Annotated in this window: 89 protein-coding genes, 1 pseudogene and 1 riboswitch (1 of these 91 only partly in view); of the genes and pseudogenes, 38 read left to right on the top strand and 52 right to left on the bottom strand. The window is 38.3% G+C overall.

The window, feature by feature from the left end; all coding sequences use genetic code 11:
- Positions 1–1,730: the 3' portion of an MBG domain-containing protein gene (locus H9N25_RS19690; protein ID WP_190326975.1), read on the top strand. The gene continues 1,474 nt to the left of window position 1, outside the view; only the last 1,730 of its 3,204 coding nucleotides appear in the window; the start codon falls outside the window, past its left edge; its stop codon occupies positions 1,728–1,730.
- 43 nt (positions 1,731–1,773) lie between these two features.
- Positions 1,774–2,634: a PorP/SprF family type IX secretion system membrane protein gene (locus H9N25_RS19695; RefSeq protein ID WP_190326976.1), complete on the top strand. Its 861-nt coding sequence runs from the start codon at positions 1,774–1,776 to the stop codon at positions 2,632–2,634.
- Positions 2,635–2,895: 261 nt separating this feature from the next.
- Here H9N25_RS19695 and metG read toward each other — a convergent pair whose 3' ends face one another.
- Positions 2,896–5,004 carry a methionine--tRNA ligase gene (gene metG / locus H9N25_RS19700; protein WP_167295825.1) on the bottom strand — a complete coding sequence of 703 codons (2,109 nt, stop codon included), beginning with the start codon at positions 5,002–5,004 and terminating at the stop codon, positions 2,896–2,898.
- A gap of 40 nt (positions 5,005–5,044) precedes the next feature.
- On the opposite strand from metG, the gene H9N25_RS19705 reads away from it, so the two are divergent.
- Positions 5,045–5,944 (top strand): S66 peptidase family protein, encoded by a 900-nt coding sequence (locus H9N25_RS19705; RefSeq protein WP_190329193.1) that lies wholly within the window; start codon positions 5,045–5,047, stop codon positions 5,942–5,944.
- Between the two features lies 1 nt (position 5,945).
- Positions 5,946–6,353 (top strand): DoxX family protein, encoded by a 408-nt coding sequence (locus H9N25_RS19710; protein WP_167295827.1) that lies wholly within the window; start codon positions 5,946–5,948, stop codon positions 6,351–6,353.
- 54 nt (positions 6,354–6,407) lie between these two features.
- On the opposite strand, the gene H9N25_RS19715 is transcribed toward H9N25_RS19710, so the two are convergent.
- The 20 genes from H9N25_RS19715 to H9N25_RS19800 form a co-directional block, all read right to left on the bottom strand.
- On the bottom strand, positions 6,408–7,871 hold the full coding sequence (locus H9N25_RS19715) for a RagB/SusD family nutrient uptake outer membrane protein (RefSeq protein ID WP_190326977.1): 1,464 nt from the start codon (positions 7,869–7,871) through the stop codon (positions 6,408–6,410).
- A gap of 19 nt (positions 7,872–7,890) precedes the next feature.
- Positions 7,891–11,073, bottom strand: coding sequence for a SusC/RagA family TonB-linked outer membrane protein (locus H9N25_RS19720; RefSeq protein WP_190326978.1), 3,183 nt, complete (start codon positions 11,071–11,073; stop codon positions 7,891–7,893).
- 737 nt (positions 11,074–11,810) lie between these two features.
- Positions 11,811–13,175, bottom strand: a complete 1,365-nt coding sequence (locus tag H9N25_RS19725; protein WP_190326979.1) for a RagB/SusD family nutrient uptake outer membrane protein — start codon at positions 13,173–13,175, stop codon at positions 11,811–11,813.
- Positions 13,176–13,186: 11 nt separating this feature from the next.
- Positions 13,187–13,792 (bottom strand): hypothetical protein, encoded by a 606-nt coding sequence (locus tag H9N25_RS19730; RefSeq protein WP_190326980.1) that lies wholly within the window; start codon positions 13,790–13,792, stop codon positions 13,187–13,189.
- A gap of 17 nt (positions 13,793–13,809) precedes the next feature.
- Complete coding sequence (locus tag H9N25_RS19735) at positions 13,810–16,191, bottom strand: SusC/RagA family TonB-linked outer membrane protein (RefSeq protein ID WP_190326981.1); 2,382 nt, start codon at positions 16,189–16,191, stop codon at positions 13,810–13,812.
- 370 nt (positions 16,192–16,561) lie between these two features.
- Positions 16,562–17,266: a hypothetical protein gene (locus H9N25_RS19740; protein WP_190326982.1), complete on the bottom strand. Its 705-nt coding sequence runs from the start codon at positions 17,264–17,266 to the stop codon at positions 16,562–16,564.
- Positions 17,267–17,477: 211 nt separating this feature from the next.
- Positions 17,478–18,437, bottom strand: a complete 960-nt coding sequence (locus H9N25_RS19745; protein WP_190326983.1) for a DUF1735 domain-containing protein — start codon at positions 18,435–18,437, stop codon at positions 17,478–17,480.
- 7 nt (positions 18,438–18,444) lie between these two features.
- Entirely contained in the window at positions 18,445–20,043 is a 1,599-nt protein-coding gene (locus H9N25_RS19750; RefSeq protein ID WP_190326984.1) for a SusD/RagB family nutrient-binding outer membrane lipoprotein, read from the bottom strand.
- Between the two features lie 11 nt (positions 20,044–20,054).
- Positions 20,055–21,596: a SusC/RagA family TonB-linked outer membrane protein gene (locus H9N25_RS24710; RefSeq protein ID WP_223833449.1), complete on the bottom strand. Its 1,542-nt coding sequence runs from the start codon at positions 21,594–21,596 to the stop codon at positions 20,055–20,057.
- An 86-nt stretch (positions 21,597–21,682) separates the two neighbouring features.
- Positions 21,683–23,200 carry a carboxypeptidase-like regulatory domain-containing protein gene (locus tag H9N25_RS24715; protein ID WP_223833450.1) on the bottom strand — a complete coding sequence of 506 codons (1,518 nt, stop codon included), beginning with the start codon at positions 23,198–23,200 and terminating at the stop codon, positions 21,683–21,685.
- Between the two features lie 353 nt (positions 23,201–23,553).
- The gene (locus H9N25_RS19760; RefSeq protein WP_190326985.1) at positions 23,554–24,042 is read right to left on the bottom strand and encodes a lipid-binding protein; all 489 of its coding nucleotides are present in this window, start codon (positions 24,040–24,042) and stop codon (positions 23,554–23,556) included.
- Between the two features lie 10 nt (positions 24,043–24,052).
- On the bottom strand, positions 24,053–24,706 hold the full coding sequence (locus H9N25_RS19765; RefSeq protein ID WP_190326986.1) for an immunoglobulin-like domain-containing protein: 654 nt from the start codon (positions 24,704–24,706) through the stop codon (positions 24,053–24,055).
- Positions 24,707–24,726: 20 nt separating this feature from the next.
- On the bottom strand, positions 24,727–26,199 hold the full coding sequence (locus H9N25_RS19770; RefSeq protein WP_190326987.1) for a SusD/RagB family nutrient-binding outer membrane lipoprotein: 1,473 nt from the start codon (positions 26,197–26,199) through the stop codon (positions 24,727–24,729).
- 11 nt (positions 26,200–26,210) lie between these two features.
- A complete protein-coding gene (locus tag H9N25_RS19775; protein ID WP_190326988.1) occupies positions 26,211–29,381 on the bottom strand; it encodes a SusC/RagA family TonB-linked outer membrane protein in 3,171 nt (1,056 codons plus the stop codon).
- A 366-nt stretch (positions 29,382–29,747) separates the two neighbouring features.
- Complete coding sequence (locus H9N25_RS19780) at positions 29,748–31,175, bottom strand: SusD/RagB family nutrient-binding outer membrane lipoprotein (RefSeq protein ID WP_190326989.1); 1,428 nt, start codon at positions 31,173–31,175, stop codon at positions 29,748–29,750.
- A gap of 16 nt (positions 31,176–31,191) precedes the next feature.
- Complete coding sequence (locus tag H9N25_RS19785) at positions 31,192–34,230, bottom strand: SusC/RagA family TonB-linked outer membrane protein (protein ID WP_223833781.1); 3,039 nt, start codon at positions 34,228–34,230, stop codon at positions 31,192–31,194.
- Positions 34,143–34,412 carry a carboxypeptidase-like regulatory domain-containing protein gene (locus H9N25_RS24720; RefSeq protein ID WP_223833451.1) on the bottom strand — a complete coding sequence of 90 codons (270 nt, stop codon included), beginning with the start codon at positions 34,410–34,412 and terminating at the stop codon, positions 34,143–34,145. Before H9N25_RS24720 ends, H9N25_RS19785 begins: the two co-directional genes overlap by 88 nt.
- Before the next feature lie 418 nt (positions 34,413–34,830).
- Positions 34,831–37,323 carry a M14 family metallopeptidase gene (locus H9N25_RS19790; protein WP_190326990.1) on the bottom strand — a complete coding sequence of 831 codons (2,493 nt, stop codon included), beginning with the start codon at positions 37,321–37,323 and terminating at the stop codon, positions 34,831–34,833.
- A 155-nt stretch (positions 37,324–37,478) separates the two neighbouring features.
- Positions 37,479–38,897: a SusD/RagB family nutrient-binding outer membrane lipoprotein gene (locus tag H9N25_RS19795; protein WP_190326991.1), complete on the bottom strand. Its 1,419-nt coding sequence runs from the start codon at positions 38,895–38,897 to the stop codon at positions 37,479–37,481.
- Positions 38,898–38,909: 12 nt separating this feature from the next.
- Entirely contained in the window at positions 38,910–41,957 is a 3,048-nt protein-coding gene (locus H9N25_RS19800) for a SusC/RagA family TonB-linked outer membrane protein (protein WP_190326992.1), read from the bottom strand.
- Between the two features lie 180 nt (positions 41,958–42,137).
- Here H9N25_RS19800 and H9N25_RS19805 point away from each other — a divergent pair, with 180 nt between their 5' ends.
- Positions 42,138–43,439, top strand: a complete 1,302-nt coding sequence (locus tag H9N25_RS19805) for a UDP-N-acetylmuramoyl-tripeptide--D-alanyl-D-alanine ligase (protein ID WP_190326993.1) — start codon at positions 42,138–42,140, stop codon at positions 43,437–43,439.
- A 228-nt stretch (positions 43,440–43,667) separates the two neighbouring features.
- On the opposite strand, the gene H9N25_RS19810 is transcribed toward H9N25_RS19805, so the two are convergent.
- From H9N25_RS19810 to H9N25_RS19825, 4 genes are all read right to left on the bottom strand, one after another.
- Positions 43,668–46,526: a TonB-dependent receptor gene (locus tag H9N25_RS19810; RefSeq protein WP_190326994.1), complete on the bottom strand. Its 2,859-nt coding sequence runs from the start codon at positions 46,524–46,526 to the stop codon at positions 43,668–43,670.
- Between the two features lie 165 nt (positions 46,527–46,691).
- Positions 46,692–47,120 carry a gliding motility lipoprotein GldH gene (locus H9N25_RS19815; protein WP_243854039.1) on the bottom strand — a complete coding sequence of 143 codons (429 nt, stop codon included), beginning with the start codon at positions 47,118–47,120 and terminating at the stop codon, positions 46,692–46,694.
- Positions 47,121–47,151: 31 nt separating this feature from the next.
- Positions 47,152–48,693: a PSP1 domain-containing protein gene (locus H9N25_RS19820; RefSeq protein ID WP_167295841.1), complete on the bottom strand. Its 1,542-nt coding sequence runs from the start codon at positions 48,691–48,693 to the stop codon at positions 47,152–47,154.
- A gap of 1 nt (position 48,694) precedes the next feature.
- Entirely contained in the window at positions 48,695–49,843 is a 1,149-nt protein-coding gene (locus tag H9N25_RS19825) for a DNA polymerase III subunit (RefSeq protein ID WP_167295842.1), read from the bottom strand.
- A gap of 555 nt (positions 49,844–50,398) precedes the next feature.
- Here H9N25_RS19825 and ruvX point away from each other — a divergent pair.
- The 7 genes and pseudogenes from ruvX (at position 50,399) to H9N25_RS19860 (ending at position 55,384) form a co-directional block, all read left to right on the top strand.
- Positions 50,399–50,816: pseudogene (ruvX, locus tag H9N25_RS19830) on the top strand (Holliday junction resolvase RuvX).
- 7 nt (positions 50,817–50,823) lie between these two features.
- Entirely contained in the window at positions 50,824–51,459 is a 636-nt protein-coding gene (locus H9N25_RS19835) for an O-methyltransferase (RefSeq protein ID WP_190326995.1), read from the top strand.
- Positions 51,460–51,540: 81 nt separating this feature from the next.
- Entirely contained in the window at positions 51,541–52,215 is a 675-nt protein-coding gene (locus H9N25_RS19840) for a glucosaminidase domain and LysM peptidoglycan-binding domain-containing protein (RefSeq protein WP_190326996.1), read from the top strand.
- An 85-nt stretch (positions 52,216–52,300) separates the two neighbouring features.
- Positions 52,301–53,143: a glucosaminidase domain-containing protein gene (locus tag H9N25_RS19845; RefSeq protein ID WP_167295846.1), complete on the top strand. Its 843-nt coding sequence runs from the start codon at positions 52,301–52,303 to the stop codon at positions 53,141–53,143.
- A gap of 48 nt (positions 53,144–53,191) precedes the next feature.
- Complete coding sequence (locus tag H9N25_RS19850; protein WP_190326997.1) at positions 53,192–53,944, top strand: hypothetical protein; 753 nt, start codon at positions 53,192–53,194, stop codon at positions 53,942–53,944.
- Positions 53,941–54,264: a hypothetical protein gene (locus tag H9N25_RS19855; RefSeq protein ID WP_223833452.1), complete on the top strand. Its 324-nt coding sequence runs from the start codon at positions 53,941–53,943 to the stop codon at positions 54,262–54,264. The genes H9N25_RS19850 and H9N25_RS19855 overlap by 4 nt, the downstream gene beginning before the upstream one ends.
- Positions 54,265–54,358: 94 nt before the next feature.
- Entirely contained in the window at positions 54,359–55,384 is a 1,026-nt protein-coding gene (locus H9N25_RS19860; RefSeq protein WP_167295848.1) for a DUF3078 domain-containing protein, read from the top strand.
- Positions 55,385–55,391: 7 nt separating this feature from the next.
- On the opposite strand, the gene H9N25_RS19865 is transcribed toward H9N25_RS19860, so the two are convergent.
- Complete coding sequence (locus tag H9N25_RS19865) at positions 55,392–56,123, bottom strand: ferredoxin reductase domain-containing protein (protein WP_167295849.1); 732 nt, start codon at positions 56,121–56,123, stop codon at positions 55,392–55,394.
- Positions 56,124–56,219: 96 nt separating this feature from the next.
- On the opposite strand from H9N25_RS19865, the gene H9N25_RS19870 reads away from it, so the two are divergent.
- Complete coding sequence (locus tag H9N25_RS19870) at positions 56,220–57,209, top strand: helix-turn-helix transcriptional regulator (RefSeq protein WP_190326998.1); 990 nt, start codon at positions 56,220–56,222, stop codon at positions 57,207–57,209.
- Between the two features lie 108 nt (positions 57,210–57,317).
- Here the strand turns inward: H9N25_RS19870 and H9N25_RS19875 are convergent, their stop codons facing one another.
- Entirely contained in the window at positions 57,318–59,738 is a 2,421-nt protein-coding gene (locus H9N25_RS19875; RefSeq protein WP_190326999.1) for a DUF5916 domain-containing protein, read from the bottom strand.
- Between the two features lie 192 nt (positions 59,739–59,930).
- Between H9N25_RS19875 and ffh the strand changes: the two genes are divergently transcribed.
- The 6 genes from ffh (at position 59,931) to H9N25_RS19905 (ending at position 65,851) form a co-directional block, all read left to right on the top strand.
- Positions 59,931–61,268, top strand: coding sequence for a signal recognition particle protein (gene ffh / locus H9N25_RS19880; protein ID WP_167295852.1), 1,338 nt, complete (start codon positions 59,931–59,933; stop codon positions 61,266–61,268).
- Between the two features lie 311 nt (positions 61,269–61,579).
- On the top strand, positions 61,580–63,118 hold the full coding sequence (locus H9N25_RS19885) for a YifB family Mg chelatase-like AAA ATPase (RefSeq protein WP_190327000.1): 1,539 nt from the start codon (positions 61,580–61,582) through the stop codon (positions 63,116–63,118).
- Positions 63,119–63,272: 154 nt separating this feature from the next.
- On the top strand, positions 63,273–63,683 hold the full coding sequence (locus H9N25_RS19890) for a GxxExxY protein (RefSeq protein WP_190327001.1): 411 nt from the start codon (positions 63,273–63,275) through the stop codon (positions 63,681–63,683).
- A 346-nt stretch (positions 63,684–64,029) separates the two neighbouring features.
- Complete coding sequence (locus H9N25_RS19895) at positions 64,030–64,404, top strand: hypothetical protein (RefSeq protein ID WP_167295854.1); 375 nt, start codon at positions 64,030–64,032, stop codon at positions 64,402–64,404.
- A gap of 112 nt (positions 64,405–64,516) precedes the next feature.
- Positions 64,517–65,086, top strand: a complete 570-nt coding sequence (locus H9N25_RS19900; protein ID WP_167295855.1) for a Crp/Fnr family transcriptional regulator — start codon at positions 64,517–64,519, stop codon at positions 65,084–65,086.
- An 84-nt stretch (positions 65,087–65,170) separates the two neighbouring features.
- Complete coding sequence (locus H9N25_RS19905) at positions 65,171–65,851, top strand: type 1 glutamine amidotransferase domain-containing protein (RefSeq protein WP_190327002.1); 681 nt, start codon at positions 65,171–65,173, stop codon at positions 65,849–65,851.
- A 54-nt stretch (positions 65,852–65,905) separates the two neighbouring features.
- Here the strand turns inward: H9N25_RS19905 and H9N25_RS19910 are convergent, their stop codons facing one another.
- Positions 65,906–66,160, bottom strand: a complete 255-nt coding sequence (locus H9N25_RS19910; protein ID WP_167295857.1) for a hypothetical protein — start codon at positions 66,158–66,160, stop codon at positions 65,906–65,908.
- 149 nt (positions 66,161–66,309) lie between these two features.
- On the opposite strand from H9N25_RS19910, the gene H9N25_RS19915 reads away from it, so the two are divergent.
- Entirely contained in the window at positions 66,310–67,692 is a 1,383-nt protein-coding gene (locus tag H9N25_RS19915) for an MBL fold metallo-hydrolase RNA specificity domain-containing protein (protein ID WP_169502701.1), read from the top strand.
- Between the two features lie 146 nt (positions 67,693–67,838).
- Here the strand turns inward: H9N25_RS19915 and H9N25_RS19920 are convergent, their stop codons facing one another.
- Together H9N25_RS19920 and proB are read right to left on the bottom strand one after the other, a co-directional pair.
- On the bottom strand, positions 67,839–69,086 hold the full coding sequence (locus tag H9N25_RS19920) for a glutamate-5-semialdehyde dehydrogenase (RefSeq protein WP_169502700.1): 1,248 nt from the start codon (positions 69,084–69,086) through the stop codon (positions 67,839–67,841).
- Positions 69,087–69,218: 132 nt separating this feature from the next.
- Positions 69,219–70,298 carry a glutamate 5-kinase gene (gene proB, locus H9N25_RS19925; RefSeq protein WP_169502699.1) on the bottom strand — a complete coding sequence of 360 codons (1,080 nt, stop codon included), beginning with the start codon at positions 70,296–70,298 and terminating at the stop codon, positions 69,219–69,221.
- Between the two features lie 354 nt (positions 70,299–70,652).
- On the opposite strand from proB, the gene H9N25_RS19930 reads away from it, so the two are divergent.
- The 5 genes from H9N25_RS19930 (at position 70,653) to H9N25_RS19950 (ending at position 75,810) form a co-directional block, all read left to right on the top strand.
- On the top strand, positions 70,653–72,803 hold the full coding sequence (locus H9N25_RS19930) for a S9 family peptidase (RefSeq protein WP_190327003.1): 2,151 nt from the start codon (positions 70,653–70,655) through the stop codon (positions 72,801–72,803).
- Between the two features lie 126 nt (positions 72,804–72,929).
- Positions 72,930–73,382 (top strand): hypothetical protein, encoded by a 453-nt coding sequence (locus H9N25_RS19935; RefSeq protein ID WP_167295862.1) that lies wholly within the window; start codon positions 72,930–72,932, stop codon positions 73,380–73,382.
- A 26-nt stretch (positions 73,383–73,408) separates the two neighbouring features.
- A complete protein-coding gene (locus H9N25_RS19940) occupies positions 73,409–74,641 on the top strand; it encodes a M16 family metallopeptidase (protein ID WP_167295863.1) in 1,233 nt (410 codons plus the stop codon).
- A 91-nt stretch (positions 74,642–74,732) separates the two neighbouring features.
- Complete coding sequence (gene def, locus H9N25_RS19945) at positions 74,733–75,293, top strand: peptide deformylase (RefSeq protein ID WP_169502697.1); 561 nt, start codon at positions 74,733–74,735, stop codon at positions 75,291–75,293.
- Between the two features lie 4 nt (positions 75,294–75,297).
- Positions 75,298–75,810 (top strand): hypothetical protein, encoded by a 513-nt coding sequence (locus H9N25_RS19950; RefSeq protein WP_190327004.1) that lies wholly within the window; start codon positions 75,298–75,300, stop codon positions 75,808–75,810.
- A gap of 166 nt (positions 75,811–75,976) precedes the next feature.
- Here H9N25_RS19950 and H9N25_RS19955 read toward each other — a convergent pair whose 3' ends face one another.
- The 3 genes from H9N25_RS19955 to H9N25_RS19965 are packed head-to-tail and all read right to left on the bottom strand — an operon-like array spanning position 75,977 to position 78,022.
- Positions 75,977–76,612 carry a carboxypeptidase-like regulatory domain-containing protein gene (locus H9N25_RS19955; RefSeq protein ID WP_167295865.1) on the bottom strand — a complete coding sequence of 212 codons (636 nt, stop codon included), beginning with the start codon at positions 76,610–76,612 and terminating at the stop codon, positions 75,977–75,979.
- A gap of 53 nt (positions 76,613–76,665) precedes the next feature.
- The gene (locus H9N25_RS19960) at positions 76,666–76,911 is read right to left on the bottom strand and encodes a NifU family protein (protein ID WP_025141622.1); all 246 of its coding nucleotides are present in this window, start codon (positions 76,909–76,911) and stop codon (positions 76,666–76,668) included.
- 34 nt (positions 76,912–76,945) lie between these two features.
- Positions 76,946–78,022: an Mrp/NBP35 family ATP-binding protein gene (locus H9N25_RS19965; protein ID WP_167295866.1), complete on the bottom strand. Its 1,077-nt coding sequence runs from the start codon at positions 78,020–78,022 to the stop codon at positions 76,946–76,948.
- A gap of 131 nt (positions 78,023–78,153) precedes the next feature.
- Between H9N25_RS19965 and H9N25_RS19970 the strand changes: the two genes are divergently transcribed.
- From H9N25_RS19970 to H9N25_RS19980, 3 genes are all read left to right on the top strand, one after another.
- Positions 78,154–80,316, top strand: a complete 2,163-nt coding sequence (locus H9N25_RS19970; protein WP_190327005.1) for a transglycosylase domain-containing protein — start codon at positions 78,154–78,156, stop codon at positions 80,314–80,316.
- A gap of 140 nt (positions 80,317–80,456) precedes the next feature.
- Positions 80,457–80,999: a hypoxanthine phosphoribosyltransferase gene (hpt, locus tag H9N25_RS19975; protein WP_167295868.1), complete on the top strand. Its 543-nt coding sequence runs from the start codon at positions 80,457–80,459 to the stop codon at positions 80,997–80,999.
- Positions 81,000–81,054: 55 nt separating this feature from the next.
- On the top strand, positions 81,055–81,714 hold the full coding sequence (locus tag H9N25_RS19980; protein ID WP_190327006.1) for a phosphatidylserine decarboxylase family protein: 660 nt from the start codon (positions 81,055–81,057) through the stop codon (positions 81,712–81,714).
- Positions 81,715–82,024: 310 nt separating this feature from the next.
- Here H9N25_RS19980 and H9N25_RS19985 read toward each other — a convergent pair whose 3' ends face one another.
- The 6 genes from H9N25_RS19985 to H9N25_RS20010 form a co-directional block, all read right to left on the bottom strand.
- Positions 82,025–83,200: a mechanosensitive ion channel family protein gene (locus tag H9N25_RS19985; protein WP_190327007.1), complete on the bottom strand. Its 1,176-nt coding sequence runs from the start codon at positions 83,198–83,200 to the stop codon at positions 82,025–82,027.
- A 70-nt stretch (positions 83,201–83,270) separates the two neighbouring features.
- Positions 83,271–83,618, bottom strand: a complete 348-nt coding sequence (gene rplS, locus H9N25_RS19990) for a 50S ribosomal protein L19 (protein WP_057930964.1) — start codon at positions 83,616–83,618, stop codon at positions 83,271–83,273.
- 138 nt (positions 83,619–83,756) lie between these two features.
- Positions 83,757–84,431: a tRNA (guanosine(37)-N1)-methyltransferase TrmD gene (gene trmD / locus H9N25_RS19995; protein WP_056850557.1), complete on the bottom strand. Its 675-nt coding sequence runs from the start codon at positions 84,429–84,431 to the stop codon at positions 83,757–83,759.
- Positions 84,432–84,482: 51 nt separating this feature from the next.
- The gene (locus H9N25_RS20000) at positions 84,483–85,094 is read right to left on the bottom strand and encodes a hypothetical protein (protein ID WP_190327008.1); all 612 of its coding nucleotides are present in this window, start codon (positions 85,092–85,094) and stop codon (positions 84,483–84,485) included.
- A gap of 46 nt (positions 85,095–85,140) precedes the next feature.
- Positions 85,141–85,668: a ribosome maturation factor RimM gene (gene rimM, locus H9N25_RS20005; RefSeq protein WP_167295873.1), complete on the bottom strand. Its 528-nt coding sequence runs from the start codon at positions 85,666–85,668 to the stop codon at positions 85,141–85,143.
- A 182-nt stretch (positions 85,669–85,850) separates the two neighbouring features.
- Complete coding sequence (locus H9N25_RS20010) at positions 85,851–86,423, bottom strand: 30S ribosomal protein S16 (RefSeq protein WP_190327009.1); 573 nt, start codon at positions 86,421–86,423, stop codon at positions 85,851–85,853.
- Positions 86,424–86,567: 144 nt separating this feature from the next.
- Between H9N25_RS20010 and H9N25_RS20015 the strand changes: the two genes are divergently transcribed.
- Positions 86,568–87,089, top strand: coding sequence for a 5' nucleotidase, NT5C type (locus tag H9N25_RS20015; RefSeq protein ID WP_223833453.1), 522 nt, complete (start codon positions 86,568–86,570; stop codon positions 87,087–87,089).
- 153 nt (positions 87,090–87,242) lie between these two features.
- On the opposite strand, the gene H9N25_RS20020 is transcribed toward H9N25_RS20015, so the two are convergent.
- Complete coding sequence (locus tag H9N25_RS20020) at positions 87,243–90,305, bottom strand: VIT domain-containing protein (RefSeq protein ID WP_190327010.1); 3,063 nt, start codon at positions 90,303–90,305, stop codon at positions 87,243–87,245.
- Between the two features lie 20 nt (positions 90,306–90,325).
- Here H9N25_RS20020 and H9N25_RS20025 point away from each other — a divergent pair, with 20 nt between their 5' ends.
- Positions 90,326–90,802, top strand: a complete 477-nt coding sequence (locus H9N25_RS20025; protein ID WP_456238506.1) for a heavy metal-binding domain-containing protein — start codon at positions 90,326–90,328, stop codon at positions 90,800–90,802.
- Between the two features lie 84 nt (positions 90,803–90,886).
- Here H9N25_RS20025 and pfkA read toward each other — a convergent pair whose 3' ends face one another.
- The 4 genes from pfkA to H9N25_RS20045 form a co-directional block, all read right to left on the bottom strand.
- A complete protein-coding gene (pfkA, locus tag H9N25_RS20030; protein WP_190327011.1) occupies positions 90,887–91,870 on the bottom strand; it encodes a 6-phosphofructokinase in 984 nt (327 codons plus the stop codon).
- Positions 91,863–93,557, bottom strand: coding sequence for a protein-disulfide reductase DsbD family protein (locus H9N25_RS20035; RefSeq protein WP_190327012.1), 1,695 nt, complete (start codon positions 93,555–93,557; stop codon positions 91,863–91,865). Before H9N25_RS20035 ends, pfkA begins: the two co-directional genes overlap by 8 nt.
- A gap of 148 nt (positions 93,558–93,705) precedes the next feature.
- Entirely contained in the window at positions 93,706–94,155 is a 450-nt protein-coding gene (locus tag H9N25_RS20040) for a protein-disulfide reductase DsbD domain-containing protein (RefSeq protein WP_190327013.1), read from the bottom strand.
- 7 nt (positions 94,156–94,162) lie between these two features.
- Positions 94,163–94,939, bottom strand: coding sequence for a biotin--[acetyl-CoA-carboxylase] ligase (locus tag H9N25_RS20045; protein WP_190327014.1), 777 nt, complete (start codon positions 94,937–94,939; stop codon positions 94,163–94,165).
- A gap of 44 nt (positions 94,940–94,983) precedes the next feature.
- On the opposite strand from H9N25_RS20045, the gene rsfS reads away from it, so the two are divergent.
- The 3 genes from rsfS (at position 94,984) to H9N25_RS20060 (ending at position 98,117) form a co-directional block, all read left to right on the top strand.
- Positions 94,984–95,358 carry a ribosome silencing factor gene (rsfS, locus tag H9N25_RS20050; RefSeq protein ID WP_057930976.1) on the top strand — a complete coding sequence of 125 codons (375 nt, stop codon included), beginning with the start codon at positions 94,984–94,986 and terminating at the stop codon, positions 95,356–95,358.
- A gap of 28 nt (positions 95,359–95,386) precedes the next feature.
- Positions 95,387–97,408 (top strand): ATP-dependent zinc metalloprotease FtsH, encoded by a 2,022-nt coding sequence (gene ftsH / locus H9N25_RS20055; protein WP_167295881.1) that lies wholly within the window; start codon positions 95,387–95,389, stop codon positions 97,406–97,408.
- A 64-nt stretch (positions 97,409–97,472) separates the two neighbouring features.
- A complete protein-coding gene (locus tag H9N25_RS20060; RefSeq protein WP_167295882.1) occupies positions 97,473–98,117 on the top strand; it encodes a LutC/YkgG family protein in 645 nt (214 codons plus the stop codon).
- A gap of 12 nt (positions 98,118–98,129) precedes the next feature.
- Here the strand turns inward: H9N25_RS20060 and H9N25_RS20065 are convergent, their stop codons facing one another.
- Positions 98,130–98,855: a hypothetical protein gene (locus tag H9N25_RS20065; protein WP_167295883.1), complete on the bottom strand. Its 726-nt coding sequence runs from the start codon at positions 98,853–98,855 to the stop codon at positions 98,130–98,132.
- Between the two features lie 395 nt (positions 98,856–99,250).
- Here H9N25_RS20065 and H9N25_RS20070 point away from each other — a divergent pair, with 395 nt between their 5' ends.
- The 3 genes from H9N25_RS20070 to H9N25_RS20080 all read left to right on the top strand — a co-directional run bounded on the left by H9N25_RS20070 (position 99,251) and on the right by H9N25_RS20080 (position 102,933).
- A complete protein-coding gene (locus H9N25_RS20070) occupies positions 99,251–101,128 on the top strand; it encodes a sensor histidine kinase (protein ID WP_190327015.1) in 1,878 nt (625 codons plus the stop codon).
- Positions 101,129–101,136: 8 nt separating this feature from the next.
- Complete coding sequence (locus tag H9N25_RS20075) at positions 101,137–101,778, top strand: response regulator transcription factor (RefSeq protein ID WP_167295885.1); 642 nt, start codon at positions 101,137–101,139, stop codon at positions 101,776–101,778.
- A 78-nt stretch (positions 101,779–101,856) separates the two neighbouring features.
- Positions 101,857–102,933, top strand: a complete 1,077-nt coding sequence (locus tag H9N25_RS20080) for a 3-oxoacyl-ACP synthase III family protein (RefSeq protein WP_190327016.1) — start codon at positions 101,857–101,859, stop codon at positions 102,931–102,933.
- On the opposite strand, the gene H9N25_RS20085 is transcribed toward H9N25_RS20080, so the two are convergent.
- The 5 genes from H9N25_RS20085 to H9N25_RS20105 form a co-directional block, all read right to left on the bottom strand.
- The gene (locus H9N25_RS20085; RefSeq protein ID WP_190327017.1) at positions 102,930–104,417 is read right to left on the bottom strand and encodes a YfgM family protein; all 1,488 of its coding nucleotides are present in this window, start codon (positions 104,415–104,417) and stop codon (positions 102,930–102,932) included. The genes H9N25_RS20080 and H9N25_RS20085 overlap by 4 nt on opposite strands.
- A gap of 174 nt (positions 104,418–104,591) precedes the next feature.
- Positions 104,592–105,335 (bottom strand): zinc ribbon domain-containing protein, encoded by a 744-nt coding sequence (locus tag H9N25_RS20090; RefSeq protein ID WP_167295888.1) that lies wholly within the window; start codon positions 105,333–105,335, stop codon positions 104,592–104,594.
- Positions 105,335–106,432, bottom strand: coding sequence for a Nif3-like dinuclear metal center hexameric protein (locus tag H9N25_RS20095; protein WP_190327018.1), 1,098 nt, complete (start codon positions 106,430–106,432; stop codon positions 105,335–105,337). Before H9N25_RS20095 ends, H9N25_RS20090 begins: the two co-directional genes overlap by 1 nt.
- Positions 106,433–106,557: 125 nt before the next feature.
- A complete protein-coding gene (locus H9N25_RS20100) occupies positions 106,558–106,944 on the bottom strand; it encodes a TM2 domain-containing protein (protein WP_090497432.1) in 387 nt (128 codons plus the stop codon).
- 5 nt (positions 106,945–106,949) lie between these two features.
- Positions 106,950–107,252 (bottom strand): DUF2752 domain-containing protein, encoded by a 303-nt coding sequence (locus H9N25_RS20105; protein WP_167295890.1) that lies wholly within the window; start codon positions 107,250–107,252, stop codon positions 106,950–106,952.
- 230 nt (positions 107,253–107,482) lie between these two features.
- On the opposite strand from H9N25_RS20105, the gene mfd reads away from it, so the two are divergent.
- Positions 107,483–110,821 (top strand): transcription-repair coupling factor, encoded by a 3,339-nt coding sequence (gene mfd / locus H9N25_RS20110; RefSeq protein WP_190327019.1) that lies wholly within the window; start codon positions 107,483–107,485, stop codon positions 110,819–110,821.
- A 103-nt stretch (positions 110,822–110,924) separates the two neighbouring features.
- Entirely contained in the window at positions 110,925–111,146 is a 222-nt protein-coding gene (locus tag H9N25_RS20115) for a DUF3820 family protein (RefSeq protein ID WP_029274918.1), read from the top strand.
- Positions 111,147–111,441: 295 nt separating this feature from the next.
- Here H9N25_RS20115 and H9N25_RS20120 read toward each other — a convergent pair whose 3' ends face one another.
- A complete protein-coding gene (locus H9N25_RS20120; protein ID WP_190327020.1) occupies positions 111,442–112,158 on the bottom strand; it encodes a DsbA family oxidoreductase in 717 nt (238 codons plus the stop codon).
- An 84-nt stretch (positions 112,159–112,242) separates the two neighbouring features.
- Positions 112,243–114,939 carry a M14 family metallopeptidase gene (locus tag H9N25_RS20125; protein WP_190327021.1) on the bottom strand — a complete coding sequence of 899 codons (2,697 nt, stop codon included), beginning with the start codon at positions 114,937–114,939 and terminating at the stop codon, positions 112,243–112,245.
- 123 nt (positions 114,940–115,062) lie between these two features.
- Positions 115,063–115,270: riboswitch (cobalamin riboswitch) on the top strand.
- Positions 115,271–115,343: the final 73 nt, after the last annotated feature.

Below are 115,343 nucleotides of genomic sequence, written 5' to 3' on the forward strand. Positions count from 1 at the left end.
CCCAAGGAACTTTAGATGCAGGTGCTAATTACAGCATTACTTACCTACCAGCCGACTTAACGATTACCAATAAAGTGCTAACCATTATTGCCCAAGCCAAAAACAAGGTTTATGGCGATGGCGATCCCTCGCTTACCTACACCAGTTCGGGTTTGGTTGGTACTGATGTGGTTACAGGTGCCTTAATCAGGGCAACCGGCGAAAATGTGGGGACTTATGCAATCGCCCAAGGAACTTTAGATGCAGGTGCTAATTACAGCATTACTTACCTACCAGCCAACTTAACGATTACCAATAAAGTGCTAACCATTACTGCCCAAGCCAAAAACAAGGTTTATGGCGATGGCGATCCCTCGCTTACCTACACCAGGTCGGGTTTGGTTGGTACTGATGTGGTTACAGGTGCCTTAATCAGGGCAACTGGCGAAAATGTGGGGACTTATGCAATTATCCAAGGAAGCCTTTCGGCGGGCACCAATTACACCATCGCTTATGCACCAGCTAATTTTACCATTACTTCAAAAACCTTGACGGTAACAGCTCAGGCAAAAAACAAAGTATATGGCGATACTGATCCTGTACTAACCTATACCAGTACTGGTTTGGTAGGCGCAGATGTGCTTAAGGGCGCATTGCTAAGGGCTATTGGCGAGAATGTTGGTACCTTTAACATTAATCAAGGGAGTTTAACGGCGGGAAGCAATTATAGCATCAACTATGTTTCTGCCGACTTAACAATTATCGCAAAAACATTAATCATTACTGCGGCTGCAAAAAGTAAGGTTTATGGCGATGTTGATCCGGTATTAACCTATACCGCCAGCGGTTTGGTAGGCGCTGATGTACTTGCAGGCTCATTAGCAAGAACAGTTGGCGAAAACGCAGGCAGTTATAGCATTAGACAAGGAAACCTGGACGCTGGTATAAATTATGCCATTACTTATCATCCAGCTAGCCTAACCATCACCAAAGCTGTGCTTACCATAACAGCCAATAATAAGACGATGTGTCAAAGTACTAACCCTCCGGCTCTTGATGCAAGTTATTCAGGCTTTAAATATGGCGACAATGAAAATAACCTTAGTACCAAACCCACGGTAACTGCTAATGCCAATAGTAATTCTTTGGCTGGTACCTACACATTAACGCCCGCTGGTGCAGTTGCCAATAACTATAGTTTTAACTATGTAAGTGGAAGCTTAACCATCAATGCATTGCCCGCTATTGAGATTTTGAGCAGTAAAGGAAATAGTGTAAGTAAAGGCGAAATGTTAAGTTTAACGGCAACAGGAGGCAATACCTATAGTTGGGCTAATGCTAATGGAATTATTTCAGGGCAAAATACAGCCGTGCTTAATATTAGGCCGAGCCAAACCACAACCTACATTGTTACGGCAAGAAATGCCAGTGGCTGTAGCCTGAGCAGTAGCTTTACCATAAACGTTCGTGATGATTTCCAAGCTGTAAAAGCCAATAACATTCTTACACCTAACGGTGATGGCGTAAACGATCTTTGGACTGTGGAAAACATAGATGCGTATCCAGACAATCTGGTACGGGTGTTTGATCGGGCCGGAAGAATCTTATTCACCCAAAAAGGGTATAATAATACATGGGACGGAACAGTAAACGGACAGGCACTGGCAGAAGGTACTTATTATTACATCATCGATTTTGGGCCTGAAAAATTAAAACAAAAAGGGTTCATTACAATCATCAGGCAACAATAACACCATGTAGAACTTGGAGTCAAGTTCCTCTAATTTAACTCATATGAAAATCAGGCTTTCAATTATTATTGCTATCGCTTGTTGCGCTCCAACAGTACTCAGGGCACAGCTCAACCCCTTGCAGGCACAATATTACACGAACCGCTATTTAGGCAACCCGGCCATGGCAGGGATTGAGAAAGGATGGGCATTAAGCCTATCTCATCGTTCACAGTTCAGCGATATTCCTGGCGCACCAGTAATACAGAACCTAACGGCAGAATATGGTTACAAAAAGGTTGGTATTGGCATTAATGTAACGTTAGATAAGGCTGGTCTGCAACGATATGTACGTGCATTGGCCAGCTATGCTTATCACTTGCAAATTAACGAAGCATCCACGTTGCATTTTGGCCTTTCAGCAGGAATAAGAAACCAACGTTTAGCTGTAGACGAAATTAACGGTAATCCGAATGATAATTTAGTCAGCCTTTATAATCAACGTCAAACCTATTTCGATGGTGATTTCGGATTGGCGTTAACAACTGGTAAAATCAGCTTGGAAGTAGCATTGCCCAACCTAAAGAATTTATTCTGGAATAATAGTATGGTAGCTGATTTACCCATTTTTTATTCGGCTTTTAGTTATAAAATTGCCGTAAATGAGGCCGAATTAGAACCAAAAATTGTTTTTAGAGGTATTAAAGGTTTTGATCATATATGGGATACAGGTGCGCAACTAAGTTTTGCAAAGAAACAGATACTATTAAACGGCTTTTACCACACTAGCGGAAGTGCGAGTTTTGGTATTGGAATGGATTATCAGCAAAAATATCTCCTTGGTTTTTCACATACTTTGCAAACTACATCATTATCCAATTACACCAATGGCGATTTTGAGGTTAACCTTCGATTGAAGTTTTAAACAACAATAGTTTATTGAAAGAGTCAGTTTTGATAGGATAAAATATTTATTGTCCCTAACTGCTCGTCCGCTCACATTAAGTTGAATGACTTCCATATTCATCAAATCCAGTTATTAAGGAGTAGATGAGTCTGATAGGAGTCCGGTTTTTATGAAAATACTCGGACTCCCATCGGATTTATTTTATGTTTATAAGCGCACCATTGGCGACATGATCCAACAGAATATGTAGAATAATACACCTCCGAATGCTGAACTGCCCTATCTCACCACACTCCCATCCTCAAACTTACTTGTAGGTGCCACAAAAGTGAGTTTGCCTTCTGCATTTTCGGCCATTAAAATCATACCTTGTGATAAAATACCTTTGATCTCCCTTGGCGCCAGGTTAACAACCATACTTACCTGTTTGCCAACAATGTCTTCAGGTTTATAATATTCGGCAATACCAGAAACCACTGTTCTTTCATCAATGCCTGTATTTACCGTTAATTTTAACAGTTTTTTGGTTTTCTCTACTTTTTCTGCGGCTATAATTGTGGCAACACGGATATCTATTGCCGAGAAATCGTCAAACTGGATATTTTCTTTTGCTGGAACAGCAACAACATTATTAGCCGCATTGCTGGCTTTGCTTTGATTCAGTTTCTCGATCTGGAAGTCGATCTCTGCATCTTCAATTTTATCAAATAAGAGCACTGCTTCTCCAATATCGTGACCACGTTTTAACAGGCTAACCGTACCAGCATCAGCCCAATCATGACCGCCATTTTGGAGCATCTTCATTAACTTTTCGGCTGTAAACGGCAAGAAAGGTTCGATCAGGATCTGAATATTGGCCGCTATTTGAAGCGCAATATGTAAGATTGTTCTTACGCGGTCCTCGTCGGTTTTAATGAGTTTCCAAGGCTCAGTTTCGGCCAGATACTTATTACCCAACCGGGCTACGTTCATTACTTCCGATAAAGCCTCTCTAAAACGGTAGTTTTCTATAGATGCAGAGATTTTAGCAGGGTAACCAGCCAGCTCATCAATAACCGCCTGATCTACATCAGTAATTTCCATGCAGGTAGGCACTGAACCACCAAAATATTTATGCGTAAGTACCACCACGCGGTTTACAAAATTGCCAAGTATAGCAACCAGCTCATTATTATTTCTGGCCTGAAAATCTTTCCAGGTAAAATCGTTATCCTTAGTTTCAGGAGCTGTAGCAGTTAACACATAACGCAATACATCTTGTTTTCCTTCAAACTCTCTTAAATATTCGTTCAGCCAAACTGCCCAGTTCTTAGAAGTTGATATTTTCTGTCCTTCTAAGTTTAAGAATTCGTTTGCAGGCACATTATCAGCCAATGTATATTCGCCATGGGCCATTAGCATTGCAGGGAAAATAATGCAATGGAAAACGATATTATCTTTACCAATAAAGTGAACTAATTTGGTTTCGTCGCTTTTCCAGTATTCTTCCCAGCCACATTTATCGCTTTCGTAACTATTGATGTAATATTCTTCTGCTTTAGGATTCCACACATCAAGCTTCGCATAGTTACACAGCTCTTTGGTTGCAGAAATATATCCAATAGGTGCATCGAACCATACATAAAGTACTTTACCCTCGGCATCGCGAAGTGGAACACGTACACCCCAATCTAAATCTCTGGTCATTGCCCTTGGTTGTAAACCTGCATTTAACCAGCTTTGGCATTGACCATACACATTTGGGCGCCATTCTTTATGACTTTCGATATAAGCCCTTAAACGGTCTTCATACTTATCAAGTGGTAGAAACCAGTTTTTAGTTTCTTTTAAAATTGGTTTATCGCCTGATAAGGTCGATTTTGGATTGATTAGATCGGTCGCATTGAGCGTAGACCCACAGTTTTCGCACTGATCGCCATAAGCATTTTCGTTACCGCATTTAGGGCAGGTACCTGTGATGTAACGATCGGCCAAAAATTGCTTAGCGGTTGCATCATAATATTGCTCGGTAATTTCTTCAGTAAAAACCCCTTTTTCGTAAAGTGTTTCGAAGAAATCAGCAGCAGTTTGATGGTGGGTAAGCGAAGAAGTCCGGTGATAGATATCGAAAGATACCCCGAACTCTTTAAAGGAATCGCCAATAATTTTATGGTACTTATCTACCACTTCCTGTGGAGTTATCCCTTCCTTTTTGGCCTTTAAAGTAATCGGAACGCCGTTTTCGTCAGATCCACAGATGAATTTTACATCGCGCTTATTCGATCTTAAATAACGGGCATAAATATCTGCAGGAATGTAAACACCAGCCAGGTGCCCAATATGAACTGGTCCATTGGTATATGGAAGCGCTGCAGTTACGGTATATCTTTTTATTTTACTATTATCCAAAACAATTTTTATTAATTTGGCAAAGATAAGTGTTTTGAAGATGATTAAGCAGCCCCCGTATTTAAAAAAAGGAGATAAGATTGCCTTGGTATGTCCGGCAAAGAAATTACCCAAACCTATAAACCATGCCATAGCGCTATTAGAAAGCTGGGGCTTGGAGGTTATTATTGGCGATAGTGTATATGCAAGCCATCACCAATTTGCCGGAACTGATGCTTTAAGAACTAAAGACATTCAGCGTTTTTTGGACGATCCATCTATAAAAGCCATTATTTCGGGCCGTGGTGGTTATGGTACCATCAGGATTATTGATGACCTGGATTTTACAGCATTTAACAAGAATCCCAAATGGTTTGTAGGTTTCAGCGATATTACCGTTCTGCTATCGCACCTGTTTGCACAATGTAATACCCAATGCGTACACGCACAAATGCCTTATACATTTGATACATCTACACCCGAGGCTTTACTTTCTTTGCAAAAGGCTTTATTTGGAGAAAAACAGACCTATTCTTACCAAAGCAGCTTTAAAAATAGGGCAGGAGAAGCAAGCGGGATTTTGATTGGTGGTAATTTAAGTTTGCTTACCATGGTACAGGGCTCGGTTTCGGAAATGGATTTTACCGATAAAATTCTCTTTTTGGAAGATGTTGGCGAGCAAGAATACGGTATTGACCGCATGTTGCGTATGCTAAAAAGAGCGGGCAAACTAAAAGCCTTAAAAGGTTTGGCTATTGGCGCCTTTAATGAAATTGAAGAAGAAAAGATTTCTTTCGGGCAAACTGCCGATGAGGTAATTTGGGATATTGTTAAGGACTATGATTTCCCGGTTTGCTTTAATTTCCCAACGGGGCATATCGACAATAATCTCAGCATGGTTTTAGGTGCTGAGGTGTACTTAAAAGTAGAAACAAACAACGTTCAATTTAAATATTTATAAGATGGCAATTTTAGACAATTTAGGAAAATACCGCAATACGGGCCTGTTGCTGTTACGCATTGGTTTAGGCGTAATGTTTATTATTCATGGTTTCCCGAAACTTGCAGGCGGGCCAAACGGCTGGACTGATTTAGGGGGAAGTATGAAAGTAATTGGCATAAACTTTTTACCGATATTTTGGGGCTTTATGGCCGCCGCTACCGAAACCTTTGGTGGTTTCTTGCTAATTGTAGGCTTGTTTTTCCGTCCGGCACTAATTTTATTAATCTTTACGATGATTATAGCGGCTTTAGTACATTTCGCTAAAGGCGATGGATTAGGTGGTGCCAGCCATGCAATTGAATTGGGCATTGTATTTTTCGGATTGATTTTTATTGGGCCCGGTAAGTATAGTGTGGATAAGAAATAAGAAAATGCTTAAAGAAATAAAAAGGGGATTGTAAGTCTACAATCCCCTTTTTATTTAATTATCTGTCATTAATCTATTTAATGACAACTCTTCTGAAGATATTGGCCAAATGTAACCAGTTTCTGTTGGCGATTTCGCTGGTGCACTTCCTTTTAATGGAATAGTTAGCAATAAACGTGTTAGATCTGGGGCTCTTAAACCTTCTCCTAAAAACTCTATTCTTCTTTCTAATAATAAAGCATCTGTAAAATCACTAACCGTGGCAGGAGCAAGTACTGTAGTTGCATCTGAACGTTGACGTACGGCATTCAATAACAATAATGCCTGAGCATCAACGGTATTGGTGCTACGCACTCTAGCCTCTGCCAAATTCAGGAGCACCTCGGCCCATCTAATTACGGGAACATAATCGGTATAAGGACTTGCAGTGGTAAATTTAGCGACAAACTGTTTTGAAGCTGCGGAGGTAAAAATCAAAGCTCTTCTTTTATCAGTAGATTTCCAACCTGTATTAGCAATAACACCAGCAGGGTTCAACGAAAATTCTGTTGTGCCTGGCGTAGCATTTGTAAAGTAAAAATACGATGCTAAAGAGTTTTGTGTTCCAGGATAATCCAAAGGACTGGCTGAAGAAGTCATTGGTAATGAAAATACAGATTCAGCAGTCGTATATGGTGTTTTGAAAACAGAAGCAATATCCGAAACTAAATCATTCGGAACATTTACCTTTGCTTTAAAAGGCGGTACCGCTGGCACCAATTTATTTGCTTCTGTAATAACATCGGTCCATTTACCCATGCTTAAATAAACCCTTGTTTTTAAGGCGATGGCGGTATTTTTATGTGCTCTTGTAGTGTTAAGCAAAGCTGTAGCATTTGTAGCTGGCAGGTTTGCTTCTGCATAATTTAAATCAGAAATGATCTGGGTATATACTTGATCTACGGTACTTCTCGCTAAATCTGAAAAACCAGGACCTGTAATTCCTGTCAATCGCAATGGTAGGCCAGGCCTACTTCCGTTTCCATCTGCGTATGGCCTCGCAAAAACCTGTAATAAGCTATAATAAGATAAAGCTCTAATTAATCTCGCTTCGGCAGTGTATCTTGCTCCTTGAACATCGCCAACAACCGCATTTCCTTTGGAAGCCATACCATCAATAAAAACATTACATCTGTTAATAGTTACATAGGCCTGAGACCATAAACTTTTAACCGAAGTTGCACTGTTGGCAAGATTCATACTCCAAACATCGGATGCCGTTACCAGGTTTCCAGTTTCGTTTATAAAATCTTCTCCTCTTATGCTTCCATAAACCAAGTATCTACCTCCGTAAAAGGAGCCGTTTTTTAATGATCCATATAATGAATTTGCCTGACTTTCAATCCGGAATTGTGTATCAAAAGCATTTTCTGCAGCCACAGAAGTTTTTAGTGCAGGGTCTAGAAATTCTCTTTTGCAAGAACTTGTAAATACGACCGCCGAACACAGTATTGCTATATATAAATTTCTTTTGTTCATGATTTTTTTCCTTTATATTTTAAAAACCTAAGCTAAGTCCCATAGTATAAGTCCTCGCATTTGGACCAGAGTTCCTATCCGACCCTTGACCAGAAGACGATGCTCCATTTGAAGAAACTTCTGGGTCTGGACCAGGGTATTTAGTTATAATGGCAAGGTTTTGGCCCGCTACATAAATACGAAGACGGTTAATGCCTGATTTTCCGAAAGCAGTTTGGGGAATAGTATAACCAAGACTTAGATTTCTTAATTTAACAAAATCTCCTTTGAAAATATTAATATCCAATGGAATAGTATTACCATAAGAAACGTTATCAGTATATACTGCTCTTGGGAAATCGGTGATATCACCAGGTTTTTGCCAACGGTTCAACACATCAACAGCATTGTTCCAATACCTCTGATCGTGCAAACCTGCATTGGTCCCATAAGATACCCAGAAACCCAATTGATAGGTTAACATTACATTCAGATCAAAATTTTTGTAACGGAAAGTATTATCAAAACCACCATAGAACTTAGGTGCAGTATTGTGATACATTTCAGCGTCAGCACTTTGGGTGATCGCTGGAGCAGCAGTACCATTATCAAGATAAGTCCAGTTTGCTTGACCTGTTGGTACGATATGTTGATAAGTAACTGCTCTACCTGCTTTGTTATAAAATATTCTTCTTCCAGTTGCTGGATCTACTCCACCTGTACGCACCACATAAAGATAACCAATAGAGTAACCAGGAATAGACCGGTTAACATTTTCTCCTGTTGTAGTAGAGCCTGTTGGTGTTATAATTTCAGTTAAACCAGGTGCTAAAGCAGTAACCTCATTTTTATTATAGGCAATATTAAAGTTACTGGTCCAAGAAAAATCTGTAGATTTAAGTGGCGAAGCGTTTACATTAAATTCCCAGCCTTTGTTGTACATAGAACCAATATTGGTTGCAACAGTTGATGGAACACCAGTTGATGGAGATTGAGATACGTTAAGGATCAAACCATCGATGTTATTTTTATAATAATCAATTTCAAAATCGATCCTGCCTTTTAAGATACCGAAGTTAATACCAATATCCGTTTTTTTACTAGTTTCCCAGGTAAGGTCCTTGTTTCCGGCAGCACTGTAGATAGATGATGGAATACCACCATATAGAGCAGAGCCATAAGTAGAGAAAGTAGCATAATCTCCAATACCAGAAATATTACCTACTTTACCGTAACTACCTTTAATTTTAAAACTACTAAATACCTTATCTAAACCAGCACTTGCCCAGAAATTTTCTTTAGTGATTTCCCAGCCAGCAGATGCTCCCCAGAAAGTTCCTTTTTTAATACCTAAAGCCGAATACTCATCTTGCCTTAAGTTACCGCTCAAGAAATATTTACCATCGTAATTGTAGTTCAAACGACCGAAATAAGATAATAAGTAATTTTCGCCGTAAGCTGCCCCTGTAGAGTTATTTAATGTAAAACCAGCCTGAACAACATCATAAGCCGGATCTGTTAAACCTTGACGGTCTATACCGTAACCCGTAACCGTATTTCTTTGTTGTTCCTGCCCAAGCAGCAAATTGAAGCTGTGTTTAGATATTTCGTAGTCTGCTTGCGCCGTGTTGGTCCATGTCCAGTTTTTCCTTTTTCTGAAGGCACCGATGGCTTCGCCACTTACACCCTGACCAGGTCCATGAACTGGATTATAGAAAATATCATTATCACTATTAATATAATCAATACCATACATTGATTTAAGGTTTAGCCATTTGAATGGACTAACTTGTAAATAAGCATTAGATTGTAAATGGTCTAGCTCATTATTTTCTCTGTTTAAAGAAAGTACCTGAGCAAAGTTGTAAAAACCAACTTGATTACCTGTTACAATATTGTTCATCGGGCCAACAAATGTAGCACCTAAGTTAAAACTACCATCATTATTATATGGTGATACGTTTGGCGAATTTACTAATGCGGTTCTGGCTAAGCCTGCCGTGCCATATGCTTCTCCATTTAATGAGCCTGAAGAAATTGCAGCTAAATTTTTCTCATTGGAATAAGATAATTTACCACCGATGGTGATGAATTTATTCAACTTACTATCTATATTGAATAATCCATTTAATCTCTTGAAATCATTTTTCCGAAAAATACCTTGTTGGTTTGTATAGCCAAACCCCATATAATACTTGGTATTTTCAGTTCCTCCAGAAACATTTACGTTGTGGTTTTGAGAAACACCTGTACGGTAAGCGTAATCGTACCAATTGGTATTGATAGGCTGGCCATCAGGACCATTGGTTAAAACGAATTTCTGAATCTGCGAAACACCGTTGAAAGTTACATTCACACTTCCCGGACGAATAGCATTTGCATTAGCAATAGCTTCGTTTTTATAATCTGTATATTGAAAAGCATCAAGTAATTTTGGTAAGCGGTAAGCTTCTGACCAGCCCACCCAAAAATCATAATTCACCTTAGGCAAGCCTGTTTTACCCCTTTTAGTAGTAACGAACACAACACCATTGGCTGCACGGCTACCATAAATAGCGGTTGAAGCTGCATCTTTAGCAATATCGATACTCTCAATATCATTTGGGTTAATACTCGATAACGGGTTTGCAGCAGAGGCAGTTAAACCTTGGTCGCCAGTAGTTGCTACCACACCATCAATTACGAACAGAGGCTGAGAACTTAATGAAATAGAGTTAGTACCCCTTATCCTGAATACAGGCGGAGTATTTAACACACCCGCAGGGACAGTTATCTGCACACCCGACGCTCTACCCGCCAAACCCGCCTCCAAGCTTTGAATAGGTTTTTGCGCAATAGCTGCTCCGCTTACCGATGCGGTACTTCCGGTAGTTTCTCCCCGCTTTTGGGTACCATAACCCACCACGACAACATCCGTTAATGTTTTTGAATCGTTCTCTAATGCTATATTTAATGTATTTGAAGAACCAATAATTTTCGTTACTGATATAAATCCAATGGAAGAAAATTCAAGCGATGTTACGCTCCGTGTTATTTTAAGTGAGAATTTACCATCTGAACCAGTAGTGGTTCCACCTGATGCACCTTTGATTTTAACAGTTACCCCTGGAAGTGGCAATCCATCTTCCTGAGCCGTAACTGTACCAGTGATTGTTCGATCTTGCGCTATTGCTGTGGTGGCAATAAATAGCAATATGAACAAACTTTGTAGAAGTTTTTTCATAAAAAATTTAGTTTAGTTAATAATAGTACAATATAGAGTTTAGTATTTTGTAATACAAATCTTACAATAAAAATAATTATTTTTTATTCCCCTCCACTTAAAACCTAGCTAAATAACTGATTATTAGAAACACAGAATCCCATAAGATTATTAAATTTAAACCTGCAGCTATTTTGGCCTTTTTTATCCGCAGTCTCATTAAAAGCATCTAGTCATTGGGTCATTTATGGCATTTTGCACGCCATTAATCGTGTTGGTTGTTCGATCTTAGTTACGGCTCCGGTTGCGATAACAAACACTACGAACAAATTCTACACGAGTTTTTCATAAAAATTAGTTTAGTTTCGGTTAATAACACAATATACAAGTTAACATCTAGCAATACAAACACTATATCAAAAAAACACTACAATAATTTTTGCTTTAATAAAAAATATGCTTTAAAACTCATAGTAAAATATAGCATAACAATATAAAAAATACGGATATGCTAATTTTATCAATCTTAATTCTTAATTATTTCAATAAAAAGTTACAATTAGATTAAAATAGAATTAGATTTTCCTAATTCACTTCGAATAATAATAAGTGCTTCATTAATCTTGCTTCTTTAAAAAAGAAAAAGCAATTTTATTTATTATACAGCTCTTTACAAGTGCTCGTATAATCTTAATACAAATGATAAAAAAAACAGGCCCAAATATTGAGCCTGTTTAAATAATTTAAAAATATTGTGATTAGTTATAACCTGGGTTATTTGGCAATAATAAATCATTTGTTGTTATAGCATCTTGTGGGATTGGATAAAGCTCATCATTTATTGTTCTACCTTTAGCTTCTAAAAACACTGTTGCCATTGACTTTGCAGGATTTGTAGTCGATGGGGCTCTTTTCATATCCGTCCATCTTGTCCCCTCAAAAGCCAGCTCAACTCTTCTTTCTCGAATGAAAGATTGCAAACTAACTGTTGCCAATGCTCCCAAACCTCTCTTAGTCCTAACATCGTTAATCCTTGACAATGCCACTGCATCAGTACCACTATTTGATATCATAAACTGGGCTTCACCAGAAATCAGATACATTTCAGAAATTCTAAGAATTGAGAATGGTAATGCACCGTTACCTGAAGGATCTTGATATTTTTTACAATACCAGCCTGGGTTTGCAGTAGGCGCTAATACTTCTTGAATAGATGCAGCTTTTCTTGTATCTCCGGCCTCATAAGCATTAACTAAGCTCTGATCTACTGGTAATTCAGCACGGCCACCACCGGGCATGCTAGGATGTTGTAAGAAAAAATCTAATGATTGTTGCGCTTCTGTAGCTGTGAAATTTAGTTTAAAAATATGTTCAGTAGAAACGTAAGGTGTAGTAAAAATAGAGGCATAATTAGAAGTAACCTGGAATTTTCCAGAATTAATTACTTCATCAGCATATTGTTTTGCCAAAGGATAATTTTTACGAATCAGATAAACACGTGCCAACAAAGCTTTAGAGGCTTGTATAGAAGCAAATTTGGCATCTGTAAAATCTGTGCCAGCATCGATACTCGCTTTTAAATCAGCTATGATTTGATTATAAACCTCATCTTGTGATTTTCTTGGTACTTTAACAACATCTCTATTGAAAACGATTGGCACCGGGCCAAATAGAGTAACCAACCTATAATAAGCATAAGCTCTAAGAAAATAGGTTTGTGTTAAGAGTGGCTTTTTTGTTGCATCCGGTACTGCTCCGCTATTTAGGATTTCCAATAAATCATTTGCTCTCTGAATAATCGCATATGGCCCGATAAAATACCTCGCTACCAAAACATTATTGGTTAGAATTGCATTATTATCAATCTCTCCGTGTTGAAAAAACGTAGCCCTGTAAACCAAGTTATCAGCCGATAAATCCTCGGTAGCGTAACTTAGATAATAAAAGGATGTATTTCCAGATTGAAGTGCATCATAAATACCATTTAATAGTTTTGGTGCATCAGCGGGCCCTACGGCTTCTGGTGCAACAGCAGAAACTGGATTAACATCTAACTGTTTTTCACAAGAAGAAAAAATAGTTAACCCAATTGCCAGTGCGGCAAAAATTATTTTATTTTTCATTTTATTATTTTCTATAAACCAATATTAATACCAAAAGTATATGTTTTAAACTGTGGAATACTTCCCTGATCAACACCAGTATTTGCAACAGTAAAATCTGAAGAAACCTCTGGATCAAAGCCTGAGTATTTAGTGAATGTTAAAACATTATATCCAGTTGCATAAACACGAACATTAGACAAATGAAGTTTAGACAAAACAGACTTAGGTAAGGTATAGCCTAGTGTGATATTTTTTAATCTTAAATAGCTTCCATCTTCCAGGAATCTTGAAGAACGTTGAGTATTGTAAGTTCCTCTTGGCCCACCTACTGCTCTAGGAAATTTAGAATCCATATTAGATGGTGTCCATCTATTTTCATAAACATCGCGCAGAATATTTGTTGCAGGAGACGAAGCCGAAACCACACCACCTAAACTAGCATAACCGCCGGTTCCTTCAGCACCTAGATTATAAATGTCATTTCCATAAGAATACTGGAAGAAGATATTTAAATCAAATCCTTTATATGAAAGATTGTTGGTAATGCCACCATAAAATTTAGGAAGTGCATTACCCAGGAACTGTCTGTCATCACCAGTTATAGTATTTGTTCCATTGATGTCTTCATAAACCATATCACCGGTATTTCTATCTACCCCAATGATTTGATTAGGAAGAAAGCTCCCAGAGGTTGCCCAACGGCAGTTCTGGTTGCAAAAGAACCATCAATCGGCTGATCATTATATAACGACGTTACTTTGTTTTTGTATGTTGAGATATTGAATGAGGTATTCCATTTAAACTCTCCCACAAAGTTTTTACTGGTTAACTGGAAGTCAAAACCATGTCCTTCCAAACTTCCAATATTTTCTAAGATTGTTGTGAATCCTGTTGTACTTGGGATTGGACGATTCAACAATAAATCTTTTGTCTTCTTCTTGAAATAATCGGCAGAAATTTCAATTCTATTGTTTAATACACCTATTTCCAAGCCTAAGTCAAATTGGTTTGTAGTTTCCCACTTCAGATCAGGGCTACCAATCGCATTCAGTGCTAATCCTGGTGTATCATTGTAGTTGAACCCAGAACCGATTAATCTTCTCGACGTAAAATTACCAATTCCCTCTTGATTACCTGTTGAACCATAGCTAGCTCTTAATTTTAAGAAACTTACAACAGGGTTATTTTTCAGAAAATCTTCTTCACTAATAATCCAACCTCCAGAAACAGATGGGAAATAACCATATCTACCTTTTTTAGGGATTTTCGATGATCCATCTCTTCTGATTGATCCACCTAAAAGGTATTTGCCATCCCAGGCCAAATTCAACCTCGCAAGCATCGATTCTATTTTGAAATAGGTTAAGCCTGCTGTTCCATTCGCTTTTTGAGCTGCAGAACCAACGTAGGGTGTTAAATCTGATGGAAAGTTTGTGCCATCAATTCTATTGTCGGCCTGATTATTCCATTGAAATTCATATACTGCGGTTCCGTCAACATTTAAACGGTTATCAAAAAAGCTTTTGTTATATGACAAAGTTTGCGTTGCCAAATAGTTTTCAGTCTGCACATAGCCAGAAGATCCTGATCCATTTGATCCCTGACCTGACAATGAAGTGATGGGATTGTATGTTCTTTGATCAAGATATGTATAGTCGATACCAACTGCCGATCTGAATTTTAACTCTGGCAAAATCTTAACCTCTGCATATGTAGAGTTAAAAATATTAGAAAGATTAACGTAGTTAACCGACTGAAACATATGCAATGGATTGTTATAATCATTGGCGGCAAAAGTTCCATCGGCGTTATAAATAGGCTGATCGGGCCTCGCGACTAGAGCACGTGGAAACGGCGAATAGATACTGTTATCTACAGGCGATTCCTGTCTATAAGAACGTGAAATAGCCAAATTACTTCCTACTCTTAAAAAGTCAGTAATGTCATGAGTAACGTTTGTTCTTAAGGCATATCTTTTAAAGCCACCGAATTTTAATGCTCCATCCTGATCGAAATAGTTCAACGAAGAGTAAAACTGTGTTTTCTCACTTGCGCCAGAAGCAATAGATAATTGAATATTATTAGTTCTTGAATTATGATTTAAAATCTCATCTAACCAATTAACATTTGCTGTAGGATTATCGATCTGTTGTTGTGTAAACAAAGCCGACAGTCCGGTATTAACCCTAGCCTCATTATACATCATCCTGTACTCAGATGCACTTAATAAATCACGTGTTTTTGTTAAAGATTGTGCACCGGTGTAAGCCGAAACGTTAATTGTTGATTTTCCAGATTTATTTCCTCCTTTTGTTGTAATAATCACAACGCCATTAGAACCACGCGAACCATAAATAGCAGCTGAAGCCGCATCTTTTAGCACATCAACAGTTAAAATATCTTCTGGATTGATATTCGCTAAAGCAGAAACGCCAGCACCAGCAGAAGAAGGTGTAGTTCCACTATTACTTGGCAAGATTACACCATCCACAACATAAAGAGGATTATTTCCTGCGGTAATTGAAGAACGGCCGCGTATATTGATGGCTATTGGAGCTCCTGGTCTACCTGATCCAGAAGAGATTTGTACACCGGCCATCCTGCCTTGTAAAGCTTGTGCCACGCTAGGAACTGGTTGTTCTTTAATCTCATCAGCAGTAACACCTACACGCGCAGAAGTTACGTTCCTTTTAGATTGCGTACCATACCCTACCACTACAACATCTGTAAGGGTCTTACTGTCTTCGGACAAAATTACGTTTACAGTATTGGAGTTTCCAAGTATAATGGTTTTGGTAACATATCCCAAATAAGAAAATTCTAATGAAACATTAGAGCCGCCTACTTGCAACGTATATTTACCTGTAGGGGAAGTGACAGTGCCTTTATCACTGTTCTTGATTTTAACATTTACCCCTGGTAAAGGCAATCCATCTTCTTTAGATGTAACCGTACCAGAAATTGTTCTATCCTGAGCTATCGCATTTATTGTGACAAACATCAATAAGAACAAACTTTGTAGAAGTTTTTTCATGAAATTTAAGTTAGTAAATAATTAGTTTGTTTTAAAAAGCCTTAAATATAACCGCGTTTTATAGATTTTTAACAAACTTTAACAAAACAAACTTGTATTTGACTTCTAAATGACACAGACGAAATACTTAGCAATCATGTCTTTTAAAATCTACTTTTATTAGAATAATGTGTTCTAATATGCTTAAGCAACTATTTGGTCTTGATACATATAGCAACCTTCCTAGTTAGCGCCTGTTTAATAAAACCCAATGATGACTTGTTATCACAATTACAAATGTTTTAAATAACAAAAGGGGCGATTGTAGTCGCCCCTTTTGTTATTTAACTAATGAATATCACTAGGAAATTTTTCCTAGTTGGCTACTATGCTAGTATACCCAAATAAATCTCTGTTTTATTCCTGGCTTCTGTGCAAAATCTATTTTGGCCTTAACCGAAAACACCGATGCATAATTTACACCTTTATAGCTTGAGGGAATCCAATCAATATCAAATGTTTTTTCAGAAATAATTAGACGCTTTGTTACAGGAATTCCATCAACAGTATAACTTGCCTCATAACTGGCATTACCATTTTTATCAATATTGGTAATTAAATCCGCATCAAGCGTACCATCTGCATTTTTATTATCCTTTAAGATCACTCTTTTTAATTCTGTTGCCAATAACGAAATATACTGATCGATTGATGAAATAGGGACAGGAATACTTGCTTTTTCTTTTACTTCTGGATCTTCGGTTTTCACTTCAACCTTTAATCGATTAATACTTACCGTATCTAAATAAAGTAGTTTTTTAAGGTCATAATTGTAGCGAAGAAAAACATTTCCATTATCATTAAACGCATACCAATTACCTGATCTTACGTTATCTTTATAAACTCCTCTTAAAAAAACTTTATCGTCATTTTTCAAAACAGAATAAACACCCTCTAGTTTTTTAGCGTCGTTCATTGCATAAACAACCTTCGTTTGATCAGAAAGAACGGATATTCTTTGTTCTTGGGCCTGGCTTAATTGTGCAGATGCGAAAAGTGCAACCGCCGCAAGATAAATGTTTTTGTAAATATTCATAATGGAGCTAGTTAGTTTGAACATAAATATAGTTAATTTTTAAATTATCTATTTGCTTTTTTTAACTTAAAAAACAAAAACCACCTGTAAATTAGGCTATTGCATAAAATTATTATTTAACAAACAGCCCCCAACTATAAAGATGGAGGCCGTTTGAAGTTAGTAGATTTAATGAATAGTTAATCACTAATCGTCCATTATTTGGATTCTTTTATCTAGATCCTTTATAAACTAATCTTGCTGTAATTTTGAAAGGGCTGAAACCCGGCTGAGTCATAAAATATGTTACATATACATTATGTGTAGCAGGATCAAAATAATTGTTAGCCGTCAGATCTAAATTCATTTTTCTTCCGTTAGTTGCAGCAGTAATTGCATTTGAAGCAGAAATAACTTTATTCGTAGCTGGATCAAATTCTAATAGTAAATTAGTTTGTCCAAAACCGCTTGTACCACCTGTACTTGTAAATAATGGGATTAAGAAATCACCGTAGTAAGTATTATATAAGTTATTTTTAGCAGCGCCTGAGGTTCTTAATTCGACATCATTCGGATACTTAAATTCTGTTCCAGTTAGAAAAGTTGGTCTATCTGGTGCTTCATGTAATGCGTAATATGTATAAACGCCATCAAATTTATTTTTCGCTCCAAGATTCAATAAAATTGTACTGAAGTTTCCACTAATGATACCAGAAGAAGCTGAAGTAATAGTTAGAGGCAATACCTCTGAAACTGCAAAATCAAAGGTTGAAGGCTTTAACGCAATATTGAAAGTTGCTTTGCTGGTACCGGCTTTAATCACTACTTCATTTGTTGATAAAGTATAACTAGCAGGTTTCAGCATTACATAATGATTAGAAGTTGCAGTATTGTATTCATCAATTTTTGCTTGGCTGCCTACAGTAAATTTAACTGTGATATCTTGAGGTGCTACTGCTTCTGGCCCAGAGTAACTGATTGTTATTGGGAGTGTAGGCGTAGACGCCGCATCATAAGAGAAAACGTACAAAGGAGACGGTGTTCCATTAACAGCTATTTGCGCTGGATTGGCAAATTCGATAACGTTATGGCCTTTTGCAGGATCTAACACCAAGCTATCGTCTTTTAAACAAGAGGTAAGTGAGGTCACCGCAAGTAAAAGTATTATAGATTTAAAAATATTTTTTTTCATGTCTTTATTAATTTAAGTCCCAAAAAATACGTGATCCAAATAACGTTACTGAAGGAACGTTAGTAGGGTTTAAGTTATACTCAGACTGAGGATAAAGAACCCTTCCAATCAATTTATCTGGGCGTGTTGAAACAGATTGTTTAGATGCAAACGTTAAAAGAGGATCTTGTGATCCATTAACAATTGCTGGATAAGTTGTACGCTTAAACTCGTTAAAGGCTTCGTCGCTGTGAATTACATTCAAAGCAATATACTTTTGAGTAATAATGGCCTCGATTTTTTGATCTGTAGTTAGCGCTAAATCAAAATTTACTAATCGGCTAGCAGTATTGGCTGTTAAATAAGTTGCAACATCAGCATTTACATTTTTACTTGCATCAACCACATTGCTCTGGTTTTGGTATAAGTAATTAAATGATGCGGTGATACCTGCCATGAAAGCATTTTTAGCATTACCAGTTAAATATCCTCTTGTATAAGCCTCAGCTTGCAAAAAGTTACTTTCGGCAGCTAATATTAAAGGTTGACCCTGAGAAGGCCCTTTTGCTACACCCAAACCAGGTGTATTTGCATCAACACCCGTGAACCATGAAGTAGACCCTGAAGGAGGAACCTGACTTGAAGTTGTATTTTCTTCACCTAATTGGTTAACAGCTGTAGATGGGTAACCTCTGTAGATAACCGCACCACGTCCCGGATCAGATAACTTTAGACCATTATAGAAACTCATTATCCACCTTGTTGGGATTGCCTGACCCTGAGACCTAGTATTATCTGTACCAAATGCAAGACTTCCATAATTAGGATTTTGCTGACTAACACCTTGTGAATTTATTGCCTTAACATAGCCAGGATTAACCAATGCATCTGTAGTCAAGAATCCAATCGTTGTATTTAAAGCGGCAAATTCAGTAGTTGCATATGATGCTTGTGCAGGCACGCCAGCCATTTTAACCAACATTCTTAATTTCAGCGTATTGGCAAACTTTTTCCATAAATTCATATCTCCTTTAAATAAAGGATCGGCACTTGCAACAACAGTATTTGCCACAGTACCAGCTTGAGCAGCTGTAATAGCATTAATAGTAGATGTAAGTTGAGAAATTAAGTCTTTATAGATATCTTCAGCTTTATCATACTTTGGCGTTAAAAGGGCATTTCCTTTTAATGCTTCTGAATATGGCACATCATTGTATTGATCTACAATTTTCGAAAAAACGAAAGCTTTCATTATCCGGGCAATAGCCGTTGAATAGGCTAACGAAGGAGTACCAGAAGTATTGTCGATTACATACTGATAATCAAGGGCATTATCATATGAAGATGAAAATCCTGTAACAAAACTTCCAGCAGTGTATGCATAAGTTACGCCCGCTCCATACCCACCAACACCATAAATATTGGCAGCAAATCCCCCTGGGAAATAGTATGCAGCATTTAATGATTGGACAATAGAAGCAGACCCTACAATTGCCTGAGGCAAAACAAGCGCAGGTGTTGCTGTAGTTGCATTATTCGTATTAGTATTTATATCAAGGTATTTTTTGCATGCTGAAAAACCAACCGCAACGGCACCTATCAATAAAAGGTTTAAAATCTTTTTCATATTAATGTGTGTTAAAATGTTAATGATAAAGTTGCTCCGTAGAATCTTGCAGGAGGTGTTTGGCCTAAGTTAACAATACCAATACCATTATTATCAGAACCAGCAGAACTATACTCCGGATCCGTGTAGATATTCGTTTTAGGTGTCCAGATAAATAAATTTCTACCTTGTACACTGATACGGGCTGCTTTTACATATTTAATATTTCCTAAAACAGATCTTGGAATATCATATCCTAAAGATAATTCTCTTAGTTTCCAGAAAGCTGCTGAATAAACATAATTGGTACCGACCGCAGTATTTGTTGGTCCGTTAGTCCAGAAATCTACACCACCGGTTCTTGTTGTAATGTTAGTGTTTTCAACATAGGTATTGGTAACCGGATCTAAATAAGATGAGTTTGGAACTACGAAACGCTCACGGTTAAAATAGGTTGTTCTGATACCAGCACCAGAAAAATCGTAGCTACCTGAGCTTTGTGCCATTACGAAACCGCCTCTATATTCAAATAAAGCAGCCAAACGGAAGCCTTTAAATGATGCAGCAGCATCTAAGCCTAAACGATGTCTAGGTTCAGTGTTTCCAAGAACAAAAGTTCCTGTTGTGTTGCTTGGAAAACCGGTAATGCGATCAACAATGATTCTACCCTGAGAATCTCTAACATAGTCAGATCCTTTTAATGAAGGGAATGATTGACCCTCAATTGCCCATACTCCTAAACCAGTTGTTGCTGAACCAGATAATGAAATTTGGCTTAGTCCATTACCAATTGATAGAACTTTATTTTGATTATAAGTATAGTTTGCACCAACTGAAACTTCTAATCCACTAGTAGGGTTTCTAACTGGAACAACACGAATTGAAGTTTCTACACCTTTGTTTGATACCTCACCAGTATTGGTTAAAAATTTAGTAAAACCGGTAGAGCTTGCAATATCGATAGGCACAGTTTGATCTGTTGTACTGGTATTGTAATAAGTAAAGCTACCTGTTATTCTTGATTTAAACAAAGCAAAATCAACACCACCTTCATACGCCAAAGTCATCTCTGGTTTAATGTTCGCAGAAACAACTTGACCACCTAAGGTATATCCCGGAATTCCATTAAAAGGATATCCATAAGCAGAACCAAATGTTGGCAATAATGAATAAGCACCAAAGTTAGAGCTGTTACCTAAGTTAACATTACCCACTTTAGACACACCACCTCTAATCTTTAACGACTCAATAACTTTTGAGTTTTTTAATAAAGGGATTGCATCAGATGCAATGAATGAAATATCTGCAGATGGGTAGAAGAATGATCTGTTTTCAGCAGACAAAATAGACCTCCAGTCATTTCTACCTGTAACGTGTAGATATAAATAATCTTTAAAACCTAAACGGACATCACCATATAAACCGATTTGCCTAGCTTTATAATCAGCTTCACTGGCACCAGAATTACCTAAGCCGTTGTTTATGTTAAAGAAACCACCTTGGGCTAATCCCCCATTGGTATTAACATTAACCGTTTTGTAAGTATTTTGTCTAATCGTACCACCACCTATCACATTTAATGTGAAATCTTTAGACAGTTTTTTAATATACTGAGCGATAAACTCTGGGTTAATTTGGGTATTAAAACCAGACGATTCACTTACTCCCCCACAACGTTTGAAAAGTTTGGCGTTTCTTTTAATCTGTAGTCTGAATAAGTAAATTTATCTGTTGTAGATTTATTTGCAAAACTACGGTTTGATAAACTTGCCCTAACCAATAAAGACAATTCTTTAATTGGATACCATTTTAACTGCACATTACCAGTTAAATAATCGTTACGCGTAATACTACGGTTATTACCTAATGCAAAATAAGGATTTTGATAGTATTCATTATAATATCCATCTGGAGTAGAAAAAGGATCGTTTTTATAATCACTATATCTTGTTAGTGGAATCTGACCCGGTGACTGAAGAACGTTATCAAAAACAGTAGCAATAGCACTTGATTGATTATAACGGTTTTGAACATAATTAGCGTTAAAACTGAATGTGACATTGTTACCTAAATTACGCTCTCCGTTAACACGCATGGTAAACCTATTATATTTATCACCAGGAACTGTACTTTTTTGATCAAAATACTGCCCAGAAAAATAATAGGTACCTTTATCGTCTCCAGAAGAAACGTTAAAATCTGTTTGATTTGAAACACCTGTTTCCCAAAAAGCATTTTTATTCTCATCAGCATTGAATGAGTAAGGTACTGATTGGATAGATCCATCTGCTAAAGGTTTACCAATTGGGCGCACAACACCGTCAAATGCCGGACCATATTGTTGGTTTTCAAACGGGGTATAGGTCGGCACATCATCATTTCCTGTACCAGAGCCAAAACGTTCTTGCAACTGAGGCAAGAAACTTACTTGCTCTACGTTAGTGGTATGGCTTACATTAATTGTAGAAGACCCTCTTTTACCTTTTTTAGTTTGGATAATTAATGCACCATTAGAAGCGTCTGATCCGTAAAGTGCAGCAGCACCCGCGCCATTTAATACTTCGATGTTCTCAATATCTTCAGGATTTAAGTTCCCTAAGATATCACTAGGCACGATTACGTTATCAACAACAACCAAAGCCTGGTTATTACCCAATAACGAACGGTTACCCCTTAAAACTAAACGTACGCTAGGATTAACACCGCTACTTACAGCATTTACCTGTAAACCAGCAACTTTACCAGTTAAGGCACTTGCTACGTTAAATGCTTTACCCTGAGTTAGCTCTTCAGCTTTTACGGTAGTAGATTGGTTACCCTGTTGACGACGCTGAATGGTGATACCGCCCGCAGTAACCACAACCTCATTTAATGAGGTGACATCTGAATTTAAAACAGCGTTAACAACGTTGTTTGCAGGGATAATAAACTCTTTTGTTGCATAACCTAAAAAGGTTACCACTAAAGTTTTACCATTTCTTGGAACATTTAGTGAAAATTTTCCGTTGGCGCCCGTTTGAGCACCTAAAGTAGGGATTTCTTTTACCCTTACCGATGCACCAGGTACAGGAAGACCATCTTCTTGAGATGTTACTGTACCAGATACTGTTCTTTCTTGGGCAAACGCTGAGGAGGCGCATAGCACAAGAATGAACAAACTTTGTAGAAGTTTTTTCATAATTTGAAAATAGGTTAGTTAATGATTTATAAAGGCTAATGTATAGTTAGTTACGTATACAACCAAATTTTTTTTAACAATTTTTAACATTTAACCCGTTTTTTTATCAAAAAATAACTATTTGACAAAAAAAGTATCAAAAAACAATAAAACTAATAATTTAGTTAAAAATAACTGTCTTTATAGTTATACAAAAAATGAGATTTTAGAGCAACTTCTTCTCTTAAATTACAGCTTATTTAAAGTGCTGCCTTTTAAAAATTTAAGGCCTTTATTATATTATAAATTTCTCTTAAAACAACAAGGCCCTCCAGGATTATTTCTGGAGGGCCTTGTTACTTATTACGAATAGTTTAATGGTCGTCACCAACAAATTTGGTTCTGTGGTATCCTTTAAGATGGTAAACTGTACCAGGATGCTCGTCATCAGAAAACACAACATCGAGTGCAATAGCATCCGTTGGTGCTTTCGACGACGGCCCAACAGTGCCATTTGGAGTAACCTTCCCATTGGTTACCGCAAAGGTTAACCCCCCGGGGTATGTCCCTGCATTGGCAATACTTTGTCCTGAAAAGCTTTTGCTGTCTAGATTTACATTAACTTTTCCAAATACAGTATTATCGGCATTCCCCCAAAGATCGGTCAAATTCAACCACATTTGGGTTGACGAATTATCGGCCGTATTATAAGTAGATATTTTATAATAAGCTCCGGTACCATCAATCTGTATCCACCATTCGCCAGATAAATCTTGCACAGCTGTACCTCCAACGGGCTCATCTTTTTTACAAGCCGATATGCTTAGTACAAAAAGTGTTAGTATATAAAAATATTTTTTCATCGCTTTATGATTATTGTTTAACAAAAGTTCTCACCTGACCACCATAGCCAGGGTTTTCAACAGCCCACGAATAATTACCCGTAGTTAAATCTTTACTTTCGGTATTTGATCCCCACGGCCCACTATCTGTATTTTGTTGCGGAATATCAATTACACTACCAGTGGGATTGATTGCAATTACGTTAACAGTTGTTCCCGTTGCCGCACCGCCTGGGTTATTAACTAGATAAGCGCCTGGGGCCAGTTTTGTCCATTTTGTAATGGCTCCGGTAGCTGCCCTGAGGTAATTGCCCGAGAAGTCGTTAGCTAATGCATCGGCCTTGGTATCGTATACCACTACTGATCTTGTTGCAGTTGCCGAAAAACCATCGCTATTTTCAGCAGAATAGGTAATTAAATAAACACCAGCTACAGCTGTATTTGGTAATCCTGTTACTTTTACCGTTATGTTGCTTGAACCAGCTGCAGCAGTAGCACCTGCATCAGTATAGGTACCTCCCTTTGCTACAGCAACATACTTATCACCTTTCATCGTTATTATTGGATATATAGTTACTTTAGAAATGCCGACATAACCTTCCGGGTAATCAAATGACTCTTTTTTGCAAGAGCTATAAGTCATGCTTATAACTCCCAATATGATTATTGCTAAATATTTTTTCATCTCTTTATCAATTATAAATATTATTTACCCCACCAAACCTTAGTCGTAATTGGAACTTCCGCTGGTGTATTACTATTCCTATCCCTTGATGATGCGGGAAATACCAAACGCTTAGGAAACAAACCTGAAGTTACCCCGTTTTTCGAATACACCCATTGGCCAGGAATATAGTTATCATCAGTAGAATACACCGCACTTATTTTTGGATAACCAGTACGTTCCTGTTCAAAGAAACCTTCCAAACTATGTGAACCTGCAAAAGAAGCCCATTTTTGAACGATGATCTGCTCTAATTTTTGTTCGAAAGTACCTGCTGAGTAATTTAAATAAGGAACCGGGATCTTATCTACATTTAATCCTACCTGAGCAAAAGCTGCAATAACACCTTCCTTATACATTGCTGCTGCACCAGCGCCACCATAATAACGCTCAAGCGCTTCGGCCTGCATTAAATAAGATTCGGCAGCCGAAATAAACCATACGGGATCTTTAGCCGATTGCGCAAAAACAGTTGCTCCTGCATAGGTAGGTTGTTCAACCGCAGTTGCCGTATAATCACCCTGATTCATAGGTACAGGAGTAAGTGTTCCAAAATAATACTTAGCCCTTGGATCACCATTAACTGCTAACCAACTCGTAAATGTTTTACTTGCCCTTAGGTTAGTAGTGGTATTTAAACGGCGAACGTTATATTCATAAAAAGGATTACTATTATTAGGTGCATCTTCGAACGTGGCTATACCCGCATTCGTGGTCAAGAAATTTGCGCCATCTGTATACAATTTTGTAATGCCTGCCTGTGCTTCTGCAGGTTTTGCATTTATCATCCTTAAATACATTTTTAGCTTTAAAGTATTCGCAAATTTTGTCCAAAGATCCATGTCTCCACCGAAAAGGAAATCTGTTTTTTTCTGATCCTTGTTCAATTCAACACTGGTGTAATCCTTAGCTAACGCGGCATCTATTTCGGCCAGCAAACCTACATAAACGGTGTAACCATCGTCAAATTTAGGCTGTAAATTATCCAGGCCTTTTAATGCTTCGGTATAGGGTACTTTATCATATAAATCTACAAGTACCTGATAGGTGTAAGCTTTCATTACCGTTGCCATTAAATTATAACGCCAATCGCTTCTGGCCACAGCCAATTTTATAGCTAATTGATAATCAGCTAAAGCGCCTGAAAACAGTTCATTATAATTACCATTAAAATCGTTACGGGTTAAAGCATAAGCATCAATGGTTTTATATTGATTTGAAGCATTTGCCTGCGTATAATATTGAGCCCAAATGCCGCCAATGATTGTTAATTCGCCACCAACGCGTCCCGCAGTTGAACCTACCGCTGAAGGGAACAATACTTCAGGTGTGGTCGTTTCAATCAATGGGTTATTTGGGCTTACATTGATATCTAGTGTTTTCTTACATCCAAAATTAAGAAGCACCAATGCTGATAATATCAGCGTTTTATATTTGATATGATTATTTTTCATTACAAGATAGATTAAAATGAAACTTTTAATGATGCACCAAAAAACCTCACCGGAGGTGCCGTTCTAAACTCCCCAAACTCACTTCCCAAATCATTTCCATAATTAGAAACCTCTGGATCGATCGTCTTGTTCGTTTTAGCCAACCAGGTTAATAAATTTCTTCCAAAAACAGAAATACTTGCTTTTTGGGCACCTATCTTGCCAACAACAGATTTTGGAAGGCTGTAGCTTAACGTTGCCTCTCTTAATTTTAGGAAAGATCGGTCTAAAATACGGTTGGCATAAGCATCAGCCTTATTTGATGTATGGTAGTAAAAATCATCAGTATTGGCTTCGGTAATAGGAGTAGTGTTTTCTACATATGTACCGTTAGCTAATTTTTGAACAGAATTAGGTACAATAAATGGACGGCGATCGTTATAAGTCGTCTTTTCATCTGCACCCACAAAGTTTAATAAATCGGCTGTTCCTGAATAAAACACACCACCTTTATGCCAATCTAACGTAAATGAAAGTGAAAAATCTTTATAACGGAACTGATTATTTAATCCCATTACAAAATCTGGCACAGTAGATCCAAAACTTACGTTTTCAGAAGAATATACCGGATATCCATTTGAATCAACAATAACCTGACCTGTTGGGCTGTAAGTACGGGTAGGCGCTTCTATAATACCTAATGGTTGGCCAACACGAGCTACAAATTGTGCATCATAAGCCGAATTTAAAACAACCTTATCTAATCCGATCGGTAATTCGGTTACTTTACTGTTCTCTTTTGTAAACGTATAGTTTAAGTTCCAGTCGATATCTGTTGTTTTAATTGGCTTAATATTTACTGCAATTTCTACACCTTTGTTGCGAACCGAACCAAAGTTGACGATATAAGAAGAATAACCTGTCGCCGGATCAATAGGCAATGGAATAATCTGATCTTTTCTTAATTTGTTGTAATAAGTTGCATCGATTCCAATACGATCTTTTAAGAATCTAACCTCAGCACCTAGTTCTACCTCTTTAACACGCTCTGGCTTAAAGTTATTACTATTCAACTGGTTGGAGATTGAATAACCCGCCACACCAAAAATAGGAAATGTTAATGTTCCAAAACCTAATGGAGATGATGTACTGGTTGCTGTGTTAAATACACGATACGGATCGGTATCACTACCTGTTTCACCATAACTTGCTCTAAATTTTAAAAAGCTGATTGGTGTTTTAGATAAATCTATGGCCTGAGAAGCAATGAAAGCTAAACTGGAAGCAGGGTAGAAATAGTTATTATTATCCTGCGGAAGAGTTGATGACCAATCGTTTCTTCCTGTTAAAGTTAAATATAAATATTTGTTGTAACCAAGCGTTGCAGAAGCATAAGCACCAAATAAACGGCGGTGAGATTCTGCACTTGTTGATGTTGGTTTATTTGCAGAGTTATTGATCTGATAAAAGCCTGGTATTGCTAGATCTTCAATGCCGGTACTTAGTATTCTTGAACCACGGTCGTTATAGTTTACACCTATTAAACCGTCTAAATCGAAATGACTGTTTAACTCTTTATTAAATAATGCATTTAACTTTGTGTCATACTCAAAAGTTTTTACAGACCCCTCGATTACATCACCAACATCAGCTGCCCTTGAAGACCCTTCGATGTTTCCGCCTGCATTATAACTGCCTACACTTGGTGCATTTTTATTGTGCCAGATTTTACTAATGGCATTATCAACATCCGCACCTTGCTGGAACTGAAAACTTAACCAGTTCGTTGCTTTATAATTTAAATTAATGTTTCCGTAAACACGGTCGCTCTTATATCTACTTCCGTTTTCGTAAATAGAGTAGTAAGGGTTTTCGGCATAAGGTGTAAAATAATTATCTACATTAAAGAACTTATTTTTGTAATCCTGAAGGTCTTTAATCGGAATATCTCCGGGGATCTGAAGAATATCTTCGTAAAACGAAGAACCAATACCTGAATTGGCACCACCCTGATTGATAAACTTAGTCGTTTTACCTACGTAGTTTAAAGAGGCGTCAGCAGAAAAGTTACCATATTTGGTCGATCCTTTTAAAGTAAAGTTATTTCTTTTGTAAGAATCGTTATCAGAAGGCAAGTAACCATTACTGTAAATGTTACCGTAAGAAAAATAAGCTGTGCTATTTTCGTTACCACCGCTTAAAGCAATGTTGTTGTTTAACTCAATACCAGTTGTTAAGGCATCCCTTACATTGTTCTTAATAAACGAATAAGGTTTTAACAACTGAGAATTATCAACCACTGCACCCCAAGTTCTTAATTGACCATCGTATTTTGGTCCCCAGTTACCATTTTCAGAAGGAATATAAGTGCCATCCCAACCTTGACCAAACTGATCTTGAGGTTTGTAAATAGAAGCAACATTGGTTAAAGTAGTTGACGTAGAAAGATCAACTTTTAATTTACCGGCGGCTCCTTTTTTGGTGGTCACGATTAAAACACCGTTTGATCCTCTCGAACCATATAAGGCTGTTGCAGCCGATCCTTTTAAGATACTGATGCTCTCGATGTTATTCGGGTCAATATCGTTGGCATTATTACCAAAGTCGTAGTTATTATCAGAACCTGCGGTTGAGTTATCCAAGGGCACACCATCTATAACATATAAAGGCTGATTACTGCCCGTTATTGAAGAAAATCCCCTTAAAATAACTTTTGTCGATCCACCTGGTGCGCCAGAAGTATTGGAGATGTTTACCCCGGCCACTTTACCCTGCAAACCACCAAATAAACTGGCCGGTGCTGAAGCGTTCACCTCGGCCGATTTTAACGTGCTTTGGGAGTAGCCCAAAGTTTTAGTAGCCTTGTTAACACCCAATGCGGTAACAACTACCTCACCCAAGGCTTTAGAATCGGTAGTTAAAATCACGTTGATTACATTTGAGCTCCCGATGGGCTTGGTCTGACTTGCAAAACCAATTGATGAAAATTCAAGTGCTTTGGCATCAGCGGAAACTTTAATGGAGAATTTTCCATTTGAATCGGTGGAGGTACCCCCTGCGGCTCCCTGAATTTTTACGCTTACTCCAGGAATCGGCAGTTTGTCATCTGCAGACGTAACTGTTCCTGTGATTGTTCGCTCCTGTGCCATTGCGTTTACCGCAAAAAACAGCATGATGAACAAACTCTGTAGAAGTTTTTTCATAGTAGAAATAGGTTAGTTAAATGTGTATAAATAATATGCTAAATTAGAGCTAGTTAATTCCTGAAGCAAATTTATTTTAACTATTTTTAACTAATGGCGCCCTAAATGCCCCTTAAGGCCTATTTCACAATCGTAACTTTTTTGCTAATTAAAAATTTTAACTAAAAAGTTAGGCGTTATACTGTTTTAAACCCTGATCTAAGCACCTGTCTTTAAAAATTAAATTTTATGAAGGTAAATTTTCCAGTCAAGGGTGTATTAAAGACAAAAAGCACCTTTCAAATCAATTTTGACAGGTGCTTTTTGAGAGATGTGAACTAAAAACTTCCTAAAAAGACATTTTTTGTTTTCGGGTTGTTTTCATATCTAAAACTTATCCCAGAACAATTTTGTGGTTACAACATCTCCACCAATTGCACCAGAAGCTTGGGTGTAATTGCTACCATTTAATTGCTGTTCATTGCTTGGGTAGCTAAGTCTGTTAGGAAAACCGGATTTAGCGCCGACCGGTGCAGTAATTTTTGGAAAATCTAACCTTCTTAATTCTGTCCAACAATTAAAAGGCCTATTATAAAGAGCGATCCATTTTTGGACACCTATTTTTTCTCTCCAGGTACCAGGTGCCGTTGTATAGGAAACCAGTGGATTTGCAAGATAAGTGGATGCTTCTGTAACAGTACCTCCCCAATATAAAATCGATGCCTTAATCGCATTATTGTAATGCGTTTCTGCATTACCGCTAACAGTATATCCTCTTTCCGCGGCTTCTGCTCTATTAAATTCAGTTTCTACATAATCCATCAGTAAGGTTGGCGCATCAGCAGCATAAACTTTAGCACCAGGTTTAGAAACAGCAGATATCGTATTCACCTGCCCAACTATACCACCAACATAGGCACCGTTTGCATTGGTACCAAAATACTGTGGCAAACGAGGATCTGACAGCGCTAACAATTTGTCTACCAAATCTTTTGCGGCCACGTAATCACCACGCCCACCGGTTACAATATTAACAAAAAGTGGGTTTTGATTTGGTGCACCTGCCAGATATTTAAAAATTGCATTATCCACATCGGCAGAAATTGCACCTGCATCTGATGCTTCGACAGCAGTTTTAGCAATTGCATTGTCTGCATCTGCTAAAATTAAAGCTTGTTGCATCCGCAAAGAGTTACCAAATTTTATCCATTTTGAAACATTCCCCTGAAAAACAAGATCTTCAGTTGCAGAAAACCCTGCACTTCCCGTATTGAGTTGGGCAATGTCGGTATTTAGCCTTTTCAATAGATCTAACGAAATCGTCTTCGCATCATCATATTTCGGAAAAAGATTTTGTTGATCTAGCGCCTGGCTATAAGGAACGTTGCCAAAAGTATTAACCAGTGTACTAAAGGCCAGCACTTGCATGATATCAATAATTGCCAGTTGATTCGATTTTATACCAGCGTTTAACGTAGTATTGGCCTTTATAATGGTTGATGATTGGGTTAAATTTTGGAGTACTTCTCTATACATCGTAGTCCACCATGCTTGAGGAATATTTCTAGTACCGAAGTCGTACTGGGCTTCATCCTGATACGTTACCATTGCCCATTGACTTGTAGTGAATCTGAAAACATTGGTGTTAACACTAGCACTCGTAACAACATCGCTGTAAGATTTGGTTGCGAATGAAAACAAAGTCGCAGCAGGAACCTCTGATGGCTTTTTGGTATCAATATTAAGTGACGTAATATTCTTTTTACAAGCTGTAAAAGAAACAAGCATTGCAAAAAATATGATTGATTTTTTCATTTTATTGTTGATTTAATTAGAATGATAGCTTTGCATTAATCCCTATTGTCCTGGTTGTCGGATATGCACCACTTTGTATCCCTTGCGCATTTCCAGAAGACAAATTCTCTTCCGGATCTGAATAAGGGAGATTTTTATGTATAATCCATAAATTTCTTCCAAAAACAGAAAGATCAATCCCTTTAACAGGGCCCCATTTTGAAATCATGGCTTTCGGAAAAGAGTACGTTAATGTAGCTTCTCTTAATTTTACATAACTGGCATCGTATGAAAATGCAGACTGCGGAAGGGTAGGAGAATTGGCGTCTATCACTACACGTTTAGTATTAACCTGACCGTTTTCTGTTACACCATCTAAAATAACGCCTCCGCTATTTCCACTATCGGTTACCGGATTCCTTACCGGATTACCCAGATCGTTTAAACCAACGGTATTTGGTAAAATACCGGTATAGGTAGCATAAAATTGGTCTAATGACCAAACATTGCCCCCAGAACGGATGTCAATTAAGAATCCTAAGGATACGTTTTTATACTTAAAGCTATTATAAATACCGCCAATCCATTTTGGGTTAATATTGCCGATAACATTAGTTGTACTTGATGTTATTTTATAATATCCATCTGCACCAATAACTTTTTGTCCGTTTGCGTTATAGACATAATCTTTGCCCTGAATGGTACCATACGGCTGGCCTAAAGTAGCATTAACACTTATACCAGCCTGAAAGCTAGCTAATTGCAAATTTCTACTATCATTATACAATTCCAAAACCTTACTGTCATTTTTTGTCCAATTGACATTAATGTTCCAAGAAAAATTTTGTGTTTTAATCGGCGAACCATACAATGAAACCTCGACACCATTATTTCTTATCACGCCAGCATTAACATAGGTATTGGTAAATCCTGTTGCAGCAGAAACCGCAACTGGTATAACTTGATTTTTTGTTTTTGTTAGGTAATATGAAGCATCAAAACCAATGCGGTTATCCAAAAATGCCATCTCTAAACCAATCTCACTGCTTTCAGTCTTTTCGGGTTTCAATGAAGGATTATTTGTAGTAAAAGGATATGCAAATAAAATGCTTGATCCAAATAGATTTTGAGAGGTATAAACATTTTTGGTACTTCCCCAAGGTGCATCGTTTCCAACTGTAGCATAGTTGACACGTAGTTTTCCAGATGATATCCAGTCAACTTTATCCTTTAGCTGCTTAGAGAACAACCAACTGCCAGCAACCGAATAATAGTTATATGCATTTCCGCCTTCCGGAAGTGTAGAAGATTTATCTCTTCTAAAAGTACCCTCTAAGGTTAAAAATTCATTATAGGTCAGGGTAGCTCCACCAAAAAATCCGTCAACTTCTCTAGGCTCATATCTTTCTATAGGGGCTGCTACGGCACCAACAGAATTAGAAATACTATAAAGCCCAGGCACAATGAGGCCACCATTTGTTGTGGAAAAAACGCTATTCAACAAACTCTTTCTGATATTACCCCCAAGCAATGCTTTCAAATTAAGGTTCTTCGTTACATTTTTATCAAAGTTTGCGATAAGGTCAAAATTTGTTTCGTTGAACGACCTGTCCGTGCGGGCATAAGAAGCTGCTCCCTTACTTCCTACAGCAACCCTTTCTTCCTGAAATTCATTGTAAGTATCTAAAGAAACACGTCCGAGAATATTTAGCCAATCAGTTGCCTTATAATTTAAAGACGCATTCCCAAAAATCCTGCTCCTTGTATCATTTTCATAATTCTGGTACCTTGTCCAATAATAATTATCAGTATATTTAGCCACAAGGCCTTCAGGTGAAGAAGGGTCAGACCAATTCCATGTAACATTTTGCTTATTTCTAAAGTAAGCATCCTTTTGAGCCATCATATCAACATTGGTTTGATACCATTGCCTAAAATTTTGGTTCACATTTAAGCCACTATATCCTGACCCATATCTGCCCAAACCCTCAACTTTTGAGTAATTCGCAAGTGCCGATGCGGTTAACCGATCGGTAATTTGGTACGTAGAGCCAAAATTCAATATATTTTTAATGATTTTACTATTGGGTAACGTTCCGCGGTCATCACTTCTGGTATAGCCAAGTTTGATTGCCCCTTTATCGGATGCGCCATCAAATATTATATTATTGTTATTAGAAATTGCTGTTTCATAAAATGTTGATGGATTATTTGCGGCAGCCACCCATGGTGTTTTTTTCTTATAATTAGGAGAGTATGGATCAAAGGCATCCCATTGATACACCAGTAGGTTTGGATCAAATTTAGCCCCGTAAGATGCATCTTCAGAAGTTGGAACAACCCTCTCCTTAACACCATTACCCTGAACATCAATCAATAAGAAGCCATCTCCGCTTTCGTATCCACTTGAATACCCGGCACCATACTCAGTTTGATACTTCGGGAAAGTTGATTTGTCAATTGTTCCGACGGTTAAGCCACTATTAATTGTAATCCCCATACCTTTACTCTTCCTGCTTTTTGTAGTAATCATAATTACACCATTCGCTCCTCTGGAGCCATAAAGCGCACTCGCTGCAGCTCCTTTAAGCACGTTAACCGATTCTATATCGTCAGGATTGATATCTGCTGCCGCATTTCCATAATCATAACCACCCCTCCCTCCTTGCTGGTTAGTAGAGTTATTGTTTGAATTGTCGACCGGAACACCATCAACTACAAATAACGCCTGATTATTCCCTATTAAAGACTTATTTCCTCTGATTACGACATTAGTTGACCCACCAATTGCATTGCCTTGAATAATCTGCAAACCAGATACTTTACCTGATAGAGCAGACGCGGCGTTTGATGACCGTGTTTGTGTAAGTTCTTCGCCTTTTACCTGCTGCGCCGCATAAGATAATGTATTTTTCTTCCTAACCTGGCCCAAAGCGGTTACCACAACTTCATCCAAAGCCTTAGCATCTGAAGATAAGACAGCATTGATTACATCTGAACTTCCAATCGGTTTGGATTGAGTGGCAAACCCGATTGAAGAAAATACAATAATTTTAGCGTCCGGTGAGACTTTAATGGAGAACTTTCCGTCAGCATTAGTTGAGGTGCCCCTGTGGCTCCCTGAATTTTTACGCTTACTCCAGGGATTGGCAGTTTGTCTTCTGAAGACGTAACTGTTCCATTGATTGTTCGATCCTGTGCCAATGCCGCTAGTGCAAAAAACATACAGATGAACAAACTCGGTAGAAGTTTTTTCATTGTTTTAAATAGGTTAGTTAATGATTCGCCTAATTTAAGCGTTGAGATTCAGGTTAAAAAGCTTTTTTTAACAAGTTTTAACAAAAAAGCACCAAAAAAAATCAAACACTTGATATTCAGACCACTAAAAAGCGTTAATTTTCTTTCTTATCGAGAAATAAACAGCTAAAAAACACTTATCTAATGGTTTTTTTCACAAAAAAGATTATTTTTTTGTGAAAAAAATGAAATTTAACTAAAAAACCACACCAACCACACCCAATTATAACTAGAATACTTTATTTCTATTAAAAATAAACAACGCAAAGAGATAAACAACCAGATATTTGCTTAAAATATATAGAATATTGCGATAATATCAGAAAAATAGCGAGAAAACCACAACCTTATGGAGAAAACAAGCTATATATTGCATGCACTAATAACGACAAAATAAGATATTCCCGAAAAGAGTCTTACCACCTTCCCAAAAATTCCTGAAAAGCGGGTCGTTAGCCAAATAAACTACTTGGCCTCGCCCGAAATCTTGTACACCAATAAGGAGTCCGGTTTTAAGGTCTTCTCTTGCTTTTTTGCCAACTACACCAGCCATTAAGCTTTTTTCGTTAATTAAACCCACGTTCCAGCCTTTAACAAAAGGCTCATAAACCTTGCGGTCTGTTTTTAAACTGTAGTAGGTTTTACCCAAGCCGTAAGAAAACGGGTGACTAGCATCGAGGTTGATCCGATAAATTGCACCTGGTATGGTCGTTTCGAAATCGTCTCTGTCCTTATCCTTGAAAAGAAGTTTGTTCGCTTCAGGCTTTTCGTCCTTTTTTACAACCGCTTCCTTCTTTTTAATATCAAATCCTTTTTTCTCGAATACACTTTCGATTGCATCTTCCATCAAAATCAATCTTCCTCCTTTATTTAACCAGGCCGTTAAACCATCACCTATAAAAGGGCTATAACTTCCATCTGGCAAAACCAAGGTGTTTACTTTATTAATATCCAGGCTATTCAGATCTTTAGCATTAATAATGATTGGCGAAAGATTTAAATCGTGCTCAAGAAAAAACCAAGCTTCGCCAAAAGCGAGAGAAGAAACCTCCATGCCAGATACAATGGCAATTTTGGGCTGTTTTAACAATGGATAAACATTAGAACCAAAATCTTTCCCTTTTTCTACAAAACCACTGCTAACGGCCTGGACTGGCCTGTTCAAGGTTTTGGTAATCGATGCAAGCTTATCTTTTATCCCTCTTACCAGTCTTTCGTTTTCCGCCCTCAACACAATTAGGGTTCCGGCAGGATAATCTTTACCGTTTACAGCAAATGGCTGATCGGCCTGTCTAACTTTTATATTTTCTTTTTGCAACGCAGTTAAAACCTGAACATCTTCGCTTGTTCCCCAGCTAAACAACCAGGCTAAGGGTTTCTCCACCTCGTTATTGATTATTTTTGGTTCTTCAATCGCTGAATACTTCCCTTTTATACTTTCTTTACTGGCATAAGCCTTTAATCCGTACACATAGGGAAGGGCCCAGGCGGTAATATCATAAGTGTTAGAATCGGTTACAAGGGTTTGGGGCTCTAATAAAACATTGGCCAAAACTGCTCTTGGCTGCTGAATATTAACAATTAAATCGTTACGGGCGATGCTAAAATTTTCTTCCTTTTGGGTATCATAATCGTACCCCCTTCCGGTTTTATCACTACCAAAGGCAAATTCGATTTTATTTTTAGTTAGCAGTTCTGCCAATCTTTTTAAGCGGGATAAATTAGTCGCTTTTATGATATAACTTTTATAAACGCCCGGACTATTGGCTAATTCCTGCTGGAAATATTTTTTATATTCCTCTAATAATTTATTATGGTTTAAAGAGGTTACTTCAAGGGTCGACATCCCCGTTGTAAAGTGGTGTGCTATACGGTCTTTTAGGGTTAGCGTATCACCGTCATTGGTTACCACAGATAATCCAGCCCTGATTCCGCCCTGTTCATAGGTCATGCCGATTGATCCATTATATAAAGGATAAGTATCGCCATAGGAGGGGTATAGCAAATCGAAACGCTCTTTGGTGAAGTACTGCCAGCCTTCTGCATCAAAATATTTGGCATTATTCTTACCTACCACCACCTGGAAGCTTTTTTGCCAAGGTGTAATATCTTGGTGAACCGGCTCTGCCGCCGGTGCGAAATAGTAAGGCTCATTATAACTTTGCTCATGAAAATCGACATGCACCTGAGGCATCCATTGGTTGTATAGCGCTAACCTTTGCTGACTTTCAATTTGGGTTTGCCAGGCCCAATCTCGGTTTAAGTCGAAATAATAATGATTTGGTCTACCGCCCGGCCATGGCTCGATGTGTTCTCTTGACAAGGGATCAGAATTGGGTGTTTTTCCCACCACACTATTAAAGTAATTCACATAACGGTCTCTTCCATCGGGGTTTAAACAAGGGTCAATCACCACCACTGTATTTTTTAACCAATCTGTTGCAGGTTTATTATTGCCCGAAACTAAGGTATAAAGCATCTTCATGGAAGTTTCAGTAGAATTTGCCTCATTACCATGTACATTATAACTTAACCAAAGTATAGCGGGCTGATTTGTTAAATCGACACTATTATTATTCGTGCCCGTTGCCAAAACTAAATTGTTATTCCTAATCTGTTCCAGTCTAGTTATATTTTCTGCAGAAGAAACAACTGCCGCCATCAGCGGCCTGCCCTCATTGGTTTTACCATATTCTATCAATTTGACATTCTTTGGAGCTGCTGCAGCTGTTTGCCTAAAATAATCGACTACTTTATGGTGAGGAGTGAAGTGTGCGCCTAACTCATATCCCAAAAAATCATCGGGACTTTTTATTTGGCCATAAACACTTAGATTAATGAATAATGCAATGCAAAACAGAACGTATCTCATGAAAAATTAATTGTTGAATCAATTATACATAAAATAATCTTGATTTTGAGCAGCTGCGTTTATATCATTTTTGTGGTTAAATCACTATAAAAACGGATACCAAGGCCCAAAAAACAAAAAAGGCAACCCGAAAATCGGATCGCCTTTTAAAAAAATTAGTTGGCCCACCAAACCTTAGTAGAGGTAGCTATACTTTGCTGAGGTTGCGGGTTTGAAGTGATTTCTTGAGATGGATAAGGAAAACGTTGTGGAATATAAGGCTTAAAGGCATTTTGAACTACAGATAAGGCAGGATATCCTGTTCTTCGCCAGTCGTTATACACTTCAAGTGATAAAAAATCGGCAATGTATTTTTCGCCAATTATCGTTTTTAAAGGGGTAGTTGCATCAAGTGTTGCATGAGCAGCAAGATAAGTAGCCTTATCTGCAGCAGCTACCTTTAACATATCCATGTGTGCTCCAATCGCACTGTTATATATCGGCGTTGCTGCAGCGGCCCCTGATTTATAAAGTGTGGCCTCTGCTTTAATAAATAATGCTTCAGCATAAGTAGCCAGGAATACGGGAGCAGCTGAGCCACTATCATTCCCATCAATATACCCGCCATAAAATGTTCCTACAGTAGCGTATATGGTTGGGTCTGTGGCTGCCGCTGTACCACTCGTTCTACCAATATAATTGCTACCCGAACCTTGATTTGCTAAAACTGGCAATCTTGGGTCGTTATTCGCTTTTAAAATATTAACAAGATAAGATGACAAAACAACACCACCGGCACCTGGCAATGTATTTTGATACCAGGGATTTTCTGCTTTTGCCGTTCCTACATAAGTGATGGAAGCATTATCCGCATTTGAAGCGAAACCATTCTGTAGTGCTGCAAGGGCCAAATCGGCCTGGGTGGCAGCACTATAACCCGCCGCTTTACTCAAACGCAGATAATATCGAGCCTTAAGCGTATAGGCAAATTTCTTCCACGCACCTAAATTTCCGCCGTAAATAAAATCGTCAGAACCAATAGCTTTTCCAGATGATGTACTGCTTAGTTTAGCAATAGCATCATCAAGTGTACTTTGAATAACCTTATAGATACTTTCTTGGGAATCATATATTGGTTTTGTGCCATTTAGTGCCTGAAATGCCTGTGAATATGGAATGTCGCCCCATAAATCGGTACAAACAGCTAAATTATAGGCTAATAACACTTTGCCAACACCTGAATAAGCAGTACTACCTTTCTGATCGGCATTACTGATCAGGGTGCGTAAATTATAAAAGATAGCAGGATAAAGGTCAAAACTCCAGGTATTGTTTACATCTGTCGGGGTAATGCGATAAGTATCGATATTGGGTGATTCTTGATTTAGTGCCAGTTGTTGTGTCCAATAAGCTGTTGTAACCGATGGATAACCAGCGGCAATTTGCGTAGTGGTATAAAGCTCAACAGGAGATAAAATCAATGATTCCTGCACCTTTGTAGGATTATTGGGATCTTGATTGATATCCAAAAATTTTTTACAGCCCGTAAAAGAAAGCAGCAATACAGTGACTATTGAATAATATATAATTTTCATGGTTTTTCTAGATTAAAAGGTTGCTTTTATTGCAAAATTATAACTCCTGTTTGTTGGGGTAACAAAATTGGTAAAACTTGCGCCGTTACCCGTTCCATACAAACTCACTTCTGGATCAGATCCTGTATAATGAGGGGCGTAAACCCATAAGTTTCTGCCTGTGGCCGATATACTTAATCCTTTAAATGGTGTTCTCTTTAAAAAAGCCGGATTAAAGTTATAAGCCAATGTCACTTGTCTTAATTTATAATAAGTACCATCCTCTACGCCGGTTTCATCTACAACACTTTCATTATTTTGATAATACCCCTGATCGAGTTTAGCTACAGTTGTATTTACCGCCCCATCGCTTTCTCTAATACCATCAAATACTTTGGTCGCTGTCCTGTCTTCAGTTTTTTTGGTCGTTCCATAAAAATCTAAATAATGACCGTCTAAATTATAAACGTCACCACCATACCTCATATCGAATACGGCAGACAAGCTCAATCCTTTATAAGTGAAACTTGTAGTTAAACCTGCATTCCATTTTGGTGTTGTATTTCCAATTACACCAAGTTGATCGTCAATAATCGGATATCCATTATCATCGATCAATAATTTACCATCGCCGTTTCTTTTATACCTCGAACCATATATTACACCGTAAGGTTGGTTTTTATAGGCAAAAATACCTGGGTTTGTAAAGCCTGCAAATTGTATATTCTCCAAGCCCTGGCCAATTTCTGTAACTTCATTCTTTATTTTCGAGAAATTAAGACCGATATTCCACGTAATATCTTTCGTTTTAATAGGAGTACCATTCAAGACTAATTCTATACCCTTATTATACATGCTTGCCGCATTGATGGTAGCAGCATTAAAACCTGATGATGGCGTAATTGGAGTAGTGGTAATTAAATCAACACTTTTTTTGTCGAAATAGGTAGCTTCTATACTTAATCTACTTTTAAACATTTTTAGTTCAATCCCTGTTTCGAACTCTTTTAATCCTTCATTTTTAAGATTTGGATCACCATAAGTATTGGTTAGCAAAAATCCATTTTGACCTTGATAAGGAAATTCTATATTCGAAATTACTGGATGTACATAAGTGGTATTTAAAGCATATGGCCCTACGTTATCGTTTCCTACATAAGAATAAGAAACCCTGATCTTACCAAAATTTAAAACGTCATTATCATCTAAATGAAGCGGTTCGGTAAATATAAATGCAGCAGATGCAGAGCCATATGGATAATAATTTTTATCCTGGCTTAAAACCGAAGTACCGTCATAACGCCCTGTTAACGACAAAGATATCATCCTTTTATACTCGGTTGTTAATTGTGCATAATAACCAATTTTTCTTTTAGTATAATTATTTATAGAAGATATTTGAGTGGAAGCATTATTGATGTTATAAAAATCATTAACAGATAAGCCTACACCCTTATCAAACACAACCCGTTGAGAGTTACTTAGAATGTTGTTCCCCAAAAGTATGCTAGCAAACCAATCTTCATTAAAGTTCTTTTTGGCCTCTACAATAATGTCATTATTAAACTGTTTGTAATTTATTTCACGGTTATACATTTTGCCATCTGCAGACTCTCCACCTACTATCCCTGGTGCCTCATGGTAGTTACTGTTATCATTGTAAATGTCAGCACCACCGCGTTCAGTTATGGTTAACCATGGCAAAGGATTATAATTTACTGTAAGTACAGGTAAAAAACGGTTAACTGCAGATACAAACTTAGTATTATCTACCAACCAATATGGATTGTTCCTGGCCGCTCTGTATACACGCTGTGATCCATCTGGATTTGTAGTTGGGAACGGATTCCATGAGATAGGGGCCGCATAAACAGTCCAATAAGGACTAGCCAATCCATTACCTTCCGCCAAGCGGTCATTTACAGAATTAACATAGTTAAACTGCCCGGTAACAGTGATATCTTTTGTTATTTTATTCGAAAATTTCGTAAATAATGAATGTCTTCCAAAATCCGTAGACGGTACCGTTCCATTCGTTTTTAGATAGGAATAAGAAACTAGATAAGTAGAATTGTCTGTTGAACCATTTACCGCTAAGGTATTATCTGTGGTAAAACCTGTTTTAAAGAACTCCTTTCTTGGATCATGTTTCTCAACAGGTTGTCCATTTACCATTAAACCATCAATAAGTGGTCCCCATGAAGATGAACTTAGCTGACCATTATTTCCATCAACATAAACGCCCTTACTGCCTTGAGCATATTTGTCTTGAAATTCTGGCAAAATAGGATTATCAAAAGTGACGCCAGAACTTAGGGTTACCGATGGCTTTCCTTTACCGGTTTTAGTCGTTATAATTACAACACCTCTTGCTGCAGCAGCACCATACAATGCACTTGCCGCTGCACCTTTTAATATCGTTACGCTTTCTATAATATTCGGATCAATATCAATGGCACGGTTTGATGTTCCTCCGGCACTTAATGCACCATCTGGATTACCAGCCTCAGAATTATCAATCGGCACACCATCCAGAATAAAAAGGGCTCCGTTTTCTCCTGTTAATGAAGTATTACCCCGGATTACAATTTTTGATGACCCCCCTGCCGCGCCGCTGGAGTTTGTAATCTGAACACCGGCAACTTTACCAGCTAAGGCATTAACCAGGTTATTTTCTTTTGCATCTACCAAAGCACCTCCGCTAACTTCCTGGGTAGAATAGGTTAGTGTGCGTTTCTCTCTTTTTATGCCTAAAGCTGTAACAACCACCTCACCTAAAACTTTAGAATCAGTAACCAGCACAACATTAATTACGTTAGAAGCGCCGATATTAACGGTTTGCGTTGAAAATCCGATAGATGAAAATTGTAAACTCTTTGCCCCTGATGAAGTTTTCAGTGAAAACTTCCCATCTGCTCCAGTTGACACGCCTATATTAGTGCCGATTACCTTAATACTTACCCCAGGAATCGGTGTACCATCTTCTTTAGCGGTAACCGTACCCGTAATGGTTCTCTCTTGTGCCATTGCAACAGATACAAATAGCAACAGGATGAACAAACTTTGTAGTAGTTTCTTCATGATATAAATTAGTTTAGTTAATAATGATCGAAAAGTGATGCTAAAAAACAGACGCAATTCGTTTATAAACAATGAAAGTAGCGCCTTTTGAAAGGAAATTGATGAAGAAATAATGAAGATTAGAAAAAGAGTGCTTTATTTGGGCTTGATTCGTAATTTTACTTTCGCAATTTATTTAAAATGACAAGTACAGAAACCCTTTATCAGCATTACTTAAGGCACAACGTTATTTCTACCGATACCAGAAACATTACCCCTGATTGTATTTTTTTTGCGCTTAAAGGAGATCTTTTTAATGCCAACGAATTTGCCGCTCAAGCAATTGAAAAAGGCGCAGCTTATGCTGTTATAGATGAAGAAAAGTATGCTACAAACAATCAGTGCCTGCTGGTTGAAGACGTGTTAAGCACTTTGCAGGATCTGGCACGCCATCACCGTAAACAACTTAGTATTCCGGTTATTGGCTTAACAGGGAGCAATGGTAAAACAACGAGTAAAGAGTTGGTAAATGCGGTTTTAGCAGAGCGATATAAAACCTTTGCCACCTTCGGTAACTTAAACAATCATATCGGCGTTCCATTGTCTATATTATCCATTACGGATGATGTGCAGATTGCAGTAATCGAGATGGGTGCCAACCACCAAAAAGAAATAGAACTGCTCTGTACCATTGCGCAGCCTACCCATGGCATCATTACCAATGTGGGCATGGCCCATTTAGATGGCTTCGGCGGATTTGAAGGCGTAAAAAAGGGAAAGGCTGAGCTTTACGCCTATTTAAAAGAAACCCATGGTTATACTTTTATCAATAGAGACAATCCATACTTGCTTGAAATGAGCAATGCCGCAGGCTTGAATAAACTGATTTATTATGGAACAGAAAACGGCAATACCATTAAAGGGGAGTTAAAAAGCAGCGATCCATTTATCGAAGTGGATTGGACCAACCATGACGTTTCTTCTTCAGTCAAAACCAATTTAACAGGAAGTTATAACTTCGAAAATATTTTGGCAGCCATCTGTATTGGTGATTTTTTCGACATGAGCCCTGAAGAGATCAACACCGGTTTATCGAATTATCAGCCGAAAAACAACCGTTCTCAATTAACCAAAACAGAAAAGAATACTGTAATCTGCGATTTTTATAATGCAAACCCAAGCAGCATGACCGCTGCACTGAAAAATATCGCAGTATTATCGGCTGATAAAAAGACTGCCATTTTGGGTGATATGTTCGAATTAGGCCCTGAGTCACCTGACCAGCACGAACTTATTGCAAAGCAAGCTAATGAAAGTGGTTTAGACCAACTCATTTTTATAGGGAAGGATTTCTTTATATTTAAAGACAATTTTAAAGGTACATTTTTCGAAACCCCGGCCGAGGCCGCCACTTACTTACAGGAAAATCCGGTTCGGGATCATTTAGTACTGCTAAAAGGATCAAGAGGAATGAAACTGGAAAGTTTGCTGCAGTATTTATAGCCCTTTCTTCTAAAAGAAAAGCTGTCTCAAATTGAATTGTATTCTTATCAAAACTTTATTCACCTTACGTCATTCTCGCGAATGCGGGAATCTTAATGTGTGCTTCCATTAGCATTAAGATTCCCAATCAACCTGATAGCTACCGGGTTGGAAATGACGATACGTCTAAATATAATTTTCACTGGAACAATTATATTTATTTGAGACAGCTAATTAATTTAAATATTGTTAAAACGTACAGGCAATTTTTCCGTAAACATACCTGCCATTAAAGCCAAACTGACTAACGGCTCTTGAGTACAAAAATCTACCATTCGAGGTGTTGTCTAATCCCCCAGAATAATTACTGGCAGCGTCTCCGCTCAAATTATTTTCATTATTACGTGGATTGATATATAATCTATCAGGATAAACATCAAAAATATTATTGGCTCCTACCGTAACAGACCAGGTTTTGCTTGCGGCGTAACTTACAGAGAAATCAGTTATCCATTTCGGGGCAAAAGTTTGATCCAATTGAACTGGTAAACCATTGGCAGGGATATTTGGATCGATGGCATTTAAATAAGTAACCTCTCCAAAACGGACTGTTCTTGCCACGAATGATAATTTACTTACATTATAGGTTGCGGTAATATTTAACTTGTTTTTAGGTACGGAACTTTCGAAACGAGAGCGTTCCAAACGATCGAATAATTTAGCCTTTAAAGTTGGATCACTTTCAATTTTGTCAGAGCCCTGAATACTCCTCACCACGGTTTTGTTTACATTTCCGGCAACACTTAAAATTAAGCTGCTTTTTGCACCTAAATTGAACCTATTGGTTAAAACCACATCTATCCCGGCAGTATTGGTGGTAATGGCATTGGTAAAAAACTGTACGCTGTTAATTTGTGCCGTTGGATCTACCGTGTTTAAAATCTGGTTCACCACACCTGTTGGCACTAAAACCCCGCCAGAACGCTCGCGGGCATATTGGCTGGAGAAAACAATACGATCGCTGATATCAATGTTATAAGCATCAACGGTAAAAGTAAAGGTTTTGGCTATTTTGCCTGCTAAGCCTAAACTTCCCGATTTAGAAATTTCAGGTTTTAATGCACCAACACCAAATTGGGCAACAATAGGGTTTGCATTATTTACTGTTAAAACCTGGGTTGCGTTTGTGCCAACAAACTGTGTACTCTCGTTATTAAAGTATTGTTGGTGTAATGAAGGAGCCCTAAAGCCGGTTGCATAAGCTCCCCGCAATGAAACATCTCCAAAAAGCTTAATCTTACCTGTAAATTTATAAGAGAAGTTTGAACCAAAATCACTGTAGTTTTCATAGCGGCCAGCGGCTTCTAAGGTTACCCTTGATCCAAATTCAGCTTCTAAATCGGCATAGGCTCCAACATTATGCCGCGATTTATCCAGCGCATTGCTAGGCTTAAAACCAGGAAATACCTGTGCGCCAGATGCAGTAGGGGATGTTCCGATCAACCTTCCACCATTTGAATAGGATAACAGCTCGCCTTCTTTGATCTGATAGTTATCTATTCTAAATTCTCCCCCAAAAGCAGTATTTAACGAAGTTAAAAATCCACCGTCAAAAGTGTGCTTTTTGCTTAAATCAAGATTACTGGTGTTCTGTCTGAATAGTAACTCTCCAGCATAAAATGAAGTAGGGCTTGTACCTGTTGGTAAAGAGGCATTTACCGTGTTGTCAATATTAAACTCAATGGTATTCTCTCCACTTGTATTACTTAGGTCGTAATCCCAGGTGCCTATTTTACCTCTTAAACCTGCAGAAAATGAATAATCATTGATTTTGGTATCGATAAATGGTAAAAACCCGTTAGGGTAGATCGACAAATCTATCTGAGTAGTTTGTGTTGGCAAACGATAAAAACCCGCTGCACTACCCGTTTTATGGGTAAAACCTGCTGCATAATACAATTGGGTAGTTTTACCAAAATTGAACTGCCCGTTTAAAAACCCTCCACCGTTTTTGGAGTCAGAATTACCTACACGCATGTTGTTTCTATCTAAACCATTTGCTGCAGCCCTGGCGTCATCGGCAGCTTTTAAACTGGCAAAACGGGCCTGAAAATCGGCTTCTGTTTCTGTCGAACCCTTAGTTGGATTTGCAGAATACAATAATGGACGGGTATCTAAACCACCCCGGTTCGTATAGCCCCTTTGGAGGTATTGTGCCGCAAAATTAATGAAACCTTTGTCGTTTTTAAATGCCCAGCCTTTGCTAAAATCAACCTGAAAAGTTCTGCCATCGCTAAAATCGCGTCCTAAGGCACTTGAAGAAGATTGGCCAAAAGAGGTAGAGAAACTATAAGGCGTTACCTTTTTTAACACAATATTGATTACCCCGGCAATAGCATCCGAACCGTACTGCGCCGCAGCACCATCACGTAACACCTCAATGCGTTCTATCGCCGAAACCGGGATAGAATTTAAATCGGTTCCAACAGAACCCCGTCCGAAAGTACCATTAATGTTTACCAATGCTGTAGTATGCCTGCGTTTTCCGTTTACCAAAACCAAGACCTGATCTGGTCCTAAACCACGTAAAGATGCCGGATCGATGTGATCCGTTCCATCAGAAACGGTTTGTCGGTTAGAGCTAAAAGATGGCGCTACAAAGTTTAAAATCTGCGTTAAATCTGTCTGCGCAAATACTTTAACGTCTTTTGTAGAAATCAGATCAACGGGGACCACACTTTCGATGTTCGTTCTTGGTGTTGATCTTGATCCGACCACAACTACATCACTTAAAAGTTCTTTCGCATCCTGCAGTACAAAATCCATCGTTTTTACAGTATTATCAATCTGAACGGCTACTTCAGCTGTTTGGTAACCAGTAAAAGAAATCCGGACTTTATAAGCTCCTGCTGACGTAAATTTTAAGGCATAGAGCCCATTTCCATCGGAAGATGTTCCAATTTTTGAGCCAACTACCTGAATAGTTGCACCAGGTATAGCCAGGCCGGCCGAATCTGTAACTTTACCTTTTAAGCCTTGCGCAAATAATTGGGCCGACGTTAGAAAAAGGAGAATAGCGAGGGTGTTTTTGAATAAAATTCTTATCATAGTGTATAGGTTTATAAACAATAATAACAATTTTATCACACATTCTCACACAATAACTACCTGATAAAGAACAAAGTACTAAAAAAGTACCCTTTTCATGTAAATAATTAAAGACAAACGATCGAAAAAATGCAAAAATTAAATCCCAGGCAAGAAATAAACAAATTATTGAGCCAAATCAACTAAAACACCGACATCACTTACCTCCAAAAGTGGATTATCGCGCATATTCTGCTCAATTTCGATTTCAAACTTGCCATTTCTCGGAAAATGATAATTGGTTAGCATGGGTAAACTATAGCTGAACACGTTTCCAGAACCACTACCCAACCATTCGCCATCATTTTTAGCCAATTTATATTGATAACGTTTGGTTATCATTTTTTTACCATCCTTAAAATGGGCAAGAATAAATATATTGGCGTATTTATAATCTGCGGTATGCCTTAGCTTGAAATAAATATTATAGGCTTTGGTATTGTCTTTTATTTCAAATGCTGTCGAAATATGATTACGGTAAGTCCACCTGCGATTGGCAATTTCTACATTGCTATCAATTACGCTGGCCGTGCAGCCAACAAATAATGTAACCATCAATAAAAAGCCAAGCAAAATTATATGCTTTTTATTCAGCAGCAGGTTTATTTTCTGAACCATTATTATTGTTTCGGCGGTTGTTATTTTTCCTACGGTTATTTCTATTCTTATTTTTGCTCTGCTCTGGCTTAACACCCTCTGCCGCTACACTTCCTTCAGCTTTTACTACAGACTTTTGTGCTTGTGGCTGCTGTTTTTGCTTATTGTTTTGAGGTTTTGGTCCATTAACATGCTGTGGTTTCGGAACAGTCTGTTGGGGCTTTTGACCTGCATTTTGCTGCGGTTTTGATCCGTTAGGTTGTTGTTTTCCGCCTTGTTGAGCTTTCTGTGCACCATGTTGAGGCTGCTGAGCTCTGTTATTAGCTCCAGCGTTCTTTTCTCCGGCTGGTACTCTTTCCCTTCTATTTTGATTATTGTTGCGGTTGTTTTTCTGGTTATTGTTTTTATTCTGGTTGTTTTTGCCACGAGAACGTTCGTCTAAGCGGGTTAAACTATCCTGACCAACTACATTTTCATAATCGAAAGATTTTTCTATTACCACAGGCACAGCAACCTGTACGGCTTCTTCTTTTAAATTAGGTGCTTTTTTGCCTGCTTTGTTCATGGCCATGATTTCTTTTACCCTGGCTGCTTTAACCGGAATCCAGTTTTCATCGCCCTGGTAACTAAACCACATAATTTTTTTGAAAATATCTGTCTTTTGATGACGAGCATAACCCGCTTCTGTATCCAGGTTTTCAATCCTGTCCGGAATATCCTTTAATGCATCTAAATAGGTATCAAGCTCATAGTTTAAACAGCATTTTAATTTACCGCACTGGCCAGCAAGCTTTAATGTATTTAACGAGAGGTTCTGATAACGCGCCGCAGCTGTAGAAACTGTTTTAAAATTAGTTAACCAGGTAGAGCAGCATAATTCGCGGCCGCAGGAGCCAATCCCACCTAAACGGCCAGCTTCCTGGCGCATCCCGATCTGGCGCATTTCAATTCTGATACGGAAACTCTCCGCCATTTTTTTAATCAGCTCACGGAAATCCACACGTCCATCGGCAGTATAAAAAAATGTTGCTTTGGTTTTATCAGCCTGGTAATCTACATCACTGATTTTCATCTGCAAACGGAGATCGAGCGCCAGTTTACGGGCTTTATGCATGGTTTCCCATTCCATCCCTTTGGCGGCATTCCATTTCTCCACATCAGCCTCTGTAGCCTTACGGTAGATTTTTTTGGTTACCTGATCAAGCGCAGTTTTGCGGCGTTTCATCTGGATACGCACCAATTCACCCGTAAGCGAAACGTGCCCTACATCAAAACCACCAGTTGGCCCTTCAACGGCAACAAGTTCCCCAATTTCGAGGTAAATGTTATCGTTATTGAGGAAAAACTCTTTACGTGAGCCTTTAAATTTGATTTCTGTAACCTGAAAAGGTTTATAATTAGAAGGCATATCCAAATTAGACAGCCAATCGTGAACTTCCATTGTTTGGCAACCACCGGTGCCGCATGAGCCATTACTTTTGCATCCATTAGGGGTGCAGCCACCACCTGTTGAACAACTTCCACATCCCATATTAATTGTATATATATTGAGTCCCCGCAGGGAGCGTTTTAAACTTGATAATTTTTACCAATTGTAAAGATACATCTAAAAACAGAATTTTCGGGTTTGCGTTTCTTTCAATGTGGTAATGTGCCTTTTCCAGTTCGCCAATTATGGCCTCTGCCATGGGCAAGGTAAGTACATGTGTGCTGAGTTTTTTGGCCGTTTCGAAGGTTAGGGGAGGTAATTTCACCAACTCTTCGGCTCCGCTCAAAATTAAACAGCATTCGCGTAAATAATTTACGCCATATTTTAAAAAATTCTTCTGGTTTTCTCTTCCCCACTTGGCTGCTTCATCGGTAAAATCGATCAGGTCGGGCACTTTATTGCCAAATCCCATCCTCAGCCAGGCCGTAAATGTACCAGAACTATCGCTTTGCGTATCTGCTGCCAGTGCTTTTGCTTCAATTAAATTTCCATCGGCGAGAAATGAATAATCAATAGCCTGATGCTCGCTTAATCCACTCGCATTTAATAAATATCCTGTTACCTCTTCCGACGAAAGTTTTGGGATTTTCACAATTTGCGTTCTGGATAAAATGGTAGTTAAAATCTGATCCTGACTTTGGGCGATTAAAATAAACAAAGTATTTGCAGGCGGTTCTTCAATTAATTTCAGCAAAGCATTTCCGGCTTTATCCAAATATTCGGGCAACCACATAATCAAAACCTTGGTTTCGGCCTCAAAAGCCTTATAACTTAGCTTCTTAATAATATCGTGGCATTCGGCAATGTTAATGTTAGCCTGTTTATTGGCAGCATCGAGTTTAGAGCGCCAGATATCCATATCGAAATAAGGATCGTGCATTAACATGCCCCGCCATTCTTCCAATACATCAACGGCCGTTTTTACACTTGCCGAGGCAAAAAAAGGATAGGAGAAATGCAGGTCGGGATGAATTAAACGTTCGTATTTTCTACAGCTCGAACATTCGCCACAACTATCATTTTCGCCTTTATTGAGGCAATTGATGTATTGTGCATAGGCAATAGCCAGCGGTACAGCGCCAGAACCAGCAGGCGACAAAAATAGTTGCGCATGGCTAATGCGGTTTTCTTTAACCGTTTGCACCAATTGTTGCTTCACTCTTTCCTGTCCGATGATTTCTTTAAACTGCATTTGGTGCAAAATAAGAAATAGATATGAGATTCACACATTCGTCATTACGATCTTACTTTTGAAACACATTTTTTAGTGTTAAATGTTAAATAAAGCTCATAACTTCTGTAGCTTATCCGGTCAATATTATTTTGAAAAGCAAGGTCTTGTGCGTTTCGGTTCCGAAAGCCCTGCTATCTCTTCAAGTCCTCGCTACGCTGCGGGCTTTTCGTTCTATCAGGTTTATTTAACTAAATCAGTAATTCTTCGGAAATAAACCTTTAAAACCAGAATATCCAGATATAATATGCTCACCAACTTCACCCAAACCGTACAGGCCTGAATCAACTAAACCTGATGGGAGAGCGGACATCCTACAGCAGGACCGTATATACCCAAGTACTACAGGCTTTGCTTTACAAAAAATGAAACCATCAATTTTTACCATAAACAACATACGCGTTGCCTCAACATTAATCTTGGTTTATTGATTATTTCAAAAACCTTACCTTTGGCTTTTATTTTTTAAACGGGACTAAACGCTTTGCACCAAACACCCTACGCTTAATTATTTTTATGGCACGTATCCTCGCATTTGATTATGGAACCAAACGCATCGGCATTGCGGTAACTGATCCTTTGCAGATTATTGCAACAGGGCTTGACACCGTGCATCCGAAAGATGTGATCGAGTATGTTAAAAAGTACATGCTTACCGAGCAGGTGGAGGCTTTTGTACTCGGCGATCCTAAACAGATGGATGGATCTCCATCCGAATCCGCACAACATGTAAAAGGTTTTGCTACACTGTTAAAAAAATCATTCCCTGATATCCCAAGGCACTGGGTTGATGAGCGTTTTACCTCTAAGCTTGCCCATCAGGCCATTATGCAGAGTGGCTTAAAAAAAAATGGACAGAAGGGATAAAGATAGGGTTGATACCATTGCCGCAACCATCATTTTACAATATTTTATGGAAAGTAACCGTTTATAACCAACAAATGAGCCTGATAAACGACGATTTACAAGATTTATTAATTGCCTACTGCGAACCTGAAAGCGAACTGCTTCAACAGATAGATCGCGAAACTAACCTTAAAGTTTTAATGCCCCGTATGCTATCTGGCCACTATCAGGGCCGGGTTTTGAGCATGCTCAGCAAAATGATCTCCCCTAGAAGGATTTTAGAAATCGGCACTTTTACCGGTTATGCCACTTTATGCCTTGCTGAAGGATTAACCAAAGATGGCATATTGTATACGCTGGATATTAATGAAGAATTGGAAGATATGGTTCGCCATAACTTTGCCCAATCTGCATTTAATGATCAGATCAACTATATCCTTGGCGATGCTACCACTACAGTAGCGGGTTTAGATGAAGTTTTCGATATTGTTTTTATCGATGCCGACAAGAAAAACAACGGCACCTATTACGATCTTATTTTTGATCGCGTTCGCCCAGGCGGGATTATTATTGTTGATAATGTACTATGGAGTGGAAAAGTACTTCAGGAGAAACAGGATAAAGACACCAGAAATATTACTAGTTTTAATGATAAAATAGCTGCAGATGAACGGGTTGAGAAATTGATATTACCTGTTCGGGATGGTTTGTTTGTGATCAGAAAGAAATGATGATGGCGTATAGTTAATGGCTGATGGCCGATAAGCCAAAGTGATCAACCATTATACCATAGTCTATTAACCAAAAAAGAAATGAAGAAAATTTTTACTTTTTGTCTGCTCCTTTTAACAGCAATTATTGCGAAGGCACAAGACACAGAAGAATATATTGCAGCGCATGTAGAATATGCGCAGGGCTTAATGCACGATCATAAAATTCCGGCCAGTGTTATTTTAGCTGTTGCCATACATGAATCGGCTGCCGGAAGCAGTAAAATAGCACAACACCTTAATAATCACTTTGGAGTAAAAGGCCCGAACAACAATGCGGAAATACGGTCATCTTACCGCGATTATTTAAATGCGGATGAATCTTACAGCCATTTTGTAGAGATTATGGAAACCCGAGAGCCTTTTAATAATCTTTTTGAAAAATATGATCAATACGATTACAAAGGCTGGGCTTATGGAATCCGCCGCTGTGGCTACGCCAGAAGTAGAAGCTGGGCCAACCAGGTAATTGGCTTAATTAAAAAATACGAACTCTATCAATACGATGAGCGGCCAGAGGGATATGAAGAGCCAGTGTATGCAGCACCTGTTAGCCACCGAGCAAAAAACAGAAGAACAACAAAAAGTTATACCGTAAAATCTGGCGATAACCTGAGTATAATTGCCAAAAAGAAAGGCACAACCGTGAAGTCCCTCATGCAGAAAAACGGCATTAAAAAGGCAAACTTAAAACCAGGACAAAAATTACGGTTTTGAGCCATGAGTCCGAGGTCGAATCCAACAATTAGCTTTATTCAGTTTCACAATTAACCCGTTAACCGATTTAAACAATTAACCCCATATGCGTTCATATAACCATTACATCTTTATAGCAGCAATACTCATCTTTTTTAGCTCTTGCGGTACGCGGAAATTTTCTAAAAACAACAAACAGATCGAAAAGGCAGCCAACAAAGCCAATAACAATTCGTACAAAAGCTATAATACTTTAAGTTATATTGATGAGTTTAAGGGTGTGGCGGTAGAGGAAATGAATGCAAATGGCATCCCCGCAAGTATTACCCTGGCGCAGGGAATTTTAGAATCGGGCAGTGGAAATAGTGATCTGGCTAAATACGCGAACAACCACTTTGGGATTAAGTGTACATCGGATTGGAAAGGGAAAAACTATTTCCGGGATGATGACCAGAAAAACGACTGTTTTAGGGTGTATAAAGATGCCCGCGAATCTTTCAGGGATCACTCTGAATTTTTAAAACGCAAACGTTATAGTTTTCTTTTTCAGTTAGATAAAAACGATTACAAAAGTTGGGCGCAGGGGTTAAAAACAGCAGGTTATGCAACCAATCCAAAATATCCTGATCTGTTAATCAACACCATTGAAAAATACCAGCTTTACCAATACGATCAATCGGAAAACGAAAAACAGAAGATTGCCCGCGAAGATCGCGTGTTTTCAGAAATCAACCAGAATATCCCTCAGGAAAAAGCTAAATTTACACCAGTTGAAACTCCACCAGCAGGGGCTAAACCCATTCTTGCCGATGGTACTTATACCGTTGTTAAAGGAGATACGCTCTATAATATTGCAAAACGCTTTAATTTAACAGTCGATCAGTTAAAAATGCTGAATGAAATGAGTACGGATGCTATTAAGCTCGGTCAGATACTTAAGGTTAAATAATGTTAAGTACAAACATAGCCTGCCAGATATTTGTAGTTTTGTAGCTTAATGAAGTTTTTTATTCCCTTTATATTTGCTTTGGGCTTCACTACGTTGCTTCACGCACAAAATAAACCTGTGCAGGGAATTGTTATTGATAAAGAAACCAAACAGCGTTTGGCCAAGGTTTATATTTATAACATCCGTACAGGTGATGGTTTATACAACAATACGAAAGGCGAATTTAGCACCTTTGCACTACCGGGCGATACCTTGGTTGCAGCTTTATCAGGCTACGGTGTAGATACTATTGTTTTTAAAGGACAAACAGCCGCATACTTTCAGCTCAGATCACTAGGCATCAGATTGCGCGATGTAGTTATTCAGCAAAAAAAATTAAGCCCACAGCAGCAATACGAAAAAAATGTTCAGGAATATCGTTACCAAACCATGAAAGGAAGTAGTAAAGATTTATTGAATTTAGGCAATGGTGGTGTTGGTTTAGGTATCGATGCCATTTATAACCTATTAAGCAAACAAGGTAGAAATGCCCGTCACCTTCAAAAAATCCTCGAAAAAGATTATCGGGAAGAGTTGATTGATTATCGTTTCAATGCCAGCCTGGTTAGTCAGGTATTAGGTATAAAAGATGCTGAACTGACAGATTTTATGCAGCAATATCGGCCCACTTATCAATTTGTACTAGATGCAACAGATTATGCATTTAATCTTTTTATCAGGAATGCCTATAAAAGCTACAGGCTAAATCCCAAAGCCTTACAATTACCTGCATTGCCTAAAATAACGATCGATAAGTTGTGAAAGCGCCCATACTGATCGTTAAAAAACTTCCGGCAGCGGGTATGGCAATCTTTCCGTTTATCCTGCTAAAATCGGCAAAGCTTAAAAACGATCCGGAGATTATTAATCACGAGAAAATCCATCTGCGCCAACAGCTAGAATTACTTGTATTCCCATTTTATACCCTATACCTGCTTAACTATCTGATCAACCTGATCAGATACAAAAAACACGATCTCGCCTATCGGAACATTATTTTTGAGAAAGAGGCTTACGATTATGAAACCGACTTAAATTACCTAAAAAATGGCAATTGGTATGGTTGGATCAAAAAGATGTGAAACTGCTGCTTTCACTTTAGCTTCAATTGCCGTTCTGGTAATCATTTTGTTAAATGCTTTTTATCTCTAAAATTTTTCTTTTTCTTTGTAGATAATGAAGAACTGTTTAGCTGCCATAATCCTGATTCTAAGTTTCTGCTCTACAAAATTATATGCACAGGAAATTGATACTATTCCGATCAATACAAAAGACCTGAATATAAAGTTAAAGCGTAGTCCGTTGCCAAGCAGGCAGGGACCATTAAACTTTGAGCCTGTAAAAATTAAGCCTTTGGTGGTAAACGCTAAGATTAATTACTGGAAAACAAGAACCAACATCGGCATCAATATTAACCAGGCCCAATTCAGTAACAACTGGAAAGGTGGCGGTACCAACTCTGTGGCTGTTGGAGGGCTATTAAACTGGAAGGCAGAATATAACAAAGACAGCTATAGCTATGTAAGCGAACTTGTTTTGCAATATGGTAAAATCAAAAATAAAGATCAGCTGCAAAAGAAAACCAACGACCGTATTTTTTGGGATAATAAAGCTTCTTTCCAACTTTCTAAAAGCTGGTTCTTCTTCGGATCGTTAAGTTTTGAATCCCAGTTCGATAACGGTTATTCTTACAGTGTCACAAACGGTCAAGAAACCGCTACGCTGATTTCAAAATTTATGGGTCCAGGTTATTTAACAGAATCTATCGGTTTCGAGTATAAACCTGTTAAATATTTTTCTACCCGTATAGGTACAGGTACTGCACGCCAGACTTTTGTTTTGGATGAAAAGCTTTTTCTTGATCCGGTTGATAATACCAAACCACCAAAAGCTACTGTTTTTGGGGTAGAGTATGGCAAAAAAGTACGTAACGAACTGGCTTTTCAGATAGTAAGTGCATTTGATAAGGATATATTTACCAATACAAATCTTAAAGCACGTTATCAGATGTTCATTCCTTATCAGGATTTTAAAATGAGCAATATTGATCATCGCTTAGATGTTGCATTAACGGCAAAAATCAATCGCTTTATGAACACCAGTTTAACTGGTGTACTGCTGTTCGATAAAGATACCGGCACCAATAAAATACAGGCAAACCAAACTTTAGCGCTGGGTTTTGGCTTTACCTTCCCCAGATAGCATCAACCTAAGCCCCACCAATTTTACCCATTTCCCAGTATGGCATGGTAATAATCTGCCTAAAACTTACACCTCTTTGCTTTAAGTAACGTTTAAATTGCTGTACTGATTTCGCTCTTCCGGTAAGGTAAAACGTAGCATTTTGCCACATTTCCCAGCACATAGGATGCATATTTTCCATCCAGTTGATGGCATTTTTGGCCGGAGTATCCACATCAGAAGGTACCGCATCAATCAACAGTTTTAACTGTTCAACTGAGCAAAGGTTTTCTTCCTGTAGCTCCAAAATGCCAAAATATTCTACATCCTCATCTACTACTTTTTTCCCAAGCGATTCGTACAAACCCAGGCTGGTTTCATCACCAAAAAAGAAATGCTGGTTAGATTCTTCCTTGTATTTAATTCTCGCGCGGTCTAGAATAAGTTTTAAAATGTCTCCCTTCTGAATGTTCACGGCAAGGCTGTGCCCGGGTCCTTGTCTGTTTAAATAAAAGATAACCTCGCAGGTTTCGTTCATTTGATCAAAGGCAGATAGGGTATAATGCCGGTACTCGTTGGCATTAACCCTAAACAACACTTCCATTCCCGGAATAAATTCAGCATCAAAAAAATCGCCTTTAAAGGTAACGCACTTTAAATTGCTGCTTAACATTTTAGTTTCTACAACTTCTACTTGATATATTTTATTGCTGATCACTTTTTCCATTGTATTGGCCAGCCATGATGGTAATTTTGGCATAGTATTCTTTTGTTTAGTAACTTTGAACAAAAGTAATGGTCTAACAAACGCATCTTTTTATACCAAAAGGATTAAAGTTTATATCAAAAGGATTTTATGGCTTTAAACATTTATGATGGTGACGAAAAATACTATATTGTTGGTAACAAATTCGCCGATAACGAATTTAACCAGGCACTGGTAACCGAAAGAAGGGACAAATACAGCTTTCCCTTTGGCGATGCAGAGATTGTGGAGATCGCTTTTTCAGGTATTTACATTGTTTACGGCGATATGCTAGTGAAAAAGAGCCGCCTACGCATTAAATCTTTTGATGAGCCTGATATGGTTGAGCTTCATTTTTCAATTACAGGTGGCGGCATTATGGAAAATTACCTCACCAACAAACGCCTGGATATCAAAGCCAATCAGCACAATATTATTTATAGTCCTGATTTTGATGGGATGGCTGAATTTACTACCAATGGCCCGCATAAATTTTTCGAGGTAAATTTCGAAAGAGCCCGTTTTGTTGATTTAACTAGTGAAAGCAGCACTTTGCTAAAAAACTTTGCCGAAAAAATCATGAACAACCGCCCGGTAGAGCTTTCATCAGAAAACCTGCCCATTAGCTTAGCCATGCACAGTTGTATAAATGATATTATGAACTGCCAGTTTACCGGCGGGTTAAAGCTCTTGTTCCTGCAATCTAAATGCCTCGAACTTTTGGCATTGCAAGCCCAGGCTTTTGAACTTGCAGCAAAAAAAACCGACAGCTCTACCATTAAATCGGCATACGATAAAGACCGCATTTATTATGCACGCGAATATTTGTTAGCCAATGCCAGCCATCCCCCGTGTTTAACCGAATTGGCAAAGGTTGCAGGCATAAACGAATTTAAATTAAAACAAGGCTTTAAAGAGGTTTTTCAGAACACTGTTTTTGGTTATTTAAGCGATTATAAACTGATGCGGGCTAAAGAACTCTTAACCGATAGCGCCAAAAACATTAAGCATATTTCCGATGAACTAGGCTATTCTTCGGTACAGCATTTCAGCAGTGCTTTTAGTAAAAAATTCGGTATAAGCCCTGCAAAAGCAAGGTAGTTTAGTTGAGCATTTAGAGTCCAAAGTCTTTAGTCTCAGCGTATATTTCCCATTTCCTGGCCTTGGGTTTAAAGCCGAGGCCAGGAAATGACTACTCAAATCCGTAGTTTAATTCTTTTTCCTTTTCTTCTTAAGGTCTAGATAATCTACATAATACAAAACCTTCACCGAAAGGCTGTTATTCTGCGGAGCGTTTAAAATCCCGCTCAGGTTTTTATTATAACGCGCTGTATAAAAGGTATCATAAGTTTCGGCAGCATCCTTGTACGAAACCGAGAGGGTGCTACCAGGCGCAAACTGCCAAGTATAAATTAAATCAATATTAAATACGTTATAATTTCTATCCATCCCGGTTAACGGCGCTCCTTGATATGCTGTTAAATGGCCATCAGGCTTAAGCAGGTAAAATTCTTTATTTCTTCTATCACTCCAATAATGCCTTAGTGCAATGGTTAGCCCCATTAAATTGGTAAAGGTGTATTTAGCATCAAATGAGTTTTCTACCGTCCGGCGGTCGTATTTCGAAAAAATAGCCTGATTACCCTGTGCCGTTACCCAGTTTACGTAATTGTAATTGGGGTTAAAATTCAGGTCTAAACCAAAGGCAATCTTGTCATTTAACCTCAGGTTCTGAAAAAAGTAAAAGTTATATTGTTTACCTCCGAAAAGCTGCTGTTCAAAATACCGCACATTTCCACCAAAATTATAGGCTTTGGCGCGGTTGGGGTTTATATACAGGCCAATGCCGTAGTTTTCTGGTGCGCGGTATAACTGGCCGTTTCGCGCCTCATAAAAGTCATTACTTTTTCTCTCCCAGCTTAAATCTAATTCTGCCGACCATTGATTTTTAAATTGAACCCAATATCCTGCATTTGTACTTGTTTTTTGATAAGCACTGGGTATTGCCCTGCGAGAATAATTCAGATTAAACCAACTTTCAAATTGATTATACCATTTGCTTGGCTTGTATACGTTGTAACCAATACCAATCCGCTGATCTAAAAAGTTGTTATTGGTAAAGAAACCCATATCTGATGGATCAAATTTATCATCAGCATATACCTGATTGTAACTCCAGGTAAAGTTGCCGCTCTGTTTACCAAACCTTAAGGTGTAGCTATAACCCGTACTCGATTCTTCACCCCGTAAATAGCTCATTTTACCCCCGCCGTTTACGAAATATTTATTGCCTTTATTGTTTAAATTGAAAAGCAGGGCACTCACATTGGCATCGTAAGCAGAACCTTGCCTAAGCACGTTCGTGTTGATAAACGTAGCCGAACTGTTGTTTTTTAACGACTGGTCGAAAACCAAAATATTATAATTGGTAAGTGGTTGTGTTTCTACCATCCGAAGGTTGCCCTGAGCATCCTCTACCTCGGTTTCCATACTATTGGTAATTGCATTAAAAATGCCAATACCAAGTCCTTTAGCCGTTCGCCCAGAAATCTTCGTGGCATTTAACACCTTGGCCTCAGTTTGATCTTTTACAATTTTATCGCTGCCTACCTCCCTATAATTATAATAAGCTGGTATAGAGCCGATCCGTTTCGAATAAAACAGGTCGCCTTTATTAAACAGCTCTGTTCCTTCTGTAAAAAACTGTCGGTTTTCATTAAATTTCACTTCAAAAGGAGTAAGGTTTAATATCCGGTTATCAGACTGAACCTGTCCAAAATCGGGCACCAAAGTCATATCCAAAGTGAAGCTGTTGTTGATTCCATATTTAACGTCCATCCCTCCGTTAAAACGTGATGTTGTATTTTTTACTCCAGGCAAATTAGCAGGATAATGGTTTACATAGGCCGAAATATAGGGTGAAAAGGATAATCTTAACGGAGGTTTAACATCTTTGATTCCCATCCACAATCCTTCCTGGTTGATAAAACCATTTACTTTAGGGTCTACAAAATTCCAAAATGTCTGCGTATTGCTCCGTTGTATCCTGCGGCTAAAATTCAAACCCCAATTCTGGACCTCCTTACTGGAAAAACGCAGGGCCGAATAAGGGATTTTCATTTCACAGGTCCAGCCTTTATCATCAATTTTAACTGCACTTTCCCATACCGCGTTCCAGTTCGCATCTTCATCACCAACCTGCGAGTATTTGGCATCAAACTGAACGCCCGCAGCCGTAACAAAAAAGCCGTTTCCATTCATTTTATCGTAAAATGGGTCGACAATAATCGAAATGAAATCGGCATTGCCAATATTATCCCTCGAAACCAGCTCGTGCGATACACTGTCAGAATGATCATACATTCGGGCGTAAACATATATCGCAACATCATCATAAAGTAGCTTCATTTCGGTGCGCCGATCATGGGTTTCTACCTTTCCCGGATTTGGCCTGATCTGAATAAAATCAGTCGCTATGGGAACATTATTCCAGCATTCATCATCTAAAATACCATCTATTTTGGGGCTTAACGAGGTTCTTTTAGCTTCAAGATGTTTTTGCTTGGAGATATCCTGAGCAGAACAAAAAGCACAAATAAATATGAAAAAAAGGAGGCTGCAGCGTTTCATTCGTTTAGGTTAGTTAGGTATAAGACCGCCGCTTAACCAAAATGTTGCACCAAAAGAAAAATTTAATGTTCATCTTCCTAAAGTTTTGACTTTGAGTTGCTAAGATTTACAAGCAAAATTTGATACATTTGCCTTTTATTAAAAACAAGTAGCTTTTTGCCTTCAGGCAATAAGCCTTTAGCTTAAAAAAAGATGTTTGATAATTTACAGGACAAGCTAGACAGAGCATTTAAAGTACTAAAAGGACAAGGCAGCATTACGGAAATCAACGTGGCAGAAACCATGAAAGAAATCCGCAAAGCATTACTAGATGCCGATGTTAACTATAAAACAGCAAAAGCATTTACTGATGATGTAAGGCAAAAAGCTTTGGGGCAAAACGTACTTACTGCCGTTTCTCCAGGTCAATTGCTTACCAAAATAATGAACGATGAACTTGCAGCCTTAATGGGTGGCGAAGTTACAGAGTTAGATACTAAGGCAAATCCTACTATTATTTTAATTGCAGGTTTAAACGGTGCAGGTAAAACTACTTTTGCAGGTAAACTGGCGTTACATTTAAAAAGTAAGGGCAAAAAACCGCTGTTGGTAGCAGGTGACATGTACCGCCCAGCGGCTGTAGATCAATTAGAGGTTTTAGGAACCTCGGTTGGCGTTTCAGTTTATGCTAACCGCGCATCAAACGATCCTGTTGGTATTGCCTTAGAGGGTATTGCACACGGTAAACAAAATGGAAATAACGTAATCATTATCGATACCGCTGGTCGTTTAGCGATCGACGAATCTTTAATGAACGAAATATCTGAAGTTAAGGCTAAAACTCAACCACACGAGATTTTATTTGTTGTGGATTCGATGACTGGTCAGGATGCAGTAAATACAGCTAAAGTATTTAACGATCGTTTAGATTTTACGGGCGTTGTGCTAACCAAATTAGATGGCGATACCCGTGGTGGTGCAGCTCTTTCCATTAAATCGGTAGTAAACAAGCCTATTAAATTTATCGGTACAGGCGAGAAGATGGAAGCACTTGATGTTTTCTATCCAGATCGTATGGCATCGCGTATTTTGGGCATGGGTGATGTGGTTTCGCTTGTTGAACGTGCACAAATGCAGTTCGATGAGAAAGAGGCAGCAGAACTTCAGAAGAAAATCCGCAAGAACAAATTTGATTTTAACGATTTCTACAACCAGATTCAGCAGATCAAAAAAATGGGTAACATGAAAGATCTGATGGGCATGATACCAGGTGTTGGTAAAATGATGAAGAACGTGGATATCCAGGATGATGCGTTCAAATCAATCGAAGCAATCATCAATTCGATGACACCATTTGAGAAAGAAAACCCGGATGCTATTCAGCAAAGCCGCCGTTTACGTATTGCAAAAGGTTCGGGTAGCAAGGTAGAAGAAGTAACCAAGCTCATTAAACAGTTTGAAGATATGCGTAAAATGATGAAGCAGTTTTCGAACCCGGCAGCCGCAGCAGCTATGATGAAAGGCATGCCTAAAATGCCGTTTGGCAGGTAGTTTAGCCGTTTAGGGTAGCGAAGGTTTAGGGCTTATTCCTCGAGAAAATACAAATCCCGATCAGTAATGGTCGGGATTTTTTGTTTTATTGGTTTTGGAAAAGAATGTCGGTCTTTCATAGGGGTTTCAGCCCTGCTTTCCCTAAGCCGATAGAAGAAATCGGCATTCATCCAATGAGTTTATTTAACAAAAGCAGGTAAAATCACCTCGTTAATAGATACTAAAACTTGATCTTTGTTTAAACAATCTGTATATTAGAATCAATATTCATCCCGAATAATTTACATCCGAATTTATTTTAATTAAACTAAATGCTTGTAAAAACATACGGGAGTGCTGTTTATGGTGTAAATGCACTAACCATAACCATCGAAGTGAATATTAGCGCAGGTACCAAATACTATATGGTAGGCCTGCCCGATAATGCAGTAAAAGAAAGTTTGCAAAGGGTGGCTAGTGCCATTAATGTTTCCGGGTTTCGCATGCCTAAACAGAAAATAGTGGTAAACCTGGCACCAGCCGACATCAAAAAAGAAGGATCCTCATACGATCTGCCGATTGCCATCGGCATTTTAGCAGCCTCAGGGCAAATTCCTACTGACGAACTGGAAGATTATTTTATTATGGGCGAACTTTCCTTAGATGGCAGTATACAACCTATAAAAGGAGCTTTACCAATTGCCATACAAGCACAGCAGGACGGCTTTAAAGGATTTATCTTACCCAAACAAAACGTTCGCGAAGCAGCCATTGTAAACGACTTAATTGCATATGGAGTAGAAAACCTGGCTCAGATAGTTGCTTTTTTCAATAAAAGTGAAACATTGGAACAGGTTAAAGTGAATACCAGAGAAGAATTCTTAAAAAATATCAATAACTATGAACATGATTTTGCAGATGTTAAAGGGCAAGAAAATATAAAAAGAGCCCTGGAAATTGCTGCAGCAGGTGGTCATAACGTTATTTTAATTGGTCCGCCAGGGGCGGGCAAAACCATGCTGGCCAAGCGCTTACCCACTATTTTACCACCCTTAAATTTAAATGAAGCTTTAGAAACCACCAAAATCCATTCTGTTGCCGGAAAACTCGCCGCGAGCGATGCTTTGATGACGAGCCGTCCGTACCGCTCCCCACATCATACCATTAGCGATGTAGCACTGGTAGGCGGCGGAATGAATCCACAGCCAGGAGAAATATCGCTGGCGCATAACGGCGTTTTGTTTTTAGATGAGCTACCTGAGTTTAAACGTACTGTTTTAGAGGTAATGCGCCAACCTTTAGAAGACCGTAAAGTGGCCATTGCAAGGGCAAGGTTTTCGGTAGAATACCCCGCTAGCTTTATGTTGGTGGCCTCGATGAATCCCTGCCCATGTGGTTTTTATAATCACCCGGAGAAAGATTGTGTTTGTGCACCGGGTGTGGTTCAAAAATACCTGAGTAAAATATCTGGACCACTTTTAGACCGGATTGATCTTCATGTAGAAGTTACCCCTGTTGATTTTACTGAACTTGCCTCTTCACAAGAAGCGGAAAAAAGCAACCACATCAGAACACGCGTAATTCAGGCGCGGGAAATTCAAGATCTACGTTTTGCAGATAGAGAAGAATTGCATTGCAATGCCCAAATGAGCCCGAAAATGGTCCGGAAAGTATGCCAAATCAGCGAGGCAGGAACCACCCTATTAAAATCAGCAATGGAAAGATTAGGCCTATCCGCCCGAGCGTATGATAGAATTCTGAAAGTGGCCAGAACAATCGCAGATTTAGATGGCAGTAAAAATATAGAACTCGAACATTTAGCAGAATCCATTAATTACAGGAGTCTGGATAGAGAGGGTTGGGCAGGATAAAATTATATAAATCCAGCACATAAAACTATATGCCCTATATACTTATATGGCCCATTAAACATATAATTAAATTGACCATATAGACATAGAGTTCATAGAGGGACTTAAACTATTTGTTCACTATAATACAGCCAAATTAAAATTTAAACAAATTATGACGACCAAATCTAGCTTAAGAGAATTAACCTATAACGTAATTGGGGCAGCCATTGAAATACACAAATCGCTTGGCCCCGGTTTATTAGAAAGTGTTTATCACGAATGTATGAAACATGAGCTTTCGCTTAGAGGCTTGGGGTTTTTAAGCGAAATATCTACGCCAGTTAGCTATAAGGATATCGTTGTTGCGACAACGCTCTGTTGTGATCTCCTCATTGAAGACTGCCTTGTTGTTGAAATAAAAGCTGCAAAAATTATCGAGCCTATTGCAGAGGCACAAATATTAACCTACATGAAATTGCTCGAAACACCTCAAGGATTAATCCTAAACTTTAATTGTACAAACATTTTTAGCGATGGACAAAAAACATTTGTAAACGATTTTTACCGATATTTAGCTGACTAAGCAATGCGAAAACCTATACCCAATACCAACCCCTGAACTTAGGCCGAAATAATCCAAATTTTGAAAAAGAGAAGGAACGCCTCAGGCAAATTCCTGTATACTGAACAGTTTTAGAGTTTGGTATTAGCAAATTATTGTTCCCACTTCAAGCTAATCTTAAGCATAGTTCCAAATAGCTAAATACAGCAATCAATCAGCTATTAAACAGCATGTTACCAACAGAAAAGCAACTTGATTTTCTCTTTTAAGCTTTCTGTATCTAGCATAGAAATCACCCTTTGGCATAGTCATTGTCATAGCTCTGTTACATTTATTACCTATTTAAAAACTAAAAAAAGTGAAAGAGATGAAAAAGACAGTTCAAATTTTCAGCATGCTTTTAATAGCATTAACCGTAATGGTATCATGTAAAAAAGATACCGATCCTGCAGATCGCGATTTCTTTGTGGGCACCTACAAAGGTTCTGTTTCGTATCGAAGCGGTCAAAATACCATTACCAGCAGCGATGGAAAAGTAACCGTGAGTAAAGTTGGAGAGACCTATAATTTTTACTTTGGTAATAACATTCCGGATATTACAGGAGTAAAGTTTGAAAAGAAAGGTGATAACAGCTATGTGAGTATCGGTTCGGGTTTAACAGGCATTAGCATCGATGCCAGCAACCTAACCATCAGGGTAGCCAAAGACAGTCAGATCTGGACTGCCGATTGTACCAGATAACAAGGAATAATTCAAAAATAAGGCCCGGCTCACAGTCGGGCCTTATTTTTTCTCCTTAGTTCGTTCTGAAATCAAAAATGAGTTTCATGCTTAATTTAGCTAAATTTATAGCATGAGTTTTGAATTAAAAACACACCTCGAAGAAATCATTTCCCTTAGCGACCAGGAGTTTGAGCATATAGCAGCTTATTTCAAACCCAAAACGTTAAAAAAGCACCAGTATCTGATTCAGGAAGATGAATTTGTTAATCATATCTATTTTGTAGTTAAAGGTTTATTAAAGGCCACATTTACGGATGCCAATGGCAAAGAGTATATTATCCAGTTTGCGATGGAAAACTGGTGGCTTTCCGATTTCAGGGCTTTTTATGGTCATGTTAAATCAATTACCAACATCAGCTGCCTCGAAAACTCCGAACTACTCTCCATTAGCAAAGAAAATTTAGATCAGTTATGTAGCGAAAGCCATAAAATGGAGCATTTTTTCAGGATAAAAAACAGTTTGGGCTATGTCGCTTTACAGCAAAGGATTTTATCGCTCTTAACCACAAGCCCGAAAGAGCGTTTCGAACAACTCGCACAACAGTATCCGCAATTGATGCAACGGGTTTCTAAAACAATAATTGCAGCATACCTGGGCATTTCGAGAGAAACCTTAAGCAGACTTTCGGCAAAAGTGTGATTTTGCGCACATTAAATTTGTGATTGAAGTCCTTTGCTACCAGAATCACCTGCACTAATTTTGTGATACACTTAGCATAAAAATATGAATAAGAAAGTTTTATTCGTGCTTACTAGCCACGACGAATTAGGAAACACAGGTTTAAAAACGGGTTTTTGGTCAGAAGAATTGGCAGCGCCCTATTATGCCTTAGTCGATAAAGGTATTGATATTGTTTTGGCCTCACCAAAAGGTGGTCAGCCACCAATCGACCCTAAAAGTGAAGATCCTTCTTTTCAAACCGAAACGACGAAAAGAATGGACAAAGACACTGTTCTTTTGGCCAAATTAAAGAATACTACCCCATTGGCTGATGTAGTGATGGATGATTATGATGCGGTTTTTTATCCAGGAGGCCACGGACCACTTTGGGATTTAGCAGAAAGCGCAACATCACAGCAACTCATTACCGAATTCTATACCGCCAACAAGCCTGTGGCTTTTGTATGTCATGCTCCGGGAGTGCTTAAGGATGTAAAGGTAAATGGCGAATACCTGGTGAATGGAAAAAATGTAACCGGGTTTACCAATACCGAAGAAGAAGCGGTACAATTAACAAATGTAGTACCTTTTTTAGTAGAGGATATGTTGATAAAAAATGGTGGACATTACAGCAAGATAGCCGATTGGAATCCTTATGCTGTAGTGGATGGTTTATTGATTACCGGACAAAATCCGGCTTCATCAGAAAAAGTTGCAGAAGAGTTGTTAAAGCTCCTTGCCTAAATTTAAATCCTCAACAACGATTTGGTTTTGCCCATCGCTGTTGAGGATTTCTTGTTATAATTCGTCTTCTTCCTCGTCTTCAGGTTCAGGTACATAATTTTCAATCGCCTGTCCAATTGCATTCACTTCTTCATCTTCCTCAAAAATCGGAAGTTCGGTTTTATAGTCCATTTTCAGCCAGATAGCTGAAGTATCTTTCTGGATCTGAATGTACTCCTTTCCATCTTTAAAAATGGTATACGAATCATTCCCTTCCGGAAAAACTGAATAATTAATCGGCCCTATCTCTATATCAAAAGGTTCTTGCATAACTGATATTTTCTTACAAAGATAAAAATCTTTTGAGGTTAAAGTTAGCGAAGCAGATCAACTATAATTAAAAAATTACGTCTTATTGTTTAAAAATCCCGTCAATTATATTACTTTACGGCTAAAGATTTTACGCGATAGATAAGAAGATGAAGTTAACGTTTTGGGGAGCAGCACAGCAGGTAACAGGCAGTATGCACCTGCTCGAAATTGGGCATTATAAAATACTGATAGATTGTGGATTAGATTACGAGAAGGAAACCTATCAGGAAGAAAACCAACAATTCCCCTTCGATCCGGCAAGTATAAACCTGGTCATTTTAACCCATGCCCATATCGATCACTCTGGTAATTTGCCAACATTGGTTCGATTGGGTTTTGAAGGCCAGGTGCTTTGTACACCGCCCACAGCCGATCTTACTTCTATATTATTATTCGATTCTGTTGAACTTTTCTTAAGAAAAGCAGGTCGCAAACCACGTACTAAACGCGGTAACTTCAGCGGGCCAAAACCTTTGTACCTGCACAAACATGTAATGGATACAATAGATCGTTTTGTAACCATTGCATTTAATAAGCCCTTTAAGATTAATGGAGATATTAGCCTAACCTTTGTGCCTGTTGGTCATTTATTGGGCGCTGCGGCAGCTATTTTAACCATAAACGATAATGGCATAGAGAAGAAAATTGCTTTTACGGGCGATATCGGCAGAGAGAACTACCCGGTGTTGGTTAATCCAGAGCCCTTGCCAGAAGTAGACTATGTAGTAAGTGAGGCCACTTATGGCGGCAGAATGCACACCAAAGATCAAACACTGGAAGAAAGATTGGTTCAGGAGATTACCGAAGCCTGTATTAAAAGCCCTGGTCGATTGATTATTCCTGCATTTAGCATCGGCCGTACACAATCGCTGGTATTTGCCTTAAACCAGATTTTCACCAAAAAACTATTACCACCTATTCAGATTTTTGTAGATAGCCCGATGGCCATACAAGCTACCGAGGTTTACCGCAAACACCATAACCTGGTAAACCAGGAAGCGAAAGATTTTTACCAAACCATGGGCGATGAGTTTGAATTTGAGCACCTGGCTTATGTTCAAACCATGAAAGAAAGTAAAGATGTTTCCAATTATTTCGATCCCTGTATTATTATTTCATCTGCGGGTATGCTAGAAGGCGGAAGGATTCAGGATCACTTATATTACAACATTCAGAACTATTACTGCACCATTCTTTTTATTGGCTATTGTGCCAAAGGAACGCTTGGCTACAAACTATTAAGCGGAGCACCGATTGTCCGGATCAAAGACCGAGAAATGATGGTTTACGCCACCATCCGTCAAACCGATCTACTCAGTGGCCATGGTGATCATAACGATTTAGTAAAAACAATTAAACAAACCGGTCAGCCTAAAAAAGTTTTCCTGGTGCATGGTGAAGATAAAAGCCTGCAAAGTTTATCATTGGCATTACAAGAAGATGGTTTTAACGTGGAGGTGCCTGAAAGGGGAGCGACGTTTGAATTATAAGTTAAATTTGTTCATTCATCATTTATTCATTAGTGTTTTATGGCTCATGGTTTTTTAGTCCAAAGATTAATAGACAAATAAGCCATTGACCATTACGATCAATCCAAAACTTAGGATTCTTCGTTACATTCAGAATGACAATAACATCAACCCCTCACTTGTCCATCACCTCTAACCACCCACTTATAACTGGTTAATTCTTCAAGTCCCATTGGTCCGCGGGCGTGAAGTTTTTGTGTACTAATGCCTATTTCGGCACCAAGGCCAAACTGTGCACCATCCGTAAAGCCGGTAGAGGCATTTGCATACACCGCAGCAGCATCTACTTCATTTAAAAATTGGGCGATATTAGCAGCATCTTCAGAAATAATGGCTTCACTATGTTTAGAGCTATAATCGGCAATGTGGTTCAGTGCCTCAGCTAAATCAGCTACTATTTTAACAGCTAGCCTTAACGATAAAAACTCGGTACCAAAATGTTCAGGTGAAGCTTGGTTTAATAGGTGAGATGGGTAAGAAGATTTTAATACGCCATAGCTTTTTTCATCTGCATATAATTCTACATTTCCATCAGCCAAAGGGGATAAAAGTACTGGCAGATCATTCAATCTGTTTTCGTTAACCAGCACACAATCTAAAGAATTGCAAACACTCACCCTCCTGGTTTTAGCGTTAAAAATAATCGCTTTTCCTTTCTCTAAATCACCCGTCTCATCAAAATAAGTATGAACAATTCCGGCTCCGGTTTCAATAACCGGGATTTTACTGTTTTCGCGAACATAATTGATTAAGGATTGACTTCCCCTCGGGATCAAAACATCTACAAAACCTCTTGCATCTAATAATGCTTCGGTTGCGGCTCTTTCGGCTGGCAATAGGGTTAAAACATTACGATTGATTTTATACTTATCCAAAACCTCGTGTATCACCTTTGCAATAGCCAGATTCGAAAATTCAGCATCACTGCCTCCTTTTAGCACAGCAACATTTCCGGTTTTAAAACAAAGTGAAAATACATCCGCGGTAACATTTGGTCGTGCCTCGTAAATTACTCCAACTACTCCCAAAGGCACACTAACTTTTTGTATATGAAGCTGGTTCTGCAGCGTTTTATCCGAAAGAATTTTACCTAGTGGGCTGCTTAAACTCGCAACATTTTCAAGATCGTTCGCAATATCCGCAATACGTGTTGCGCTCAACTTTAACCTGTCGTATTTAGGGTCTTCTATAGGCATTTTAGCTAAATCCTTTTCGTTTTCAGTAAGAATCTCCTCTGTGTTTGCCACTAAAGCAGCAGCTAGATCTATTAGGACAGCATCTGTTGTTTCTTTGCTTAAGCTAACCAAAGTACGACTTGCCTGTTTTGCTTTTTCGAAGTATTGTTTGTAATCCATTTTGTTAATTATTAACCGCAAAGAGCGCCAGGTTTTCGCAGAGAAACACAAAGCTAGTTGCGTTCTTTCATTTTATTCATATTGCCTCTGCGTTCTTTTGCGTCTTCTCTTTGTGTCCTTTGCGGTAAACCTTTAAATAGCCGAATAAAAATAATCGTAATGTACCAGCGCTTTCTGTTTCTTCTGCCCGATTCTTTCTCTGGCTTTATCAGAGCCATATTCTGCAATACCTAATCCGATCAGGTTGTTTTTTTCGTCGATAATTTTAATAATATCGCCTTTTAAAAAGTCGGTTTGTATTTCGATAATCCCTACGGGCAACAAGCTGGTTGCTTTGCCTGAGGTTAATACTGCTTTTGCGCCATCATTTAATTTCACCACGCCAGTTGCCGCGGTTTCAGAATGGGCAATCCATTTTTTCTTGCCTGATTTGCTTTTTTCGGGCACAAAACGTGTATGCACCAATTCATTGTTTAACAGAGAGGTCAGCACATCGTCTTTCGTCCCGTTGGCAATATGGACTGTGATGCCCAGTTTAGCCACTTTTTGTGCCATGGTTGATTTAGTAATCATTCCACCACGGCCAAACTGAGATTTACCCGTTTGTATAAAAGAAGCCAGGTTAGCAACCGAACCATTAATTTCCTCAATAACAACCGATCCTTCAATTTTCGGGTCGCCGTTGTAAATGCCGTTTACATTGGATAAAATAATTAAGGCATCAGCATTTAACATCGAAGCAATTAATCCTGCCAATTCATCATTATCGGTAAACATCAGCTCAGTAACCGAAACCACATCATTTTCATTCACCACAGGTATTACCTCATTTTGAAGCAAAATCTGTAAGCAATTTTTCATATTTAAATAATGTGCTCGGTCACGGAAATCTTCCTTCGTAACCAAAACCTGTGCACACTGAATTTCATGGGTGGCAAAAAAATTAGCATAGGTATTAATCAGTTTAACCTGACCAATGGCCGCTAATAGTTGTCTAGTGGTTACGGCATCTTGTTTTTCAGATACCTTGATCAAACTTCGGCCCGATGCTACTGCACCTGAAGATACCAAAATAACTTCAATACCAAGTTTTTTTATATCTGCCAGTTGATTTACAAGGTGTTTAATCCTTGCTTCATCAGGCAAACCATTCGCTTGTGTAATTACATTCGAACCAACTTTAACAACTATTTTTTTATACCCTAATTTCATTATTATGTTCAAGCAATTTGATGCGGCAATTTACCATCAATTTTTCTAATTCAGATGATTATCTATAGGCATAATGGATTTTTACAAAAATGGCAATGAAGAGAAGTCCCGAGTCGGAAGTCCTCAGTCTTGAGTCCACACATCAATGAATAATAATCAATCTCCAATCATATGCGGTATTCTTTCTGCATTATACCTACAAATGAACTATTAAACCAATTAGTTTGGCGTTTAGAGTCGATTAACCGATTTAAACAGGTTATACAATTAGCCATCTCGCCACTAATGAACTATAGCAACTGAACTATTGAACTAAATTATTTAAATTGCATTCAACCGAAATTCAAATCACCTATGAAACGTATCTTACCCAGCCTAATCGTACTTAGTGCAATTACGGCTTGCAATAACCCACAAAAGAAAGAAATGAAAGCGATTAAGTGGCCTGATGCCAAAGCTCCAGTAGCAGAAATTATCCCTCACCAAAGAGTTATACACGGCGATACCGTAGTAGATAATTATTATTGGATGATCGATTACTTTAAAAAAGGTCCTGACAGTACAAAAGTTGTCGATTATTTAAAAGCCGAAAATACCTATCTCAACACGATGATGAAAAGTACAGATCAGTTCCAGGCTGACCTGTTTAAAGAAATGAAAGGGAGAATTAAGGAAAAAGATGAATCTGTACCTGTTTTCAGGAATGGCTATTTCTATTATACCAGAACCGAAGACGGGCAACAATATTTTAAATATTGCCGTAAAAAGGGGAGCTTATCGGCCGCTGAGGAAATACTCTTAGATGTAGATCAACTGGCAAAAGGCCATGCCTACTACAGCGCAACAGGATTTAGCGTTAGTCCCGATAATAAACTTTTAGCTTTTGGCGTAGATCAGGTTTCACGCCGCCAATATACCATCAATGTTAAAAATTTAGAAACCGGCGAAATGCTAAAGGATGCTATTACTAATACCGAAGGTGGGGTAGCATGGGCCAATGATAATAAAACGCTTTTTTACACCTCAAAAAACCCGGTTACACTATTAAGCGAAAAAATCAAAAAACACACGCTTGGTACCGATGCTAAAACGGATGTGGTTGTTTATGATGAAAAAGACAACAGTAATTATATCGGCGTAATGAAATCGAAAAATGGCCGTTTTATTTTCATTGTATCACAAGGAACATTAACTACCGAATATAGGATGATTGACGCCGATCATCCAGAAGCTGCTTTTAAAATATTTTCGCGCCGCTCAAAAGATGTACTATACGATATTTTAACGGTAGATGATAAGTTTTACATCATAACCAACTGGAATGCTAAAAACTTCCGTTTAATGCAATGCCCGCTGGATAAAACAGAAAAAGAAAACTGGAAAGAGATTATTCCAAACCGTAAAGATGTTTTACTTGAATATGGAGAAGAATTTAAAGATCATCTGGTATTATCAGAACGTAAAAATGGCTTGACCGAGCTGCATGTACTGAAAAAGGATGGCAGCGACTATTACATTAAATTCGATGAGCCGGTGTATGCTGCTGGTATTGGTGCAAATCCAGAATATAATAGTAAAACATTACGTTATTCTTATACTTCTTTAACTACGCCAAATTCTGTTTACGATTACGACCTGGAGAAAAAGGACAAAAAATTGATGAAACAACAGGAAGTTGTTGGTGGTTACGATCCAAAAGATTATGTAACGGAACGTATTTTCGCTACGGCAAAAGACGGCACAAAAATACCGATCGCCTTAGTTTACAAAAAAGGCTTTGAAAAGAATGGCCATGCACCTTTATTGCTCTATGCTTACGGATCTTACGGTTCGAGTACAGATGCAAATTTCTCTTCGCCTAGATTGAGCTTATTAAACCGTGGCTTTGTTTTCGCTATTGCGAATATTCGTGGTGGACAAGAAATGGGGCGCCAGTGGTATGAAGATGGTAAACTGATGAAAAAGAAAAACACTTTTACCGATTTTATTTCGGCTGGGGAGTATTTAATTGAACAGAAATATACCTCAAAAGGCCATTTATATGCACACGGAGGTAGCGCAGGTGGTTTACTGATGGGTGCTGTGGCCAATATGGCACCTGGTTTATGGAATGGTATTATTGCTGATGTTCCTTTTGTAGATGTAATTAATACCATGCTGGATGAAAGTATCCCGTTAACCACCAATGAGTTTGATGAGTGGGGCAATCCGAAGCAAAAAGCAGCTTACGATTATATGAAAAGCTATTCCCCTTATGAAAATGTAGAGAAAAAAGCTTACCCAAATATGTTAGTTACTACAGGCTTACACGATAGCCAGGTGCAGTATTTCGAACCTGCCAAATGGGTAGCTAAATTAAGGGCCACAAAAACCGACAAAAATGTTTTACTGCTTAAAACTAATATGGAATTTGGTCATGGTGGTGCATCTGGTCGTTTTGACTATTTAAAAGATGTGGCATTACGCTGGGCGTTTTTATTCTCGTTGGAGGGAATAACTAAATAACATTGCTAGCTTTATGCGGTTCGTCATTCCCAACTTGATTGGGAATCTTAATGCAATGGCTTTAAGATTCCCGCCTGCGCGAGAATGACGATCGCTCTTTAACAAATCACATATATTTTACCCACAATGAACACCAAACTAAAAACACTCCAGATTATCCACCTTGCTTTATGCTCCGGCGTTTTCCTATTTGCATTAGTAACCATCTTTCTCAACCGCGAAATCATGTTTTTTGATGCGAACCCCAAAACCACTTCGCCTTTTAACCCAATATTTCCAATTATGGGATTGATTACCATTTCGGCAAGCATCTTTTTTCACAGAAATTTAATGGCAAAAATCGACAAAAACGCAACAGCTGAGACTAAGATCAACATGTATCAAAGTGCATTTATCATTAGCGCAGCAATGCTAGAAGGTGGTGCGCTATTCAACATAGTTGGTTTTTTTATGACACGTAATTCATTTTTTTTAATATTCGGGGCTGCTAACTTTATCTTTTTAATACTTAAAAGGCCAACCAGAGATAAATTGATTTCCGCTTTACAATTGCAATACCCGGATACCGAGTCATTGTAAGCAATTAGCCTTATCTTTGCCCCTCAATGGAATACAATGTTCACACTTTGCCAAACGGCATACGCTTATTGCACGTACCTTCAGCCTCAGCTATATCTCACGCATGCATCATCGTCAACGCAGGATCGCGAGACGAGCCTGAGGGCAAAGCGGGTTTAGCACACTTTATTGAGCATTTGATTTTTAAGCGTACCGAAAAACGGAGCACTAACCAGATATTAAATCGTTTAGAGAGTGTTGGGGCAGATTTAAATGCCTATACCACGAAAGAATATACCTGTGTGCACGCTTCTTTTTTAAATCCATATTTAGATAGAACACTGGATCTTTTCAATGATATACTCTTCCATTCTACTTTTCCCGAAGAAGAAATGGACAAAGAGAAAAGTGTAATCCTGGATGAAATTTCTTCTTATCTGGATCAACCCGAAGAAGCTATTAATGATGATTTTGAAGATATGCTTTTCGCTGGCCATGCTTTGGGCAACAATATTTTAGGCACAACCGAATCCGTTCAGCATTTTACCCGTGAGGATGTAATTAATTTTAGAAAAGCGAATTACCGCACCAACGAAATTGTGGTGGCAGTTCTAGGCAATTATACCTTAAATAGTGTTATAAATAAAGGAAGCAAACATTTTGCTGATGTTGAAGAGAACAATCCAGATAAAGTAAGGGTAAAACCCAATATACTTCCGCAAAGCAATACTACTATTTATAAGCCGATTATGCAGGCACACTGCATTTTAGGCACGCAGGCATATTCTACACACCAATTGCAAAAGGTGCCTTTAATGCTGTTAAATAATTACTTTGGCGGCAATGGTATGAGTTCGGTATTAAATCTGCAGATCAGAGAAAAATATGGCATTGCTTATACCATCGAATCTAATTTTTCGCCTTTAAGTGATACCGGTATTTTTTCTATTTATTTCGGAACGGATAAAGAAAAACAGGCCAAAGCACTCTCTTTAATTTTTAAGGAGATTAAAAAGCTCAGAGAACATCCTTTAAACGAGGTACAGCTTCAAAAAGCCAAAAACAAATTTATCGGACAGATTGCTTTGGGTGAAGAAAACAGGATCGGTTTAATCATTTCAATGGCAAAAAGCCTGATTGATCACAACAAAATCGATTCTCTGGAAACTGTTTTCGAGAAAATAAATGCAGTTACCACCAAACAAATGGCAGAAGTTACCGATGAGATTTTAAATATCGAGCAACTGAATATCTTTACTTTCTGCCCAATAGAGGAATAATTCTTATTTTTGTAAAAAATGCTTTTGCATTGCTTTACTTTTCCATCATTGCTTCGTGCCTCGCAATGGCGGATGACATAAATATAATACAATGAAATTACCAATAGTAGCTTACGGCGATCCTGTTTTAAAAAAGGTGGGAGCCGATATTGATAAAGATTATCCAGAATTAAAACAATTGATCAGTGATATGTTCGACACCATGTATTATGCAAATGGTGTAGGCTTAGCTGCCCCTCAAATTGGTTTACCCATACGTTTGTTTATTGTAGATACAGGTGATGGCGAAGACGGTACGCCGGGCTATAAGAAAGTATTTATCAATGCAGAGATTCTGGAAGAAACGGGAGAGGCCTGGAGTTTCAACGAAGGCTGCTTAAGTATTCCTGATATCCGCGAAAATATTATGCGCAAACCCAACATCAAGATTACTTATTTTGATGAAAACTGGGTAGAGCATACTGATGATGTTGATGGAATGCCAGCACGTGTAATCCAACATGAATACGACCACATTGAAGGTAAATTATTTACTGATAAAGTAAGTGTTCTTCGTAAAACCATGCTTAAAAGCAAACTGGATGCGATTTCAAAAGGAAATATCAAAACAGATTACAAAATGAAGTTTCCAAACAAGAGCAAAAAAAGATAATGCCATGAAAAGTTGTTGGCAGTTATTAAGAAAAGGTTGTTTCGTTATCTTTACGATCATCAGCCTGATTAGCTGCCAACAAACAAATTCGCCCAAACCTCAATATAGCTATGATAATGGGCCAGAAATCGACACTTCATACATTGCAATAATCCCCTTCAAAAAAAACGCTGCTTTTAGAAAATCGGCCCAGTTGACCTCAACTGATCTAAAAGAAATAGATAAAATTCTGTTAAAATTTGCTGAAGACTATAATAAGCATATCCTAAGTTTACTTTCGCCTAATGACGACAAAAAGAACTTTCTAATAAATCTTAAAGATTACAAACGCCAATACACACCAACAACCAATAGCAAAGGAGAAAAGGAAGTTGTAATTTATTGCATGTGCCACACTTTTAATGTTGACTGGAAAAAAGAAAGAATAGATGTTGAAGATGGTGGTAAATGCTACTTTATGTTAAAAGTAAATCTTAAAACAAAGGATTTCGAGAGTTCCGTTAATGGGGAGGCTTAGTGGATCGATGGAGATCCGAAGGATTTTATATGTAAATATTGCCTTGCGCTTATAGATTTCTCTATTTCGCTTCGCTTCAGTCGATGACGACCCCACGAGACTAATTCGTTTACTGAAGAAACTGTTCTGCATCCAAGACTAAGGACTTTGGACTTAAGACTCCCGACTAATTATTCCGGCTCTTATCGCCATCAAAGATCTGCTGCATCAGCTTGCCCCAGGCGAAAGGATTAAGCAGGGGATTGGTTTGCACCATATTCTTATTAATCATCCTATCAAAATTATACCGGTAATTCTGACTTCCGATTTCCTGCCCATCACGTGGCAAAGTTTGGATTAAACCATCTATTGAAGAGCGTGAGAGGTTTTTTTTGGCGATAGCCATATCATCATCCGCCAGTTTCATCGATAAAAACTCGCGGGTAAACTCTTCTGTTGTTGCCCAAGGGAAAACACGTACCGATGGTAAATCGATTACATTGGCTTTCAACTTAACCATAATCGTGTACTTGCTGTCTGGTGTACTTTCTGGAATCACTGTAGAAAATTTCTTGTAACCAATGGCCGTGAACAAAATGGTATCGCCCGGATTAACAATAAAAGTAAAATATCCCCTGTAATCGGCACCAACCCTTTTACTCTTGGCAGAAAGATTGGTGATGGTAACATAAGGTATTACGTTTGAGCTATCGATATCGGTAATAATCCCAGAAAATTGGATGAGTTTATCCTGTGCCGGCTTTTGTTGTGCAAAAGCGGTAACAGAAAAAATTAAGCAAATCAGGGCAATACAATATCTCATTAAGACAAAAGTAATTTTATTAATAAAACTTCCTTGTTAAATAGTGTTAAAGCTTATTCTTGCTCGGCCATGTTAACGGCAACTACTGAAGTGATCTGAGGAACGGCTTTCATAATGGCTTGTTCGATACCAGATTTCATAGTCATGAAACTCATCGGGCAAGAACCACAGTTGCCTAAAAGCTTAAGCTTTACTGTTCCTTCAGATGTAATTTCTTCAACAGAAACATCACCTCCATCAGCCTTTAAATACGGCCTGATAGTTTCCAATGCCTGTTCTACTTGTTCTGTTAAATTCATTATATATATTTTAATTTATAAAAATAGTAATTTTTTAGCAATTCACCATTTGCGCATTATTGATGGATATTTGTTGTGCAATTTTACTTGCAATATCTCCAAATATAACATCCAGCAAAGGATTTTGATTCAAAGCCACCGGTTTCCCTTGATCTCCTGCCTCCGAAATACTCTGGATAATTGGAATCTCACCTAAAAACGGCACATCAAAACGTGCTGCAAGCTCGGTTCCGCCACCTTTTCCGAAGATATAATATTTATTCTCCGGCAACTCTGCTGGCGTAAAATACGACATGTTTTCTATAACACCTAAAATCGGGATATTGATTCCTGGCATTCTGAACATTGCCAAACCTTTATGTGTATCGGCCAGTGCAACCTGTTGCGGTGTAGTAACCACAACCGCTCCCGAAATCGGGAAACTCTGTGTAATAGTGATGTGTATATCGCCTGTTCCCGGTGGAAGATCTACAATCAGATAATCCAGCTCTCCCCAATTGGTATCGTTAAATAATTGTTTTACTGCATTAGATGCCATTGGGCCACGCCATGGCACCGGCTGGCCGGGATCTGCAAAAAAACCTAGGGACAATAGCTTTATTCCGTATTTTTCGATTGGTAAAATTTTCGTTTTACCATCAGCAGTTTCTTCTGCGCCCGGCTTAGCATCAACCAGATCGAACATGGTTGGTACCGATGGGCCATAAATATCGGCATCGATAAGGCCAACTTTAGCACCATCTTTAGCCAATACTACTGCCAGATTACTCGCCACAGTCGATTTACCAACCCCTCCTTTACCAGACGAAACCAAAATAATGTTTTTGATGTTATCTAATGATGATGAATTACTTGGCTGAGTAACCCTCGAAGTTACATTGATCATTACTTCTGCCGTTGGCGATACAAAATGCTTGATGGCATTTGTACAGGCATTTTTTAGCATTTCCTTCATCGGACAAGCCGGCGTAGTAAGCTCTAATGTAAAATTGACCTGGTTATCTGTTATCTGTAAATCTTTAATCATGTTTAAAGTAACCAGATCTTTTTTAAGATCGGGATCTTCAACATTTTTAAGCGCATCTAAAACTTGTTGCGGGCTAATCTGCATGGTATTAATTTAAATTCAAAATTAACAAAACATAGCCACAAATACTTTTATTTAGGCTTTTTAACTGTAATTTTAACACGAAATAAACATTTAATTGTTACGTTTAAGCAATTAACCATTTTAACGACTATATGCGAATACCAAAAATTAAGATCCCCAAAAAATATTTAAAAATCGGAGCCTGGGTTTTAGGTGTTTTTTTAGTTGTTTGTATTGCTTTAGGTGCGGTTGCCTATAGCAAAAGGGAAGCACTTCTTAAAAAAATGGTGGCTAAAGCAATTGCCAAGGCCGACAAGGATTATGGCTTGGAGGTTAAAATCGGATCGGTCGGTTTTACAGGGTTAAGCACCGTAAAAATGACCAATATTTCTGTTGTTCCTAAAGATAGGGACACGCTTTCTAATATTGGCGAACTCAGTGTTGGTGTAAAACTTTTCCCGCTCATTTTTGGTAAAGTAAAACTCTCGGAAGTAAAACTGAATAATGGTTTTGTGAGTGTGGTACTTAAAGATTCGACCACAAACATCGATTTCATTTTAAAAAGAAAGAAAAAAGACAGCACCCAAACCAATACAAAAGCCAACTTGCCAGAAATAGCTAGCAACATCTTAAATCAGGTTTTATATAAAATTCCTGACGATATGGATGTGAAAAACATGGTTTTTAAACTAAACGATCACGATACTGCCAAATTGAGTTTTGCAACCACCGCCACGATTGATGGCGGCGATTTAAAATCAACAATTGATGTGAACAATAACGAATCTACCTGGCATGTTAATGGCTACGTTAATCCTGGCAGTAAAGAGTTAAACTTTATGGCATATGCCGATGGAAAAAAGCTGGAATTGCCCTACCTCAACAATAAACTGCATGCCAAGCTTAGTTTCGATACTTTGCAAACAGAATTAAAAAATGCCAAATACAGTGGCGATGATTATAAGATATCTGGATCTTGGTCAGTTAAAAACATGTTGATCAATCAACCTCGAATTGCTTCAAATGATATTATTATCCAAAGTGCAAAACTGGACGCCGATATTTTAGTTGGACCTAATTACATTGCCTTAGACAGTACCTCAACAGCTTATTTAAAAAATGCACAGATCCATCCATTTGTTAAATATACTTTAGGAAAAAATAAAATATATGAGTTAAAGCTAAATGCCGAAGAGCAGGATGCTCAAGGAGTTTTAGATGCTTTCCCACAAGGCTTGTTTGAATCGCTTGAGGGATTAAAAGTACAAGGCAAGGTTAAATACAGCCTTAACTTTTACCTGGACACCAAAGTGCCAGATAGCGTGCGTTTCAACTCCACACTTACACCGGTTAATTTCAAAATTGTGCAGTGGGGCAAAACCAACCTGCAAAAAATCAACAATACTTTTGTATATACACCTTACGAGTACGGCAAGCCGATGCGTGATATTACCATTGGCCCATCGAACCCGAATTTTACGCCATTATCGGCCATTTCAAAGAATTTTATCAATGCCGTTTTAACAGCAGAAGATCCTTCGTTTTTTACGCATAATGGTTTTGTTGAAGAATCGATCCGCAAATCGATCGCCGTAAATTTTAAGGAAAAGAAATTTAAGCGTGGAGGCAGTACCATCAGCATGCAGCTGGTTAAAAATGTGTATTTGAGTCGTCAGAAAACGTTGGCCCGTAAAGCCGAAGAGATTTTGATCGTTTGGCTTATTGAACATAACCATTTGATCAGCAAACAGCGGATGCTGGAGGTATATTTCAACATCATGGAACTGGGACAGAATATTTATGGGATTGGGGAAGCATCACGGTATTATTTTGGAAAACAACCTGCCGATTTAACCATTGGAGATGGATTGTTTCTGGCCAGTATTGTACCTAAACCAAAAGCATCGATGTATAAATTCATGGCTGATGGCAGCCTAAAACCTTATATGTTCAACTACTTCAGGTTTATGGGTAATATTATGGCCAGAAAAGGCTTAACACCTAGCGATACCTCAGGTTATGGCTTTTACAATGTTCGCCTGAGAGAAGGACTCCGTCGTTACTTGGCGCCTGATACTGCTGTGGTTGATACCTCTGCATTTGACGATGATGGAGATGGCCTGCCTGTGGTAATTGTACACGATAAAAATAAAAATTTCTTTGAGCGCCTTTTTGGTGGCGGATCTAAAAAAGATACAACAACAAATAAACAGGCCACCACACCTGCCGATACTACTAAAACCAAAAAACAATTGAGACAGGAGCGAAGGGAAGAGCGAAGACGCCAAAAGGAACTGGAGAAAAGTCAGCAGTAGGCAGTTTTCAATTGACAGCTTACAGTTTTTAGTTAATCCAACGATTAACCCGTTAAACAATATATAATTAGCCGAAACCAGTTTTTAATTGGCGGTTAGCAGGTTACAACTTTCCAACATTTAAACTATTTAACATCAAAATGCACAAAATAAAAGTAGAGGATAAAGAGTTCGAGATATTTTTAGAAAATGATACCCTAAACAAAAGGATCCGTTTGCTAGGCATCCAGATGAATGTGGACTATGAGGGTAAATGCCCGCTATTTATTGGTATACTAAATGGAAGTTTCCTATTTATGGCAGATTTGATTAAAGAGATTAATGTACCTTGCGAAGTTGCTTTTATGCGTGTAGCTTCTTACCAGGGAACAGCAAGTTCGGGAAATGTAAAAGAACTGATCGGATTACCAGATAACATCGAAGGTAGAGATATTATCATTGTGGAAGATATTGTTGATACCGGCTTAACCTTAACGCATATTTTAAAAACGATAAATGAAAAAAATCCGGCGTCAGTTAAAGTAGCTTCTCTTTTACTTAAGCCAAGTGCTTTAAAACACGAAATTAAAGCGCTAGAATACGTTGGTTTTGAAATACCTAACGAGTTTGTTGTGGGTTATGGATTGGATTATAACGGCCTTGGCAGAAACCTGACGGATATTTACAGAGCAACCGGAGCATAATTTTTAGATTGGATTAATTTATTTTTCGCACCTTTGCGCAATAATTTCTAAAACAATGACCATACATAAAGAAGGCTACACCACCATTGCCTTAAGCATCTTGTTTATTTTCGTAATCAACGCAATAGTCGATTATAAATACCATGATATCACCTGGTTGCGCTGGTTCATTTATCTATTTTCAGCTGCATTATTTATCATTGTATTACAGTTTTTCCGCAACCCTAGCCGCAGCTTTTCTTCCGGAGAAAACCTGGTTATTTGCCCTGCAGATGGGAAAGTGGTGGTAATTGAAGAAACAGAAGAAGGCGAATACTTTAAGGATAAACGTTTACAGGTTTCGATTTTTATGTCGCCTATAAACGTTCACATTAACCGTAACCCGATTTCGGGAGTGGTCAAGTTCTTCAAATATCACCCAGGAAAATATCTTGCCGCGTGGAATCCAAAATCTTCAACAGAAAACGAACGTACTACAACCGTTGTCGAACATAAAAACGGCACGTCTATATTATTCCGTCAAATTGCTGGTGCATTGGCACGTAGAATTGTATGGTATGTAAAAGAAGGAGATCAAGTTGTACAAACCGAACAATTTGGTTTTATTAAATTCGGATCAAGGGTTGATGTATTTTTACCAGTAGGCACAAAAGTGAACGTAGAACTTAACCAGGTTGTAAAAGGTGGAATAACTACCCTAGCTACCCTAAGTTAAAAGAAAAATACAATTATAATAAAAGCCGATTTAGTTTATACTAAGTCGGCTTTTTGATTATAGCGCACCTCTTTCGAGATTTTTTAGCTGTCTGTGAGGACGCAGACCGCGGAAGTCAGAATTATATATTCCTGTTATCTGTGACACACCAATGTTATTAAATTAACATCCCCCGTTATCAGTCTAAGCTTGTCGAAGACTTTAAATGCAAAAACCTAAAAAAGATTGTCCTTCCACATCCTTTTTGTTTTTCTACTAAATAAAAATATTGAGTAAGACATAAGCTGCATGATCTCGGTACTTAACAGCTTTAATCCATAGCATCATTACCCACCTCTTCATGATTACCTGCCTGAGTTGGCCTATCGCTAATTAAACGTTGCGTTGGATAAGCAAAATCTGATTTATTGCGAATAACGATATCCATAATTTCGAGATTGATTTCCTGCCTGATTTTGAGGAATTCAGCATATTCAAGTACGGTTACAAAATAGTTAACTTCCACATTCAAACCAGAATCGCCAAAGCTTTTAAAAGAGGCATTTCCATCGTCACTGGTGCCCTGATGTTGGTTAATATAATCCTGTATTTCGGAAATAATTTTTCTTAATGAATCGGAATTGGTTTCGTAGGTAAGCCCAATCACAAATGATACCTTACGCGAATTCCGTAACGAAAGGTTTTCTAAAACCCCATCAATCATGCCCCTATTGGGCAGGGTAGCCATGGTTTTTTCGGAAGTTCTGATTCTTGTACTCCTAAAACCAACCTTTTCAACTGTACCTTCCACACCATCAACCTTTACCAGGTCGCCAACAGTAAAAGGTTTATCTAAAAAGATGGTGAATGAGCCTATTAAGTTCTCTAAGCTCTCTTTAGCAGCCAAAGCAATGGCAATACCACCAATACCCAAGCCGGTAATCAGCGTTAATACATTAACTTCGAAAACAAAACCAAGGAGGGTGAAAAAACCGATAAAGATTACAATCGTTTTAAACAGTTCTTTTAAAAAGGGCACCAATTGATCGTCGGCCTTGTTACCCGTAAGCGAAGCTTTATACAGAAGCACGTGGCTAATGAAGTCGATTATCCTTAAAATAATCCAAAAAATAGATAGGATGATCCCAAACAAAAATATCCGGTCGATACAATCGCCGATGGTTACTGGGATTAACTCTTTAACCTTGCCGATTAATTTGCTGTAATGAAATATAGCCACCTCTAACGGGTGTTTTAACTGGTTAATGGAAAGGTAAAGCGTAGTTAACAGGATAAAAACCTCAATGGGTTTTAGCAGTAAGGCAACAAAAGCATCGTTATGCGATTGATTGGAAAAGTTTCTGAAAAGCTTAAACAGCAACCTGCTTAACAGCTTAGAAACAATGTTCTTAAAAACTAAGCCTAAAAAAAGTATCCCTCCGAAAAGGAAATAGGCTTTTACGGTGTTGCCCCAAAAAACTTGGTCGAAAAAAGCAGAATTTAACATTTGATAAAGGTACAAACAAAAAAACCTCCACGAAATTAATCGTGAAGGCTATATCTTATAATAAAGAATATTATTTTCTCAAAGATTTGATACGAGCAGCTTTACCAGTTAAAGCACGTAAATAGAACAATTTCGCTCTACGAACTTTACCATAGCTATTCACTTCTACTTTCTCAATGTTTGGAGAACTAAAAGGGAAAATACGCTCAACACCAACGCCGTTGCTCATTTTACGAACGGTGAAGGTTTCGTTAGCACCTGCACTGTTACGTTGTATTACAACACCTTGGTAAATTTGAACACGTTCTTTATTACCTTCGCGAATTTTATAGTGTACGCTCACTGTATCGCCAGACTTGAACGCAGGAAAATCTTTTTTCGCGATGGCCTGCTCTTCAACAAATTTTACTAAATCCATGATTTTAAGCTATTAAACCAACTTTCTTTACCTTGAAAATCGGATTGCAATATTAGGGATTTTTTTTCATATAAAAAAACCTATTTTAATTTTTTCCACAATCTTTATGAATTCCACATTCGATTGAGCTAAATGCTTCTATTCCAAAAGATCAGGGCGACGCGTTTTAGTTCGCTCTAAGGCCTGTTCATGCCTCCATTCGTTCACTTTAGCCTCATGGCCGCTTAATAAAACATCGGGCACTTTATGTCCACGCCAGTCTGCCGGGCGGGTATAAACTGGCGCATCAAGCAGCTCTCCCTGAAAACTATCGGATAGGGCCGAAGTTTCATCATTCAAAACACCTGGGATTAAACGCACAACAGCATCTACCACAATTGCAGCAGGCAGCTCTCCTCCACTCAAAACATAATCGCCCACCGATATCTCTCTGGTTACAAAGATATCCCGTATACGCTGATCTATGCCTTTGTAATGGCCACACAAAATAATGATATTCTTTTTAATAGAGAGTTCGTTAGCTGTGCTCTGGTTTAAAGTAACACCGTCGGGGCTCATGAAAATAATCTCATCGTATTCTCTTTCTGCCTGAAGTTTTTCGATACAAGCCGCAAAAGGCTCAATACTCATTACCATACCGCTACCTCCGCCATATTGATAATCGTCTACACTTTTTTGTTTGTTGGTAGCATAATCCCTCAGGTTATGCACAACAATTTCGGCAATGCCTTTTTTTTGTGCACGTTGCAAAATAGAATGAGCAAACGGACTTTCTAGTAAAGCGGGCAAAACTGTTATAATATCGAAACGCATGCTGCAAAGGTAAGTCTTTAGTCTTTAGTCCGAAATAGAATTTTACTGTTTCTAGGCTGTCCACTGATCGTGTATTACAGCAACTAAATAATAATTATTCTGATATTTTTTAAAAACAAGCCTCAAACTGCTCCAGTCTAAACCATTATATTTTTGATCAAAACCACTGAAATAATATTCCGTAAAATGAAGTTGAGGATAAATCTCTTTGAGATTATTGATAGAATTGCCATTACCGATAAAAGAATCGTAGTCTTTTTTCTCTGCAGCCAAATAATCGGCATTGTAAATATAACGATCGATGTAAGGTTTAATCCTTAGCTTAATTGCTTCTCCTGATCCATCGAAATGCCCCCAGGTTAATATCCAATGTTTATCAATGGCTTCTAAAAAATCTTTGGCCAGGATTTGTTTATGTGTAAAATCTATAAAACCGTAAGGAGAGAAGCGCACACCTTCAGCAGGGTGGAAGTAGGAAGTAAAACGGCTGTAATCTTTTGCTTTTAAAGCCTTTAATACTAGGACAGCAACTTTTTGGATCGAATCTTTTTGGGTTATCTTTTGTGCTTTATTAAAAGCGTTTTTATTTCCGGCCTGATCATTTTGTTTGGTTTGATTGCAGCCAGAAAAAAGAATTACTGCGATGATAAGTAAATACCTCATAACAGATAGAACGAAAAACCGGAAAAAAAGTTTCTTGTTAAAGCTACTATTGCGCTAAATAAACGTCAAGCAATCCTTCAGGTAAATCGAGGTTTAATGTTTTTTCATCCTCATCGTATTCTACAATAAAGTCTTCATTTAGCGGGAACAGGATTTCGGTTTCTTTATACATCACTGTAGCCACAAATTGCTGCGGATATTCGTTTACTTCCAAAATTTCGCCCAATTCTCCCAAAGTTTCATCTATTGCTAAATAACCTTTAAAATCGGTATAGAAAAATTCTCCTTCTTCGCGTTCGGGCATTTGCGATAGGGGCAGGTATAATTTCTTTTTTAATAGTGGTTGTACTTTATCGATATGATCAGCATCATCAAAATTAAAGTAACCTGTTTTATTGGCCTGCAGTTTTGCCGAAGCCACAAAGTAGGGAACAAGCTTACCGTTCATATCGGCAAATACCACATCAAATTCGAGTTGTTCGTATTCATCAAATTCGAAAAATACCTGAACTTCTCCCTTTAAACCCCTTGTTTTGGTAACGTAACCAATATAAAATGCTTCTTCGTGTTTCATTGCGACTAATGTGCCCTTAAAAGTAACGTCATCCTGAATTTATTTCAGGATCTATGACAAGAAAGATGTTGATTCCGATATAACATCGGGACAGCATGACGAACTGTAAATAATAATATCTTTTAAATAAAAATAGCGTTCCGAATATCCGAAACGCTATTTATGAAACAAAATAATTAAAATTATTCTGCTCCTTCTTCTTTAGTAGCTTCTGCTGCAGGAGCCTCTTCAGTTGCTTCAGCTTCAACAGCTGGTGCTTCTTCAGTAACTTCTTCTTCCACAACCTCTTCTGCAACTGGTGCATTTTTAGCTGCGATAGCTGCTGCTTTATCTTCTTTTTTCTTAGCTTCTGCTGCTAATGCTGCTTTACGCGCATCTGCTTTAGAAGTAGCTAAACTTTCTGATTTACCAGAAATTTTACCTGCTTTAGCATCTAACCAAGCTGCAAATTTTTCATCTGCTTGTTCTTGAGTTAAAGCTCCTTTTTTAACACCACCTTCTAAGTGTTTTTTGTATAAAACACCTTTGTAAGAAAGGATAGCACGAGCAGTATCAGTTGGTTCTGCACCACTGTTAACCCAAGCTAAAGTTTTTTCGAAGTTAATTTCGATGGTAGCAGGATTGGTATTTGGGTTATAAGAACCTAAACGCTCAATAAATTTACCATCACGTGGAGCGCGAGAATCTGCTACCACAACGTGGAAAAAAGGTTTTCCTTTTTTACCGAATCTTTGCAATCTGATTTTAGTTGCCATTTCTTTTTGTATTTATGTATTCAACATAGTTCCCGGAGCTTCATGCTGCGGGGCTGCAAAGATAACTAAAATACTGTAAATTAAAAACATAGTTTAATTTCTTTGTTTTCAGGATATTTACGCCAAAATATTTGCAGATACAAAATGGAGAGAATTGCGATTGATATGGACGAGGTGATTGCCGATGCCCTTGGAAAATTTATTAAACTATATAATCGAGACTTTAACATTCCTTTGGATTTAAAAATTGATGCCGGAAACGAAATCTACCACCATGTTCCACAAGCTATTAACCAGAAATGGTTCGAATATATAAATGAACCCGGTTTTTTTCGCGATCTTGAAGTTATTGCAGATAGCCAACGGGTAATTAAAGCTTTACAAGAAAAATATGATGTTTACATTGTTTCGGCAGCAATGGAGTTCCGCAACTCTTTGGTTGATAAGTACGACTGGATGACCGAACATTTTCCTTTCATCGATTGGCAACATATCATGTTCTGCGGAAATAAAATCGTGAATGTTGATGTTATAATAGACGACCGCATTAAAAACTTTGTGAATTTTGCAGGTAGGCCATTGTTATTTACCTCTCCTCATAATTTATTAATAACCGAATACGAGCGCGTTAATAGCTGGGAAGAGGTAGCGGGCTTATTGCTATAAACGCTTTCTTAAAGAAGTTCTTCACCATATAAGCTAACGCTTTTGTTCAAAAACTACGATTTAGGAATAATACAGCGTTGTCAACTTTCTAGCGGTTAGGCTATTAAAGTTGACAACTCAAATCTGTGAAACCTTTTAATCGGTGTAATCCCCTTAAAAATTAAACTCCCCTACAAAATTTCCGCCACCACTTCCAGCAGCCAATGGTAGTACGATTACCTTTCTTTGTTGTTTATCTGTTGCATATCGGGTATATATCTCGGCGGTTACGGTTGTTGGTCCGCTAATATTAATCTGCCTATCGCCATAATAATTCACTTCGATTTTATATTTTCCCTTAATAGCCTTCTTGATCATAAACTGTTCGGGGCCATAACCTGAAGTAAAATCGTTGCTAATCCTCCCACCTATTTTTGTTCTCGAATTTCCATAAAATCCTTTTTCACCAGTTGGATCGGTTAGCCATAGATCGATATCAGTATCATTTTTATTCCAGTTTAACACTACGCGTACATCTACAGGTAATGGCTGGATTAACCTTTTATCAATCTCTTTAGTACTTAGGTTATTGCCATGTTTTGCTATCAAGTTATTGATTTCGGATATCACAATCTCCTCGATTCCTTGATCTCTATCCGCAATCTGGCTGTTATAACTTTGAGTAAGCACTTTATACAAATTATCAAGTGCGGCTTGGTATTGCCCATTATCTGCCAGTGCCAGCGCATAATCGCGATAACTTTGAGCATCCATTGGCCGCCATTGCAAAACTTTTTGGGTGATAAAAATCTCATCCTTATAATTACCCGTTTGTTTTAATTTGTAAGCCAGTGTTTTGTACAGATCAGCATTTTCCAACTCCAGATCGGCAATATTACTTAAAATGGTCAGCGCCCTAACACTATCTTTCTGTTGATAAAACCAATTGGCCACATCGAAATAAAACATTGGCGTACTCATGTAACCAGAACGCATTTTTAAATAAGCCTGATAAGCACTATCTGGCTTTCCAACCAGATTTTTCATATAATCCTTATCACTTTTAAATTCGGGGATCACGATAGCTGGTTGTTGGGGAGCCAGCGTGGTTTTTGCCACTTGAACCCCTGCAGCTTTGCCCTCAAGAAAACCACTTGAGGCAGTCCCCCTAATGGTTGTGACCGATCCGGTAACAGCTCTTTTTTGTTGAGCGGCATAACCGACAACGACCACTTCATTTAGTTGATTCGTTTCTTTATCCATTCTTGCAGCCCCGGTAGCAGGGGCAAGAGCTACCGCTTGTGGCAAAGATGGAACGACCATTTCAGCCGCTTTCGCAACTTCTCTTCTCCGGCTCTCTCTGGCAGGTTCGGCCATTACAATATTAGCACCAGGATCTCCATGCGCATCCCTTTGTTCCGGATCAGGGTATCTCTCTTTCGTCTTGCCTTGTGCTTTATAGTAAAAATCAGTATTCCACCAGTTTTTTAAATCTTTCGTCATAGCTACCGCCGCATTGATCAAATCTTGTTTACGCTCCAAAATAGCGGCTCTTCGCTGCTTTAAAACCGCATTATAGGCCTGTTGCAATTCAATAGGAGGTGCAATATCATAACGCAAATAATCATCAAGGTTTTCTAATACAATGAGGCTGGTATTGCGGGTAACGATACCAAACTGTTTGCTCAGAACACTAATATCATCCTTATTATCTTCATATTGAATATCCATTTCGGCAATTTTCTTCTGTGCCCAAACACGGCTAACATCAATACTGCTTAAAGTATGTTCAGTGGCGTTTAACCGAACAACCTGTTCTGAAACAACCGTATTTCCAAAACCAAATTGTAACGTAAATTGGGTATTAAACTCATTCATAATACCGGCTAAAGAGAAATGTCCATTTACATTTACCTTCATCGAGGGATAAGTCTGCCTTACATCTGCTCCGTTTTTAATCCCTAAAAACTGAAGATTTTGCTGGTTCAATTGTTTAAATGCCTCGGCAACTGAAGTGGAATTGAGGTTTACAAATTGCCCACCAGTTTTCATGCTGATAAATTTCAATGTACTATAATCTGCCTTAAGGGCTGAATTGATACAATGCACAGGCTTATTTAAACTAACCGTACTTTTCCCGAATGTAGATAACCCATCGGTAAATAAAATATATTCATCGGCCTGCAGACTTTTGGTGTTTATAGCACTGAAATTTGTTCCTCCATCATATACAAGATTCTTCAGTTTATCTTTTAACTGTGTCCAGTTACCATTCGAGATAACAAAAGTGCCAGCGTTTTTAAAACCATTATTAACTAAGCCTAACTGTATGGTTAAATTTTGTTTTTGTTTAATAATCAAATCTAACAGTTCTATTTCCTTCTCGGTATTGCGCTGAAGACCACTTAAAGAAACATCCCATATTAAACCTATTTGATTACTCCACTGTTTTTTCCGGCTTTCGGTTTTAGGAAAAACATTCACCAAAAAATAATACCCGGTTGATGCTTTTTGCATTTGCACCTCAGTTAGATCATTTCGTTTTGGCAGATTAATTGTCAGTCCGTTTTTAGGTTGATAATTAGCTTTATTGATCTCTCCAACATAGGTATTCCCATTAGCCTTTAAATCGAAGCTGCCATCGGGCTGTTCGCCAAGCTCTGGCTTCATAACGCTCTCGAAAACAGTCGTTTTTAGCGTAAAGTTTTCGATTGCCTGGTTGTAATCGAGTGGTAAATGGTATTTTAAAGCATGGTTATTATTAAATCTCAGTTCTTCTTCATAACCAACAATTATGGTTCTGCTACCATTGGCCGGTAGCGGATAAATTCTGGTGCGGAAATTATTTCCCTCTACCTTCTCCAGCAAACCCGGATCAACTCTCCGCCGCTCAATACTTTCGAAAACCTCTGTTGCCTTAGCTTTTTCTACCGGAACGGCTTCTCGCATTTTCCCATTAATATCCAAAGCGTAACGGCTTATGCTAACACCTTCTGGCATTGGAAATGTAAGTTCACCTTCTAAAATACGATTACTGCTATTATGAAAGGTCATCGTCATCACCGTTGTGGCCACATTTCCTGTAATCTGCACATCAATATTTAGCTTTTTAAGTTTAACAACATCTTTTTGATCAACGGTTACCGCCTGTTGCACTTTTAACACAGGCATTTGCGCACGAACAAAAAATACAACCAGTAATAAAGGGAAAAGGAGTAAGGTTTTAGATGGTTTCATAATCGTAATTTTAAATATTGATGCAAAAGCATTACCGATTACATAAATTTATTCAGGCAAAATGTATTTTGCTTGATTTAACATGGACCATTGATGAGTATAAAAGCGAACTGGCTTTTATAAAAAATGTAACATTTCGAAAAAAAATTGTTCTAATTATTAAAACTGAAGCTATGTTAGTAACTACAACGCCCACAGTTGAGGGCAGAAAAATTGTAAAATATATTGGTCTTGTTACCGGAGAAACAATTATTGGCGCAAATATTTTTAAAGATTTATTTGCCGGAATAACAGATATAGTAGGAGGTAGATCGAGTTCTTACGAACGCGTTTTAAGAGAGGGAAAAGATACTGCAGTAAACGAAATGCAGCAATATGCAGCCGCTCTTGGTGCAAATGCTATTGTTGGTGTTGATTTAGATTACGAGACCGTAGGCAGTGGAGGAAGCATGCTTATGGTAAGTGCCAATGGTACAGCTGTTATTTTAGAAGATTAAGAAATTTGCTTATTGCGAAACTAAGCAAAAACAAGAAAGTCTTTCCGGTGCGGGAAAGACTTTTCTTTTATATGCTATTTTCGTTTAAAACGAAAGAATGTCGATTAGCTTTAACCATTTAGAGCTTACCTTCTCGGCATTAATGTGCTTTATCGCATGATCAAAAGGGGTAAAAACGATTTCCCGGTTAATCTGACCTGCCATTACGCCACTTTCACCATTAATTAAGCCCTCAACCGCAGCTACACCTAAGCGGCTGGCCAATACACGATCCATACAGGTAGGTTTGCCCCCGCGTTGAATATGGCCTAAAACAGAAACCTTTGTATCGTAATGCGGGTATTTTTCCTGCAAAATTTCGCCAACCTTAAATGCGCCACCAGTATCATCACCTTCAGCAACAATAATAATTTTCGATGCTTTATCTTTACGGCTATGCTCCAATTTATGCAATATATCGTCTGCATTCATGTTTGCTTCAGGGATCATGATGGCTTCGGCACCAACGCCAATTCCACTTCTTAAAGCAATTAAGCCAGAGTCGCGACCCATTACCTCTACAATAAAAAGCCTGTCGTGTGATTCAGCCGTATCTCTGATTTTATCTACTGCATCGATAACCGTATTAATGGCAGAGTCGTATCCAATAGTAAAATCGGTACCTGCTAAATCGTTATCAATGGTACCTGGTAGGCCTACAATCGGAAAATCGAACTCTTTAGAAAAAATATTGGCACCGGTAAATGTTCCATCACCACCAATTACAACCAAGGCATCAATTCCATTGGCTTTTAGGTTTTCGTAAGCTATTTTTCTGCCTTCTACGGTTTTGAATGCTTCGCTACGGGCCGTTTTTAAAATAGTACCTCCACGTTGAATAATATTCGCTACAGATTTGCGGTCCATAGGGATAAAATCATTGTGGATTAAGCCTTCGTAGCCACGGAGAAATCCGGTTACCTCAATGTCATAATAAATAGAGCCCCTAACTACAGCCCTGATTGCAGCGTTCATGCCTGGCGAATCGCCACCAGAGGTTAAAACACCAATGTTCTTAATCTTATTCATTTGTTTGTTTCTTAGCAAATTCTGATAACCCATTATCCAGATATTGCAAATATTTATCTATATCAAATTCTACTCCAATAGGAGGCGAAACTAATTCTTTTTCATCAGTACCCAAAAGTACATAATATGGTTGCGAAATGGTATTAAATCTTTCGGCCTGCAAATGTTTGAATTTTTTACCAACAGTGTTCACTTTTGTGCCTAAAATTTTAGAATCAAATTGTTCTGCGGCAGGTAAACTTGTTTTATCATCTGTATAAAGCGATACTACAATATAATCTTCTTTCAATTTTTTAAGTACCCTTGGGTCAGACCAAACCCTGGCTTCCATTTCTCTGCAATTTACACATCCATGACCGGTGAAATCTAAAAACAATGGTTTTTTTACCTCTTTAGCATAAGCGAGTGCTTCCTGATAATCGAAAAACCCATCAATATTATGGGGAATATGCAAGAAATCAGCATATTTACGTTTAGCGTGACTAGTTGCCGCAGTTTGGTTTGATCCACCGCCACTATCCTGTCCGATTATAAAATCCTGGGTAGAAAGCGGGGGCACCAGTGCACTCACTGCTTTTAAAGGGGCTCCCCATAAGCCCGGGATGAGATAAATGGCAAATACAAAAGTAGCTGTTGCAATAAACAACCTCGGTACCGATACATAAGGTAGGTCGCTATCATGAGAGAACTTAATTTTTCCCAATAAATAAACGCCCAAAATTAAGGCAAGTACAATCCATATGGCTAAGAATATCTCACGGTCCAGTATTCCCCAGTGATAAGCCAGATCGGCTGTTGAAAGGAACTTTAATGATAAACCCAATTCTAAGAAACCAAGGAAAACTTTAATTGAGTTTAACCATCCGCCAGATTTTGGCAAACCCGTCATTAAACTAGGGAAAATGGCAAACATCGTAAAAATTACAGCTAACGATAAGGAGAAGCCGAACATGACCACCACTGGTGTTAGCAAATCGGTATTAATGGCAACCAATGAGGTTCCGATTAGCGGTCCGGTACACGAGAAAGAAACAACAGCTAAAGTTGCGGCCATAAAAAATATACCGCTTAAGCCTTTAGCATCTGATTTAGCATCGAGTTTATTTACAAATGAACTCGGCAGCGTAATTTCGAAAGCGCCCAAAAAAGATACGCCGAAAACAATTAATATAAGGAAGATGAAAATATTAAAAAATCCATCGGTCGATATTTCATTTAATGCACTAGCACCCCAGATCAAAGTAATAATTACGCCTAAGCCTACATAAATAACAATGATTGATAAGCCATAAATAACAGCACTCCTGATTCCTTTTGCTCTACTTTCTGCTCTTTTGGTAAAAAAACCAACAGTAAGCGGAACCATTGGGAAAATACATGGAAGGAAAAAAGCGGCAATACCCGCCAAAAGGCCTAAACCAAAAGTTACCCAAAGTGATTGTTTCGGAGCATCTTTGCCAGCTATCTTAGCTTTTTCTACTTTAGCCGTATCCTTTTTAAGGGTATCTTTTTCCGTTTTTACCTGCTTATTTGCAGCACTATCCTGTGCTGAACCTACTTCGGTAAAAACAATATCATCGGGAGGAGCAGTTGCCGTGGTATCTTGTGTTACAATGGCGTAACTCTTAACGGCTGGAAATGCAATAAACATTGTAGCCATTAACAACAATAATAAAACCTTTTTCATTTGTGTGTTTTGTGTGTGTATTTTGAAACCGTGAAATTAAGAATAATTTTAGAAACGATTTTTTTTTAACCACTACACCACGTAGATTTTACTTTAAAAAGAAACAGTCCCGAAAATTCGGGACTGTTTGTAAATATTTTGATGTCAACTATTTAACCGGAATGCTGAACTCAACTTCTTCTGGTGGAAGACACTGTTTATCATTACAAACCATAAACTCTACTACACCTTTAACTGCTGTAGTTGCTTTGTTTAGTTTAATTTTTTGCTGAAAAATTACCACTTTTTCGAAATAACTTACATTCATTTTAAATGTACTTTCGTATTTAACAATTGCTTTTGGCTCAATTGTTTTGCCTACCAGGCTGAAATCTTTAGATGGCGCAAAAGTAAAAGTAGTTTTTACCGGTCCTCCGTCTTTTACATTCTGAGAATAAATATGCCATCTGTCATCAATTGTAGCTTTTAAGTAGATGATAGCTTCCGTTTTACTTACTTTCTTTGCAGAGTAGGCCCAAGTAACAGGCTTTTCAATTTGGGCAAATGCACCAGCAATGGTAAAAAGTACCATCGAAAGCACCAGGGTGATTTTTTTCATTATGTGTTTATTTTGTGTGTGTAAATTCTATTTCTTTAAAGTTAAAGACTTTTAAGCCGTTTTTTGTACTAACGCTTAGTTTACCGCTGTCTTCAACTCCTTTAATAGTTCCTTCAAAAAACGCTCCATTTTGTATATACAACGCCGGAATGTTAAAGTTGTAAAGCCTTGAAAGGTAATCGTTTTGTAAAATACTATATTTTCCGGCCCTCAAAATTAAGTAGTATTTTTCCATAAATATGAACAATTTCTCCATAATATCCATTAAAGGGACATCTCTTTGTAAAATTTGAATGACGGAAGTAGCACGTTGGCTGATGTTATCTGAAAATTCTGATTGATTTATATTTAAACCAATGCCAATTACTGATGATTTAATAGAATTGCCTGTCAGTGTATTTTCGATTAATATCCCACCTAATTTCTTATTATGGTAATACATATCATTGGGCCATTTTACCTTTATCCCGTTCGGAACAAAACAAGATAAAGCATCACTAACGGCCAAACTAACGGCAATATTTAAATAAAACTGTTTATTGAGCGGCAAAAAAGAAGGCTTTAAATAAATGCTTGTACTGATATTTTTCCCTGCCTGGGTTTGCCAAACGCTTTCTTGCTGTCCTCTTCCGGCAAACTGATTATCTGCCATAATTACAGTCCCTTCGGCTAATGGCTCGGATTTTGACACCAAATCTTTTAAAAAGTTATTAGTAGAATCAACTTCTTTTAATTTGATTAAATTTTGACCAACAAATAATGTCGAAAAAGTGTTATTTTGCAAGTGTTGAATTTATAATATTGTAATTCCAAAATTAAAGCATTTTAATGGTAAAAAAGAAAATAGTAGCCCTTTCTACATACCTTTCGGAGTTAGCCGTTCACGGCATACAGGAGAAAAAAGGAGAAGATATAGTGCGGTTAGATCTTAGAAATATTCATACTTCAGTGGCTGATTACTTTATTATAGCGAGCGCCAACTCCGGTACTCAGGTAAAAGCTATTGCCGATAGTGTAGAAAAAGAAATATATAAAGCTACTCAGGCCGATCCAAGACATAAGGAAGGTTTCGAATCAGCAGATTGGATTATTCTTGATTATTTCGATGTGGTTGTGCACATTTTTAAAACCGAAAAGCGCCACTTTTATGGCATAGAAGAACTTTGGGGGGATGCAGAAAGCACAAATTATCAAAGCGCATAACCTAATAGAACCATTTTGACAAAGACAAATGAACGACAATCAAAATACCAACGAAAAACAGGGAAAAAGAATTCCAAACATCCCTAAAAAACCACAAAAAGGATCAAAATTTAATATTTTCTGGGTGTATGCGGCCATTATTATAGCCATTATTGCAGCACAGTTTTTATTTACTACCGACGGCGGTAAAGAGGTTACCTACCAAAAGTTTGAACAACAGATGTTACTTAAAGGTGACGTTCAGAAAGTTGTTGCCTATAAATCAGACGATTTAGTACGTGTAGAGGTTTACATTAAAAAAGACAGTTTAGACAAGAAGAAGCTTTATGATGCTTATAAAAGTAATAGCACTTTTAATGTAAACAGTAACAATGCTAGTCCTGTTGTATATTTTAATGCCGGAACGATGGATGGGCTTGATAAACAACTTGCCGATTCGCAAAAGGATCTTCCTGCTAACCAACCAAGGGTACTGGCAGAGAAAACCAGCCGCAGCAATCCGTTGGCTAGCTGGTTCTTAAGCATTATTTTACCAGTATTGCTTTTAATCGGTTTCTGGATTTTTATGATGCGCAGAATGGGCGGCGGTGCTGGCGGCGGCGGTCAGATCTTCAGTATCGGAAAATCAAAAGCAACTTTGTTTGATAAAGAAAGCCAGGTAAACATTACTTTCAACGATGTTGCAGGTTTAGAAGAAGCAAAAACAGAGGTAATGGAAATTGTAGATTTCCTTAAAAACCCTAAAAAATACACTGATCTGGGTGGAAAAATTCCTAAAGGTGCTTTACTTGTAGGTTCGCCTGGTACCGGTAAAACCTTATTGGCCAAAGCTGTTGCAGGTGAGGCCCAGGTTCCTTTCTTTTCTCTCTCAGGATCTGATTTTGTGGAGATGTTTGTAGGGGTAGGTGCATCTCGTGTGCGCGACTTATTTAAACAGGCGAAAGATAAATCGCCTTGTATTATCTTTATTGATGAAATCGATGCTATTGGCCGTGCCCGTGGTAAAAATGGTGTAATGGGTGGAAATGATGAACGCGAAAACACCTTAAACCAGCTTTTGGTTGAAATGGATGGTTTTGGCACCAATACACATGTTATTATCTTAGCCGCAACCAACCGTGCTGATGTTTTAGATAAGGCGTTATTAAGGGCTGGTCGTTTCGACAGACAGATTTATGTTGATTTACCAGATGTTATAGAGCGTAAACAAATTTTCGAAGTCCATATTGCTCCGCTTAAAAAATCAGAAGAGCTTGATACCGAATTTTTAGCAAAACAAACTCCAGGATTCTCAGGAGCAGACATTGCCAATGTTTGTAACGAAGCGGCATTAATCGCAGCCCGTAAAAATAAATCGGCAGTTGATAAGCAAGATTTCTTAGACGCTGTAGATAGAATTGTAGGTGGTTTAGAAAAGAAAAACAAAATCATTACGCCAAGCGAAAAACGTGCTATTGCGATTCACGAGGCTGGTCACGCCACCGTAAGCTGGTTGTTAGAACACGCAGCGCCTTTAGTTAAGGTTACAATTGTTCCACGCGGACAGAGCTTAGGTGCTGCCTGGTACCTGCCTGAAGAACGCTTAATTGTTCGCCCTCACCAAATGCTCGATGAAATGTGTGCAACGATGGGTGGTAGGGCAGCTGAAAAAGTGATGTTCGATACTATTTCCACAGGTGCACTAAGCGATCTGGAAAAAGTAAATAAACAAGCGAGAGCAATGGTTACCATTTATGGTCTGAACGATAAATTAGGAAACATTACTTATTACGACTCATCGGGTCAGAACGAGTATAATTTCTCTAAACCATATTCAGAAGATACTGCTTTAACGATCGATAAAGAAATTTCGGCATTAATTGAGGGCCAATACCAAAGGGCAATTAGTTTATTAGAAGAAAACAAAGATAAATTAATCCAATTGGCCGACATCTTGATCGAAAAAGAAGTTTTATTCAAAGACGATTTAGAAGTGATTTTTGGTAAACGATTATTCGAAAACCAAGGAGAAAGCGGAACTCCCGGACATATTACTCCGGTAGAAGCATAAATAAATAATTTCTATTATTACATTTGCTACCCTAGTTTAATTATTAGGGTAGCTTTTTTTTATAATGAAGGATAATACGACAGCGAAAGAACAAATACTAAAAAAGATAAGGAAAGCACTATTGGAGAAGCGCGAAAACCCTTATCCTAATTTAGAAGAAAGCCCATTGTACAAAAAAAATACAGATGAGCTAGAGGTATTATTTGCCGAACAGCTTACGGCCATATCCGGTAACTTTATCTTCTGCGAAGACGGGATTGATTTTTTTGAAAATATGCTGCAGCTGGCCGATAAGTTTAAATGGCGAAAAATATACTGCTGGGAACCAGAACTTCAGCAGTTTTTAAGCAAATATGAATTTCCTTTTTACCAAACCGATAAAGATTTTGAACAGGCAGAGGTAGGTATTACCCTTTGCGAAGCCTTAATTGCCCGTAATGGAAGTGTAATGGTAACTAACCAAGGCGCCGCAGGAAGAAGGCTCAGCATCTTTCCACATCATCACATTGTAATTGCAAAAACAAGCCAACTGGTTTTGGATCTTAAAGATGCCTTTCAATTGTTGAAAAACAAGTATGGCAACCAGATCCCTTCCATGATCAGTAACATTACCGGCCCTAGCAGAACGGCCGATATTGAAAAGACATTAGTTTTAGGTGCACATGGACCTAAAGAGCTTTTTGTGTTTCTGATTGATGATTTTAGTTAATTGCAACATCAATTATTTGAGTGCGTATGCGCCTAAAATTGGACAACCATTTGCCGTTTTACAGTGAAATTGACTTAATCTTTCCAAAGGTTCAATGCCTGTTTGGGTTCCAATAAAAAATTCATCATAATAACCATTACTGCTATATACAGCATGCGGGGCATTGTATAAAACAAGATTTGAATATTTTTTAATATTGCTAATGCTCAGATCATTAACAATAACCTTTTGCAAACCCAACATATTGTATATTTCAGAGGCATTTTGTCCCTTGTTAAGTTTATCCACTCCCCGGTAAAAATAATTTGCATCGTATCCCATTTCCAATTGTTTGGCCCTGCACATTACAGCAAAACAAAATGCAGCATAATCACTAATTTTTTTTGAAATAGCATCAGTTTGCCTTTTAATAAAAAAATGTTTTTTTGCGAAATTTAACCTATCAAAAGAAAGTACAATGGTTTTATCATCTCTTCTTTTAATGTAAACCATTTTTGCCGTCGAGTCGGTTTTTACCCCTTTAAAAACACCATTAATTCCAAAAGTTCCTATTGATGCCTTTATGAGCGCCACCGAAGCGCAGTTACCTCCACCACCAAACCTGCTCAATATACCGGCAAAATGAACACGGTCTTGTTTAAATGCTTTATAAAGTTCTTGTGTGGTTACTTTTGTTATCTGGGCATTAACATGTGTATAACAAATAAATAAAATGATTATTGCAATGAGTTTTTTCATGATTCGTGTTTTAATTAATTAATAGGTTATTAGTTTAAAAGGAAACCATAAAATGATATAGGTGATAAAATTTAACCCATACTTATAAGCGTTTTCATTATCTGCCCCGTGATCTTTTCACCACCAACTTTCCAAGGGCATTTAACCAATATATATCATCAGGCGTATTCTCTCCTCAAAACATACGATTGGGCATTTGCCATCTGTACTATAAACAGGAGTCAAATAATAGCTAAGAAGTTTTTCATTTTTAAGTCGTTTAGTTTGATATAAAAGTAATCGATAGCCAAAGTGATTTTATATACCCTTTACTCGGTATATTTAGTGTTTATTTTATATCTTATATTTATGAAATATTGATTGGCAGTTAAAGAATGCCACTAATTCTCTCATCAATGAACAAAGTTTTTTTTCTATTCTTATTTCTCCTATTTCAATTACAGGTATGCTTTGCGCAACAGGGCAGCCCCATTTTAATAGATACGGCCAAAAAATTCAACATCAGTGAGCATGGGTATTTCTATGAGGACAAAAATTTAAACCTGAACATCGATTCTATTATAAAATATAAGCAGGCTGGCAAACTCACCCCACTAATACCAAGAAAAGTTTTTAGTAAAGGCTATACCCAATCTTATTACTGGGTTGCTTTTGATATAGAAAATACCCTCGAACAAGCAGTACACCTTATGTTTAAGGAGCAGAGCTCAAGCATTAACCAGCTTCAGCTGTTTAAAGTGGACGAGCTTGGGAAGATTTATCCGCTAGGCTTAACCGGCGATCATTTTCCTTTTAAACAACGTCCGTATCGCAATAGAAGCTTTATCTACCCAATAGTTCTTTTGCCCCATGAAAAAGCAACTTTCTATTTATGGGCTGATAAACGTGGGCAGAATATGTACATGCCGATGTCTATTGGGCGCGACGTTGATATTATTCAGGCAGAAATTCCACAACATACATTATTTGGATTTTATACCGGAATTTTTGTTTTTGCTGTAATATTTAACCTATTACTGTTTGCCTCTGTTAGAGATAATATCCACCTATATTATGCGATTTACATTTTCTGTACCTTAATTTTTATTTTGGAAGAAGAGGGCTTGGCTTTTCAATGGTTTTACCCAAACTTACCAGGTCTCCAGGATTATATGCGGTTAATTATGGCATCATTGAGCTGTGGTTTACTGATTCAGGTAATGCAACTATTTGTAAACCAGAATCAATCCAATAGTCGCTTATACCGCTTTACCAACTATTATAAGCGGTTCTGTTGGGCCATGTCGATTATACCAGTGTTTATGCTGTTCAAATCATTTATCATCTTAGAAAAAACCGTTTTTTATATCAACAATTTCCTGGCGTTGCTCACTGTTATCGTGATTATTGTATGTGTAGTTGAAAGGATCAGGGCAGGGTATAAGCTGGGTTGGTACTATTTTATTGCTACATTGATGTTGTTATTTGGCGTTTTCAATTATGTTTTTAATACGCTGGGGCTAACCAATTTTAACCTGCTAAAGCCAAATGGTTTAGTGGTGGGTTTAACAGCCGAAATCATTTTCCTTTCATTTGCATTAACACAGCGTTATAATTTTCTAAAAAAAGAAAAAGAAATCCTGCTGGAAGAAAAGAGTAAACATCAGGTAGATCTGGCAGATGGCATTTTTAATGCGCAGGAAGATGAAAGAACCCGGCTTGCCCGCGATCTGCATGATGATTTAGGCGGCACGCTCTCCATTATTAAATTAAACATCACGGCCTTTCAACACAAGGTTTTAAAACTACCTGAAAATGAACGTGCATTTTATAATCAAACCATTAGCATGATCGAAAAGGCCTGTACCGATTTAAGGGAAATTTCGCATAATTTAATGCCTAAAAACTTTGAACAACTGGGCTTGATCGAAACGCTTAAAGAAAATTTTATTTCCTTAAACCATTCGGGTAAAATTGCTTTCGAATTTGTTTATCAAGTAGAACATCCCATCGAAAGCAACATGGAAATTACCATTTACCGTATCGTTAATGAATTGGTAAATAACATCAACAGGCACTCTTTGGCGACCAAAGCAACCATCCAGATGTTATCTTTTAATGAAGGGATCAATATTATGGCTGAAGACAATGGTATTGGCTTTAGTCAGGAAGAGGATAAAACGGGACTAGGCATGCAGAATATACGCTCAAGGGTAAACTATCTGAACGGGAAAATCCAGGTAGACAGTAATCCGAATGGTACAACAATCGCTATTGATATACCGCTGAAATAATGGACACGATGGAACAAAAACCGACCACATTAATGATCGCAGATGATCATAAACTGTTTGCCGAAGGATTATCGGCCATCCTTTCAGAACAGCCCAACTTTAAGGTTATTGGTACGGCGTCAAACGGAAAGGAAATCCTGCATCTGTTAAATCACCAAATACCCGATATTCTAATCCTTGATCTGAACATGCCTGTTTTAGATGGAGAAATTGCAGCCGAAAAAATAAGGCAACTATTTCCCTCGGTAAAAATTATGGTATTATCGATGTATTATACGGTTAAATTAGCAGCCAAACTAGAAAGTATAGGGGTAAAAGCTTTTGTTCAAAAAGATACCGATGCAGAAACGCTGTTTACAATTATATCCGATTTACAGTTAGGTGAAAAATATTTCCAGAAAACAAAACCCGATGTTCAGCCCTCAGTATTTAACGATGGAGATCATTTTCAAAAAAGCCACAATTTAACTACGAGAGAAATGGAAATCCTGCAATTGATCAGCGAAGACTACTCTTCCCAGCAAATTGCCCAAAAATTATTTATAGCTTTAAACACTGTTGATACGCACCGGAAAAACATGGCACAGAAGCTAAATGTAAGCGGGAAAGCAGGGTTATTAAAATTCGCAATAGAAAATAAGCTACGCTAAAATTTAATATATTTTCGATTATCGAATATAATTGATATTTTTATACTACATACCGTTTTAGTATGCGGTATTATAATTATGAGCAAAGTGATAAATACGGTAATTGCCGGAACTGGAAGTTACATTCCACAGAATATTATTTCCGGCAACGAATTCTTGAATTCTACATTTTTTGAGAATGGGAACCGGCTGGAAAAAGAGAACTCAGAGATTATTCATAAATTCTCTGAAATTACGGAAATCGTGGAACGGCGCTACGCATGCCCCGAGCAGTTAAGCAATCATATCGGCGCAAAGGCTGCAGAAAAAGCTATAGAAAACGCAGGTATTGATAAAGAAACCTTAGACTATATTATATTTTGTCATAATTTTGGCGACATCCCTTTGGGCAGCAACCGCATTGATATTTTGCCGTCTTTAGCCTCAAAGGTAAAACAACAACTAGGTATTCAAAATCCAGACTGTGTTGCATACGACATCATTTTTGGTTGCCCAGGATGGGTGCAAGGTGCAATACAGGCAGATTATTATATTAAAAGCGGAGATGCAAAACGTGTTATGGTTATTGGTGCAGAAACCTTAAGCCGTATTATCGATCCACATGACCGTGATAGTATGATCTTTTCGGATGGTGCCGGAGCTGTAATCTTTGAAGCCGAAGAGTCAGAAGAAAAAAGAGGAATATTAGCCCACAAAACAGAAACGCACGCCGTAAACCATGGTAATTTGCTCACTATGGGCAAAGGATCGCATCCTGATGAAACCAGTGGAAACTTTTACCTGAAAATGAATGGACGTAAACTGTACGAGTTTGCGGTAGTCCAGGTGCCACAGGTCATTAAAAAAGCTATCGATAAAGCAGGCCTAAGTGTTGAAGATGTAAATATTGTATTCGTTCACCAGGCCAACGGAAAAATGGATACCGCCATCATGAAACGTCTGTTCAAGCTTTATGGAAAAGATACCGTGCCCGAAAACTTAGTCCCAATGACAATTTCATGGTTAGGAAACAGTTCGGTTGCCACTATACCTACCTTGTTAGACCTGGTATTAAAAGGTGAAGTTAAAGGCTATAAAGTTAAGCCTGGCGATGTAGCTGTCTTTGCATCTGTAGGAGCTGGCATGCACATTAATGCTTTTATACACCGTTTCTAATTGGCTAACCGTTTTAAACCGGCCCTGGCCTGGCTTTCAATACTGCTTTCAAACTCATGATTTTTCATGGCAATGGCAATATTGAAAGCCTCTTTTGCTTTCGCAATATTTTTCCTTCTTTCATAAACCTTGCCCATCTGCACCGCAGCGTTTGCAGCAAAATAATATTTCAGGTTTTTTCCTTCGTTAATCGTCTCCTGATAAGCTGCTAACGCTTGATCATCTTTCCCTAAATCATCATAAATTCTGCCCAAACGGTAATTTAATTCCGTTTTGTCTTTATCGTTGCTATAATCCGTTACTTTTTTATCTGCAAGGATCTGCAGGGCCCTGTTTAAATAACCGCCATCAAACAACAGTCTGGCTTTTAAAAGATCAATGGTTGGCGTTCCTGAAGCAGCTTCGGCTTTAGCCTGCTTATCTTTTTCCATGTAGGTGTATCCGTTTTTAACTGCCTTTGCTGCAAATGCCCCATATCCTTCTTTATCTCCCTTCAGAAGAGCGATCCAGCCTAAATGAAGGTAAGCGTCCTTCACAAAATTAACGCCTTTCGTTGTCTGCAAAAAGCGGTTAAAATGAGCTGCCGCATTAAAGTCTAGTTTGTTCAGATGGGCAATACCCTCCAGATAATCTAAATAAGGAAAAGGTTGGTATACTCCTCCCTCTGGCCGCTTTGCCAAAATAGCAATAGCTTCTTCGCTATGTCCGTTTTTAATGCATACATAACTCTGCAAATAACTTTTTAATAAGCTGGTATCGGCAATCCGTTCGGTATATTTTATGGTTTTTGCATATGCCTGTGGGCTATGTGCCACATCGGTTAATACATAGGCATAGTAAAACACTACTTCCTCGTAAAAAGGCTCGTAGGAAGATTTCGGTAGGTTGTCGGCCAGTTTTTCGAACATATTTAATCCGTTCTGAAGATTTCCTTTAATTCCAAAAGTAGATAGTGCCGTTTTTAATGCTCCATCCGGAAGATTGCCCAAAACAGCATTAATCAGCCCCAAGCCTTTTAAGTTGAGGTGAAAATTGGGGAACTTCTTATTGTTTTCCTGCAAAAGGCTGTTGGCTTTCTTAACTTCCATTGCGGCATTAAAATATTCACCAAAGCGCCCACGGATTAACGCCCATTGCAAATTAATTTCTGCCTGTGCGTAAAGATAATAGGGAGAGCTTTTATCGTCATCACTTATTTGATCTAAGCGTGCAGATTTATTAACCTTTAAACGATCGAAATCGGCTTTACTCTCAGAAGTTAAAACCGTAAAATAATCTACATAATTTTCTAAAAGCGGAATAATGGAATTATTGGGGTGTTGTTTTTTCTCTGTAGAGATATAAGCCTTCGCATTGCCTAACTTAAGTTCGAATATACTTTTATAAGCATTTAAGCAATTGTTGTTAAAGTCGAAATTTGCAAATAAGGATGCTGGAAGCAGGAGAAGAGCAGAAAACGCAAAAACAAAGAAGATTTTAGTCATTCGGGAATATATTTCAGTTTGATCCTGCACCAGAGCAGTAGTAGTTCACATTTAAACAAATATCTACATAAAACGTTAAAATCATATTCTTGTTTTGTGTATACGCCAGAAAATTGGCCTAAACAAAAAACGTCCCGGTTTAATCGGGACGTTCTAATAATTTTATGATGCGAATTAAGCTTCTGCTACTTCGTGCGTTAAAGCTTCATCAACCAAAATACGACCGCAGTGTTCGCAAACGATAATTTTTTTACGTTGGCGGATATCTAACTGACGTTGTGGTGGAATCTGGTTAAAACAACCCGAGCAAGAATCGCGATCGATTGTTACTACTGCTAAACCGTTTACTGCATTTTTGCGTAAACGTTTGTAGGCAACCAATAAACGCTCCTCAATCAGTGGCTCGGCTTTATCAGCTTTCTTTTGTAAATCCTGCTCTTCTTTTTCAGTTTCTGCAGTAATTACATCAAGTTCACCTTTTTTAACTTCTAAATCTTTCTTTCTGCCATCTAACTCCGCTTTAGCAGCTTCATAGATTTCAGTTTTAGAAGCGATTTCGAAACCGTGTTCTTTAATTTTCTTTTCAGAAACCTGAATATCTAAACCTTGAATCTCAATTTCTTTCGTTAAAGCATCGTATTCACGGTTGTTTTTAACTTCTTTTAATTGAGAATCGTATCTTTTGATGGCAGCTTGCGCATCTTTAATTGTATTTTTACGCGTTACGATTGAATCCTCCAGATCATCAAGTTCTCCTTTGATTTTTGCAATTCTAGTTTCTAATCCTAAAACGTCATCCTCAAGATCGGCAACTTCCATTGGTAATTCACCACGTACCTGGCGGATCTTATCAATTTTTGTGTGGATATTTTGTAATTCGTATAAAGCTTTTAGCTTTTGTTCTACGGTTTGTTCCATTAAAACAAGTAATTTATGGGGTTTGTATTTTGCTCCGTTAAACGGATTGCAAAGTTAGTAAATTTTTTCTGAATAATTTCAAGCAATAAATTTGAGGTAAATTGTTCAGTTTCAAAGTGTCCGATGTCAGCAATGATCAATTTTTCCTCAGCATCGAAAAACTCGTGATATTTAAAATCTGCGGTAATAAAAGCATCTGCTCCGGCAGCAATGGCTTCTTTTAACAGGAAGCTTCCGGAACCGCCGCAAACCGCCACTTTTTTGATTCTTTTGCCAATTACTTCCGTATGTCTAACCACTTTAGCCTGCATTCTATCTTTTACCAGATGCAGAAAATCGTAGGCATCCATATCGTATTCCAGCCAGCCCACCATGCCCGAACCCACCAATTGGTGTTTATTTTCGAGTTTGTAAATATCGTAGGCCACTTCCTCATAAGGATGGTTCTCGAACAAAGCAACCAAAATTTTACGTTCAGATTGTGTAGGATAAACCATTTCAATCCGCACTTCGGCCTCGCGGTGGCGAACACCTCTTTCACCTACAAAAGGATCAGCATCTTCGTTACCTTTAAAGGTGCCAAAGCCATCGGCATTGAAACTGCACTCACTATAGTTGCCAATATTGCCTGCACCCGCATAAAATAGTGCCGATCGTAATTGCTCTGCCTGTGCCTGCGGGCAATAGGTAACCAGTTTTTTCAACAAACCAGCTTTTGGCGATAGCACTTTCGTTCCAGTTAAACCCAAACGCGCACAAATCATCGCATTTACACCGGTATGGATACTATCAAGATTGGTGTGGATAGCATAAAGTGCAATATTATTCCTGATTGCCTTTAATACTACGCGCTCTACGTAATTTTTGCCATTAAGCTTTTTTAAACCTTTAAAAACGATGGGGTGATGGGTTATAATCAGATTGCAGCCTGTCGAAATCGCTTCATCTACAATTTTTTCTAAGCAATCTAAAGCTACCAAAGCACCGTGAACTTCCATATTCGGATCGCCCACTATTAAACCAGAGTTATCGTAATCTTCCTGATAATTAAGCGGCGCTATGCTTTCTAAATAATTGGTAATTTCAGCTAATTTCATTTTATAAATATAGAAATTTCATTGTTTTCTTTTTCTGTCAATGCTGAGGTACGACACTTCATTTAACAGAAAAAATCCGCGTCCAATTTATTTGGATACGGATGTAAATATCAAGATTAGTTATCCTAGAATTTTCCTGCCTGCTGGAATCCACCGCCCATTCTTACCATCTGTAAGCTTTCGAAAACCATTTTCTGATTGTGTTCAAAAGCGAGTGTTTTGTGATTTACCACATCGATAATCGATCCGATAAAACATAAACCTGCGGTTAGAAGATATAAAATACCCATTCCGATCTGACCGATGATAAACCTTTGTAAGCCTGGAACAGCAAACAGTCCGATTAAGCAGAAAATCAACATGTCAGATGGATTTTTTCTTTTACTGCTATAAACCATCAAGAAATTACGCAACTGCTCTTCAGTTAAACCTGTTGTTGCTTGTTGTAAATATGAGTATTCCTCTGGTGTTATACCTGGTAACGACATTAGAGGTGATTGAAATATATCCATGGTTTCTATGTATTTGTAGTTGAAATTTTAAACTTATTTTTATTTTTTATCAATGTGTAAATTCTATAAACTATAATCAAAAGTGCCGGAAACCCAAACCAATGTTCGGAAAAGCTTTCGGTAAACTCGCCATGTAAAATATGACTGATTGACCTGCCTATGCCACATCCCGGACACCAATCCTGAAAGCCCAAATTGGCTAGCGGACAAAGCGTGAAGTGATGTTCGTGGCCATTCGCTGTTGCCAATAACACTAATGCTGTTACCCAGAAAACCAGTTCTAAAGGAAAGCGCTTAATGTTGTTCATTGTTTCACTTTTTATATAATTTAGAGGTTATAGCCCCACCTTTGTTACATCAATTTGCCCTTAATCGACGAAAGGGGGATATATTTCGACCAAACTTGCGATACAATCTAAGAATAAGTGGTTATTTATTTCCCAAAATTGTTTTTTGTAGGCAAACCCGTCAAAAATAGTTAAAAAAACCTTTACACAAATTGCAGGTTAATATTAAAAGATAAGCTTATTTTTGTGCCTTGAACATTCGCGATTTAATAAACAGATACAAAACCGACGATAGGGTAACTCAATTTACCAAAGCGTTGAACAGCACTAAAAACCCAAAGATACAATTAAAGGGATTGGTGGGTTCGGCTGATGCTATTGTTGCCCTTTCTTCTTATTTCCTATTACACAAGCCCTTACTGTTCGTTTTGCCAGACCGGGAAGAAGCCGCATATTTTCAGTCTGACCTGGAAAGCGCGCTCGAAAAGCAGGTTTTATTATTCCCTTCCTCGTACCGCAAATCTTTCGATTTTACGCAGGTAGATACAGCAAACGTACTGGCCCGTGCAGAGGTACTGAACGAATTGAATCACGATTCGGAGTATGGCAAAATTGTAGTTTCTTACCCCGAAGCCATTGCCGAAAAGGTGATTGACCGCTCTGCTTTAGAAAAAAACACTTTAGAAATCAGTTTGGGAGCCAAGTTGGGCATCGATTTTATTAACGAATTTTTAATTGATTACGATTTCGACCGAAGAGACTTTGTTTACGAACCAGGGCAATTTTCTATCCGTGGTGGCATTGTAGATATATTTTCTTTCTCTTCTGATTTGCCTTACCGCATTGAGTTTTTTGGTGATGAAGTAGAAAGTATCAGAAGTTTTGAAATTGAAAGTCAGCTTTCGGTTGCCGATGTTAAATCGCTTACCATTGTACCTAATGTTCAGGCAAAATTTTTAACAGAAAGCAATATCAGCATCCTCGATTATATCGACCAGGATACACAACTCTGGTTTAAGGATGTAGAGTTTACCCTCGATATTGTTAAAGCTGGCTTTAAAAAGGCTGTTGAACTGTGGAAAGCGCTACCAGCGGCAGATAAAAGCCAAAACCCAGAATGGATTGATCCGAAATTTGCCTTTACTGACGAAAAGTTACTGGGCGATCATCTTCAGGATTTTCCAATCATCGAATTCGGGAAGCAGTTTTTTTATAAAACAGACAACCGCTTTGAATTTGAAACCAAGCCACAGCCTTCATTTAACAAAGATTTTAATCTCCTTATCCATAACCTTAAGGAAAACGAAAAAGAAGGCATTGTTAATTTTATTTTTACCGATTCACCAAAACAGATTGAGCGTTTATATGCCATTTTAGAGGATATTGATAAAACAGCCAAGTTTACACCGATCAATAGCATGCTGCGCGAAGGTTTTGTAGATCCGCAGATTCAAACGGCATTTTACACCGATCACCAGATTTTCGATCGATATTACAAATACAAACTTAAAAAAGGCTATCAGAAAAGCCAGGCCATTACCCTGAAAGATTTAAGGGAACTTAAATCAGGTGATTATGTTACCCACATCGACCATGGGATCGGAAAGTATGCCGGATTGGAAAAAGTAGAAGTTAACGGCAAAACCCAGGAGATGATCCGTTTAATTTATGCAGATAACGACCTACTTTATGTAAACATCAACTCGTTAAACCGCATTGCCAAATATAGCGGTAAGGAAAGCGGAGTGCCTAAGATGAATAAATTGGGTACTGATGCCTGGGACAAGCTAAAAAAAACTACTAAAAAAAAAGTTAAAGATATCGCCCGGGACCTGATCAAGCTCTATGCTTTGCGCAAAACCCAGGCAGGAACCGCGTTTTCTCCAGATAGTTATTTACAAACAGAATTGGAGGCTTCTTTTATTTACGAAGATACACCCGATCAGTTAAAGGCTACCCAAGACGTGAAAAAGGATATGGAATCGCCACATCCAATGGACCGTTTAGTGTGTGGTGATGTGGGCTTCGGAAAAACAGAGATTGCCGTACGCGCGGCATTTAAAGCAGTAGCAGAAGGAAAACAAGCGGCGGTTCTGGTACCAACAACTATTTTGGCCTTACAGCATTTCAAAACTTTTTCTTCACGCTTAAAAGATTTCCCGGTTACCGTTGATTACATTAACCGTTTTAAAACCAGTAAACAGATTAAGGATACATTGGCCGAAGCAGCTGCAGGCAAAGTTGATATTTTGATCGGCACACACCGTTTGCTGAGCAAGGATGTAAAGTTTAAGGATCTCGGCATCATGATTATTGATGAGGAGCAGAAATTTGGCGTTACTGCAAAAGAAAGGCTAAAAGCGGTTAGGGTAAATGTTGATACTTTAACCCTTACAGCAACTCCGATCCCGAGAACGCTGCATTTCTCTTTAATGGGCGCAAGAGATTTATCCATTATCAGCACGCCACCGCCAAACCGCCAGCCGGTTAGTACCGAATTACATGTTTTTAATGATAAACTGATTCAAGAGGCCGTTCAGTTCGAATTAGACCGCAGCGGACAGGTTTTCTTTATCCATAACCGCGTAAACGACCTGATGCAATTGGGTGGCTTAATCCAGAAACTGGTTCCAAAAGCAAGAATCGGTATTGCGCATGGCCAACTAGATGGCGATCAACTGGAAGATGTAATGCTCGATTTCATTAATGGAGAAAAAGATGTTCTGGTAGCCACCACGATTATAGAAGCGGGTTTAGATATTCCGAATGCCAATACCATCATCATTAACCATGCACATATGTTTGGTTTGAGCGATTTGCACCAGATGCGTGGCCGGGTAGGCAGGAGCAACAAAAAAGCTTTCTGTTATTTACTTTCTCCACCCTTATCTACTTTAACTTCTGAAGCACGGAAACGTTTAAGTGCTATTGAAGAGTTTTCTGACTTAGGAAGCGGTTTTAATGTAGCTATGCGCGATTTGGATATCCGTGGAAGTGGAAATTTATTGGGTGCCGAGCAGAGTGGTTTCATTGCTGAAATTGGTTTTGAAATGTACCACAAAATATTGGATGAGGCTATTCAGGAACTAAAAGAAGCAGAATTTAAAGGCCTCTTCGAAAATGAACCTGCCCGTCCGTTTGTGGGCTTTACACAGGTAGATACAGACCTTGAATTGTATATCCCTGACGCATACATCACCAATATCACCGAGCGTTACAATTTATATACCGAGCTTTCTAAACTTGATAACGAAGCAGAATTAGCCATTTTTGAAAAACATTTGGCCGACCGTTTCGGTCCGGTTCCGCCGCAAGTAAAAACGATGCTAAGTGTGGTGCGCTTGCAGTGGCTGGGCAAGAAACTGGGCTTCGAGAAAATCAGTTTTAAGAAAAATAGTTTACGCGGGTATTTCTTAAGCGATAAACAATCGGCTTATTTCGATTCGAATACCTTTACCAAGATTTTAACTTTTGCGCAGAACCACCCGCGTATGTGTAATTTAAAAGAAGTAAAAAATACCTTAAGGATTGCTTTCGATAACATAAGTACTGTTGAAGAAGCCATTCAAACTTTAGAACTTATTGACTAAAAACGTTAATTCAGTCAACGGACAGACTCAATTAACGTTAATTCGGTCAATGAACTGACTGAATTAATGTTTTTTAAATTATCAGCACTACCTTAAAACAAAAATGTTAGATCCAACCTTATTGCTCGATTTAGTGAAAATGCAAATGCCTTATGGAAAGTATAAAGGTTACCTGATCTGTAATATCCCCGAAAGTTATTTGCTGTGGTATAAGGATAAAGGCTTCCCAAAAGGGAAATTAGGCGATTTAATGGCTACTATGTTCGAAATCCGGGTAAATGGTTTAGAGTATTTATTAACGCCGTTGAAGAATCAAAATCGGTAGTTAAGAATGATAGGTTAATGCGAACATTTATTCCGGGCTATTGTCTTCCCGAACCAAAAGTGATGGTGGCAGGTATAGAGGAATCGTCATTCCCAACTTGATTGGGAATCGTAATGCCTTAGTAGGGTCGCAGGTTGCATTAAGATTCCCGCCTGCGCGGGAAAGACGACCGTTTTGAATAGACATCTCCATTGCGCTGCGCTTCAGGAGATGACGACTAATCTGTAAAAACCGCAGATCAACATTTATCGCAGAAAAAATCTGCGGAGATCAGCGTAATCTGCGGGAAACAATGCTATATCTCACAACCATTTTCATCACAAACGGCATCATCATTTTTGTTTAATGAAGTAAGCGTAGTTTTTGGCTGGGCAGATTTCCACTCGGCAAAACTTTGGGTAAGTGCATCGGTAAATGCCTGAACAGGCTGAGCGCCCGAAACACCATATTTACGGTCCATTACAAAATAAGGCACACCACGGATCCCTAAATTCTGGCTTTCATAAATATCATAACGAACGGCTTCGGCAAATTCATTTCCATTCAAAACCGATTTGGCCTCGTCCTTATCCAAACCAATTTCTACAGCAAGATCAATCAAAACATCAATTTCGCCGATATTTTTACTGTTCACAAAATGTGCTTCAAACAGTTTCTCTTCGGCTAAATCCTGAAGATTATGTTTTGCTGCTAAATGGATCAAACGATGTGCGTTAAATGTATTTGCAGGAATATTCGTATCAAAATCCATCTTCAAACCAGCATTTGCAGCCATATCCGCTACCTGTTTGGTCATTTGTTTAGCCTGTTCAATGGGCATTCCCTTGCTTCTCGAAAGGTAATCGTATACTGTTTCGTTATTCGTATTATGGTACTCAGGATTGAGCTGATAACTTTTCCAATCGACTTCAATCTCGTTTTTGAACGGTAGTTTTTCTATCGCCTGTTCAAAATGTCTTTTTCCGATATAGCAAAACGGACACATTACGTCCGACCAGATTTCTACTTTCATAATACAAAATTAAGCTGATTACAGTTGGCTAAAGTAAGGCCAAAGTAAAAAGCCACTATCGTTCAGGATAGCGGCTTCTCAAATTTATTTATACAATTGGTTAAATATCAGCTTAAAAGTACCATGTGTTTGTGCCCTAAAAGCAATTTCAGGCCCAAAAGCAAGCAGTTTGCCTTTACCAACCCTCGCTTCGAAGGCCGTTACACCATCTTGCAGGTAAGCCTGCCCCCAGGCCCAGCCGCTGCGCAGCGGTGTGGCATTTTCGAACCACATTAAAGGTTTGATCTTTCCAGCCACAATGGCATCGCCTGTGAGCTTAAAAACAGGGCTATTATCGAAATATACATCAGCTTCCTTTTCCATGCCCCAATTGGTTGGTAAAGTAGTATCTACACCAACATTTAGAACACTTCCTGGAACATAATATTTTTCAGCAGGCAATCGTTTTTCTTCTCCGTTTACAATTTCAACCATTGCATTCCGAACCGGAAGATTTAAATGATAGGCCAAATTGGTGCTACTACCTATGGTTACAATATTGCCGCCTGCCTCCAAAAATTTCTTCAATTCAGGGATTGATTTGTCGGCGGTGATCCTACCCAAACGATTTCTAAATTCTTGAGGGATTTCTTCTGCCTTTGGTCCGAAAGATCTGTTTCCGAATCCTCCGCCTTGTACCGGCGGTATGGCTCCGCTCACAAAAACAATTACATCGTATTTAGATTTTAAGTTCCCCGCGTCAATATCCTGTGGATAAATTACCGTTGCGTTATAATGATATTGTTCCATTAAAAATCGCACCCAGCCCGAAGCCATAGAGCCGCCGTAAGTATCCCAAAGGGCAATCCTTCCTGCAGAAATTTTAATTTTATCTTTTGGGGCATTCGCACTTTTTAATTTGATATTCGCTTTTTCTAGTATTGCTTTTCCTGCTGATGAAACATAAAAATCGCCATTTTCAGTCGAACGGTAAACCTCAACTTTGCTTTTTAATAAATCATTAACCGCAGTATAAGAATCATTTTGTGCAGCACTTAACACATAGCCCGATCCATTTGGTAATTTGTTTTCTGATTTCAACAAAACACCATATGGACTTTTCTCAAACGGACCAGAAAAATCGTCGAGAATCCGATCAAATTTAACATCCATTAAATAGGCTAATGTCCATCCTGCAGCATCGTATGGCGGAATTGGAGCACCACCTTCGTATTTAAAATCGTTCGGGTGATCCTGAGGTTCGAACATATCCAAAACGTGTGGACGAAAAGCCTGATCGGTTTTTACGACATAACTTCCGGCAGGATAATTTTTCCCTGCAACGGTAAATGAAGCGGTTGCTTTTTGAACCACAATCCCTGTTCTGATCAAAGCATTTAAAAATTTAACTGCAGAGTTAAAATCAGGTTGATCGGCACTTAAAATATATCCGCGAGGATCTCTGTTTGCCGGAGCTTTCATCACCGTATCAAAAGCTTTCATACTGATCTGCCGTCTTGGCCCAAAATCGGCATCTCCGCCCGCAATTGCGGTACCTTTTTCGCCTTTTGCAGCGTTGTTAATGGCTTCAATTTTCTTTGGAGAGAACGACCAGGTATCTTTTTTACCTCGTTCTATTGAATTTCTGCCCATCTGATAAATGTTATACAACAATTCATCGCGGTAACGTTGTGCATAATTTAAAACAGCATAATTTAGTGATACCGAATAATCGATCGAGTTTTTAAAGTACCATTTCCTCGGGGTAATCGGGTTTGGCGAATCGCCGCTTGGCAATAAACGCGAAGGAACCAAAGGAATTTCAGAAGGAGTAGGGTTCCCGATAATTTCGGTCAAGAGCCCAATCATATTATGAAAATAAGTGGTGGTTCTTAGTCCGCCATTATACCAGGTAGAATAAACTGATCCTCCGCGTTGGGTATAACCAGGTTTATTTTCCACATTCATTCGGTTGTGCATGGCTGCACCAACCGCATCTAAACTGGTTAGTAAGGTTGGGTCGAAAACGTAATTGAACGGATCGCGGTAGGGAGGCCCAGCAACAACAGTTCCTGCCGGGCCAGCCTGATGGTGGTTATACATAATCTGCGGGATCCATTCGACAAAAAGCTGGCGACCAATATTCTGTGTTTCTTTAAGGTTTAGCATAAAGAAATCGCGGTTATTATCATGGCCTGCATATTTTTCATATAAAACGGGTAAGCCTGAGGTTGTTCTTTTCTTGGGATCTTTCTCTCTCATGTACCAATTGCTCACCAGTTCTTGCCCATCAGGGTTGGCATGGGTAAACAAAACGATTACATTATCCAAAATACGCAGGGTTTCCGGATCTTTTCTGGAGGCAAATTCATAAGCGGTTTCGATTAGTTGATGTGCGCCCACTACTTCGTTGGCATGTAAACCACCATCTATCCAAACTACTGCTTTACCTTCCTGGGCTAATGCTTTTGCCTGCTCGGGTGTAATTTCAGCATGCGCCAGTTGTTGCGAAATTTCTTTGTAACGGTCCAATTTCTTCAGGTTTTCGGGTGAAGAAACAATCAGCATATATTGGCTTCTGCCTTCTTCGGTTTTGCCAATATCAACCAGTTTAATGCGGTCAGAACTTGCCACGAGTTTCTTAAAGTAAGCTTCTGTTTGGGTATAATTGGCCAATTGATAATCGTCGCCGATATCAAAACCAAAATGCGATTTTGGCGTTGGCACTTCCTGTGCCAGTACAGCACAGCTATTTACCATTAAAAAAGCAACAAAAAGCCCTTTAAAGTAGATTTTTATCATAATAGTTTAGTTAGGTAATCAAATATAATAGAGAATATGCGCCAAAAACGGCTTGCTGTAAATTTGTTACAAGTTTTAAATCCTAATCCATACATTTGTCCTGATGTAAGTTCTTAACTTTATTTTTCATCAACCGATACAGGTTCCCGGAATTACACCCGGGATTAATAGGGAATCGTGTGCAAATCACGAGCTGTCGCGCAACTGTAAATTCTGTCTTTTATTAAAAAGACAACGGTCTTATCATTCATGCCACTGTGCCGTTTACCGGGATGGGAAGGCGATAAGATCGGGAATAAGTCAGGAGACCTGCCTATATTGAATTGACGGTACTTTCGCGTTATAAAGTAATTGGTCAGGTCTGATTGTACACGATAAAATTAAAATTTTATATGCTTGCTTTA

It is taken from the genome of Pedobacter riviphilus, from assembly GCF_014692875.1.
Taxonomy (GTDB): domain Bacteria; phylum Bacteroidota; class Bacteroidia; order Sphingobacteriales; family Sphingobacteriaceae; genus Pedobacter; species Pedobacter riviphilus.

Bases quoted from the DNA above. Each gene is read 5' to 3' on its own strand.
- H9N25_RS19780 (WP_190326989.1), bottom strand. From the start codon at position 31,175: ATGAAAAAATCAATCATATTTTTTGCAATGCTTGTTTCTTTTACAGCT.
- H9N25_RS19835 (WP_190326995.1), top strand. From the start codon at position 50,824: ATGAGCCTGATAAACGACGATTTACAAGATTTATTAATTGCCTACTGC.
- H9N25_RS19905 (WP_190327002.1), top strand. From the start codon at position 65,171: ATGAATAAGAAAGTTTTATTCGTGCTTACTAGCCACGACGAATTAGGA.
- H9N25_RS19920 (WP_169502700.1), bottom strand. From the start codon at position 69,086: ATGGATTACAAACAATACTTCGAAAAAGCAAAACAGGCAAGTCGTACT.
- H9N25_RS19735 (WP_190326981.1), bottom strand. From the start codon at position 16,191: ATGAAAAAACTTCTACAAAGTTTGTTCTTATTGATGTTTGTCACAATA.
- H9N25_RS19930 (WP_190327003.1), top strand. From the start codon at position 70,653: ATGAAACGTATCTTACCCAGCCTAATCGTACTTAGTGCAATTACGGCT.
- H9N25_RS19695 (WP_190326976.1), top strand. From the start codon at position 1,774: ATGAAAATCAGGCTTTCAATTATTATTGCTATCGCTTGTTGCGCTCCA.
- rsfS (WP_057930976.1), top strand. From the start codon at position 94,984: ATGGTAAAAAAGAAAATAGTAGCCCTTTCTACATACCTTTCGGAGTTA.
- H9N25_RS19965 (WP_167295866.1), bottom strand. From the start codon at position 78,022: ATGCAGATTAGCCCGCAACAAGTTTTAGATGCGCTTAAAAATGTTGAA.
- H9N25_RS20065 (WP_167295883.1), bottom strand. From the start codon at position 98,855: ATGAAAAAACTCATTGCAATAATCATTTTATTTATTTGTTATACACAT.
- H9N25_RS19800 (WP_190326992.1), bottom strand. From the start codon at position 41,957: ATGAAGAAACTACTACAAAGTTTGTTCATCCTGTTGCTATTTGTATCT.
- H9N25_RS19895 (WP_167295854.1), top strand. From the start codon at position 64,030: ATGAAAAAGACAGTTCAAATTTTCAGCATGCTTTTAATAGCATTAACC.
- H9N25_RS20020 (WP_190327010.1), bottom strand. From the start codon at position 90,305: ATGAAACCATCTAAAACCTTACTCCTTTTCCCTTTATTACTGGTTGTA.
- def (WP_169502697.1), top strand. From the start codon at position 74,733: ATGAAATTACCAATAGTAGCTTACGGCGATCCTGTTTTAAAAAAGGTG.
- H9N25_RS20105 (WP_167295890.1), bottom strand. From the start codon at position 107,252: ATGAACAACATTAAGCGCTTTCCTTTAGAACTGGTTTTCTGGGTAACA.
- H9N25_RS19770 (WP_190326987.1), bottom strand. From the start codon at position 26,199: ATGAAAAATAATCATATCAAATATAAAACGCTGATATTATCAGCATTG.
- H9N25_RS19915 (WP_169502701.1), top strand. From the start codon at position 66,310: ATGAAGTTAACGTTTTGGGGAGCAGCACAGCAGGTAACAGGCAGTATG.
- H9N25_RS19715 (WP_190326977.1), bottom strand. From the start codon at position 7,871: ATGAACAAAAGAAATTTATATATAGCAATACTGTGTTCGGCGGTCGTA.
- H9N25_RS20100 (WP_090497432.1), bottom strand. From the start codon at position 106,944: ATGGATATATTTCAATCACCTCTAATGTCGTTACCAGGTATAACACCA.
- H9N25_RS19725 (WP_190326979.1), bottom strand. From the start codon at position 13,175: ATGAAAAATAAAATAATTTTTGCCGCACTGGCAATTGGGTTAACTATT.
- H9N25_RS19985 (WP_190327007.1), bottom strand. From the start codon at position 83,200: ATGTTAAATTCTGCTTTTTTCGACCAAGTTTTTTGGGGCAACACCGTA.
- H9N25_RS19810 (WP_190326994.1), bottom strand. From the start codon at position 46,526: ATGATAAGAATTTTATTCAAAAACACCCTCGCTATTCTCCTTTTTCTA.
- H9N25_RS19745 (WP_190326983.1), bottom strand. From the start codon at position 18,437: ATGAAAAAAAATATTTTTAAATCTATAATACTTTTACTTGCGGTGACC.
- H9N25_RS19750 (WP_190326984.1), bottom strand. From the start codon at position 20,043: ATGAAAAAGATTTTAAACCTTTTATTGATAGGTGCCGTTGCGGTTGGT.
- ffh (WP_167295852.1), top strand. From the start codon at position 59,931: ATGTTTGATAATTTACAGGACAAGCTAGACAGAGCATTTAAAGTACTA.
- H9N25_RS19900 (WP_167295855.1), top strand. From the start codon at position 64,517: ATGAGTTTTGAATTAAAAACACACCTCGAAGAAATCATTTCCCTTAGC.
- H9N25_RS20120 (WP_190327020.1), bottom strand. From the start codon at position 112,158: ATGAAAGTAGAAATCTGGTCGGACGTAATGTGTCCGTTTTGCTATATC.
- H9N25_RS19825 (WP_167295842.1), bottom strand. From the start codon at position 49,843: ATGCAGTTTAAAGAAATCATCGGACAGGAAAGAGTGAAGCAACAATTG.
- H9N25_RS19760 (WP_190326985.1), bottom strand. From the start codon at position 24,042: ATGAAAAAATATTTTTATATACTAACACTTTTTGTACTAAGCATATCG.
- H9N25_RS19890 (WP_190327001.1), top strand. From the start codon at position 63,273: ATGACGACCAAATCTAGCTTAAGAGAATTAACCTATAACGTAATTGGG.
- pfkA (WP_190327011.1), bottom strand. From the start codon at position 91,870: ATGAATAAGATTAAGAACATTGGTGTTTTAACCTCTGGTGGCGATTCG.
- H9N25_RS19705 (WP_190329193.1), top strand. From the start codon at position 5,045: ATGATTAAGCAGCCCCCGTATTTAAAAAAAGGAGATAAGATTGCCTTG.
- H9N25_RS19765 (WP_190326986.1), bottom strand. From the start codon at position 24,706: ATGAAAAAATATTTAGCAATAATCATATTGGGAGTTATAAGCATGACT.
- H9N25_RS19955 (WP_167295865.1), bottom strand. From the start codon at position 76,612: ATGAGATATTGTATTGCCCTGATTTGCTTAATTTTTTCTGTTACCGCT.
- H9N25_RS19970 (WP_190327005.1), top strand. From the start codon at position 78,154: ATGCGAATACCAAAAATTAAGATCCCCAAAAAATATTTAAAAATCGGA.
- H9N25_RS20010 (WP_190327009.1), bottom strand. From the start codon at position 86,423: ATGGCAACTAAAATCAGATTGCAAAGATTCGGTAAAAAAGGAAAACCT.
- H9N25_RS20025 (WP_456238506.1), top strand. From the start codon at position 90,326: ATGCAAAAGCATTACCGATTACATAAATTTATTCAGGCAAAATGTATT.
- H9N25_RS19875 (WP_190326999.1), bottom strand. From the start codon at position 59,738: ATGAAACGCTGCAGCCTCCTTTTTTTCATATTTATTTGTGCTTTTTGT.
- H9N25_RS19730 (WP_190326980.1), bottom strand. From the start codon at position 13,792: ATGGTTTATGAAGACATCAATGGAACAAATACTATAACTGGTGATGAC.
- proB (WP_169502699.1), bottom strand. From the start codon at position 70,298: ATGAAATTAGGGTATAAAAAAATAGTTGTTAAAGTTGGTTCGAATGTA.
- H9N25_RS19805 (WP_190326993.1), top strand. From the start codon at position 42,138: ATGACAAGTACAGAAACCCTTTATCAGCATTACTTAAGGCACAACGTT.
- trmD (WP_056850557.1), bottom strand. From the start codon at position 84,431: ATGCGTTTCGATATTATAACAGTTTTGCCCGCTTTACTAGAAAGTCCG.
- H9N25_RS20060 (WP_167295882.1), top strand. From the start codon at position 97,473: ATGAAGGATAATACGACAGCGAAAGAACAAATACTAAAAAAGATAAGG.
- H9N25_RS19740 (WP_190326982.1), bottom strand. From the start codon at position 17,266: ATGAATATTTACAAAAACATTTATCTTGCGGCGGTTGCACTTTTCGCA.
- H9N25_RS20080 (WP_190327016.1), top strand. From the start codon at position 101,857: ATGAGCAAAGTGATAAATACGGTAATTGCCGGAACTGGAAGTTACATT.
- H9N25_RS20125 (WP_190327021.1), bottom strand. From the start codon at position 114,939: ATGATAAAAATCTACTTTAAAGGGCTTTTTGTTGCTTTTTTAATGGTA.
- H9N25_RS19840 (WP_190326996.1), top strand. From the start codon at position 51,541: ATGAAGAAAATTTTTACTTTTTGTCTGCTCCTTTTAACAGCAATTATT.
- H9N25_RS19710 (WP_167295827.1), top strand. From the start codon at position 5,946: ATGGCAATTTTAGACAATTTAGGAAAATACCGCAATACGGGCCTGTTG.
- H9N25_RS20000 (WP_190327008.1), bottom strand. From the start codon at position 85,094: ATGAGGTATTTACTTATCATCGCAGTAATTCTTTTTTCTGGCTGCAAT.
- H9N25_RS19815 (WP_243854039.1), bottom strand. From the start codon at position 47,120: ATGGTTACATTATTTGTTGGCTGCACGGCCAGCGTAATTGATAGCAAT.
- ftsH (WP_167295881.1), top strand. From the start codon at position 95,387: ATGAACGACAATCAAAATACCAACGAAAAACAGGGAAAAAGAATTCCA.
- H9N25_RS19935 (WP_167295862.1), top strand. From the start codon at position 72,930: ATGAACACCAAACTAAAAACACTCCAGATTATCCACCTTGCTTTATGC.
- H9N25_RS19980 (WP_190327006.1), top strand. From the start codon at position 81,055: ATGACCATACATAAAGAAGGCTACACCACCATTGCCTTAAGCATCTTG.
- H9N25_RS19820 (WP_167295841.1), bottom strand. From the start codon at position 48,693: ATGGGATGTGGAAGTTGTTCAACAGGTGGTGGCTGCACCCCTAATGGA.
- H9N25_RS20095 (WP_190327018.1), bottom strand. From the start codon at position 106,432: ATGAAATTAGCTGAAATTACCAATTATTTAGAAAGCATAGCGCCGCTT.
- H9N25_RS19790 (WP_190326990.1), bottom strand. From the start codon at position 37,323: ATGAGATACGTTCTGTTTTGCATTGCATTATTCATTAATCTAAGTGTT.
- H9N25_RS20035 (WP_190327012.1), bottom strand. From the start codon at position 93,557: ATGAAAAAGGTTTTATTATTGTTGTTAATGGCTACAATGTTTATTGCA.
- H9N25_RS20115 (WP_029274918.1), top strand. From the start codon at position 110,925: ATGTTAGATCCAACCTTATTGCTCGATTTAGTGAAAATGCAAATGCCT.
- H9N25_RS24720 (WP_223833451.1), bottom strand. From the start codon at position 34,412: ATGAAAAAACTTCTACCGAGTTTGTTCATCTGTATGTTTTTTGCACTA.
- H9N25_RS19870 (WP_190326998.1), top strand. From the start codon at position 56,220: ATGGCTTTAAACATTTATGATGGTGACGAAAAATACTATATTGTTGGT.
- H9N25_RS20015 (WP_223833453.1), top strand. From the start codon at position 86,568: ATGGAGAGAATTGCGATTGATATGGACGAGGTGATTGCCGATGCCCTT.
- H9N25_RS24715 (WP_223833450.1), bottom strand. From the start codon at position 23,200: ATGAAAAAACTTCTACAAAGTTTGTTCATTCTTGTGCTATGCGCCTCC.
- H9N25_RS19720 (WP_190326978.1), bottom strand. From the start codon at position 11,073: ATGAAAAAACTTCTACAAAGTTTGTTCATATTGCTATTTATTGCCACC.
- H9N25_RS19910 (WP_167295857.1), bottom strand. From the start codon at position 66,160: ATGCAAGAACCTTTTGATATAGAGATAGGGCCGATTAATTATTCAGTT.
- rplS (WP_057930964.1), bottom strand. From the start codon at position 83,618: ATGGATTTAGTAAAATTTGTTGAAGAGCAGGCCATCGCGAAAAAAGAT.
- H9N25_RS20070 (WP_190327015.1), top strand. From the start codon at position 99,251: ATGAACAAAGTTTTTTTTCTATTCTTATTTCTCCTATTTCAATTACAG.
- rimM (WP_167295873.1), bottom strand. From the start codon at position 85,668: ATGAAACACGAAGAAGCATTTTATATTGGTTACGTTACCAAAACAAGG.
- H9N25_RS19845 (WP_167295846.1), top strand. From the start codon at position 52,301: ATGCGTTCATATAACCATTACATCTTTATAGCAGCAATACTCATCTTT.
- H9N25_RS19850 (WP_190326997.1), top strand. From the start codon at position 53,192: ATGAAGTTTTTTATTCCCTTTATATTTGCTTTGGGCTTCACTACGTTG.
- H9N25_RS19795 (WP_190326991.1), bottom strand. From the start codon at position 38,897: ATGAAAATTATATATTATTCAATAGTCACTGTATTGCTGCTTTCTTTT.
- H9N25_RS20085 (WP_190327017.1), bottom strand. From the start codon at position 104,417: ATGACTAAAATCTTCTTTGTTTTTGCGTTTTCTGCTCTTCTCCTGCTT.
- H9N25_RS20090 (WP_167295888.1), bottom strand. From the start codon at position 105,335: ATGGAACAAACCGTAGAACAAAAGCTAAAAGCTTTATACGAATTACAA.
- H9N25_RS19960 (WP_025141622.1), bottom strand. From the start codon at position 76,911: ATGAATTTAACAGAACAAGTAGAACAGGCATTGGAAACTATCAGGCCG.
- H9N25_RS20040 (WP_190327013.1), bottom strand. From the start codon at position 94,155: ATGAAAAAAATCACCCTGGTGCTTTCGATGGTACTTTTTACCATTGCT.
- H9N25_RS19775 (WP_190326988.1), bottom strand. From the start codon at position 29,381: ATGAAAAAACTTCTACAGAGTTTGTTCATCATGCTGTTTTTTGCGGTA.
- H9N25_RS19885 (WP_190327000.1), top strand. From the start codon at position 61,580: ATGCTTGTAAAAACATACGGGAGTGCTGTTTATGGTGTAAATGCACTA.
- hpt (WP_167295868.1), top strand. From the start codon at position 80,457: ATGCACAAAATAAAAGTAGAGGATAAAGAGTTCGAGATATTTTTAGAA.
- H9N25_RS19950 (WP_190327004.1), top strand. From the start codon at position 75,298: ATGAAAAGTTGTTGGCAGTTATTAAGAAAAGGTTGTTTCGTTATCTTT.
- H9N25_RS19865 (WP_167295849.1), bottom strand. From the start codon at position 56,123: ATGCCAAAATTACCATCATGGCTGGCCAATACAATGGAAAAAGTGATC.
- H9N25_RS19860 (WP_167295848.1), top strand. From the start codon at position 54,359: ATGAAGAACTGTTTAGCTGCCATAATCCTGATTCTAAGTTTCTGCTCT.
- H9N25_RS20075 (WP_167295885.1), top strand. From the start codon at position 101,137: ATGGAACAAAAACCGACCACATTAATGATCGCAGATGATCATAAACTG.
- H9N25_RS19940 (WP_167295863.1), top strand. From the start codon at position 73,409: ATGGAATACAATGTTCACACTTTGCCAAACGGCATACGCTTATTGCAC.